Raw genomic sequence first — 101,423 nt, forward strand, 5'->3', positions numbered from 1 at the left:
CTTCTCCATCGACGACGTGGCCGGCGGCATCGTCGCCAAGCTGATCCACCGCCACCCGCATGTCTTCGGCGACGCGACGGCCACCACCCCCGAGGAGGTCAAGGAGCACTGGCTGCGCACCAAGGCGGTCGAGAAACAGCGCACCTCGATCACCGAGGGCATCCCCCTCGGCCAGCCCGGCCTGGCCCTCGCCGCCAAGCTGGCCTCCCGTGTCCGCACAGCAGACCTGGAGATACCGCTCCCGCCCGTCGAGGGCATCGGCTACGAGCTGCTGGCCCTGGCCGTCCGAGCCGAGTCGGAGGGTGTCGACCCGGAGGCGGCGCTCAGAGCAGCGGCCCGCGCGTACCGTGACGCGATCCGGCAGGCCGAGGGCTGAGCGGCGCGTCCCGCGACGGGATCCGGCAGGCCGAGGGGTGAGCGGCCGGGGGCGGCTGTACCTCTTCGCCTTCGGTCTGGTGCTGCTGGGCCGGATACGGTCGGAGGCGTGACCGACCAGCCCCAGCCCAGCACACCCGCGCCCGCTCCCGACCTCTTCACCTGGGAGTTCGCGAGCGACCCCTACCCCGCCTACGCCTGGCTCCGCGAGCACAGCCCCGTCCACAGGACGCGGCTCCCCAGCGGCGTGGAGGCCTGGCTGGTCACGCGGTACGCCGACGCCAAGCAGACGCTCGCCGACCACCGGCTCTCCAAGAACCCGGCGCACCACGACGAACCGGCGCACGCCAAGGGCAAGACGGGGATCCCCGGCGAGCGCAAGGCCGAGTTGATGACGCATCTGCTGAACATCGACCCGCCGGACCACACCCGGCTGCGGCGGCTGGTGTCCAAGGCGTTCACACCCCGCCGGGTCGCCGAGTTCGCGCCGCGGGTGCAGGAGCTCACCGACTCTCTGATCGACGGCTTCGCGGCGAAGGGATCCGCCGACCTGATCCACGAGTTCGCCTTCCCGCTGCCCATCTACGCCATCTGCGACCTCCTCGGCGTCCCGCGCGAGGACCAGGACGACTTCCGTGACTGGGCGGGCATGATGATCCGTCACCAGGGCGGCCCCCGGGGCGGCGTGGCGCGATCGGTGAAGAAGATGCGCGGCTACCTCGCCGAGCTCATCCACCGCAAGCGTGAGGCGCTGCCCGCCGAACCCGCCCCCGGCGAGGACCTCATCTCCGGTCTGATCCGCGCCTCCGACCACGGCGAGCACCTCACCGAGAACGAGGCGGCGGCCATGGCCTTCATCCTGCTGTTCGCCGGTTTCGAGACAACCGTCAACCTCATCGGGAACGGCACCTACGCACTGCTCACCCACCCCGGGCAGCGCGCCCGGCTCCAGGCGTCCCTCGCCGCAGGGGAGAGCGGCCTCCTGGAGACCGGCGTCGAGGAACTCCTCCGTTACGACGGTCCCGTCGAACTCGCCACCTGGCGTTTCGCCACGCAGTCACTCACCCTCGGCGGACAGCACATCGAGGCGGGCGACCCCGTCCTCGTCGTGCTGGCCGCCGCGGACCGGGACCCGGAGCGGTTCGCCGATCCGGACGTACTGGACCTCTCCCGCCGCGACAACCAGCACCTCGGATACGGCCACGGCATCCACTACTGCCTCGGCGCCCCGCTCGCCCGCCTGGAGGGCCAGACCGCCCTGGCCACCCTGCTCACCCGCCTCCCGGACCTCAGGCTCGCCGCGGATCCGGCCGAGCTGCGATGGCGCGGCGGCCTCATCATGCGCGGGCTGCGCACGCTGCCGGTGGAGTTCGCACCGGTGGCCCAAGCCGAACGTGACGAAACATCAGACCTGTGATCTTCACGTGATCTACGCGGCATGAACTTGTGACAAGTGATCGTCTGCCGATACGTTCACCCATCAACGCGGAGGGATCCACGCCGCGTCGGTCACTGCTGTCGCGTGAAAGGTCTCCGTATGCTCTCCGGGAACGGTCGGCACCGTCGCCCCCGCCAGGCTCCGGCTCTCCTCGTCGCGGCCGGAGTGACCGGCTCCGCCATCGCGATCCCGCTCCTCGGGGCCTCCGGTGCCAGTGCGGCCGACGGCACGACCTGGGACCGGGTCGCTGACTGCGAGACCGGTGGCGCCTGGAGCGAGAACAGTGGCAACGGCTACTACGGCGGCCTGCAGTTGTCCCAGGAGGACTGGGAGAGCCACGGTGGCCTCGACTACGCCGAGAGTGCCGACCTGGCCAGCCGCTCCCAGCAGATAGCCGTGGCCGAGAGAATCCTCGCCGACCAGGGCGTGGGCGCGTGGCGTACCTGTGGGCTGCTCTCCGGCCTCGAACAGGGCAAGGGGTCGGATTCGTCCGGGTCATCCGATTCATCCGACTCGTCCGGCGAGGTCGACTCGCCCGGCCTGCTCGATTCGCTCGGCTCGTCTCCCTCGGACAGCCCTTCCTCCTCCCCTTCGTCATCGCCTGACGCGTCGTCGGCCCCGAAGGACGAAACCGCCAAGACGGACAAGTCGACTGAATCCACCGGCTCGTCGCAGAAGCGGCAGTCCGACAGCTCCTCGCCCGACGCCTCCAAGAGCGACAAGGGCGACAGCGCCCGGCAGGGCGACGACGACTCCTCGCTCTCCGGCACCGGTTCCGGTCGTCATCGCGGACCCAGCGCCGACGAGAGCGGCGCGCCCGACCGTGACCGTGCGGAGAAGTCCACGGGGCGTCACTCCGCGCGCACTGACGAGCTGTCCGGCGACGAGTCCGAAGGCGCCTACATCGTGGGCATCGGCGACAGTCTCTGGTCCATCGCCGACGCCCTTCGGGTCAGCGGCGGATGGCACGAGCTCTACGAGACCAACGAGAAGGAGGTCGGCACCGACCCGAACCTCATCCTCCCCGGTCAGACGCTCACGGTCGAGGGCGAAGCGGACGAGAAGTAGCTGTTCGGGCAGTGCGGAAACGGCGGTCGAAGTCGCCCCGAAAGCGGGTGAGTTCGCGCCCCGTTTCGCGACTGATGTCCCGTTTGGGGCCCGTGAGAGATAGATCTCAGAAGCCCTGATCGTCTTTGAAATTCTCCGGATCACGTGTCTACGGTCGTGACCGCTCGCCACCGCGAGCCCCGGCTGCCGCAACGCCGAATCCTGCCAGCGGCCGTACGGGAACAGTCGTCGCGTCAAGCGCCGTAGGCAGGAGCGGGGGACCCAAGGTAGGTGCCCGACCGGCCGGTTGTGCCGGAAGGGCTTGGGGTGAAGCCGTGTCCCGTCAGGGACGCGGCCGGGCAACTCAACCGGCCCGAACCCGACAGCTCACCTCGCAGGCGTCGGTGAGGGGATCCATCCATGCTGTTTTCCGGCAAGGGCAAGCACCGTCGTCCGTCCAAGGCCACCCGTGCCGCCGCGCTCGCCGGCGTCGCCGGTGTCGCCGTCGCCGCCCCGCTGATGGCCGCCGGCAACGCCTCCGCCGCCACCACCTCCGAGTGGGACACCGTCGCCCAGTGCGAGTCCGGCGGCAACTGGTCCATCAACACCGGCAACGGCTACTACGGCGGTCTGCAGTTCTCCGCCTCCACCTGGGCCGCGTACGGCGGCACCCAGTACGCCTCCACCGCCGACAAGGCCAGCAAGGACCAGCAGATCCAGGTCGCCGAGAAGGTTTTGGCGAGCCAGGGCAAGGGTGCCTGGCCGGTCTGCGGCAAGGGCCTGTCGGGTGCGTCCACCGGCGGTGGCTCCTCGAGCGACTCCGGCAGCTCCTCGCAGAGCCAGCAGAGCACCGAGACCCGTCAGACCGAGCAGCAGCCGGCCTCCCGCTCCGACGAGCGCCCGGCGGCCAAGAAGACCGTCACCACCCCGACCGGCAAGAAGGTCAAGAAGGGCGACGGCGAGTACAAGGTCGTCGAGGGTGACACCCTCAGCTCGATCGCCGCGGACAAGAAGGTCAAGGGCGGCTGGGAGAAGCTCTTCGAGCTGAACAAGGACATCGTCGACGACGCCAACCTCATCTACCCGGGCCAGCAGCTGCACCTGAAGTAAGCAGCGGCCCACCGGGACCCGCCAGGGTCCCGGCCCGCGGACCCGCCCAGGGTCCACAGGCTCCCCGCCCCGGTGCGTCATCCCCCGTACGCGCCGGGGCGGGGTTTTTCGGCAACCGGCTTTGTTCCGTTCGGAAACAATTTACGCTCGGTTCTGTCCATGGGGTGGGCGACCCGGTGGCCGATCGCCCGGAGCCGGTTAGGCTCATGTCGCGAGCCACCGGGCCCGCACCCCGCCGGGTCCCCGCGACCCGCGTCACCGCGTCACATCAAGAAGGAGATGCTCGTGCCGTCCATCGACGTCGTCGTAGCCCGGGAAATCCTGGACTCCCGAGGCAACCCCACGGTCGAGGTCGAGGTCGGCCTCGACGACGGCAGCACCGGTCGTGCCGCCGTCCCGTCCGGCGCCTCCACGGGCGCCTTCGAGGCCATCGAGCTCCGCGACGGCGACTCGAACCGCTACCTCGGCAAGGGTGTGGAGAAGGCCGTGCTCGCGGTCATCGAGCAGATCGGCCCGGAGCTGGTCGGCTACGACGCCACCGAGCAGCGCCTGATCGACCAGGCCATGTTCGACCTGGACGCCACCGACAACAAGGGCTCGCTCGGCGCCAACGCCATCCTCGGCGTCTCCCTCGCCGTCGCCCACGCCGCCTCCGAGGCCAGCGACCTCCCCCTCTTCCGCTACCTGGGCGGCCCCAACGCGCACCTGCTGCCGGTGCCGATGATGAACATCCTGAACGGCGGCTCGCACGCCGACTCCAACGTGGACATCCAGGAGTTCATGATCGCCCCGATCGGGGCGGAGTCCTTCTCCGAGGCCCTGCGCTGGGGCGCCGAGGTCTACCACACCCTCAAGAAGGTCCTGAAGAGCAAGGGCCTGGCCACCGGCCTCGGCGACGAGGGCGGCTTCGCCCCGAACCTCGGCTCCAACCGCGAGGCCCTCGACCTCATCCTCGAGGCGATCAAGGAGGCCGGCTACACCCCCGGCGAGCAGATCGCCCTGGCGCTCGACGTCGCCGCCTCCGAGTTCTACAAGGACGGCGTCTACACCTTCGAGGGCAAGGACCGCTCGGCCGCCGAGATGACCGAGTACTACGCGGAGCTCGTCGACGCGTACCCGCTCGTCTCCATCGAGGACCCGCTGTTCGAGGACGACTGGGAGGGCTGGAAGACCATCACCGACAAGCTCGGTGACAAGGTCCAGCTCGTCGGCGACGACCTGTTCGTCACCAACCCCGAGCGCCTCGCCCGCGGCATCGAGGAGGGCGCGGCCAACGCGCTCCTGGTCAAGGTCAACCAGATCGGTTCGCTCACCGAGACCCTGGACGCCGTCGAGCTGGCCCAGCGCAACGGCTTCAAGTGCATGATGTCCCACCGCTCCGGCGAGACCGAGGACGTCACCATCGCCGACCTGGCCGTCGCCACCAACTGCGGCCAGATCAAGACCGGCGCCCCGGCCCGCTCCGAGCGCGTCGCCAAGTACAACCAGCTGCTGCGCATCGAGGAGATCCTCGACGACGCCGCGGTGTACGCCGGCCGCTCGGCGTTCCCCCGCTTCAAGGGCTGACCGCGAAAGGCCAGGCCCGTAAGTAGCAGCGTCGTACGTACGTCCCCGTACCCGGTCCCGTACCGTGTCCGGGGACGTACGCGCGTATGACGGTGGAGCGGGAGGCGGACAGATGGCCGTGAAGGACCGGGACCGGTTCTCCACCGCGACCAGGATCCGGTTGCTCGGCGAGCAGACCGCGGCCCGGGTCTACCGTTCCCAGACCAGGCGCCAGGCCCGCCGCTCGCGGCTGACCGGCCGGGCCGCCCTGCTCGCCCTGGTGATGTGCTCGCTGATCGTGGTCCTGGCCTACCCGATGCGGGAGTACGTCTCGCAGCGCGCCGAGATCGACGACCTGCGGCGCGAACAGCAGCAGGCCCGCGAGCGCGTCGAACGGCTGCGCGACCTGAAGGCGCGCTGGCAGGACGACGCGTACGCCGAGCAGCAGATCCGGCAGCGGTTGCACTACGTGATGCCGGGGGAGACGGGTTTCATCGTCGTCGACCCGCACGCGGCGAAGCAGTCGCGCACCGACCTGGGGGCGGCCGACCGCCCCTGGTACTCGAACGTCTGGGACGGGGTCGACAAGGCCGACGCCGCCGACCGGTGACCCAGCCCCAGCCAGTGACCTGAACCCAGAGAAAGACAGCCTGAAGACAGTCATGGAAACGCCCCCGCCGACCACCCCGCGCACCGAGCCCACCGACGCCGACGTCGAGGCCTTCAAGCAGCAGCTCGGTCGGCCCCCGCGCGGCCTGCGCGCCATCGCGCACCGCTGCCCCTGCGGTCAGCCAGACGTCGTCGAGACGGCCCCCCGGCTGCCGGACGGGACGCCGTTCCCCACGCTGTACTACCTGACGTGCCCGAAGGCGAACTCGGCCATCGGCACGCTGGAGGCCAACGGCGTGATGAAGGAGATGACCGAGCGGCTGGCCTCGGACCCGGAGCTGGCGGCGGCGTACCGGGCCGCGCACGAGGACTACGTCCGGCGCCGTGACGAGATCGAGGAGCTGAAGAACTTCCCGAGCGCGGGCGGCATGCCGGACCGGGTGAAGTGCCTGCACGTCCTGGTGGCCCACTCGCTGGCCGCGGGCCCGGGCGTGAACCCGCTGGGCGACGAGGCGCTGGCGATGCTGCCTCAGTGGTGGAGCAAGGGCGCCTGTGTGACGACCGCCGGGCCGCCGAGCGGTGAGGGATGGCAGGTGGAGGGCACGGACTCGGGCCACTTCGCCTTCAAGCCGGTGGAGGAGGATCGGAAATGACCCGTGTCGCCGCCGTGGACTGCGGTACGAACTCCATCCGGCTCCTGGTCGCCGACGCCGACCCGGGCACCGGTGAGCTGGTCGACCTGGACCGCCGGATGACGATCGTGCGACTCGGACAGGGCGTCGACCGCACCGGCCGGCTCGCCCCCGAGGCGCTGCAGCGGACCTTCGCGGCGTGCCGTGAGTACGCCGCGATCATCAAGGAGCACGGGGCGGAGCGGCTGCGGTTCGTGGCGACGTCCGCCTCCCGGGACGCCGAGAACCGGGACGAGTTCGTGCGCGGTGTGCTGGACATCCTGGGCGTCGAGCCCGAGGTGATCACCGGCGACCAGGAGGCCGAGTTCTCCTTCACCGGCGCCACCAAGGAGCTCGCCGGGAGCGACCACCTGCCCAAGCCCTACCTGGTCGTGGACATCGGCGGCGGCTCGACCGAGTTCGTCGTGGGCGACGACCACGTCCGGGCGGCCCGCTCGGTGGACATCGGCTGTGTCCGCATGACCGAGCGGCACCTGGTCCGCGACGGGGTGGTGAGCGATCCGCCGTCCGAGGAGCGGATCGCGGCGATGCGGGCCGACATCGAGGCCGCGCTCGACCTCGCCGAGCAGAGCGTTCCGCTGCGCGAGGCGCGCACCCTGGTGGGCCTCGCCGGCTCCGTGACGACCGTGTCGGCGATCGCGCAGGAGCTGCCCGCGTACGACTCGCAGGCCATCCACCACTCCCGCGTCTCCTACGACCGGGTCCGTGAGATCACCGAGTGGCTGCTGCGCTCCACCCACGCCGAGCGCGCGGCCGTGCCCTCCATGCATCCGGGCCGGGTCGACGTGATCGGCGCGGGCGCCCTCGTGCTCTTGTCGATCATGGAGCGGATCGGCGCGCGGGAGGTCGTGGTGAGCGAGCACGACATCCTCGACGGCATCGCGTGGTCGGTTGCCTAGCCCGCTTCTGAGCAGGCACGGATCACGAATGAGCGTCTCCGGAGGGCTCGGACGAACCCTCCGGAGACCGCCCGCCGGGAAAGTTCGTGAAGTTCTTCACAAGGAATTCGGCCCTCCCGGGCGAAGAGAAGGGTCCCGTTGACCCGTCCGGGGGCTGAACAGGCCTTTGAACATGTTCAGAAGCATGGTATGGAGGGGTCCGGGAAGGTGTCCGGAGCGGCACCGGGGGCGACCCTCACGGGGCGCTCTCGGGCACAGAGAGGCAGCTCACGCGGCATTGACAACGCTCCGGGGTGCATAAAGGAGCCCGGTTGTCACCATGACGTGGATCACGCGGGCCGCGGAGGATAACACACACCCTGCAAGAGCTTGTGAAGGGGCGCACGAGCCACCCCCCTGAGACGGGTGGATACTCGATGGCATGAGCACCACGGAGCGTCCCAGGATCCTCGTAGTAGGCGGTGGGTACGTAGGCCTGTACGCAGCTCGGCGCATCCAGAAGAAGATGCGCTACGGCGAGGCGACCGTCACGGTCGTCGACCCCCGGTCGTACATGACCTACCAGCCCTTCCTCCCCGAAGCCGCCGCCGGCAACATCTCCCCGCGCCACGTCGTCGTCCCGCTGCGACGCGTGCTGCCCAAGGCGGAGGTTCTCACCGGCCGGGTCACCACCATCGACCAGGACCGCAAGGTCGCCACGGTCTCCCCGCTGGTCGGCGAGGCCTACGAGCTGCCCTTCGACTACCTGGTGATCGCGCTCGGCGCGGTCTCCCGCACCTTCCCGATCCCCGGCCTCGCGGAGCAGGGCATCGGCATGAAGGGCGTCGAGGAGGCCATCGGCCTGCGCAACCACGTCCTCGAGCAGCTCGACAAGGCCGACTCCACCACCGACGAGGAGATCCGCCGCAAGGCGCTCACCTTCGTCTTCGTGGGCGGCGGATTCGCCGGCGCGGAGACCATCGGCGAGGTCGAGGACATGGCCCGCGACGCTTCGAAGTACTACAAGAACGTGTCCCGCGAGGACATGCGCTTCATCCTGGTCGACGCCGCAGACAAGATCCTCCCCGAGGTCGGCCCCAAGCTCGGCAAGTACGGCAAGGAGCACCTCGAGGGCCGCGGTGTCGAGGTCTACCTGTCCACCTCCATGGACTCCTGCGTCGACGGCCACGTGGTGCTGAAGAACGGCCTCGAGGTCGACTCCAACACCATCGTCTGGACCGCCGGCGTCAAGCCCAACCCGGCCCTGTCCCGCTACGGCCTGCCGCTGGGCCCCCGCGGTCACGTCGACTGCGAGCCGACCCTCCAGGTCAAGGGCACCGACTACATCTGGGCCGCCGGCGACAACGCCCAGGTCCCGGACCTGGTCGGCCGCAAGGCGGGCAACGAGAACGCCTGGTGCCCGCCGAACGCCCAGCACGCGCTGCGCCAGGCCCGGGTCCTCGGCGACAACGTGGTGTCCGGCATGCGGGGCTTCCCGCAGAAGGACTACAGCCACGCCAACAAGGGCGCGGTGGCCGGTCTCGGCCTCCACAAGGGCGTCGCGATGATCGTCATGGGCAAGATGAAGATCAAGCTCAAGGGCCGTCTCGCCTGGTACATGCACCGTGGCTACCACGGTCTGGCCATGCCGACCTGGAACCGCAAGATCCGCGTCTTCGCCGACTGGACCCTCGGCATGTTCCTCAAGCGCGAGGTCGTCTCGCTCGGCGCCATCGAGACGCCGCGCGAGGAGTTCTACGAGGCCGCCAAGCCGGCCCCGGTCGCCGCCGCGCCGAAGGAGAAGACCGAGGAGAAGGCCAAGGCCTCCTGACCTCCGGTCGCACGTCCGTCTGACGAAGGGCCTCCCGCCATCCGTGGTGCGGGAGGCCCTTCGGCGTGCCCGGGCCTTGCGGCGGGTTCTTCGGCGTGCCCGGACCCTTCGGCGTGCCCGGGCCTTGCGGCGGACCCTTCGGCGTGCCCGGGTCATGCGGCGCGCGCAGACCCGCCGGCGCTTCCGCGTCCGCCGGCCCGTCAGGGAGCCGCGTCCGGGCGGGCGAAGCGGCGGTTTTGCCCAGACATGACGCGTGCCGGGGACTGCGTCGAAGCCCCGCAGGTGTTTACGTGGTGTCCGACATTCCGGGATTCCTCGTCACGGAGGTGTACACCATGGCAGACGCCGCGCCGCGGCTGCAGGGCCTCTTCACACAGTTGCTGGGAGCACCGCTCCCGGTGCGCATCCGCGCATGGGACGGTTCACAGGCCGGCCCGCCGGGCGCGCCGACCCTGGTCGTACGCAACCGCCGCGCCCTGCGCCGCCTGCTGTGGAAGCCGGGCGAACTGGGCCTGGCCCGCGCCTGGGTGGCGGGGGACCTCGACATCGAGGGCGACCTCTACGCGACCCTCGATCTGCTGGCCGGTCTCATCTGGGAGCGCGGCGACGACGCCCGCACCCTCGCTCAGGCCCTGCGCGACCCCGAGGTCCGCGCCGCCGTCCGCGGACTGGTCAAGCTCGGCGGACTCCCGTTGCCGCCCGCCCCGCCCCGCGAGGAGGTCCGCAGCCCCCGCCGCCACCTGCACACCAAGCACACCGACCGACGCGCCATCAGCCACCACTACGACGTCGGCAACGACTTCTACGAGATCGTCCTCGGCCCGTCCATGGTGTACTCCTGCGCCTACTGGCCCAGCCCGGACAGCACCCTCGAACAGGCCCAGTACGACAAGCTCGAACTGGTCTCCCGCAAACTCGGCCTCAGACCCGGACTGCGACTGCTCGACGTCGGCTGCGGCTGGGGTTCGATGGCCATCCACGCCGCCCGCGAGCACGGCGTCCGCGTCGTCGGCGTCACGCTCTCCCAGGAGCAGGCCGCCTACGCCCGCAAGCGCGTCGCCGACGAGGGCCTCACCGACATGGTGGAGATCCGCGTCCAGGACTACCGCGACGTCCGCGACGGTCCCTACGACGCCATCTCCTCCATCGGCATGGCCGAACACGTCGGCGCCGAGCGGTACCTGGAGTACGCCGCCGACCTGTACGACCTGCTCAAGCCCGGCGGGCGGCTGCTGAACCACCAGATCGCCCGCCGCCCGCAGCGGGACGAGACGACGTACAGCATCGACTCCTTCATCGACTCCTACGTCTTCCCCGACGGTGAACTCCAGCCGATCGGGGCCACCGTGACCCAGCTGGAGCGGGCCGGGTTCGAGGTGCGCGACGTGGAGGCGCTCCGCGAGCACTACGCCCTGACCCTGCGCCAGTGGGTGTCGCGCCTGGAGGCCGACTGGCAGCGGTCCGTCCAGCTGGCCGGCGCCGGCCGGGCCCGCGTCTGGCGTCTGTACATGGCCGCCTCCGCCCTGGCCTTCGAACGCAACCGCATCGGGGTCAACCAGGTCCTGGCCGTCCGCGCCCCCGAGTCGGGGGCGTCGGGCCTGCCGCTGCGCGCCCGCACCTGGAACTGACAACGGCGAAGGGCCCCTCTCCCACCCGGGGGAAAGGGGCCCTTCGCGCGTGCCGCTACTCCGCCTTGATGGCCTCCAGCATGTTCAACCGGGCCGCACGCCGGGCCGGCCACAGTGCCGCGAGGACACCCACTGTCGCGGCCAGCAGCAGGAACAGGCCCATCCGCGCCCACGGCAGGACCAGCGCGTACGTCGCCATCTTCGAGGCGAGCAGCTCACCGGCCGCCCAGCCGAAGAACACGCCCAGCCCGATGCCCAGCACCGCGCCGAACAGGGAGATCACCAGGGACTCGATGCGGACCATCCGCTTGATGCCCTTGCGGTCCAGGCCGATCGCGCGGAGCATGCCGATCTCCTGCGAGCGCTCGAACACCGACATGGCCAGGGTGTTGATGACGCCGAGGACCGCCACGATCACCGCCATCGCGAGCAGGCCGTAGACCATGTTCAGCATCAGCGTGAACATCTGCGCGATCTCGTTCGAGATGTCGTCCTTGGACTGGACTTTGATCGCCGGGTTGGTGCCGAGGACCTTCTCCAGCCTGTCCTGCACCGCGCCGGACGTGCCGTCGGAGGTCTTCACCATGACCTTCATGTTGTACGGGTCCGGCTCGTGCGGGGCGAGGGTCTTCTCGTCGAGCAGGACGCCGCGCAGGAAGTCGTTGCTCTCGTAGGTCCCGGCGACCGTGAGCTTCTGCTTCTTGCCGTCGCCGTAGGAGACGGTGAAGGCGGAACCGGCCTTCCAGCCGTAGGACTTGGCGGTCTCGCTGTCCACGACGACGTCGCTGCCGCCGACCTTGAAGGTGCCCTCCTCGACCTCCGGTCCGACCAGGTCGCGGATCGCGGCGCCGTTGACGCCGGTCAGGTACTCGCTCTGACCGTCGATCCGCGTCTCGGCGTTGAGCATCGGGCTGGTGGCGGTGACGTCACCGGCCTGCTTCAGATTCTTCTCCACGTCCGGCGACAGCGGGTTGCCGTTCGCCATGGACACCACGTAGTCGGCCTTGATCGACGCGGACGCCATCTTCTCGATGGCCTGCTGGAGGCTGCCCGCCATCACCGTCATGCCGGTGATCAGGGTCAGGCCGATCATCAGCGCGGAGGCGGTGGCGGCCGTGCGGCGCGGGTTGCGCACCGCGTTCTGCCGGGCCAGCTTGCCGGAGATGCCGAAGGCGCGCAGCAGCGGCGCGGCGGCGGCGATCAGCGGGCGGGACAGCAGCGGGGTCAGGATGAACACGCCGATGATCAGCAGCACCGCGCCGAGGCCCATCGGCATCTGGCCGTCCGAGCCGTCCATGGTCGTGGCCACCAGGACCACCGCGATGCCCGCGGCCGAGACCAGGGCGCCCAGTGTGTTGCGCAGCACCAGCGACTTGGTCGTCGCCTTGGCGTGCACGCTGCTCATGGCCGCGACCGGCGGGATCTTCGCGGCCCGGCGGCCGGGCAGCCACGCCGCCAGCATGGTCACCAGGATGCCGACGGCGAGCGCGGCGAGGACGGTGCCGGGCGTGATGACCAGCGGGCCGTCGGGCACGGTCGCGTCGAACGTGCCCATCAAGGAGCGCAGTCCGGCTCCGATGCCGATGCCGGCGAGCAGTCCGGTCACGGCGGCGATCGCGCCGACCACGAACGCCTCGATGAGCACCGAGCGCGTCACCTGCCGGCGGGAGGCGCCGACCGCCCGCATCAGCGCCAGTTCCTTGGTGCGCTGGGCGACCAGCATGGTGAAGGTGTTGGCGATGATGAACGTGCCGACGAACAGGGCGATGCCGGCGAAGACCAGCAGGGCCGTCTGCATGCCGCTCATCGACCGGGAGATCATCTCCGCCTGGTCGTCGGCGAGCTCCTTGCCGGTGGTGGTCGAGACGGTGCCCTCGGGCAGTGCCTTGTCGAGCTGCGCCTTCAGTGCGGCCTGCGTGACGCCCGGCTTGGCCTTGACGTCGATCTCGTCGTACACGCCCGGCTTGCCCAGCAGCTGCTGGGCGGTCGCCGTGTCGAACAGGGTGAGGCTGCCGCCGGCTGCGACATTGCCGTCGTCGGTGGTGAAGATGCCGGTGATCTTCGGCGTCAGGACCGGGCCGTCGACGGACATCCGCACCGTGTCGCCGACCTTGTAACCCGCGCGCTTCGCGGTCTCGGAATCGATGAGGATCTCGCCCCGGCCCTTGGGGGCGTGCCCGCTGACGAGCGGGTAACGCGGGTCCTCGGCACCCCAGTAGTTGCCGCCCTGAGACTGGAAGCCCTGGCCGATGAGCTTGCCGTCCTTGTCGGCGATGGCGGTGAAGTTCTGCACGACCCCGATGGCGGACGCGGCCCCGGGCACCCGCTCGCTCTTGTCGAGGGTGGCCCGGGTCAGCTCGTGGAGCTTTCCGACCTTGTCGCCCTCGGCCTCCTGGTAGTCCGCGGTCATGGAGACGTCGACCTGGTCGAAGCCCTTGGCGGAGCTCTTCTGGTAGGCGTCGGAGATGGTGTTGGTGAAGACCAGGGTCCCCGACACGAAGGCCACGCCGAGCATCACGGCGAGCACGGTCATCAGGAGCCGGGCCTTGTGCGCGAGCACATTGCGCAAGGCGGTACGGAACATGGGTTCTTCTTCTCAGTCCTGTCGGTCCTGACGGGGGATCAGCTGGTGCGGCCCTTGGCGTCGAACGCCTTCATGCGGTCGAGCACGGAGTCGGCCGTCGGCCCGTGCATCTCGTCGACAATCCGGCCGTCCGCGAGGAAGACCACCCGGTCCGCGTAGGCGGCGGCCACCGGGTCGTGCGTCACCATCACCACCGTCTGGCCCAGCTCGCGCACGGAGTTGCGCAGGAAGCCCAGCACCTCGGCGCCCGAGCGCGAGTCGAGGTTGCCGGTGGGCTCGTCACCGAAGATGATCTCGGGCTTGGAAGCCAGCGCCCGGGCCACCGCGACGCGCTGCTGCTGACCGCCGGACAGCTGGGACGGCCGATGGCCGAGCCGGTCCGCCAGGCCGACCATGCGGATCACGGAGTCCAGCCACTCCTTGTCCGGCTTGCGCCCCGCGATGTCCATCGGAAGGGTGATGTTCTCCAGGGCCGTGAGGGTCGGCAGCAGGTTGAACGCCTGGAAGATGAAGCCGATCTTGTCCCGGCGCAGCTTGGTCAGCTGCTTGTCCTTCAGCGAGCCGAGCTCGGTGTCGCCGATGCGCACCGACCCGGAGGAGAAGGAGTCGAGGCCGGCCACGCAGTGCATCAGGGTGGACTTGCCGGAGCCGGACGGGCCCATGATCGCGGTGAACTCCGCCTGCCGGAAGTCGACGGAGACACGGTCCAGGGCGACCACCTGGGTCTCACCCTGCCCGTAGACCTTCGACAGATCCGTGGCGCGCGCGGCCGCTGCGGTGGCCCGGTCGGTGAGGGGGGCGGTGGTCACGGGATGGCACTCCTGTCGGACGGCTGTGCATGGGGAAGGACGTGTTCCATCGTCCGGGTCCCACGCCGCCGTGTAGTCCCCCGTTGTTCCGGTTCCGGAGACCGACTGCGGTCTTACCGCGCGGGGCAGTGTCATACCTGGGGATGACGAACACCCCTGAGGGCCCCGGTGTCGGGAACACATGCATCCGGGTGTCGAGAACAGGTGGAGTGCCCTCGTTCAGGCGGTGAAATTCCGTCATTCCGCATACGCGGCGGACCGCCGCACGCAAGGCTGTTGGCAAGTGCGGATGGCGCGTTCCGTGGGCTGATGCACCCTCAGACGTCAATAAAATAAGACAACATCGGTCCACGCTTCCGCTGTTCGGGGGACCCGTCCGGATAGTCTCGGAACCTCGATGCGGAGCCCACGGCCTGCCCGGATGGTGGAATGCAGACACGGCGAGCTTAAACCTCGCTGCCCCTTCGCGGGCGTGCCGGTTCGAGTCCGGCTCCGGGCACCATCCGATCCCTGTGTGGTCCATTGAGGAGTTCACGGCGTGCCCGTTGACAGCGGCCCTGTGCCGTCGGAGACTCAGACCCACATGGTGAAAGAAATTTCACCTGACGAACCTGGATGGGAAGAGGTCGTCCGATGCGCACCACCGTCGGCATCATCGGAGCGGGCCCCGCCGGCCTCCTCCTCGCCCGGCTGCTCCACAACGCCGGCATCGAGTCGGTCGTCCTGGAGAGCCGCGACCGTTCCTACGTCGAACGGCGGCAGCGCGCCGGGATCCTGGAGCAGGGCACGGCGGACGTGCTGCGGGCGGCCGGTGCCGGGGAGCGCATGGACCGCGAGGGACTGCGCCACGACGGCATCGAGCTCCGCTTCGACCGCAGGCGCCACCGCGTCGACTTCCCCGCCCTCACCGGCGGCCGGTCGGTGATGGTCTACGCCCAGACCGAGGTCTGCAAGGACCTCATCGCCCTGCAGCTCCGGGAAGGCGGCCCCCTGCTCTTCGAGGCGGAGGCGCTGGCCGTGGAGGACGCCGGCACCGACGCCCCGCGGATCCGCTTCCGGCACGAGGGCCGCGAGGACGTCCTGGAGTGCGCCTACGTCGTCGGCTGCGACGGCTTCTGGGGTGTGGCCCGCAAGGCGATCCCCGCCGCACTGACCCAGGTCTTCGAGCGGACGTACCCCTTCGGGTGGCTCGGCATCCTCGCCGACGTGCCGCCCTCCCACGACGAGCTCGTCTACGCCCGCCACGACCGCGGCTTCGCCCTGCTCTCCATGCGGTCGCCGGCCGTCTCGCGCCTCTACCTCCAGGTGCCCGACGGCACCGACGCCGGGACGTGGAGCGACGAGGAGATCTGGGACGAGCTGGAGCGCCGGTTCGAGACCGCCGACGACTGGCACCTGGAACGCGGCCCGATCACCCAGAAGTCGGTCACGCCCATGCGCTCCTACGTCCACGAGCCCATGCGCCACGGCCGCCTCTTCCTCGCCGGTGACGCGGCGCACATCGTCCCGCCGACCGGGGCCAAGGGCCTGAACCTCGCCGTCGGCGACGTCGTGACCTTCGCCCGGGCCCTGATCCACCGGCAGGAGACCGGATCGGCGGAGCTGCTCGACGCCTACTCCGCCACCTGCCTGCGCCGCGTCTGGCAGGCGGAGCGGTTCTCCTACGACATGACGACCCTGCTGCACCGCGCGCCCGGCGCGACGCCCTTCGAGGACCGGCTCCAGCTCGCCCGGCTGGAGCGGATCACCTCCTCCCGCGCCGCCGAGACGGACCTGGCGGAGGCGTACACGGGCTTCCCCCTCGGGTGAGTCCGCCGATGACCCCCTCCGGTGAGGGGAATCACCACGCCACGTAGCGTGTTGCGCAGCACGACGAGGGAAAGATCCTCCCCAAGCAGTAGGGTCATTCCTTTGCCTACCTATTACTCTTGAGCCAAGGCCACGCCTGGTGGCCATGGAGGAGTGAAATGAGGAGCAGAAACCCGGTCTTCTCGCGACGGGGGTTCAGCCGCGACAACGGCTACGCGGGCTTCAACACCGCGCCGCAGGCCGGGGGTCCCGCTGTCGCCACCCAGGGCAACCCGTACGCCCAGCCGACGGGCAACCCGTACGCCCAGAACCCGTACGCGCAGAACCCATACGCCCAGCAGCAGGACCTGCAGTACGGCGCGCCGCCGCAGGCCCCGGCCACCACCGGCCGGATGACCATCGACGACGTCGTCCTGCGCACGGCGAGCACGCTCGGCGTGCTCGTCATCACCGCCGCGCTCTCCTGGGCGCTGCTGCCGATCGACGACGCCAACATCGGCCGTAGCTACGGCATCGGTATCGGCGCCGCGCTGATCGGCATGGTCCTGGCGTTCGTGCAGTCCTTCAAGCGCAAGGCCTCGCCCGCGCTCATCCTGACGTACGCCGCGTTCGAGGGTGTCTTCCTCGGCGTCGTGTCCAACATCGTCGACAACCGCATCGCCGACGGTGCGGCCATGCAGGCCGTGATCGGCACCATGGCGGTCTTCGCCGGTGTGCTGATCGCGTACAAGGCCGGCTGGATCCGCGTCAACCGCCGTTTCTACGGCTTCGTGATGGCGGCCGCGCTCGGCTTCATCCTGCTGATGACCGTGAACCTGCTGTTCGCGGTGTTCGGCGGCGGTGACGGCCTCGGCTTCCGCAGCGGTGCCCTCGGCGTCGTCTTCGGCGTCATCGGCATCATCCTCGGTGCCTGCTTCCTCGCCCTGGACTTCAAGCAGGTCGAGGACGGCATCGCCTACGGCGCCCCGCGCGAGGAGGCCTGGCTCGCGGCCTTCGGCCTCACGCTGACGCTGGTGTGGATCTACATGGAGTTCCTGAGGCTCCTGTCGATCCTCAACAGCAGCGACTAGTCCTCGACGGTCGTAGCGCGAAGGGCCCCGGCTTCGGTCGGGGCCCTTCGTCGTCGGGGGGAGGGTGCGCGCCTCAGAGCAGTTTGCGCGCGGCCCTCCTCAGGTCGTACTCGTGGACGATCGCCTTGGCGTGGCCGTACGCGAGGTTGTGTTCGTGCCGGAGCCAGCTGACCTTTTCCTCGAAGCGGAAGAGCGCCGGGCCTTCGTCGACGGTGCGCAACCAGTCGGAGATCTGACGACCGGTGCAGTGGGGGATGCGGGCGAGCATGTTGCGATGGGTCTCTTCGGAGAAGACTTGGGACATCGGCGCCTCCGGACGCTGGGATGTAAGCCGGTCCTTCAGGTCACGGTGCCTGAGTGTTCGCCCGTTGGCAACAGTCCCGGTGCGACGCGTACGCTCGCGGCGTGGTTGATACGACGCCTCTGAGCCGTGCGGTGGAGCACTTCGCCGATCGATTGAGGGCTGCGCCCCAGAGCAGGTTGCAGCGGGGCGCTGCAGCCGAGGCTCTTGAGCTGGCCCGGGAGTTGGCCCGCAGGGCGCAGGTCCTCGAGGGCGTGGAGCCTCGGGAGATGCCTGATGCGGGGATGTTTGCTGCCGCAGATCAGATCACCGTGGCCGGGCATGATCTGGCCGTTGTGATTCCCGGTGAGGCCGACGTCGATGAGGCGGTGCGGTTGGTGGAGGAAGCGCAGAAGCGGGCGGGTGTCTGAGCTTCGTCCGCGGGTGCGGGCCGTCATCGGTTGCTCGCGCAGTTCCCCACGCCCCTGACGGGGCGCTCCCCTAAAGGGACGCGATGACCCGGTCCGCCAGGATGTAGACGTTTTCCTCGCCGCACTCGAACGTCAGGGTGTACGCGCCCGAGATGCCGGAGCCGCCCAGGAGGACCGGGGTGGCGCCCGCGCGGAGGGCTGCGGCGAGGTGCTCCGCCGTCTCCCGGTGGCCCGGGGTCATGCACAGGGTCGTGCCGTCGGCGAAGACGTAGACGTCCAGCGTGCCCAGCGGGCCGGGGCGCACATCCGTCAGCTCCACGCGCGAGGAGGCCAGCTCCTCCAGGGTGGCGACGGTGCGCTCGTGGTCGTTCACGACCGGCGACTGGGCCGGCACGAAGTCCGGGTGGGACGGGTGGCGACGGCGGGCCGCGGCCAGCTCCGGGGACTCGCCGACCGGCTCCTCGGTGTCCGCGCCGGGCTCGGACACCGGCTCCAGACCCGCGAAATCGGCCTGGCGGGGCAGAAAGAGATCGTGCTCGGACAGGCCCAGCAGCGGGGGTGCGTCGGAGGCGTCGCGAGCCTCCTGAGCGGCCCAGAACGCCCGCGCCTCGGCGAGCTCCCGCTCCCGCTCCTCGGCGAGTGCCGCCGCCACGGCGGCGCGTATCTCATCGGTGTCGGCGGTGGTACGAGCGGCGGGCAGCAGCGCGCGGGTGGTGGCGGCGCGGCTCTCGGCCAGCGCCGTGTGCAGGGCCGCGACCTGTCGGCGCAGCTGCAGGACGGTGCGCAGGACGGCGACGCCCACGGCGCCCGTGGCGGCCGTGGTGACCAGCAACGCGATCGGCATGGCGCTCACTGACGTACTCCCGGTTCAAAGTCGACCCCCGACTTCCTACATCAGCTTGAAGGGCGGACTAACCAGCTGTCAGTGCGTAACGTCACGAAACGGACAGGGCTTCGGTGTCGGGGGAGGGGGTGGGGCTGCTGTGACCTGCGCTTCTCTCCTCGCGGAGGGAGATAGGTCACATCCTGGGGGAGATTGGATCACAAAACAGCCCAGAACCCTGGTGTTTTCAGGGTTCTGGGCCGGGAGCTCACAGCGGGTGCTATGGCGGCTACGGCGCGCCGCTCAGCTGAGGCGCTCGATGACCATGGCCATGCCCTGGCCGCCGCCGACGCACATCGTCTCCAGACCGAACTGCTTGTCGTGGAACTGGAGGGAGTTGATCAGCGTGGTCGTGATGCGGGCACCAGTCATGCCGAAGGGGTGGCCGACGGCGATCGCGCCGCCGTTGACGTTCAGCTTCTCCAGCGGGATGCCCAGGTCGCGGTAGGAGGGGATCACCTGCGCGGCGAACGCCTCGTTGATCTCGACCAGGTCGATGTCGTCGATGGTCAGGCCGGCGCGCTGCAGCGCCTGGTTGCTCGCCTCGACCGGGCCGAGGCCCATGATCTCGGGGGAGAGGCCGGAGACGCCGGTGGAGACGATGCGGGCGAGCGGGGTGAGGCCCAGCTCGCGGGCCTTGGTGTCGGACATGATCACGAGGGCCGCGGCGCCGTCGTTCAGTGGACAGCAGTTGGCGGCCGTGACCATGCCGTCGGGGCGGAAGACCGGCTTGAGGCCCTGCACGCCTTCCAGGGTGACGCCGGCGCGGGGGCCGTCGTCCTTGGAGACGACCGTGCCGTCGGGGAGGGTGACCGGGGTGATCTCGCGCTCCCAGAAGCCGTTCTTGATGGCTTCCTCGGCGAGGTTCTGCGAGCGGACGCCGAACTCGTCCATGTCCTGGCGGGTGACGCCCTTGGCGCGGGCGAGGTTCTCGGCGGTCTGGCCCATCGCGATGTACGGGTCGGGGAGCAGGCCGTCCTCGCGCGGGTCGTGCCAGGTCGAGCCCTCGGACTCGGCGACCGCCGCGGTGCGGGCCTCGGCGTCGGCGAAGAGGGGGTTGTGCGTGTCGGGGAGGCTGTCGGAGTTGCCCTTGGTGTAACGGGAGACCGTCTCGACGCCGGCCGAGATGAAGACGTCGCCCTCACCGGCCTTGATGGCGTGCAGGGCCATCCGGGAGGTCTGCAGGGAGGAGGAGCAGTACCGGGTGACGGTGCAGCCCGGCAGGTGGTCCATGCCCATCTGTACGGCGACGACGCGGCCGAGGTTGTGGCCCTGCTCGCCGCCGGGCAGGCCGCAGCCGAGCATCAGGTCGTCGATGTCCCTCGGGTCCAGCTCGGGGACCTTGGCCAGTGCGGCCTGGATGATCGTGGCGGTCAGGTCGTCCGGTCGCACGTCCTTCAGGGAGCCCTTGAAGGCGCGGCCGATGGGGGAGCGGGCGGCTGAGACGATCACGGCTTCGGGCATCAAACGGCTCCATTGACGTACCGGGTGGTCTGGCAGGGCTGACTGGGAAGTTACCCGTACGTATGGCCTGGGTCACGGGTGTCGCGGTGTGACCCTGACCGCAGTTTCCAAGCGCTTGCTTTTCTGGCGCCCCGGCTCGGAGGGGTCTTTCTCGGTTCGAAAGTACTCCTCAGCTCGAAGGGGTCGCCGGGGTCGGTTCCTGCTCGGGTACCCGCCGGCGCCGCCGGCGTTTCAGCAGGGCCCACGGGCCGCGTGGCCCGCTCGGCATCGCCGCCGCGACCTCCGTGCCCGCCTCCGAAGCGGCCTCCGCCGCCGCCCGTGCCACCGGCAGGAAGCCCTCGCGGCGGGAGGCGTCCGGGCGCTCCTCGTCGGCGGGCCACAGGCCCAGGGACGCGCAGACGGTCGGCAGCACCGCCATCGCCGCCGTCGCGTAGCCCTCGGCCGAGGGGTGGTAGCTGTCCGGGCCGAACAGTTCGCGCGGGTTCTCGGCGAACTCCGGGCCCAGCAGGTCGCCCAGCGACACGGTGCGGCCGCCCTGTTCGACGACCCCGATCGTCTGGGCCGCCGCCAACTGGCGTGAGGCCCGCCGGGCCAGCCAGCGCAGGGGCTGCCGGACCGGCTCGATCGTGCCGAGGTCCGGGCAGGTGCCGACCACCACCTCCGCACCGGCCGTGCGCAGCCGCCGCACCGCGGACGCCAGACAGCGCACCGAACGGGTCGCCGGCATGCGGTGGGTGACGTCGTTCGCCCCGACCATGATCACGCAGATGTCGGGCACCGGAGCGGGATCGGCCAGCACCAGGGACACCTGGCGGTCCAGGTCGTCCGAACAGGCCCCCGGGGTCGCCACCGTGCGCAGCTCCACCGGCCGCTCCGCCAGCGCGGCCAGCCCCGACGCCAGCAGCGCCCCCGGTGTCTGCCCGCCCCGGTGCACGCCCTGGCCCGCGGCCGTGGAGTCACCCAGCATCGTCAGCCTCAGCGGCGCCCCGGTTGGACCGGCGTACGTACGGCCGTACAGCCCGTCCGCGTGCGGCACATGAGGGGACGTGCCGTTGCCCACCCGGCGCCGCGCCAGCTGCACCTCGGCCAGCACCAGCCCCAGTGCGGCCGCCCCGGCCAGACCGACCCCGCCGCCGCCATAAGCCGCGCCGGCCGCGATCCGCCGGGCCACCCTCGCCCTCGACATGCTCGTCATGCGTCGCCGCCACCTCCTCGAACCCGTACACCCAGTGCTTGCCCCGTACAGGCCGTCGCCCAATCGCAACCAGGAGTGAACGACCGTCACGGACCACGGCGAGGTCATAGGCTGGCGGCACCATCAGGACCATTTCTTTGCGGCATCCGGAGACAACGGTGCGATTCCACGACTCGATGATCAGCCTCGTCGGCAACACCCCGCTGGTGAAGCTCAACAGCGTGACCAAGGGCATCAGGGCGACCGTCCTGGCCAAGGTGGAGTACTTCAACCCCGGCGGTTCGGTGAAGGACCGCATCGCCCTGCGCATGATCGAGGCGGCGGAGGAGAGCGGCGCGCTCAAGCCCGGCGGCACGATCGTCGAGCCGACCAGCGGCAACACGGGCGTCGGGCTCGCCATCGTGGCGCAGCAGAAGGGGTACAAGTGCATCTTCGTGTGCCCCGACAAGGTGAGCACCGACAAGATCAACGTGCTGCGCGCCTACGGTGCCGAGGTCGTCGTCTGCCCGACGGCCGTCGACCCCGAGCACCCGGACTCCTACTACAACGTCTCCGACCGGCTGGTCCGTGAGACGCCCGGGGCCTGGAAGCCGGACCAGTACTCCAACCCCAACAACCCGCTCTCCCACTACCACTCGACCGGCCCCGAGCTGTGGGAGCAGACCGAGGGGAAGATCACCCACTTCGTGGCGGGCGTGGGCACCGGCGGCACCATCTCCGGGACCGGCCGCTACCTCAAGGAGATCAGCGACGGCTCCGTGAAGGTCGTCGGCGCGGACCCCGAGGGCTCCGTCTACTCCGGCGGCTCCGGCCGGCCCTACCTCGTCGAGGGCGTCGGTGAGGACTTCTGGCCGACCGCCTACGACCGGACCGTCGCGGACGAGATCGTCGCCGTCTCCGACAAGGACTCCTTCCAGATGACCCGCCGCCTGGCCAAGGAGGAGGGCCTGCTGGTGGGCGGCTCCTGCGGCATGGCGGTCGTCGCCGCGCTGGAGGTCGCCGAGCGGCTCGGCCCGGACGACGTCGTGGTGGTGCTGCTCCCGGACAGCGGCCGCGGTTACCTCAGCAAGATCTTCAACGACGAGTGGATGGCCGACTACGGCTTCCTGGAGGACACCGGCCCGAGCGCCCGCGTCGGCGACGTCCTGAACGACAAGGAGGGCGACCGCATGCCCTCCCTCGTCCACATGCACCCGGAGGAGACGGTCGGTCAGGCCATCGAGGTGCTGCGTGAGTACGGCGTCTCGCAGATGCCGGTCGTCAAGCCGGGCGCCGGCCACCCCGACGTGATGGCGGCCGAGGTCGTCGGCTCGGTCGTGGAACGCGAGCTGCTGGACGCGCTGTTCAGCAAGAGCGCCTCGCTGGAGGACCCGCTGGAGAAGCACATGTCCGGCCCGCTGCCCCAGGTCGGCTCCGGCGAGCCGGTCGCGGACCTGATGGCCGTGCTGGGCAAGGCGGACGCGGCGATCGTGCTCGTCGAGGGCAAGCCGACCGGTGTGGTCAGCCGGCAGGACCTGCTGTCCTTCCTCGCCCGCACGGGGAAGTGACGGCCAACCCCCGGTGAACTGCCCGTGAACCGGGTGAACTTGCGGCGTCCGTGATCTTCGCCGACTTCGTGGAACCGGTACGCGGGTGTCACGTTCGCGCAGCACTCGCTTAACACGGGTCCTGCACATTGGTGGGTGTCGGCAAGGGCGGGAGCGGCTCCCCGCCCGGGCCGGCGCCGAACGGCGTCAACGGACCTCCGGAGCGGCTCCCGGACCTCCACGGACGCCACGGACGCGCAAGCCCGGCCCTGACCGGGCCCGCGTCCCTCGCGGGGACCGCCGTCGTCCCGCCCCCCGTTCACGGGGGTGCGGCGGTCCCCGCGCACATTCCCCCACGCGTCATGCGCGCACACTCCCCCCCCCAGGCGTCTTGCGCGCACCTTCCCACGCGCCTCCTGCGCGTGTCTCACCCCGCGGTGCCGGCCCGTCGCGCTGCCGACGCGGCAGGTCCGAGGCGGGCCGGGCCGGGCGCTCAGTCCTCCCAGTCGCTGCCCCGGGAGGACTTGGGGCGGCGGCCGAAGAGGTTCGGGTTGGTACGGGCCGCCTGGGCGACGTTGACGCCGACGATGCCCGCCCAGGCGACGAGCAGGCCGGGCAGCTGGGCCAGGCCCCCGCCGATCGCGGACAACGGCATCGCGAGGACCAGGGAGACGATCCCGAAGCCGAACCGCTCACCCCAGGAGTCCGTGGCCCGCGGCGACCGCGAGTCCCGGGCCGTCTGCATCTGCTGCTCGGCGAGCTGCCGGCGCACCCGGCGCTCCACCGCGCCGTCGATCCGCTGGTCGACCTTCTCCAGGAAGGAGTCGACCAGCACCGACTCGTAGTCCTCACCCAGCTCCCTGCGGGCGTGCAGGGTGGCGTCGAGTTCCTTCTTCAGGTCGGTGTCCCACGCGTCCATTCCCGTCATGCGGTCCACCGTAGAAAGCGCCGCCGTCGGCCGCACTGGGGTTAGCCCCCCTGTTCTCCCAGGGGGATGCCGGTCGTCGTGCCGTCGCCGTCCTCCGGCCCGGCTTGCCGCTCTGCATATGCTCATGCAGAATCCTCAGCTACTGAATAGGCGAGGGGGAGCACGTCATGAGCGTGAGCGACAGCCCTGCCGCGCGGCTGCAGGCACTCTTCGAGGGCCACCGGCTGACGCCGACCCAGCGGCGCATCGCGCACAGCATGGTGCGGCGCGCTGCCGACGTGCCGTTCCTGTCGAGCGTGGAGCTCGCCGAGCTGGCCGGGGTCAGCCAGCCGTCCGTGACCCGCTTCGCCGTCGCCCTGGGCTTCGACGGCTATCCCGCCCTGCGCCGCCATCTGCGCGAGGTCGCCCCCGCGGAACCCGCCGAGGAGGCCGCGGCCCACAACGAGTACCAGCAGGCCGTCGAGGCCGAGATCGAGAACCTGCGGCACCTGGCGGAGGTGCTCGCCGACCCCGGGCCCGTGCAGCGCGCGGGGCGTCTCCTCGCGGCCTCCCGCCCCCTCCTCGTCCTTGGTCTGCGGGCGGCCGCCGCCCAGGCACACGGCTTCGCCTACTTCGCCGCCAAGGTCCACCCCGACGTACGGCTGCTCGGTGAGGGCGGCACGATGCTCCAGGACCGCATCGACGCCGCCGTCCGGGCCGGCGCGAGCGCACTGCTCTGTTTCGCGCTGCCCCGGCACCCCCGCGAGGTCGTCGACACCCTCGCCTACGCCAAGGGGGCCGGGCTGACCGTCGTCACGGTCGCCGACTCCGCCTTCGCACCCGTCGACAAAGTGTCCGACCTGCTGCTCCCGGCCGCCGTCGGCACCGGCCTCGCCTTCGACACGGCCTGTGCGCCCATGCTGCTCGGCCGGGTCCTGCTGGAGGCCATGTGCGACGACCTGCCCCAGGCCCAGGCCCGCCTGGAGGAGTTCGACACGAAGGCGGCGGCGCGGGGTCTGTTCGTCGACTGACGCGCGCCCGGCGTCTTCTCATACTCGTCTCACGTTGCGGCGCTACCGTACGTCCCCCCAAGGCTTCGGAGACCGGACGGAGGCTGGACGTGACACGCGGAGGACAGGGACTGGCCCGGGTGGCCGTCGTCGTACGGGCGGGGGCGGCCCCGCTGTGGTGGCTGGGTGTTCTCGCGGCAGGCATCGGCCTGCTCACACCGGGCCTGACCGGACGTCGCATCGGCGTCCTGGCCGGAGCGGCCCTCTTCGTCCTGGCGACGGCCGCCGTGGCCTACGGCCGCCGCAGGCGCTACGCGACCCTGGCAGCCTCGGCGTCCCGGGCCAAAAAGCACGACGTGCTCCAGGATCGCGCGGTCACGGTACGCAACTGGCGCCGGGGACACCGCTGGTGGCTCCTCCTCGCCTTCCTCGCCGCCCTGGGCAGCGCCTTCGCGGCCCCGGCGGCCGGAGGCATGCTCCTCGCCGGCTGCGGCGCGGGCCTGTGGCTGAAGTCGGCCTGGCTGGGCCGCCGGGAGCGGGCCGGCGAAGCACTGCTGTGGGTCCGCGTGGACTGGCTGCGCGGGGGATCGGCCCACCCGGCCGGCAAGCGGGTGAAGGCCTACCGCAGCACGGGCATCGCGGCAGGCGATGCCGCACCGGGAGGCGCACGAAGGAAATCGCCGGCGCTGGTGTGACCGGGCGGTGCTCGACCCACCTCAGGGGCGCGGGGAACCGCGCGACGAACCACGACGCACCCGCGGCCGCAGCACTACGGAACCCCCCACCCCGCTCGCGTCAGCGCCTCCACCTGCGCCCCACCCGACTCGGCGACGACCTCCTCCACACTCTGCGGCCGCCGCACCACCGCGAACCGCCCGCCCGGCCCGAACCCGTACACCCCTGGCCGCACCAGCGAGTTGTAGCCGTAGTGCTGCGCGAAGTAGTACGCCCCGGTGTCCAGCGCCGCCGCGTAGTCCCCCTGCTCCAGCAACGGCATGGACCGCCCCTCGGCCAGCAGGTCCCCCGCGAAACAGGCCGGCCCCGCGATGTCCTGCACCACCACGGGCCCCTCCTTCGGCCGCCCCTTCGCGTCGTACGCGGAGATCCGCAACGGCCAGCTCCCCGGCGCGTACACGGTCCGCGTGGCCACCTGCACCCCGGCATGGGTCACCGCCACCGCCCGGCCGCCGGAGGTCTTCGCGTACTCGACCCGTGCCACCACCGTCCCGTGCTTGGCCAGCAGTGACCGCCCGAACTCGGTGACCAGCCCGTACCGTCCGTCGAACAGCCCCGGTACCTCTTCGCCCAGCAGTCGCGCGTACTGCGTGTACGTCGGAGTCGTCTCCTCCGACGCGAAGTTCACCGGCAGGCCGCCACCGATGTCGAGCGTGTCGACCTGCGGCCGCCCGGCCCGCCGGTTGATCTCCTCCGCCAGCTCGTACGTCTCCGCCACGCCCCGTGCCATCAGGGCCAGGGGGACGCCCTGGGACCCGGTGTGCGCGTGCAGCCGGGTCAGCCACGGCCGGTCCAGATACGCCCGGACGACCCACTGCCGGGCGCCTTCGTCGCGCAGCGCCACCCCGAATTTCGAGGTGGCCGTCGCCGTGGACAACGCCTCGATGGAACCACCCCCGACCTGCGGGTTCACCCGGATTCCGAGAGGGGAGCGGCTGGCGCCCGACCGCATCAGGGAGTCGATGCGGTCCAGTTCCTGCGGGTTGTCCGCGTTGACGGCGACACCGAGGTCCAGCGCCTCGCGCAGCTCGGCCGGCGTCTTCGCGGGCGAGTCGAGCACCGTCATCTCCGACGGCATTCCCGCGGCCCGCGCCAGGGCCAGCTCACCCGGGCTCGCGACCTCCGCCCCGAGGCCCTCCTCGCGCAGCAGCCGCAGCACCGGAACCAGCGGGGTCGCCTTCACCGCGAAGGCGTGCAGCACGGGTGTGCCCGGCGCCATCACCGCCTCGAACGCCGACCGCAGCTCCGCCACCGACTCCCGGATGCCGACGACGTCCAGCAGCCCGACGATGGGGCTGTCGGGCCCGAGCAGCCCCTGTTCCACGGCGGCCCGCACCGCCTCGTTCCGCCGGGCCGCCCGCCCGGCCCCGGTGCCGTCCCGCTCTTCCGCCTCGCTGTGTGCGCCCATGCATCCAGCCAAACATCCACGGCACCGCCGCGCCGACGCCCCCACGTATTGACTAGCCCTATTCATGGAGTCAGGATGTGAATAGAAGCGGCAACATTCCGCCGGGAGCACCCACCAGGAGGCAGACCATGTCAGGACCCCGCCCTGTCCGAGCGCCGCGCGGCACGGAACCGAGCGCCCTGGGATGGCAGCAGGAAGCCGCCCTGCGGATGCTGCAGAACAACCTCGACCCCGAGGTCGCCGAGCACCCCGACAAGCTCGTCGTCTACGGCGGCACCGGCAAGGCCGCGCGCGACTGGCGCTCCTTCGACGCCATGGTGCGCACCCTGAAGGGCCTGAAGCAGGACGAGACCATGCTGGTCCAGTCCGGCCGCCCCGTCGGCGTCATGCAGACCCACGAGTGGGCCCCGCGCGTCCTCATCGCCAACTCCAACCTCGTCGGCGACTGGGCCAACTGGGAGGAGTTCCGCCGCCTCGAACAGCTCGGCCTGACCATGTACGGCCAGATGACCGCCGGCTCCTGGATCTACATCGGCACCCAGGGCATCCTCCAGGGCACCTACGAGACCTTCGCCGCCGTCGCCGCCAAGAAGTTCGGCGGGACGCTGGCCGGCACCATCACCCTCACCGCCGGTCTCGGCGGCATGGGCGGCGCCCAGCCGCTCGCCGTGACGATGAACGACGGTGTGGCGATCTGCATCGACTGCGACCCGCGCGCCATCGACCGGCGCATCGAGCACCGGTACCTCGACGTCAAGGCCGACAGCCTGGACCACGCGCTGACGCTGGCGACGGAGGCGCGCGACGCCCGCCGCCCCCTGTCCATCGGCGTCCTCGGCAACGCCGCCGAACTGGTCCCGCAGCTCCTCGCCATGGGCGCCCCCATCGACATCGTCACCGACCAGACCTCGGCCCACGACCCGCTGGCCTACCTGCCGCTGGGCACCGCCTTCGAGGACATGGCCGACGCCGCCGCCAAGGACCCGGCCGGCTTCACCACCCGGGCCCGCGAGTCCATGGCCCGGCACGTCGAGGCCATGGTCGGCTTCATGGACGCCGGCGCCGAGGTCTTCGACTACGGCAACTCCATCCGCGGCGAGGCCCAGCTCGCCGGATACGACCGGGCCTTCGCCTTCCCCGGCTTCGTCCCCGCCTACATCCGCCCCCTGTTCTGCGAGGGCAAGGGCCCCTTCCGCTGGGCCGCACTGTCCGGCGAGGCGTCCGACATCGCCAAGACCGACAAGGCGATCCTGGACCTCTTCCCGGAGAACGAGTCCCTCGCCCGCTGGATCAAGATGGCCGGCGAACGCGTCCACTTCCAGGGCCTGCCCGCCCGGATCTGCTGGCTCGGCTACGGCGAGCGGGACAAGGCCGGTGAGCGGTTCAACGACATGGTCGCGAGCGGGGAGCTCGCCGCGCCGGTCGTCATCGGCCGCGACCACCTCGACTGCGGGTCCGTCGCCTCCCCCTACCGCGAGACCGAGGCCATGCTCGACGGATCCGACGCGATCGCCGACTGGCCGCTGCTGAACGCCATGGTCAACGTCGCCTCCGGCGCGTCCTGGGTGTCGATCCACCACGGCGGCGGCGTCGGGATGGGCCGGTCGATCCACGCCGGGCAGGTCACGGTGGCCGACGGCACGGCGCTCGCGGGCGAGAAGATCCGCCGGGTGCTCACCAACGACCCCGGCATGGGCGTCATCCGGCACGTCGACGCCGGGTACGACATCGCGGAGTCGGTGGCGGGGGAGCGGGGCGTCCGCGTCCCCATGCGCGAAGGTGACCAGGCGTGACCCGGAACAGCGGCAGCTCCTTCCACCACATGTGGCGCGAGCTGCTCCCCCTCGGGCGGCACCCCGACTCCGGCGGCTACCGACGGTTCGCCTGGACCGCGGTGGACGGTGAATGCCGGGCCTGGTTCGAGGACCAGGCCACGGCCCGCGGGCTGCGCTACGAGGTCGACCGGAACGGCAACCAGTGGGCCTGGCTCGGCGACCCCGCCGAGTCGGACGCGGTCGTCACGGGGTCGCACCTGGATTCCGTGCCGGACGGCGGCGCCTTCGACGGCCCGCTCGGTGTCGTGTCCGCCTTCGCCGCCCTGGACGAGCTGCGCCGCAGGGACGCCCGCTTCGACCGGCCCCTCGCCATCGTGAACTTCGGTGACGAGGAGGGCGCCCGGTTCGGACTCGCCTGCGTCGGGTCCCGGCTCACCGCCGGGCAGCTCACCCGCGAACAGGCGCACCGCCTCACCGACGGCGACGGCGTGACGCTGCCCCGGGCCATGGAGGCGGCCGGATACGACCCGGACACCATCGGGCCGGACCCCGAACGGCTCGCCCGCATCGGCGCTTTCGTGGAACTGCACGTCGAGCAGGGCCGGGCCCTGGACCTGTCCGGCGACCGGGTCGGCCTCGCCAGCGCGATCTGGCCGCACGGCCGGTGGCGGTTCGACTTCCGCGGCGAGGCCAACCACGCCGGCACCACCCGGCTCGCCGACCGCCGCGACCCCATGCTGTCCTACGCCGAGACCGTCCTCGCCGCCCGGCGCGAGGCCGAACTCGCCGGGGCCGTCGCCACCTTCGGCAAGATCGCCGTGGAACCGAACGGCGTCAACGCCATCCCCTCCGTGGTGCGCGGCTGGCTCGACTCCCGCGCCGAGGACCAGGTGAGCCTCGACACCGTGGTCGGCGGCATCGAGAAAGCGGCCCGGAGTTACGCGGACGCCCACGGCATCGACCTCGACATCGTCCGCGAGTCCTTCACCCCCGTCGTCGAGTTCGACCACGCCCTGCGCGACGAACTCGCCCGCATCCTCGGCACGGACACCGACCTCACGGTCCCCGTCCTCGGTACCGGCGCGGGACACGACGCCGGGATCCTGTCCGGGAGCATCCCGACCGCCATGCTGTTCGTGCGCAACCCCACCGGCGTCTCCCACTCCCCGGCCGAGTCCGCGAGCGAGGACGACTGCGTGGCCGGGGTCCTCGCACTCGCCGACGTACTGGAAGGACTGGCGTGCAGGTGACGACAGCAGCCCCGCGGACGTACTGGCTGGAGCACGCCTGGCTCGGCACACACGTCGAGCCGGGCGTCGCCCTCGACGTCAGGGACGGCCGCATCACCGCCGTCCGCAGCGGCACCCCCGCCCCGCCCCCCGGCGCCGAGGTCCTGCGCGGGCTCACCCTGCCCGGCCTGGCCAACGCCCACAGCCACGCCTTCCACCGTGCCCTGCGCGGCACCGTCCAGGTCGGCTCCGGCACCTTCTGGACCTGGCGCGAGGTCATGTACGCCACGGCCGACCGCCTCACCCCGGACAGCTACCACGCCCTCGCCCGCGCGGTGTACGCCGAGATGGCCCTGGCCGGCATCACGGCCGTCGGCGAGTTCCACTACGTCCACCACGCCCCCGGCGGCACCCCCTACGCCGACCCCAACGCCATGGGCGAGGCCCTCATCGCGGCCGCCGCCGAAGCCGGGATCCGCATCACCCTCCTCGACACCGCCTACCTCTCCTCCGGCTTCGGGCAGCCCCCCACCACCCACCAGCTCCGCTTCTCCGACGGGGACGCCGAGGCCTGGGCCGCACGCTGTTCACTTCTCAAGGAACGGGATCACGCACGGATCGGCGCGGCGATCCACTCCGTACGGGCCGTGCCGGCCGAGCAGTTGGAGACCGTCGCGCGGTGGGCCGGGGAGCGGCGGGCCCCGCTCCATGTGCACCTGTCCGAGCAGACCGCCGAGAACGAGGCGTGCCGGGAGATCCACGGCTGCACCCCGACCCAGCTCCTCGCCCTGCACGGCGTCCTCGGGCCGCGCACCACCGGCGTCCACAACACCCACCTCACCGCCGAGGACATCTCGCTCATCGGCGGCAGCGGCACCGGAACCTGCATGTGCCCGACCACCGAACGGGACCTCGCGGACGGCATCGGGCCGGCCGTAGCCCTGCAGAACGAGGGCTCACCGCTCTGTCTCGGCTCCGACAGCCACGCCGTCATCGACCTTCTCGAAGAGGCGCGGGCACTGGAGCTGAACGAGCGGCTGCGCTCCCGCACCCGGGGTCACTGGACGGCGGCGGCCCTGCTGCGGGCGGCCTCGCCCGACGGCCACGCGGCCCTCGGCTGGGACGAGGCGGGGGCACTGGAGACCGGCGCGCTCGCCGACTTCACCACCGTCGCGCTCGACTCGGTCAGGACGGCAGGGCCGCTTCCGCGGCTCGGGGCCGAGACGGCCGTATTCGCTGCGTCGGCAGCAGACGTGTCGCATACGGTCGTGGCAGGGCGGCACGTCGTACGGGACGGGGTCCACTGCCTCGTACCGGATGTGCCGCGGGCCCTCGCGGACGCCGTCGAAGCCCTGCGCGGATGACCTCGGGCCGCACACCCGCGCGGCCCGCCTCCGCCCCCGAACCCCACCCCACCGCCGAGCAGGCCACCAAGGACGCCATGAGCAACGCGACGACCGTCAGCCCCGCCCAGTCCGCGAGCACCGCAAGCACGCTCATCACCAACATCGCCAGCCTGGTCACCAACGACCCCTCCTCCGGTGACGGTTCCCCCCTGGGACTGGTCCAGGACGCGGCCGTCGTCATCGAGGGCGACCGCGTCGTGTGGACCGGTGATCAAAGCAAAGCACCCGCCACTGACAATCGGGTCGACGCCGAAGGCCGGGCGGTCGTCCCCGGCTTCGTGGACTCCCACTCCCACCTCGTCTTCGCGGGCGACCGGACACAGGAGTTCAACGCCCGCATGTCCGGGCGGCCCTACAGCGCGGGCGGTATCCGCACCACCGTCGCCGCCACCCGGGCGGCCGGCGACGCGGAACTCGAGGCCAACGTCACCCGTTACCTCGCCGAGGCCCTCCGCCAGGGCACCACCACGTTCGAGACCAAGTCCGGCTACGGCCTGACCGTCGAGGACGAGGCCCGCGCCCTGCGCGTCGCCGCCGCCCACACCGACGAGGTCACCTACCTCGGCGCCCACATCGTCGCCCCCGAGTTCGCGGAGGACCCGGCCGGCTATGTCGCCCTGGTCACCGGCGACATGCTGGACGCCTGCGCCCCGCACGCCCGCTGGATCGACGTCTTCTGCGAGAAGGGCGCCTTCGACGGCGACCAGGCCCGCGCGATCCTCACCGCGGGCAAGGCGAAGGGCCTGCACCCCCGCATCCACGCCAACCAGCTCTCCTACGGCCCCGGTGTGCAGCTCGCGGTCGAGCTCGACGCGGCCAGCGCCGACCACTGCACCCACCTCACCGACGCTGATGTGGACGCCCTGGCGGCCGGCCGTACGGTCGCCACCCTGCTGCCCGGCGCCGAGTTCTCCACGCGGGCCGAGTGGCCCGACGCGCGGCGGCTGCTGGACGCGGGTGTCACGGTCGCGCTGTCCACGGACTGCAACCCCGGCTCGTCCTTCACCTCGTCCGTCCCGTTCTGTATCGCGCTGGCCGTACGGGACATGGGGATGACCCCCGACGAGGCCGTGTGGTCCGCCACGGCGGGCGGGGCGGCGGCCCTCCGGCGTGACGACGTGGGCCGCCTCACGCCGGGCGCGTACGCGGACCTGACGCTCCTCGACGCCCCGAGCCACGTCCACCTCGCCTACCGCCCCGGCGTTCCGCTGGTCAGCGGGGTGTGGCGGCGCGGAGAGCGCGTGGTGTGATCACCGGCCCGCGGTGATCCGGCGTACCGCCGATCAGCAGGCTGCGGCGGCGCCGAGAGTGAGGTGTGATCACGGGACCCGCGATAATGCGATGCCGCGTCGGAGGACGACCGGCATCGGCGGAGGGCGGGGACCCGTGGGGTGGGAACGGTTGGCGAAGCACTGGTCGGTGCCAGTCGTGGTGAACGTGCTGCTCGGGATCCCGGGCGTGGTGCCGTTCTGGCTGCTCTGGTACCTCGCGGCGAACTGGCCGCTCGCCGACGCCGGCTGGACCGTGCGGGAACCCACCGAGAACGACGGCATGGCCCCCGCGCTCGTGATCGTCGTCCCCGTCGTCACGCTCTACGGCCTGATCTGGTGGCTCACGAACCGGCCGCTCCGGCGCCGGACGGCACTCGCTCCGCACACCTACTGGCTGCTGAGCCTGACGGCCCCGCTGCTGCCGACGGCCGCGCTGTTCCTCAACTCCTGAAGGGCAGCGCCGACCACGGACGGCACGCGCCCGGGGGCGGGCCGTGCGGCCCGCCCCCGAGGGACACGTACACCAGGCTCACCAGGGTCGAGGGTCACTCCTCGACGGTCAGCGCCTTGCGCAGCCGTACCAGCGTCCGCGACAGCAGACGCGAGACGTGCATCTGCGAGATGCCGAGCTCTTCGCCGATCTCCGACTGGGTCATGCCCGCGACGAACCGCAGGGACAGGATCTTCCGGTCGCGCGGCGGCAGTTCGGCTATCAGCGGCTTCAACGACTCGACGTACTCGATGCCTTCGAGTCCGTGGTCCTCGTAGCCGATGCGGTCCGCGAGCGCACCCTCGGAGTCGTCCTCCTCCGGCTGGGCGTCCAGCGAGGAGGCGGTGTAGGCGTTCGACGCGGCCATGCCCTCGACGACCTCGTCGTTGGAGAGGCCGAGACGCTCGGCGAGCTCGGTCACCGTCGGGGCGCGGTCCAGCTTCTGGGCCAGCTCGTCACCGGCCTTGGCCAGGTCGAGCCGCAGCTCCTGCAGCCGCCGCGGAACGCGCACGGACCACGAGGTGTCGCGGAAGAAGCGCTTGATCTCACCGACGATGGTCGGCATCGCGAAGGTGGGGAACTCCACACCGCGGGACAGCTCGAAGCGGTCGATCGCCTTGATCAGGCCGATGGTGCCGACCTGGATGATGTCCTCCATCGGCTCGCTGCGGGAGCGGAACCGGGAGGCGGCGAACTTCACCAGCGCGAGGTTCAGTTCGACGAGCGTGTTGCGGACGTACGAGTACTCGTGGGTCCCTTCCTCCAGCGTCTCGAGACGCTCGAAGAGGGTCTTGGACAGCGCCCGGGCGTCGACCGCGTCGACTTCCTCGTACCGGGGGATGTCCGGAAGTCCGGCGAGGAGGCCGTCCTGTGTGACGAGCGTCTCGGCCCGCTCGATGGGATCCAGATGGTCCGGAGGGGGTGTCGACGTCGCTTTGTGGGTACGCGATCCGTCGAGCCGGGGTGACATGATGTCCTCCATCGTTCTCGGCATATGGCTGCCGGAGCCGTTAGGTGCACTGCGGTGTGCGGCGCCTCCAAAGCCGGCCGTGTCGGGTACGTGTCCTTACTAGGCCTACCCGCTTTCGTGAGCCCACCGCAAGTGCGTTCTGTGGACATATGTCCGTTTGTGTGTAGTTGTTCGGGTGTCGGACCGTGCTGGGAAGGCGTAGTGTTCGAGGGCGTCAGCAACCAGCCTCGACGTCAGGAGAGAGAGACGGCATGGACCGCGGGACGGTCGGCAGCGCACAGTCTGGCCGGCTTCTGGTGGAGGTGCGGGAAGAGGGCTCTAGTGCCGTCGTGACCCCGGCGGGTGAGTTGGATCACCACACCGCCGATTTGTTGCGCGAGCCACTCGAGGACTGCCTCGCCAAGGGATTCAAGCGCCTGGTCATCGATTGCGCGCGCCTGGAGTTCTGCGACTCCACGGGGCTCAACGTGCTCCTCGGGGCGCGGCTGAAGGCGGAGGCCGCCGGTGGCGGCGTCTCGCTCGCCGGCATGCAGCCGGTGGTGGCGCGCGTGTTCGAGATCACGGGTGCGGACGCGGTCTTCAGTGTCCATGACTCGCTCGAGGCGGCCCTCGCCGACGAGTCGGGCTGACCGGCGGTGCGTCGGCGCGCGGTGCCTCGGCGATCCGTCTGTGACCGGTATCCCAGCCCTGTCACGTCTTTCGTGCGGAATACATGGGTGTTCAGCCGGTCCCCCAGGGCAGGAGACATCCTGAACCTGTCGGGCACCCGGGTGTCGGGGGCGCCGCGAATCCGACGTGCCGCGCACCGCGTGACCGGCCGGATCGTGACTGGCTGTGCAGTGAATTTTCTGAATCGTGAACTGGTGAATCGGTGAGGTGAAGCGCTGATGAGCACCACCCGGCCCTACCCGCCGGGCGACCGCGGGCCGGAGCCCGGCGGCGCTTCCGGGGCGTCCGAGGGTGGCGTGGCGGCGACCGGTGCGTCCGGTGAGGGCGCGGGAGCGCCGTCCGGGGCCGCGGCGCCGCCGGGGGGTCCGCAGGTGCGTCGGCTGAGCTTCGACGACGAGAGCGGCGTCGTTCCGCTGGCCCGCGACTTCACCCGCCAGGCGCTGTACGCGTGGGGCTGGCTGCCCGCCGCCTCCGCCGACCAGCGGGCCGCCGCCGAGGATGTGCTGCTGGTCGTCTCCGAGCTGGTGACCAACGCCTGCCTGCACGCCGAGGGGCCGGACCAGTTGCAGATCTCCTGCGACAACAAGGTGATCCGCGTCGAGGTCGCCGACCGGGGCACCGGCCAGCCCGCACCCCGCACCCCGCACCGCGCGGGTCGCCCGGGGGGCCACGGCATGTTCATCGTCCAGCGCCTGTGCCTCGACTGGGGTGTGGTGCGCAAGCCGGGGGTCTCCGGCAAGACGGTGTGGGCGGAACTGGGCGCACCTGCCTGATCCTGGGGATCTCTGTTCGGTTCGGGTGCACCGGCGTGATCACGGCCGGCCTGTTCGATCCTGGGGGTCTCTGCGCCTGGACAGGTGACCGCCCTCGGTGCGGGGCGCCGCCGAACCCCTCAGGCGTCGCTCAGCGCACGCCGGATCCCTGGCAGATCCGGCGTGCGCCGTGTCTTCCTTCCTCAAGGCCCCGGGCGTACCTTGACGGCCCTATCTGATACGCCGTCAGGAACAGGAAGGGGAGCGGCACCGTGTCGTACCGGAAACGAACCGCCGCGCTCGCGTCCGTCGCGGCCCTGGCCGGCTCGGCGGTGTGGATGGCCGCCCCCGTCGCCCGGGCCGAGGTCGTCGACGTGAACTACCAGTGCAAGACGCCGATCGGCGACAAGAGTGCCGTCTCTCCCATCGACATCAAGGGCGTCAAGAGCGGCAACGGCTACCGGATCACCATGTCCTGGCAGAAGGGCGTCTCCTCCAGCCCGGTCGAACTGGGCAAGGGCGCGATGACGCCGAGCGCCACCATCGCCCTGGGCGGTGCGGACAGCGGCACCCTCTCGGTGACCGGCCCCGCCAACGACGCCGCGATCCCGGCCAACACACCCATCAAGATCAGCGACCTGAGCGGCACGTACACGCCGAAGAAGAGCGGTGAGGTCACCTTCACGGCTGCTGTGCTCACCATCAAGGCGCTCGGTACGACGACCACGTGCACCCCGACGAACGATCCGGGCCCGTCCCTCACCCTCGACGTCGAGGCCGCGGGGGGTGGGGGCACCACCGGCTCCGCCCAGGGAGGCGGCGGTTCCGGCCCGGACACCGGCGCCGGGCTGCCGCAGACCGGGCCCGAGGACTCGGCGCTCGCCCTCGGCACCCTCGGCGGCACGGTCCTGCTCACCGGGGCGGCAGGTGCCCTGTGGCTGACCCGACGCCACCAGGGGGCACGGGCGGGCCGTTGACGGGAGGCCCCGGGCCGGAGCACCGCTCCGCATGCGCGCGGACCGCCACCGTGCGCCCCCTCCGGGCGGGCGCCCCGCCGAGCACAGGACCACACGCCGCCCGGTCCGGCTCCGTGCCGGGACCGTACGACCGCTGGAGCCGCCGATGCCGTCCGTCGTCCGTCTTCCGTATGTGTCAGTGCCGGTGCTGCTGGGGCTGCTGCTGGTCCTGGCGGGGGCCGGGTCCGTCGGGGCGGTGGACCGGCCCGTCGTCGAGCTGTCCAAGTCCCAGGCGGGTACGGGCGGTACGGTCACGGTCAGCGGCAGCGGCTGGCGGCCGCGTGCCCTGCTGACGTTGCTCGTGTGCGGGCAGGCCGAGCCGCGGCGGGGCGTGACCGGCGGCACCAACTCGTGCGCCAACGCCGACGGCCGGGCCGTCACCACCGGCGCCGACGGGCGCTTCCGCCGCGAACTGCCCGTCGTGGAGCCGCCCGTGCCTTGCCCCTGCGTGGTGCACGTGGCGACCGTGACGGGAGCCACGGCCGGCCCACCACGCGAGGCCGACGCGGCCCTCCGGGTCGCCGGGCACACGGTCGAGCCGCTGCCCGCGGAGGCAGCCGGCGGACGGCTGTCGCTGCTCGCGGACACCCGGCTGCACGGCTCCGGCGGCCTGCTCACCTGGTTCGGCTCCCCGCCCGCCCGGACCCTCGTGGTCACCGTCGGCAACGTCGGCACGTCCCCCGTGCAGAACCCGGTCTTCCAGGTCGGCACCGCGCACGGCGTGTACGCCCCCGAGTGGCAGGACCAGCGCTGGCGCGGCACGATCCGGCCCGGCGGCAAGGCCCGCATCGAGCTGCCCGTGGAACTCGGCGCCGGGGCGCACGGCGACTACACCGTGTCGCTGAAGTACGGGGGCAAGGTGCTCGCCGAACACCCCTGGGGCGTGGACCGCCCCTGGGGCGTGACCCTGTTCTGGGCCCTCGTCCTCCTGGTCGTACCGGCGGCGCTGGTGCGCGGCGTCCTGGCCGTGATCGACCACGCACGGCCCCGCCGCCCCGGCCACGCGGCCCGCCCGGCCCGCCGCCTGCCGCTGCCGGCCCCCCGCCGGCCCTCCGCAACGCCCTGGTTCGCCCCGGACGGCGACCCAGGGGGAGAGACGGGGACATGAGGAAGGGCCGTCACACCCCGGGTGTGACGGCCCTTCGCCCCGAGTCGGGCGGCGTGATCAGTGGACGTCGCCCATCAGGGACTTGACCTTCCTGCGGTACATGTAGACCGCAAGACCGGCGAGCACGGCGAGCACCGCCTCCACGGCGACCGCACCGGTGCCGCTCAGGTCCACGCCGCCGACAGCCGAGTTGGAGAGCAGACCCGTCACCGAGTCGCCCGCCGTGACCGCGAGGAACCAGACGCCCATCATCTGGCTGGCGTACTTCGCCGGGGCCATCTTCGTCGTCACGGACAGGCCGACCGGCGAGAGGCACAGCTCACCGACGGTCTGGATCAGGTAGATGCCCACCAGCCACATCGGGCTGACCGGCGTGTCACCGCCCGCCATGCCCAGCGGCAGCAGGAAGAAGAAGAACGAGACACCGATGAAGAACAGCGCCGCGGCGAACTTGCCGACGGTGCTCGGCTCCTTGCCCTTGCGGTTCAGCCACAGCCAGAACCAGGCGAAGACCGGGGCCAGCGCCATGATGAACACCGGGTTCAGCGACTGGTACCAGGAGGACGGGAAGCCGAAGCCGAGCAGCGAGCCGGACGTGTGCTTCTCACCGAACGCCTGGACCGTGGATCCGCCCTGGTCGTAGATCATCCAGAACGCGGCGGCCGCGATGAAGAACCAGATGTAGCCGGTCATCTTCGACTGCTCGACCGTGCTGAGCTCCTTGTCCCGCTTGATCCGGATCAGCACGCCGGCCGGGATGACCAGGCCGATGACCGTCAGCGGGATCATCGCCCAGTTCAGGGTGAAGTGCCCGGTGAAGGCCACGACGCCGTAGAAGACGGTCGCGACGATCAGCCACAGCAGACCCTTGCGCAGCCAGGACGCGCGCTCCTCGGCCGCCAGCGGCTTGGGCACGACGTTGCTCTGCGGGCTGAGGTTGCGGGTGCCGAGGAGGAAGGCGACGAGGCCGATGCCCATGCCGACCGCGGCCAGGCCGAAGCCGAGGTGCCAGCTGACCTGCTGGCCGACGGTGCCGATGATCAGCGGCGCGAAGAAGGCACCCATGTTGATGCCCATGTAGAAGATCGTGAAGCCGCCGTCACGGCGCGGGTCGTCCGGGCCGTCGTAGAGGTGGCCGACCATCGTGGAGATGTTGGCCTTCAGCAGGCCGGAGCCCAGGGCCACGAGTGCCAGACCGGCGAAGAAGGGCGCCTGACCGCCGGGCAGGGCCAGCACCAGGTGGCCGGCCATGATCGTGACGGCCGCGATCGCCACCGTCTTGCGCGGTCCCCAGACGCGGTCGCCGAGCCAGCCGCCGGGCATCGCGAGCAGGTACACCATCGACAGGTAGACCGAGTAGATCGCCGTCGTCGTGGCGAGGTCCATGCCCAGACCGCCGCCCATGCTGCCCTTCTTGGCGTCCGGACCGCCGGAGAGCAGGTAGACGACGAGCAGGGCCCGCATGCCGTAGAAGCTGAACCGCTCCCACATCTCGGTCATGAACAAAGTGGCCAGGCCGCGGGGGTGGCCGAAGAAGGTCTTCTCGGCACCGGGTGTGCCCGGTCGGGCCGAGTCCTTCGTCAGGCTGGACGCCATGGTCGTTCCTTGCTGCTCGGGACGCGCCCCGCAACAGCGGTGGTGCGCCCGGTGGGGATGTGCCGGCACCGGTGGGTACGGCCGTCCACCCGACGCCTTCGGGGGTCCGCTCCGGGTCACGGAACGGGGGCGGTCGCCACCGGGATCCACGCCTCTACGCGCGTCGCCGCGCCACGAGGCCCGGCCACAGGTCGTTTCATGTCGGGGGCCGGCGGGAACCGGCCCGCACACAAAAGAGACCCTCAGGGCAAAAGGCCTCTGAAGGTCGCCGTGGTGCTACAGGCGTTGAATCACCATACGGCAGGACACCACCCCATATGGAAGGACTTGAGACACGGATCACAGGTGTCGGGGGAACCGCACACCCGTTTCCAAGGTCTTAACCCTGATCTCACCTTATGGGCGGAGGTTCCTACCCGTACCTCAGGCACGTAAGAAGCGCGCATGCCGACGGTAAGAATCAAGCGTTCCGGTCACACCCCAGCTCAGGGCGGTGCAGGTCTACCATCACCTCATGACCCGTGTACTGCTCGCCGAGGACGATGCGTCCATCTCGGAGCCGCTGGCCCGTGCTCTGCGCCGGGAGGGCTACGAGGTCGAGGTCCGTGAGGACGGACCCACCGCTCTCGACGCCGGACTGCAGGGTGGCGTCGACCTGGTCGTGCTCGACCTCGGTCTGCCCGGCATGGACGGCCTGGAGGTGGCCCGTCGCCTGCGGGGCGAAGGCCACGCCATCCCGATCCTCATCCTGACCGCGCGCGCCGACGAGGTGGACACCGTCGTCGGGCTCGACGCGGGCGCCGACGACTACGTCACCAAGCCGTTCCGGCTCGCCGAGCTGCTCGCCCGGGTGCGGGCCCTGCTCCGGCGCGGCGTCTCCGAGCCGCAACAGCCGCCCGCGACGCACGGCGTGCGCATCGACGTCGAGTCGCACCGCGCCTGGATGGGCGAGGAGGAGCTCCAGCTCACGGCCAAGGAGTTCGACCTGCTGCGGGTGCTGGTGCGCGACGCGGGCCGGGTCGTCACCCGCGACCAGCTGATGCGGGAGGTCTGGGACACCACCTGGTGGTCGTCGACCAAGACCCTCGACATGCACATCTCCTGGCTGCGCAAGAAGCTCGGCGACGACGCGGCCAACCCCCGCTACATCGCCACCGTGCGCGGTGTGGGTTTCCGTTTCGAGAAGAGCTGAGCCGCGAGGCGGGCTCGGGTAACAGGACATGCGTCGCCGACTGATCCAGTCCACGCTCGCCGTGGTGCTCGTCGTGATCGCCGTCTTCGGCGTCTCCCTCGTCATCGTCGAGACCCGGACGATCAGCAACAGCGCCCAGGAGCGGGTGGACTCCGAGGCCGTCCGGCTGGCCAGCATCGTCGACAGCCGGCTCTTCGGGGCGCAGCAGGTCGACGCGGAGGTGCTGCGCCAGCAGGTCACGCAGGACCGCTACTACGCGGTGATCCGCATCCCCGGCGAGTCGCCCATCGAGGTCGGCGACAGGCCGGACGGTGACGTCATCACGGCGACCGCGCCCGGCGAGGAGGGCGAGACGGTCACCGTCCAGGAGCCGCGCTCCTCGGTGACCCGGGAGGTCGGCCGGACGCTGCTGATCATCGCGCTGGTCGCGTTGCTGGCGGTGGTGGCCGCGGTGCTGCTGGCCGTCCGCCAGGCGAACCGGCTGGCCTCCCCGCTGACCGACCTCGCGGAGACGGCCGAGCGGCTCGGCTCGGGCGATCCGCGGCCCCGGCACAAGCGCTACGGGGTGCCCGAGCTGGACCGGGTGGCGGACGTGCTGGACGGCTCCGCCGAGCGCATCGCCCGCATGCTGACCGCCGAACGCCGGCTGGCCGCGGACGCCTCCCACCAGCTGCGCACGCCGCTCACGGCGCTGTCGATGCGGCTGGAGGAGATCACCCTCACCGACGACCCGGACACGGTGAAGGAGGAGGCGACGATCGCGCTGACGCAGGTCGAGCGGCTCACGGACGTCGTGGAGCGGCTGCTGACGAACTCCCGCGATCCGCGCACCGGCTCCGCCGTCTCCTTCGACCTCGACGAGGTCATCCAGCAGCAGCTCGCGGAGTGGCGGCCGGCGTACCGCAGCGCGGGCCGGGCGATCGTCAGCTCCGGCAAACGGCACCTGCGCGCGGTGGGCACGCCCGGCGCGGTCGCGCAGGTCCTGGCCGCGCTGATCGAGAACTCCCTGATGCACGGCGGCGGCACGGTGGCCCTGCGCACCCGCGTCACCGGCAACCAGGCGGTCATCGAGGTCACCGACGAGGGCCCCGGCATCCCCGCCGACCTCGGCGCCCGCATCTTCGAACGGGCGATCAGCGGCCGCAACTCCACCGGCATCGGCCTGGCCGTCGCCCGCGACCTCGCGGAGGCCGACGGCGGCCGCCTGGAGATGCTCCAGACCAAACCCCCGGTCTTCGGCCTGTTCCTGTCCCGCACACCCCTGCCCAAGCCCGCGGACGACGACGAGGAGCCGATGGTCCGCTAGGTCGTGCCCGCACCGTCCCGTCGCCCGCCCGGAGGCGGGCGAAGCTCTCCGGACAGCACACAACCGATGGCCGCGCCGCCGGGCTCAGGGAGACGCTAGAGCACCTGCTGCTTGGTCTTCGGGTGGTCGGTGGGCTCGGTCCGCGAGGCCGGGGACGGCTCCCGGGCGGGCAGCGCGCGGAAGACCCAGGAACGGTAGGACCAGAAGCGGAACAGGGTCGCGATGCCGATGCCCAGGAACTTGAAGACGTTGTTCTGCAGCGGAGTGTTCCAGCCGAACCCGTACGTGGCCGCGTACAGGACGCCGTTCTCGATGACCAGGCCGATCGCGCTGAACAGCAGGAACAGGGTCATCTCACGCGTGCGGCGGCTCTTGTCGCGGTCGCGGTACGTGAAGTAGCGGAAGCCGACGTAGTTGAAGACGATCGCCACGACGGTCGCGATCACGCTCGCGCGGACCACCTGGAGGTCGGTGGTGTGCCGCACCAGGTTGAAGACGAGGAGGTTGACCAGCACCCCTGCGCCGCCCACCGCGCCGAACTTGGCGACTTCGCGGACGACCCGTCGGAGCCGGGAGGCACCGTGTCCCATGGTCGTACAGGCCCCCGTCCGTCGTCGGCATCAACCCAGCCATGCTAACCACCCTCCCGCGCGATCTTCCTGCGGATGCCGGTGGGCGGCCGGAGATGGTCCGGGCGGGGGCGGGGAGGGGCAGGAAACCGGCCACCCTGGCGCGGCCGATACCCTGGGGGCGTGACGTTCCCGGTAGTCGGCATGGTCGGCGGTGGCCAGCTCGCTCGTATGACACACGAGGCGGGCATCCCGCTGGGCATCAGGTTCAAGCTTCTCAGTGACACCCCGCAGGACTCCGCTGCGCAGGTCGTGAGCGATGTCGTCATCGGCGACTATCGCGACCTCGACACGCTGCGCGAGTTCGCCCGGGGATGCGATGTGATCACCTTCGATCACGAACACGTACCCACGGAGCACCTCAGGGCCCTGGAGGCGGACGGCATCCCCGTCCGGCCCGGCCCGGACGCGCTCGTGCACGCCCAGGACAAGGGGGTGATGCGCGCGAAGCTCGACGCGATCGGCGTTCCCTGCCCCCGGCACCGGATCGTGAGCGACCCGCAGGACGTGGCCGCCTTCGCAGCCGAGGGCGAGGGGTTCCCCGTCGTCCTCAAGACCGTCCGCGGTGGCTACGACGGCAAGGGCGTGTGGGTCGTCGACTCCGTCGAGGAGGCCGCCGACCCGTTCAGGGCCGGTGTCCCCGTGCTCGCCGAGGAGAAGGTCGACTTCCTGCGCGAGCTCGCCGCCAACGTGGTCCGCTCCCCGCACGGTCAGGCCGTCGCCTACCCGGTCGTCGAGTCCCGCCAGGTGGGCGGGGTCTGCGACACGGTCATCGCCCCGGCGCCCGGCCTCGACGATGCCCTCGCCCTGGAGGCCTCCGAGATGGCGCTGAACATCGCCAAGGAGCTCGGCGTCGTCGGGCACCTCGCGGTCGAGCTGTTCCAGACCCGCGACGGGCGGATCCTCGTCAACGAGCTCGCGATGCGCCCGCACAACTCCGGCCACTGGTCGATGGACGGCGCCGTCACCAGCCAGTTCGCCAACCACGTACGGGCCGTGCTGGACCTCCCGCTCGGCGACCCGCGCCCGCGCGCCCCCTGGACGGTCATGGTCAACGTCCTCGGCGGGGACTTCCCGGACATGTACTCCGCGTACCTGCACTGCATGGCCCGCGACCCCCAGCTCAAGATCCACATGTACGGCAAGGACGTGAAGCCCGGCCGCAAGGTCGGCCACGTCAACACCTACGGCGACGACCTGGACGACGTGCTGGAGCGCGCCCGTCACGCAGCCGGCTACCTGAGAGGCACCATCACCGAATGAGCCCTGTTGTTGGCATCGTCATGGGGTCGGACTCCGACTGGCCCGTCATGGAGGCCGCCGCCAAGGCCCTCGACGAGTTCGAGATCGCCTACGAGGTCGACGTCGTCTCCGCGCACCGCATGCCGCGCGAGATGGTCGCCTACGGCGAGCAGGCCGACGCCCGCGGGCTCAAGGTGATCATCGCCGGGGCGGGCGGCGCCGCCCACCTGCCCGGCATGCTCGCCTCCGTGACCCCGCTGCCGGTCATCGGCGTGCCCGTGCCGCTGAAGTACCTCGACGGCATGGACAGCCTCCTGTCCATCGTGCAGATGCCGGCCGGCGTCCCCGTCGCCACGGTCTCCGTCGCCGGTGCCCGCAACGCCGGTCTGCTGGCGGCCCGCATCCTCGCCGCGCACGACGAGGAACTGCGCGGCCGGATGCGCGACTTCCAGCAGGAGCTGAACGACCAGGCCACCGAGAAGGGCAAGCGCCTGCGCTCCAAGGTCGAGGGCTCGGGCGGATTCGGCTTCGGCACGGGGAAGTGACGGCGGTGACGTCCCAGGAGGCGGCCCGGGAACTCCTGCGCGAGTTCCCGGTCGTCGACGGCCACAACGACCTGCCCTGGGCACTGCGCGCACAGGTCCGCTACGACCTCGACGCCCGCGACATCGCCGCCGACCAGAGCGCCCACCTGCACACCGACATCCCCCGGCTGCGCGCGGGCGGGGTCGGCGCGCAGTACTGGTCGGTGTACGTCCGCACGGACTCGCCCGACCCGGTCGCGGCCACCCTCGAGCAGATCGACTGCGTACGGCAGCTGCTGACCCGCCACCCCGGGGACCTGCGCCCCGCGCTCACCGCCGCCGACATGGAGGCCGCGCGCGGGGAGGGCCGCATCGCCTCCCTCATGGGTGCGGAGGGCGGGCACTCCATCGCCAACTCCCTGGGCACCCTGCGCGGTCTGTACGGCCTCGGCGTGCGGTACATGACCCTCACCCACAACGACAACGTCGACTGGGCGGACTCCGCGACCGACGAGCCGAGGGCCGGTGGCCTGACCGCGTTCGGCCGCGAGGTCGTCCGGGAGATGAACCGGCTCGGCATGCTCGTCGACCTGTCCCACGTGGCGGCGACGACCATGCGGGACGCGCTCGACGCGAGCTCCGCCCCGGTGATCTTCTCCCACTCCTCCGCCCGGGCCGTGTGCGACCACCCGCGCAACATCCCCGACGACGTCCTGGAGCGGCTGCCCGCCAACGGCGGCATGGCGATGGTGACGTTCGTGCCGAAGTTCGTGCTCCAGGCGGCCGTGGACTGGACGGCCGCGGCCGACGAGAACATGCGCGCCCACGGCTTCCACCACCTCGACACCACCGCGGAGGCCATGAAGGTCCACCGCGCCTTCGAGGAGCGGCACCCGCGCCCGGTCGCGACGGTGTCGACGGTCGCCGACCACCTGGACCACATGCGCGAGGCGGCCGGCATCGACCATCTCGGCATCGGCGGCGACTACGACGGCACGGCCTTCACCCCCGACGGCCTCGCCGACGTCTCCGGCTACCCGAACCTCCTCGCGGAACTGCTCGACCGCGGCTGGTCCAAGGCCGATCTGGCCAAGCTGACCTGGAAGAACGCGGTCCGGGTGCTGGACGCGGCGGAGAACGTGGCCCGGGGTCTTCAGACCACCCGGCCGCCGTCCAACGCCACGATCGAGTCGCTGGACGAACCCGCCGGCTGAGCGTCGAGGGCGGGGTAGTCGGTATAGCCGGTCGCCCCGCCCACGTACATGAAGGAGCCCTCGCGCATCGCGTTCAGCGGTGCCCCGGTCCGCAGCCGCGTCACCAGGTCGGGGTTGGCGAGGAAGGGCCGGCCCAGCGCGATCAGGTCGGCCCCGGCTGCCAGCAGCGCCCCGGAGGCCCGGTGCACCTCCTGCGTGGAGACCTCCCTCAACACCGGATTGCCGATGAGCACACCCGGCCAGGCGGCGCGTACGTTCCGGAACACCGATGTGTCCGGGTCGGCGTGCACCAGGTGCAGATAGGCCAGGCCCAGACCGGCGAGCCGCTCGGCGAGCGCCGGGTAGAGCTCCTCCGTCTCGCCCTCCGCGATGCCGTTGACGGTGTTGCCGGGGGAGACCCGCAGCCCCGTCCGCTCCGCACCGATCTCGGCGGCCACGGCCTCGGTCACCTCGGCGGTGAACCGGATCCGGGCGGTGACCGGGCCACCGTAGCCGTCGGTGCGGAGGTTGGTGTTGCGGGCCAGGAACTGGTGCAGCAGATGGCCGTTGGCCGAGTGCACCTCCACCCCCTCGAATCCGGCGTCGATCGCGTTGCGGGCGGCCTTCGCGAAGTCGGCGACCGTGGTGCGGATGTCCTCGTCGGTCATCTCCCGGGGGACGACGGACGCCACGCGCCCCTGGGGCGTGTGGATCGTCTCGGGCAGCGGGACGGGTGAGGGCGCCAGCGGCGTGAGTCCGCTGGTCGCGGGGTGGCCGACCCGGCCGCCGTGCTGGAGCTGCAGGAACATCCGCCCGCCCGCCTCCCGCACGGCGTCCGTGACCCGCCGCCAGCCGGCCACGTGCGCCGGACTGTGGACGGCGGTGATGTTCGGGTACGTCTGCCCGGCCGCGTTCGGCGTCGAGGCCTCGGCGATGATCAGCCCGGCCGAGGCCCGCTGGGCGTAGTACGTGGCCATGAGCGCGGTCGGGGTGCCGTCGGCCTCGGCCCGGTTCCTGGTCAGCGGAGCCATCACCAGACGGCTGGGCAGGTCCAGCGCGGGCAGACGGGCCGGTTCGAAAAGTGCTGTCGAATACGTCATGCCGGTACGCTAGAACCTGACACTGATGTCAGATTCAAGCCCGGGAGCGGCACATGCGGATCGGTGAACTGGCCCGGCGCACCGGCGTGAGCGAGCGGTCGCTGCGCTACTACGAGAAGCAGGGCATGCTGTTCGCCGAGCGCACCCCCGGCGGGCACCGGGAGTACCCGGAGGCGGCCGTGGACCGGGTGATCCGGATCCAGGAGCTGTTCGCGGCGGGGCTGGGCAGCGAGAAGATCGTTCAACTGCTGCCCTGCATGCGGGACACCGACGGCGGCCCCTCCGCCGTCGCCACCCCGAAGCTCGTGGGCGACCTCACCGCCGAGCGGGCCCGCATCGACCGGATGATCGCCGACCTCGTGCGCTCGCGGGACACCCTGGACGAGGTGATCGAGGCCGCCCGGCTGTCCTGAGGGCACCCGCGCGCGAAGCCGGCGCCGTACTCCGAACGCCCCGCCCACCAGGAACCACGTCCCGCTCCGTGCGACGGTGACCGTACCTCACGAACGACCGTACGGAGCCGCCATGGCAGACCTCCAGGACGACCTGCGCACCGGCACCGCGGCCACCGGCGAGTCCGACGAGCTGGCCGAGCCGTACCCCGACGGGGGCCTCGTCACGTCGGAGCCCTACGAGCCCGTCTCCGACCCGGACGACGCGCCCATGACCCGGGCCCGCGCCATCCTCGCCGCCCACCCCGTGGCCGACGGCTACAACGGACTGCCCTGGGCGCTCAAGCGCCTGTCCTGGTACGACCTCCAGGACGGCGAGAGCACCGTCGACACGGACGTGCCCCGGCTGCGCAGCGGCCATGTGGGCGCCCTGTTCTGGTCGTTGCACCTGCCCGAGGGCCTCGACGGCGACCGGGCCGTCGGCGCCACCCTGGAGCAACTGGACCTGGCCAAGACCGTCGTGCGGACCTGCGAGGAGGGCCTGCGGCCGGCCTGCACGGCCGGGCAGGTCGCGGACGCCCGCAACTGCGGCCGCGTCGCCGTGCTGCTCGGCCCCGCCGGTGCCGCTGCCCTGGGCGACTCGCTCGGCATCCTGCGCCAGTTGCACCTGCTCGGCCTGCGCGTCCTCACCCTGACCGGGGTGTCCTGGGCGAGTGAAGCGGGGCTGACCAGGTTCGGTGAGGAGGTCGTGCGCGAGATGAACCGCCTCGGCGTGATCGCGGACCTCTCGGGCGCCTCCGCGCAGACCCTGCGCCGGGCCCTGAGCCTGTCCCGGGCCCCCGTGCTGTGCAGCCGCTCGGCGGCCCGGAGCCTGCGCCCCCACCCCGCCAACCTCCCCGACGACCTGCTGGCGGAGCTGGGCGCGGCCAAGGGGTTGTGCCTGGTGCCGCTGACCGCCGAGCAGGCGGGCCCCACCGTCCGCGACGTCGCCGACCACCTCGATCACATCCGGGACGTGGCCGGAGCACACTGCGTCGGCCTGTCCGGCACCTACGACTCGGGGGCGGCCCACCCGCAGGAGCTCGCCGACACCTCCTGCTATCCGCGGCTGGTCGCCGAGCTGCTGCGACGCGGCTGGGAGGAGGCCGATGTGGCCCAGCTGACCTGGGGCAACGTCCAGCGCGTCCTGCGCGGCGCGGATTTCACGGCCCGCGCCGCCCAGCAACGCCGGGAGCCGTCGACGGCGACGATCTCGGAGCTGGACGGGTGACCGTCCCGCCCGCACGGCCGGATCAGCCGTGCTCGATCCGGCACAGGCAGAACGGGTGTCCCACCGGGTCGGCGTAGACGCGGAAGTCCTTCTTCTCGTAGTCCTCCTTGTCCAGCACCCGCGCGCCCAGTTCCAGCACCCGCTCCTCGGCCGCGTCGATCTCGTCCCAGGTCGACCCGCCGTCGAAGTCCAGGTGGAACTGCTGGGCGTTGCGGTCGGCCCGTGGCCACTCCGGCGCGGTGTAGTCGGGGGAGCGCTGGAAGGCGAGCCGGGGTCCGCCGGGGACACGCAGCACCACCCAGTCGGGGTCGTCGTTCTCCCGCTCCGGCGTACCGCCGACGACCTGAGCGTAGAAAAGGGCCAGCGCGTGGGGGTCGGGGCAGTCGACGACCACGGAACGGAAACGGGCCACGGCGGACATGGAACCTCCAGGGGTCAGCAGGCGCAGAGGCAGAACGGGTGCCCGGCCGGATCGGCGTAAACGCGGAAGGACCGCTTCCGGTCCTCGGCGTCCAGCGCCTTCGCGCCGAGGGCCAGCACGCCCTTCTCGGCCTCGTCCAGGTCGTCCACCACCAGATCGAGGTGGAACTGCTGCGAGCCGTCGGGCGACGGCCACGGCGGCGGTACGTGTCCGGGAGCGGCCTGGAAGGCCAGAGGGGTGCCGCCCGGCACCTTCAGGTCGACCCACACGTCGTCCCCGTCGGTCTCCACCGTCGGCGTGCCCCCGAGCACCTCGGCGTAGAAACCGGCCAGTGCCTGCGGGTCGGGACAGTCCAGGACCACGACACCCAGCTTGGCGAGAGCCATGACTTCCTCCTCGGAGTCGACGTTACCCACAGAGGCGGGTAACCAGTAACCGTTACTGCATGCTCCCCCATGGGCGGTAACCTCGCAAGGGAATGGCCGAGAGGTACGGTCCAGCCATGACGGAGAGATCGCCCGCGCCCGGGGGCCTGACCCTGGTCGAGGCCCTGGTGAACACGCTGGACATCGAGTCCGGCGCCGACGCGCTGGACACGCCCGAGGGCCGGGAGCGCCTCGGCATCACCGCGGAAGAGACCGACCGGGCGCGCACCCTGCGCGAGTCCCTGCGCGCGACCCTGCTCGCCCACGCCGGCCACCCGCCGCACCGCGAGGTCACCCCGCTCGGCGCGCTCCTGGCCGAAGCGCCGCTCCTCGTCACCGTCGACGCCGCGGACGGCTCGGCCGCCCTGGCCCCCGCCGACGGCCGCTCCCTGTACGCACGCGTGGCCGCCGCCGTCGCCGAGGCCCTGGTCGCCGGCACCTGGACCCGTCTCAAGGCCTGCGAGGCCGCCGACTGCCACTGGGCCTACTACGACCGCAGCCCGGCCGGACGCGGCCGCTGGTGCTCCATGCAGGTCTGCGGGGCCCGCGCGAAGATGCGCCGCTACCGGGCCAAGGGGGCGTAGAGCGCCTCCGGCGGATCCCCGCGGCGTCACCACACGCCCGGCACACTCCGCCCAGAAGCCCGACGGCCGCCCCGCCGCCCGTCCGGGTGGGGCAGAATGCACGAAGACGCCGGTTCGGCCGACTGAGCCTCGGCCGAACCGGCGTCGCCTGTGTCACGCCTGGCGCGCTCAGGCCCTGGGACGCCCCATCGCCCGGTACGTCCAGCCGGCCTTGCGCCACAGCTCCGGGTCCAGGGCGTTGCGCCCGTCCAGGATGACCCGCGCAGCCGCGACCTCACCGAGAGCCTCGGCGTCCAGCTCCCGGAACTCCCGCCACTCCGTCAGATGCAGCACGATGTCGGCGCCGCGCACCGCGTCCAGCGCCGAGTCGGCGTAGCCGAGGGTCGGGAACACACTGCGGGCGTTGTCCATGCCCTTCGGGTCGTAGACCGTGACCTGGCCGCCCTGCAGATGGATCTGCCCGGCCACGTTGAGCGCGGGGGAGTCCCGGACGTCGTCCGAGTCGGGCTTGAACGTCGCGCCCAGCACCGCCACCCGCTTGCCCAGGAACGGCCCGCCGCCCAGCGCCTGCCGCGCCAGCTCCACCATCTGCCCGCGCTGGCGCATGTTGATCGAGTCGATCTCCCGCAGGAACGTCAGCGCCTGGTCCGCGCCCAGCTCACCGGCGCGCGCCATGAACGCCCGGATGTCCTTCGGCAGACACCCGCCGCCGAATCCGATCCCGGCCCGCAGGAACTTCCTGCCGATCCGGTCGTCGTACCCGATGGCCTCCGCCAGTTTGGCGACGTCACCGCCCGCGGCCTCGCACACCTCCGCCATCGCGTTGATGAACGAGATCTTCGTGGCGAGGAAGGAGTTCGCCGAGGTCTTCACCAGTTCCGAGGTCGGGAAGTCCGTCACCACGAAAGGCGAGCCCTCGGCGATCGGCGTCGCGTACACCTCCCGCAGCAGCTTCTCCGCCCGCTCGCTGCGCACACCCACCACGAGGCGGTCGGGGTGCAGCGTGTCGTCGACGGCGAAACCCTCGCGCAGGAACTCCGGGTTCCACGCCAGCTCGGCGTCCTGCCCGGCGGGCGCGTGCGCGGACAGGTAGGCCGCGAGACGGTCCGCGGAGCCGACCGGCACCGTCGACTTGCCGACGACCAGCGCCGGACGGTGCAGATGCGGGGCGAGCGAGGCGATCGCGGAGTCGACGTAGCTCATGTCGCAGGCGTACTCGCCGTGCCGCTGCGGGGTGTTCACACAGACGAAGTGCACATCGCCGAACGCGCCCAGCTCGGCCCAGTCCTGGGTGAAGCGCAGCCGTCCGCTGGAGCCCTCGATGCCGGCCACGTGCCTGCGCAGCAGATCCTCGAGGCCCGGCTCGTACATCGGGGCCTCGGCGCGCTCCAGCTTCTCGATCTTCTCGCGCACGACGTCGAGGGCGAGCACCTCGAAGCCCAGTTCGGCCATGGCCGCCGCGTGTGTCGCGCCGAGATAACCGGTGCCGATCACGGTGATCTTCAGGGCCATGGGTGCTCCAGGGGTCTACGGCATGCGGTGCGCGCCCGAGCATAGCCGGGGCTTGGCGGCGCGCCTCAACGGGCAACTTCTGAGCTGTCGCCTAGCTCACGTATCACTCGGGTGGGCGACCCCATAAACTTTTGATTACTTAACGGTAGTTAGCGTCACCATCGCAGCGTTTTGGAGCGTGAGAGACCTTGGCCGGATCGGCTGACTTCGACCTGTACCGCCCGTCCGAGGAGCACGACATGCTCCGTGACGCCGTCCGCTCGCTGGCCGAGGCGAAGATCGCGCCGCACGCCGCCGCGGTGGACGAGGAGGCCCGCTTCCCCCGCGAGGCCCTCCAGGCCCTGGTCGCGAACGACCTGCACGCCGTGCACGTACCCGAGGAGTACGGCGGCTCCGGCGCGGACGCGCTCGCCACCGTCATAGTGATCGAGGAGGTCGCCCGCGTGTGCGCCTCCTCCTCCCTGATCCCCGCGGTGAACAAGCTGGGCTCGCTCCCCGTGATCCTCTCCGGCTCCGAGGACCTGAAGAAGAAGTACATGACCCCGCTCGCCAAGGGCGAAGGCATGTTCTCCTACTGCCTGTCCGAGCCGGACGCCGGCTCCGACGCCGCCGGCATGAAGACCAAGGCCGTCCGCGACGGCGACCACTGGATCCTCAACGGCGTGAAGCGCTGGATCACCAACGCCGGCGAGTCCGAGTACTACACGGTGATGGCCGTCACCGACCCCGCCAAGCGCTCGAAGGGCATCTCGGCCTTCGTCGTGGAGAAGTCCGACGAGGGCGTCTCCTTCGGCGCCCCCGAGAAGAAGCTCGGCATCAAGGGCTCCCCGACCCGCGAGGTCTACCTCGACAACGTCCGTATCCCCGCGGACCGCATGATCGGCGACGAGGGCACCGGCTTCGCCACGGCGATGAAGACCCTCGACCACACCCGCATCACCATCGCCGCCCAGGCCCTCGGCATCGCCCAGGGCGCCCTCGACTACGCCAAGGGCTACGTCCAGGAGCGCAAGCAGTTCGGCAAGCCCATCGCCGACTTCCAGGGCATCCAGTTCATGCTCGCCGACATGGCCATGAAGATCTCGGCCGCCCGCGCCCTGACCTACCAGGCCGCCGCCGCCTCCCAGCGCGTCGACGCCGACCTCACCTACCTGGGCGCCGCCGCCAAGTGCTTCGCCTCGGACGTGGCGATGGAGGTCACGACGGACGCCGTCCAGCTGCTCGGCGGCTACGGCTACACGCGCGACTACCCGGTGGAGCGCATGATGCGCGACGCCAAGATCACGCAGATATATGAGGGCACGAACCAAGTTCAGCGGATCGTGATGGCAAGGAACCTTCCTTAGCAGGGTTTTTGCAGCTCAGGAGCTTTTTCGAAGGTCCGGAGGGGCGCCCTTGGCTTTCTGTCCGTTGCGGCCTGATCAGGGCCGTTCCTGGGCGTCGTGCTGGGGGCATCCTGGGCAGATGCCGGGCTGAGAACGGCCACTGACCTGCACAAACAACACAGCCCCCGGCGCGACACCGGGGGCTGTTGTCGTATGCGGATCAGGCGACCTCTACTGCCTCTGTCGGGTCGTCGGCGCCGGGCGTCAACATCCGCACCCTGCTTTAGGAAACTTAAAGCAGCCCTCGCACTCCCGGGGGGACGGTCCGCGCTTCTGGGGAGGCGCGGACCGCGACGGGTGGTCATGCCGGATGCAGAAGCATCAAGCCGCAGCGCTTGGACCTACTTACCTCTCTCGATCAACGCCCAGAGGTCATCGTCCACAATTCACGGTCGAACACTCATGCCCTCTCAAACGGCCGAATCGTCACAGCGGTCACGCCCGTCCCGTTGCGGCAGCGGCAGCGGCAGCGGCAGCGGCAGCGGCAGCGGCAGCGGCACGCGCATCTACGACGTCCAGGGCGATTCGTCGGTGGCCGGGACGCCTTCCAAGGGAAGGCGATCGCGGTAGTACTCCGACTCCAACCAGTCCTCCTTCACGAAGACCGGCCCCGACTTCCGTACGCCGCCGACCTCCTGTGAGCGCAGCAGAACCCCCAGATCGGTCAGGGCGAGGGAGTGATCGAGGGTGTACAACAGACAACTCCCGTGCTCGGCGGCGTAGTCAAGGAGGAACTGGTGCGCCTGCTCGGGATCGCGGCCGGCCAGTGCAAAGTCCGCCAGCAGAACCTGCGGACCCGTGACCGCGTCCAGAGCAACGCACGCCAACTTGCCTGCGTCGTAGAACATCTTCACCCCATCGGCGCCATCTTCCTGCCCGTAGAGACCGCCCATCAGTTTCTGCGGCTCAGAGACTCGAAGCGCGTGGGCAACCTCGGCCGGGCTCATCCCGAACCGCAGCGGCCCCACCCCGGCTCCGGGCAACAACTCCCAGTGCTCCCGTCCCTCGCTCGCACTCACGTGATCCGCCCCTTAAAGAGACCGTCCCCTGTGCCCGTCACCCCGTGCGAGACCTGCGCCCAAAGTGCCACTTGAACTGACCGAGTGGCAACTGAAGTGCTCAGTCACACCGCGGACCTCGACAAGATCGTGTTACGAGCTAGTACTCCAGCCGTAGATCGTGATCTTCACGCTTGTGTGGCTTGCCGCCGGTAGTGGCTGGCCCGTGATCGAGATTGGTGGCGGCGTCGCCAGCCTGGCCAGCCGAGCCGGTGGGCGGCGTCAAGGGCAGGGTGGACGACGAGGGTGATGAACAGGCGCTGCACCCAGCGGGACCAGGACAGGTAGCGGCGGACCTGGTGCTCGTCCAGGCCGGCCAGGCCCTTCCCGGACTGGAAGAACTCCTCCACCCGCCACCTTGATCCAGCAACGCGCACCAGCTCGGCCAGCGGCACCGGGCAGGGCGAGTAGCAGCGGTAGAAGGCGAGTTCGCCGATGTTGCGGTTGCGGCGGATCAGCAACTGGCGGCTTCCGGGGGCGCAGTCAGCGAGATCGATGACGGCCCAGTCGTAGAAGCGGTCGCCCTTCGCCCCGGCCCCTGAGGAGAGCTTCTGCTGCCAGGCCCGCTTGGGCACCTTCGTGGCCAGAGCGTCGGCGCGGTACTGCCCTGCGCCGGTAGTGACTTCGTGCGCGCAGGCCACCGCGAGGACGTAGCCGGTGCCGTGTTCCTCCAGCACGGCTCTCAACGTGGGGTTGGCGCCGTAGACCTCGTCGCCCGCGACCCAGGCGGCCTGGTGGCCCGGCGTCCAAGAACTGGGCGACCATGCGGGCGGCCAGCTCCGGCTTGGTGGCGAATGACGTCTCCTTGCCGAGTCCGGCAGCAAGACAGCGGTCGGGATCGGAGGTCCAGGAGCGCGGAACGTACAGTTCCCGGTCCACTGCGGCGTGCCCCCGCTTTCCCGCATAGACCAGTTAGACGGGACCTGCGCGTTTTCGATCCCGGCGGTGCCGGTGTACTGGCGCTGGACGCCGACCGTGCAGATGCTCTTCTTCACGTCCCCGGTCTCGCCGACGACCAGCACCGCCTGGTCGTCGTGCAAGTGGCCCACCACGTAACCGCGCACGTCGTCACGTACCTGGTCGGCGTCCCATTTGGCCCGCCCCAGCAGGTGCTGGATGCCGTCCGGAGTCGCCTCCCCGGCCCACTCGGCGATGCTCCAGCAGTTCTTGCGCGGCAGGTCCGACAGAAGCCCGAGCACCAATTTCCGTACCCGCCGCCGGGGTTCGACCCGCGCGAACCGGCCCGCGATCCGGCCCATCAGGCCGTCGAACGCCTCCTGCCAGCGGTCAGGGTCTACGCTGTGACCTGCGGCCACCACATGATCTTCTGTCTTCACACACCGATGATCAACGGTGGCCGCACCCATGTCGCCCCAGACACCATCGGCCCCGCGAGCAAGGAGACCACCTGTGCCGGCCGCCGCATACGAAGCACTGCTCATCGGGGGCCGCGCCGGGGTCGGCAAGACCACGGTCGGCTGGGAGATCTCCGCGCAATTGCAAGCCCTGCGCATCGCCCACTGCCTGATCGAGGGCGACAACCTGGACCAGGCATTCCCGGCCCCGGCCGACGACCCCGCGCGCACGAAGATGACCGAGGCGAACCTCGCCGCGCTCTGGCGCAACTACGCCGCTCTGGGATACCGCAGGCTGATCTACACCAACACCGTCTCCGTTCTGGAGTCCGACCTGATCGCCCGTGCCATGGGCGGCACACCCCGCATCACTGCGGTACTCCTGACCGCCGACGACGCAACCGCCCGGCAACGCCTCGGCACCCGAGAGATCGGCAGCCAACTCGACGCCCACGTCACCCGAAGCACTGCCATGGCCCAACACCTGGAAGCCACCGCGCCCCCATGGGTCACACGGATATCCACCGACGGCCGCTCCGTCACCGACATCGCACGCGATGCCATCGCGGCAACCAACTGGCCAACCCAGTCGGCACAGACCGCGGATCACGATCTACGGCTGGAGTACTAGGGCCGCAGGTTCGTTTTATGAGGCGCAACGCAGTGCTGAATAACGGCGCACGCCGGTTCTCCTTCGTACTGGAGGAGTCGGTTTTGCGGTGCAGGCTGGGCACTGCGGAGATCATGGCTGCACAGCTTGGCCACCTGCTCGGGGTTATGGATCTCCAGAACGTTGCCGTAGGGCTCATCCCGTTCCCCGTGCAACGGACCGTGTGACCCATGCCAACGTTCACGATCTTCGACGACAGCAGGGTGCACGCGGACACCCTGGACGCTGCTGCCACCCTTACGCAGCCCAGCCAGGTCGAGTTGTACGCCCGAGCCTTTGACCGGCTCTCGCAGGTAGCCGCAGCGGGTGCAGCGGCACGTTCTTTGATAGCGGATGCGGTGGCCTCCGTCGCCTGACGAGCGAAGTCGGCGCACCCCTCGGGAGTGATCATGGGAAAATGCTGGGGGAGGACCCCCTGAAGGGTGTGTTCGTGCAGGTCAACGCCGTATCACCTGTGAAGCACCAGATCTACGAGGACACGAACCAGGTCCAGCGCATCGTCATGGCCCGCAACCTGCCGTAGCCCGGCTCCGGGGGGCCGGAGATTCCGGCCCCCCGGTGTTCTGCCCCCGGCGTTCTCACAGGAACCGCCGGATCGGGTTCACCGCGGCCTCGGACAGGCGCTCGGTGAAGGGCCGCCGCTTCCAGCGGGCCGGGTCGACCGGCTCGCTGCGCTTCCTGTCCGCCTCGAAGTCGGCGTCGAGCCGCGCGGTGAAGTCCTCGTCGAGGACGGCCAGCACGACCTCCTCGTCGTGCTCCATGGACCGGCGGTTGAAGTTCGTGGAGCCGATGAGGGAGCAGACCCCGTCCACCGTCATGATCTTCGTGTGCAGCATCGTCGGCTGGTACTCCCGCACGTCCACGCCGGCGTCGACGAGTGTCTGGTAGTGCTGCCGCCCGGCCAGCAGGCACGCCCGCTGGTCGGTGTGCGGCCCGGGGAGCAGGATCTCGACCTCGACCCCACGACGGGCCGCCGCGGCCAGGAGTTCGACGAAGTAGGCGTCGGGGGCGAAGTAGGCCGTGGCCAGCCGCAGACGCTCCTGCGCCGAGGTGATCAGGACGCGCAGGACCGTCTGCATGTCCTGCCAGCCGAAGGAGGCCGAGCCGCGCACGACCTGGACCGTGGCCTGTCCCGGCTGCTCCTGGGCGGTGAAGCGGTCGTGCTCGTCGTAGAGGTCGTCATGGCATTCGGCCCAGTTCTGGGCGAAGGCCGCCGCGATGCCGTCCACGGCGGGTCCGCGGACCCGGACGTGGGTGTCCCGCCACTCGTCGGGGTTGCGTGCGTCGCCGCACCACTCCTCCGCGATCCCCACGCCACCGGTGAAGGCCGTGTGCTCGTCGGTGACCAGCACCTTGCGGTGGCAGCGGTGGTTCTGCCGCATCGGTGACAGACGCGTCGGTCTGCGGAACCAGGCCACCTCGACGCCGGCCTCGTCCATGGCGTCCAGCAGGTCCCGCTCTATCTCCTTCGCCCCGAAGCCGTCCAGCAGCAGCCGCACCCGGACACCCGCGCGGGCCCGCTCGGCCAGGGCGTCGGCGAACTCGTGGGCGACCTCGCCGCGCCAGTACACGAACGTCATCATGTCGACGGTGTGCTCGGCGGCCCGGATGGCGGCCAGCATCGCCGGGAAGATCTCGTCGCCGTTGCGCAGCGGCACCAGCTCGTTGCCCTCGGTCGCGGCGATGCCGATCAGCCGCTCCAGCCGTCTGCGCAGCCGCAGTTTCTGTTCCTGCGGGCCTCTCGCCTCCGGCTCGCCCTCCGGCTCCGGCGCCCGCCGTTCGTCGTACGTCTGCTGTGTCATGTGTGGGTCTCCCCCCTGCACGGTTGTCCCGCTCCAGCCCCGCCCCGCCCTGCCGGACCCCCGGCGCGCCTGCAACCCCTTTTTGCCGCTGTCGGCGCTTTCACGCAGAGTCCGCTGAGTCGTGCCTCACACACGTGGGAGGGTCCGTCCTGTGGTGCTCATGGGGCCGGAGGCGTAGGACGAGAGGAGCGGGCGTCGATCCGCGGCTCCCGCCATCCCCTGGGAGGACGTCATGACCCAGCAGCCCGCCACCACCACCCCGCTCAGCAAGGAGATGCAGGACTGCGTCCAGACCTGCATGACGTGCCACAGCGTGTGCGAGGAGACCATGAGCTCCTGCCTGCAGATGGGCGGCCCGGCCCAGATGCAGATCATGCGCGCGGTCATGGACTGTGCCGAGATGACGCGCATGTGCGCCGACATGATGATGCGCCGCTCGCCGCTCATGGCCGAGATGTGCGCGATGTGCGCCCGGGCCTGTGACATGTGCGCCGAGGCGTGTATGTCCATGCCGGAGGACGCGCAGATGATGCGCTGCGCGGAGGCCTGTCGCCGCTGCGCCGAGTCGTGCCGCTCGATGTCGGGCGCCTCGATGTGAGCACAAGCACCCCCTCATGGCGAAGGGGGCACCCGCCCGGGTGCCCCCTTCGCCTCGTTCGGCCCGCTCAGTTGCCGGAGACGGTGACCTTCTCGTCGTTCTTGAGCTCGTTCACCAGCGTCTTCACCTTCGCGGTGTTCCACTGGAGGTTGCCGTTGGGGGTGTTGCCCGCGATCGGCATGTTCATCGACTTGCCTTCACCGCCGCTGACGCCCTTCATCGCCCAGAACATGGACGCCAGGTCGAACAGGCTCATGTCCTTGTCGACCACGAGGGTGTCCAGGCCGGCGCTCATGGTCGGGTACAGCTTGAAGGGGTTCAGGACCGTGCTCGGGGTGGCGACCTGGTTGGCCAGGGCCGAGAGGAACTTCTGCTGGTTCTTCGTGCGGTCCAGGTCGGAGCCGGCGAGCGCGTAGCGGGTGCGGACGAAGGCGAGGGCCTGCTCGCCGTTGAGCGTCTGCGTGCCCTTCTTGAAGTTCGCGCCGGACTTGGTGTCCTTGATGTCCTGCGGGATGTCCATCTCGACGCCGCCGACCGCGTCCACGATGTTCGCGAAGCCGGCGAAGCCGATCTCCACGTAGTGGTCGATGTGCAGGCCGGTGTTGGCCTCCACCGTGCGGACCAGCAGCTCCGGGCCGTCCTCGGCGTAGGCCGCGTTCAGCTTGGTCTGGCGGCCCGTGGCCGGGTAGAGCTTGCCGGAGTCGGAGCCCTTGAACGACGGGATCGTGACGTTCGAGTCGCGCGGCAGCGAGACCAGCGTCGGGGCGCCGTCCCCGGTGTGCAGGATCATCATCGAGTCCGTGCGCTTGCCCTCGGCGGAGCCGGTGTGCAGCTTCTTCTTCTCCTCGGCCGACATGCCCTTGCGGCTGTCGGAGCCGACGATCAGGTAGTTCGTGCCCTCGCCCGCCTCCGGCCGGTCGATGACCTTGGACAGGTCGACCTCGCGGTTGAGCTTGGAGTCGGCCCAGAAGTACGTGCCGACGCTCGTCACGACCAGCAGCGTCACCAGCGTGATGGCCGTCACCTTGATACGGCGGCGCCAGTCCGGCGCGGGACGCGGCTCGTACCTGCCGTCGCCCGGGCCGCCGGGGCCTCTGCCGCCGGGGGAGCCGTAGACCTGTCCGGTGTTGTAGCCGCTGTCGTAGCCGTCACCGGGGCCGTAGCCGCCGCCGTCCACGTAGGACGGCTGCTGCGGTACGCCGCCGCCGTACGGCGGGGCGCCGCCGTATCCCGCCTGCCCGGGCGATGCCGCCGGGCCGCGGCGGACCTGCCGCATGACGCGGGCGCTCTCGGGCCGTGCGCTCGAGCTGCCGCGTCCGAAGCGGTTGCCGCGGTTGTCACCGGAGAATCCCTCGGGCCAGTCATTCATGCGCCCCAGTGTGCAGGTCCCCGTAGTGCGCCATACAAGAGTCGTCGGAAAATCAGAGCACGGCTGTGGCGAAGCTGACACAAAACCCCCACGCGCAGCCTCGCCTTAAGGTAGAGGCCATGACAGACCTGGCCCCAGCTGCGGATTCCGGCAGTCCGGATATCCCGGGCAAGCCGACTTCGGCGTCCCGCACCACCCTCAGCCACATCATGACCCACAACGACACGAACCTTCTGGGGACCGTGCACGGCGGGGTGATCATGAAGCTGGTGGACGACGCGGCGGGGGCCGTGGCCGGACGGCACTCCGGTGGGCCGGCGGTCACCGCGTCGATGGACGAGATGGCGTTCCTGGAGCCGGTCCGCGTCGGTGACCTGGTGCACGTCAAGGCGCAGGTCAACTGGACCGGCCGGACGTCCATGGAGGTCGGGGTCCGGGTCCTGGCCGAACGCTGGAACGAGTCGGCCCCGGCCACGCAGGTCGGCTCCGCCTACCTCGTCTTCGCCGCGGTCGACGCCGACGGCAAGCCCCGCCGGGTCCCGCCGGTCCTCCCGGAGACGGAGCGCGACAAGCGCCGCTACCAGGAGGCCCAGATCCGCCGCACCCACCGCCTGGCCCGCCGCCGCGCGATCATGGACCTGCGCGAGAGGCGCGCGGCGGAGGGCTTCGAGGACTGACCCGGCTCGCCCGAGCTCCTGAAGGCCAGGGCCGACGCCAGGCCCCAGGGCAGGACGGCCGGACCTAACCGCACGCCACCTCGTCCCCCCGCACCACCCCGGCCTCGCCCTGTCCCGGATCCTCGGCCCGCACCTTGCGGACGCGTTGGAAGTCCTGGCCCGCGATCACCTTCAGGGTCGCGCCCAGGCCCGGGACCACGCGCAGCTCGCTGCCCGGCAGGGCGGCCGCGAGGGACTTGGCCGAGCGGTCCCAGCCGGGGTCGTAGGCGACCACCGTGCGCTTCACGTCGAGGGTGGCGGCGGTCACGGGTGCGCGGGTCGTGCGGAAGCCCGTCGCCGCCAGGGCCGCGTCCACCCTGCGGCCGAGGCCCGGCGTGCGGGTGCCGTTCTCCACCTGGACGCGGATCTGCTGCGGGGCGACCGGGACGACCCGGGTGGCGCCGCGCGGCCGGTGCACCGACAGCGGCTCGTCCTTGCGCAGGGCTTGGAAGAGCCGCTCCGCCTTCACGGCGTCCCACTTCAGCGTGGAGCCGACGCCCTCCACGAAGAACCCCATCTGCCCGACCGGGACGGTGGTGAACTCGGAGGAGGAGGGGGAGAAGTTCCGCATGGCCCGGCCCAGGTCCAGCATCTCGTCCGTGCCGAAGCCCTTGTCGGCCCGTACCGAGCCCAGCACCGCCCGCGTCACGTCCCGGAACTTCATCGGGTTGAGGAGGATCCCGGACGAGGTGAGCCGCTCCACGAGCGCCGCCATGAAGCGCTGCTGCCGCTTCATCCGGCCCAGGTCGGAGGCCCCGTCGACATGGCGGGCGCGCACGAACTGGAGCGCCTGCCCGCCCCGGAGCGTGTGCCGGCCGGCGGGGAGGTTCAGCCCGGTGTAGCTGTCCTGCAGGGGGTCGGTCGTGCAGATCTGCACGCCCCCGACCACGTCCACCGTCTTCATGAAGCTGGTGAAGTCGACCTCCAGGTAGTGGTCGATCTTCACCTTGGTCATGTCCTCGACCGTGCGCACGGTCAGCTGCGGCCCGCCCTCGGCGTACGCGGCGTTCAGCTTGAGGGGATGTCCCTCGTGCCGCTTGCCGGACGTACGGTCGACATGCGCCGGCGTCACCGCGTACGAGTCGCGCGGCAGGCTCACCACGCTGGCCCGGTCCCGGTTCTCCGAGATGTGCACGATCATGATCGTGTCGGTGCAGTGGCAGGGCGCGCCGCCCAGCCGGTACGTGCGGCGCTCCTCCTGGCCGATCTTCTCCCGGCCGTCGGTGCCGACGAGCAGCAGGTTCATGCCGTGGCCCGCCTGCGGGCGGTTCTTCATGTCCTTGAAGGGGTCGACCCGGGCGATGTCCGCATCCAGGCTGGTCATCACCGCGTGCCCGATGCCGGCGGAGGCGAGGACGACCACGGACAGCGTGGTGGCCGCCCGCAGGGCCCAGCGCGGTTTGCGTGCGGGCGGCGCGGGCCTGCGCGGAGCGCGGCGGGGGGCGGGGGGCTGCGAGCGGCGCTGAGGGCCGGCGGTGGACCGGGAGGACCGCGGCGGCGTGGGCATGGGAACACCTCCGGACGACGGCCGTACGTGGGATCTGTGAAACCGTAGGCCGATACGATCTGCGGCCTGCGGTACCGCCCCGGCGGCGCGCACCGGTGTCCCCCGTTCGCGGTAACGTGACCCCCCTATGAACGCCAATCCCGACGTGCGCCACCCCGCCGTTTCCGTGATCATGCCCGTCCTCAACGAGGAGCGGCATCTGCGGGGAGCAGTCCAAGCGATCCTCGCGCAGGAGTACGCCGGCGAGATGGAGGTCGTGATCGCCCTCGGTCCGTCCACGGACCGCACGGACGAGATCGCCGCCGAGCTCGTGGCAGAAGACGCGCGTGTCCACACCGTCCCCAACCCCACCGGCCGTACGCCCGCGGCGCTGAACGCGGCGATCAGCGCCTCCCGGCATCCGATCGTCGTCCGCGTCGACGGGCACGGCATGCTCTCGCCGAACTACATCGCGACCGCGGTACGGCTCCTGGAGGAGACCGGCGCGCAGAACGTCGGCGGCATCATGCACGCCGAGGGCGAGAACGACTGGGAGCACGCGGTCGCAGCCGCGATGACCTCGAAGATAGGGGTCGGCAACGCCGCCTTCCACACCGGTGGCCAGGCGGGTCCGGCCGAGACGGTCTACCTGGGGGTGTTCCGGCGCGAGGCGCTGGAACAGCAGGGCGGCTACAACGTGGAGTTCATCCGCGCCCAGGACTGGGAGCTGAACTTCCGTATCCGTGAGGCGGGCGGCCTCATCTGGTTCTCGCCCGAGCTGAAGGTGTCGTACCGGCCGCGGCCGAGCGTGAAGGCGCTCGCCAAGCAGTACAAGGACTACGGCCGCTGGCGGCACGTGGTGGCCCGCTTCCACGAGGGTTCGATCAACCTGCGCTACCTCGCCCCGCCGGCCGCCGTGTGCGCGATCGGGGCCGGGATCCTGGTGGGCGCGCTGCTGACCCCGTGGGGCTTCGTGGTGCCCGGCGGTTACCTGGCGGCGATCCTGCTCGGCTCGGTCCCGGCGGGCAAGGGCCTGCCGCTGAAGGCGCGGCTGCAGATCCCCGTGGCGCTGGCCACCATGCACATGTCGTGGGGCTGGGGCTTCCTGACCAGCCCGCGGGCGCTGGCGAGGAAGGTCATCGCCTCCCGGCGCCCCGCGGTGCGCGCCGACGCCGCCGCGAGCTGACCCGCCCGGGCTGACCCGAGTGGGCCAGGGCCCCTTCCCGGACGGGGAGGGGCCCTGCTGTGTGTGCACGCCGGAGCGTGGTCCCGCTCTCTCAGGCCGCGCGGACGGTCACCACTGGTAGGGCTTGTACACGTCCATGCACTCCGTCTTGTCCGCGGTCAGCGCGTCCGCGGAGTCGGGCAGGTCGCCGGCCTCGGGCGCCTTCTGCTTCGGGTAGGTCGTGCCCTCCCGCCAGTCGCTGCCGATGGTCAGCGTCGTGGTCACGTCGTCCGTGGCCCGCACCTGGCTGCTCGGGACGCCGACCGCCTTCGCCACCGACAGCGCGTTGGCCCGGCCCTGCTCGCCCGTGCTCTTCGGGTACGTCACCTGGGTCCGCGCCTGCGGGTCCTGCCCGCTCGCGGCGACGGCCCGGGTGAAGCCCTCCCGTTGCAGCGCCGCCACGATCGCGGCGGCCCGCTGGGGAACGGCCGCCTGCTGATCACTGGCCGTGCCGTTGACGACGGCGACCGACAGCCCCGCGGCCGGCGCGGCGGCGGGCCCGGTGGCCTTCACCGAAGCCGGGGACGGGCCCGCGTCCGCGGCCACGCGCGCCTTGCCGCTCTTGTCGAACGAGACGTCGTCGCGGAGCATCGCCCACAGTTTGTCGGCGTCCTGCGCCTTGGGCACCAGGTGGTTGCGGTTCAGGGGGTCCTCGACCCACGGCATCGTCGTCATCGTGATGCGGTTGGTCGGAACCGACTTCAGCTGCATGCCGACGTCGTACAGCTCCTTGACCGTGCCGATCTCCTCGGACACCGTCAGCGCCTTCGTGCCCGCCTCGGCCAGACCCATCAGGCGGCCGGTGTCGGTGAAGACGTTCTGGTCCTTCAGCGTCCGGATCATCGCGTTCATGTACATGTGCTGTGCCTTGGCGCGCAGCGGGTCACTGCCCCAGGCGTGGCGGGTGCGCAGCCACTGCAGCGCCTCCTTGCCCTGCACCTTGTGCGTGCCGGCCTTCAGCTTCAGTCCGGAGCCGCCGCGCTGGCCGGGCAGCGGCCGGTCCCACACGTTCTGGTTGACGCAGACCGGGACACCGCCGATGGCGTCCGCCATGTCCACCACTCCGGCGAAGTCGACCATCATCCAGTGGTCGATGTACACACCGGTCAGGTTCTGCCAGGTGGCGAGCGTGCAGCCCGGGCCGCCGCGCTGGAGCGTCTCGTTGATGATCGTGTTCTTCGCCGGGTACTTCTCCCCGGTGTCGGGGTCGACGCACTTGGGGATGTCCACCCGCGTGTCCCGCGGGATGCTCACCACGGACGCGCTCTCGCGGTCCGCCGAGACGTGCAGGAGCATCTGCACGTCCGCGAGGGGCTTGCTGCCGACGTTGTCCCTGCCGCCGCCGAGCTTGACGTTCTCCGCGGAGTTCCGGCTGTCGGAGCCGATGAGCAGGATGTTGAGCGGTGTCTGGCCCGCCGCGTTGGGGCCGCTCTTCGCGACGTCGGACTCGCCGCTGTTGCGTTTGCCCTTGTCGATGTTGCCGTTGAGATGGCGGTAGTAGAGGTATCCGGCGCCGGCCGTCCCGAGTATCAGGAGCGACAGCACGATCGCGGACCAGCGCAATATCCGGCGTCCGCCGCCGCGCCGCCGGCCGCGCCGACGGCTGCGGCCGCCTCTGCCCCCCTCGCCCCCGTCCGCGGCGGGCGCCGCCGTCCCCGGACGCCCGTCCTGGGCCAGGCCGCCCGAATCGTGCCGTGTGCCGCCTGCACGCACGTCACTCTGCGCCATACCCCTGCCTCCCCACCCCTGCAGCCGACCCACGGGTCCGCCCCGCGTCGTGTTCGGATCACGGGCGACCCGTGTCCGTCCGGACCACGGGTTCCCCCGTCGCTCCGCCGGAGCACGGTCGTCCCCGCTTCTGGTTGGACCTCTGACATGCCCGGTCGGATGTACACCCGGCCGATTCGTCCGGGCTTGCTCCGTCCACCTGTGAGACGCAGGAAAGGACGGTCAGGTCACTTCGCGCACTCGACCTTGTCGGCCGTGGCCTTCTGGACCTCGTCCGGCACCTTCGCCGGAGTGGTGAGGGGAACGCCCGCGCCCTTGAAGTCCTTGCCCAGGGTCAGCGTCATCGCCGGCAGCCCCTGGGAGTTGGTCACGCTCTTGCCCGGCTTGAGCGCGGCCCCGGACAGGCCCATGATCTCGGCGAGCCGGCGCGCCTGGTCCGCCTCGTCGGGCCCGTACTCCAGTGTCGTCCTGGCCAGCGGCTGTTCGGCGTTGCCCGCGTTCTCGGACTTGGTCACGCCCTCCTGGACCTGCAGCCAGCTGAGGGTCTCCTGGGCGCTGCCTGCGACGGCACCGCCGTTGAGGATCCGCACCCGCACCTCGGAGGCCGGGGCCTTGGTGCCCTTCAGCCGGGCGGCCTCGGCGGCCTTCTCCTTCTTCTTCTCCTGCTTCACCGCGCTCAGCGACACGTCGTCACGGATCATCGCGAACAGCTGCTGGGCCTGAGGCTCCTTCAGGACCACCGTGGATTTGACCTTCTCCGCGGGGTTGTCGTCGACGGGCACGGTCGCGAAGGTGAGGTTCTTGGTGTCGAACTTGCCCAACTCCGCACCGAGATCGGCCAGTTTCTTGATCGTGCTGATCTGCGAGTCGACGGTCAGGGCCTTGGTGCCCGCCTCGGCCAGCTTGATCATCTTTTGCGGGCTGGTCAGGGTGTCGTTGGACTTCAGGCTGCGCATCATCGAGCCCAGGAACTGCTGTTGCAGTTCGATCCGGCTCAAGTCACCGCCGAAGCCCACGGAGTGCCGGGTCCGCACGAAGGCCAGCGCCTCCTCACCCTCGATCAGATGCTCTCCCTTGGGCAGGTCGAGCTTGGAGTCGGGGTCCTTGATGTCCTTGGCCAGACAGACCTTGACCCCGCCCACCGCGCTGGACAGCGTCTTGACCGCGTTGAAGTCGGCCACCATGAAGTGGTCCATCTTCAGCCCGGTGAGCTCGGTGATCGTGCGCATGGTGCAGCTCGGCGTCCGCTCCTCCTGCCCCAGGCTGTTGTTGAAGCGGGTGCGCTGCTTGCCCGGGATGACCTTCTCCGAGCCGTCCTCCTGCGTCGTCGGGCAGTCCGGGATGTCGGTGATCAGGTCACGGGGGATGCTCAGCACCGTCGCGTTCGTACGGTCCTTGGAGACGTGCAGGACGAGCGTGGTGTCCGCGTGCCCGGCGCTGTCCTTGTCGCCGTAGCCCGCGTTGCCCTTGCCGGTGCGCTTGTCGGTGCCGACCAGCAGGATGTTGATCGCGCGGTCCTTGCTGAACCCGCCGGTGCCGGCGCCGTCGTCGGAGACGGACGTGATGTTGTCGTTGAGGTGCTCGTAGTAGAGGTACGCGGCCGCGCTCGTCCCGACGAGCACGAAGGCCAGGGAGCCGCCGGCCCACATCAGGACCTTCTTGCCCTTGCCCTTCTTCTGCGCCGGACGGCGCCCGCGCCGCCCCGCGGCCGCGTCGGCCGGGGGGTTGGTGCGTCTGCGCGGGGAGGGAGCCTCACCGCCGGATGCCGCCGCCCCGGGACGCCGGGCGGGTTCGGTCCGGCGGGCACGTGCCGCACCACCCGGACCGGCCGGCCCACGGCCACCGGAACCACGGGGCCCGGGAACGGACGACTGCGCTGGGGAAGGGGCCAGTCGCAGTTCGTATTCGCCGGTGTTCGGGTTGAGTACCCACTGGTCTGCGGGATCGACGTCGTCCGCCCGCCCACGGCCTTGCGCGTCCACGGTTGCCTGATTCCTCCGTCGGGCCACGCGGCGCCCTCCCCCGGAAGGCGCACGGTGCTGGTCAAGCAGTGCACTCCCCCAGGACGGAGCTCATGAGTGAGAGCACTGGATCGCACACACTATCCGCACACTTCGGCGCCGAGCGACGTGGGTGAGAAATTGCACGTTCCTACAACTGGGCAATCCCGCCCATTTGTTTGAAGGAACTTTGGCGAACGCGAAGGAAATTCACCTCACTTGGCGCACTCCACCTTGTCGGCGGTGGACTTCTGCACCCCCTCCGGTGCCTTTGCGGGGGCGGTGAGGGAGACCCCCGCCCCTTCGAAGTCCTTGCCGAGGGTCAGCGTCATCGCGGGCAGCCCCTGGTCGTTGGTCACGCTCTTGCCCGGCTTCATGGCGGACCCGGACAGGCCCATGAGGTCGGCGAGGCGACGGGCCTGGTCGGCCTGGTCGGGCGCGTACTCGAGAGTCGTCTTCGCCAGGGGGGCGGGCGCGTTGCCGGCGTTCTCGGACTTGGTCACACCCTCCTCGTTCTGCAGCCAGCTCAGGGTCTCCTGGGCGCTGCCGGCGACGGCACCGCCGTTGAGGATCCGCACCCGGACGTCGGAGGCCGGGGCCTTGGTGCCCTTCAGGCGGGCGGCGACCGCGGCGGCCTCCTTCTTCTTCTGCTCCTTGACGGCGGTGAAGGAGACGTCGTTCTTGATCATTTCGAAGACCTGCGGGGCCGTCGACTCGTTCAGGACGACGGTGGCCTTGACCTTCTCCGCCGGGTTGTCGATCACCGGGACGGTGGTGAACGTCAGGTTCTTGGTGTTGAGCTTGCCCAACTCCAGGCCGAGGTCCTTCAGCTTGCCGATGCTGTCCAGCTGCGAGTCGACGGTCAGCGCCTTGGTGCCGGCCTCGGCCAGGTCGAGCATCTTCGACGGGCTGGTGAGGGTGTCGTTGGACTTCAGCTTGCGCATCAGCGCGCTCAGGAACTGCTGCTGCAGCCCGATCCGGCTCAGGTCCCCGCCGAACCCGACGGCGTGCCGGGTGCGCACGAAGGCCAGCGCCTGCTCGCCCTCGATGGTGTGCATGCCCTTGGACAGCTTCAGGTGCGAGTCCGGGTCGTCGAGGTCCTTGCCCACACAGACCTCGACCCCGCCCACCGCGCTGGTCAGCGTCTTGACCGCGTTGAAGTCCGCGACCATGAAGTTGTCCGGCTTCACCCCGGTCAGCTCGGTCACGGTCCGCATCGTGCAGCTGGGCGTACGGCCGTCCTGACCGAGGCTGGTGTTGAAACGGACCTGCCGTGTGCCGGGGATGATCTTCTGCGTCCCGTCCGCCTGCGTCGTCGGGCAGTCCGGGATGTCTGTGATCAGGTCACGCGGGATGCTCAACGCGGTCGCGTTCGACCGGTCCTTGGAGACGTGCAGCAGGATCGTGGTGTCGGCGTGTCCGACACTGCCCGCGTCGCCGTAGCTGGAGTTGCCCTTGCCGGTGCGCTTGTCGGTGCCGATCAGCAGGATGTTGATCGCCTTGTCCTTGCTGAAGCCACCGGTGCTCGCGCCGTCGTCGGAGACGGACGCGATGTTGTCGTTCAGGTGCTCGATGTAGAGGTACGCGGCACCCGCGCCGGCGACCAGCACGAACGCCATCGTGCCGCCGGTCCACAGCAGGACCTTCCTGCTCTTCGAGGCCTTCTTCGCCGGGCGTCGTCCGCGCCGCCCCGGCAGTGGTTCCTCCGGCGCCCCGCGGCGCCGGCGCGGCGGCGGCACCGCGCGGCCGGGCGTCTCGGGCCGTGACCGCCCGGGGGCCTCCGTACGGCCGCGTGTCTCCGTACCGCCCCGTGTCTCCGTGCGGCCGCGCGCCGGCGGGGCCGCCTCGGAGGGCCGGGGCCTGCGGGGTGCGGGGACGCCCGACTGCGGCGCCGAAGGCCCCAGGCGCAGTTCGTACTCGCCGGTGTTCGGGTTGAGCACCCACTGATCTGCGGGGTCGACGTCGTCCGCCCGCCCACGGCCTTGCGCGTCCACGGTTGCCTGATTCCTCCGTCGGGGGACGCGGCGCCTTCCCCCTCCAAGGCGCCCGGGTCTCGTTCACACAGTGCGCGACCTCGGGACCGTCCCCCGGGGCCGGGCGCACCGGATCGCTCACACTAACCGGCCCTTTCGGCGCCCGGCGACGACGGTGACCCACGCCACGTCCCCACACTCGGGCAATTCGCCTATTCCCGGGTGGAGAGTTCCGCGCCTTGGAGCGGCCTTGGTGCCCGCTTTACCCGCAGGTGTCCTCGGCTGCCGTGTTCCCCCGATACGTCGGTGGAGGAGAAACGGTGACGGCGGGCCCGAGGCGAGAGCCCCGATGTGCGTCCCCGTGCGACCCTCCGGGCGCGCCGGCGAGGATCGGCGGGGCGAGGCCCGGCGGGCCGTTCCCCGCCACGACCAGGGGTGCGTCCGTACGCAGCCGCTCGAAGAGCCGGTCCGCCGCGGGCTCCACGAGTTGGTCGCGATTGGCGTCGTACGCATACGACTCCCGGGGGACGGTCAGGAATTGCACTTGTTCCATGGGGATGTCGCGCAGGCCGCGGACAAGATCGTACAAACCGCGCAAGCTGGCCAGGCCCGGGTCGGTGGTGAGGGACGACGTGGCGGCGTCCAGGACGGGGTACAGCTTGACCGGGTTCAGCAGGACGTCGTTGCTGCGCACCTTGTTGACGAGGGCTCCGAGGAATCGCTGCTGCCGCTCCATCCGCTCGGTGTCGCTGCCGTCGCCGAGGGTCTTGCGGGCGCGGACGTAGCCGAGGGCCTGCTCGCCGTTCAGTGTCACGTGCCCGGCGGGCAACCGCAGCTTGGCGGCCCGGTCGTCGATCGGCTCCCGCAGGCACACCTCGACTCCGTCGACCGCGTCGACCATCTCCTTGAAGCCGTGGAAGTCGACGACGACGTGGTGGTCGATGCGGATGTCGGTCAGCTTCTCCACGGTCCGGATGGTGCAGGCCGAACCACCCAGCTGGAAGGCCTGGTTGAACATGGCGAAACGGGGCGCGCTGCGGGACCCGTCCGGGCGCCGGCAGCCCGGCAGGTCCACCATCAGGTCCCGGGGGAGGGAGACGGCGGTGGCGCTGCCCCGGCCCGCGGACAGGTGCAGCAGGATCGTGGTGTCGGACCGCTCGGTGCCGGAGTCCCGCCCGTAGCGGGCGTTGTCGGTCCCCTCGCGCGAGTCCGACCCGATCAGCAGGATGTTCCGGGCGTCCTTGACCAGGGAGGTGGGCCGCTCCTTGTCGTAGCGCGCGAGTTCGGCGGCGGCCGCCTCGTCGGGCGTGATGTTCCCGCTGAGTTTCGCGTACACGGCCCAGCCGGCCCCGCCGGCCGCCACGAGGAGGGCCGTGACCCCGAACGCCGCGATGCGGACCCACCGCCGTCGGCGCCGCCGCACCAGCCCCCGCCCGCTGGCGGACGCCCCCGCGCCCGGACCGACCCTGTAGCCCACGGCAGCAACCACCCCTCCTGAACCGGGAACGCCCCGCGCGCACTGCTCCTACGACCATGGCGCGGATAACGTCCGGGGGGCGGATGGTGATGGTCCGAACGGGGGAACAGCAGGGCTACCGGCCTGCCGTGCCGCGGGCGGGGTGGCGGTGTCGGTCGTTGCGACGCGCGGTGTCAGCGGCCCGCCGTGCCGTGGGCGATCACCGTGACCCGTTCGCTGTCCACCCGCTTGTCCAGCACCCCGTCCCCGGCCTGGTCCAGATGCCGGCACAGCACCACGGAACCCCCGGTGGCCAGGGGCCCGAACAGCCCGGCGTTCAAGCCGTCCCACGTGTCGTACGGCAGTCCGGACAGGATTCGCGACCCGGGCCCGGTCAGTCCCAGCGCCGTCGCCTCGGCCCGGGCCCGCTCGACGACCTCGGCCCCGCTGAACTCCCGCCCGGCCACGATCAGCGCTGGCCCCTCCGGATCCACGGGCGCGTACGGAACGAACCGGTCACCCTGCCCCGGCACCTCCACGGCGTAGTCGGTGAAGCCCTCGGGTACCTGAGGGAACCGCCCCCCGAGGGGCCGCAGCGCCATCGCGATCCGCGAACCGGAGCACGCCCGGGCCTCCTCCAGCCGGTCCGGCCCGCTCACCACGACGTCGGCCGCCCGGACCTCCCCGGAGACGTCCGCGACGACGCCCACCGACGCGCACGCCAGCAGCCACACCGCCGTCTGCCAGTGCGCGGGCAGCAGCAGCGCCACCCGGTCCCCGGGCTCGACGGACAGCTCGTCCTGGAGGAGGTTCGCGGTCTTGGCCACCCAATTGGCGAAGGTGGCCACGGACAGTTCGACCCGTTCGCCCGTGGCGTCGTCGTAGAAGGTCACCAGGGGGCGTCCCGGATCCGCGGCGAGCGCGGAACCCAGCAGGTCGGCAGGGGTGCGATCGGTGGCGTTCACCCGCGCAAGCGTACGCAACGCACCGGCCCCCGCCCAACGGCCCGCCCGGCGCCGCGCCCCGGATCCGCCACCGGTTCGGCCGAACCCCGGCCGATGACCCGTCAACTCCCAAATGGACAGACTTATACGACTATGTCCAAGATCAGGGGCATGCGTGGATTCCTTGCTTCCTCGATCGGTGTCACCTGCGCGGCCGCTCTGGCCCTCCCCCTCACCCCACCCGCCCTCGCGGCTTCGGCGAGACCGGCGCCGGCCGCGGAAGCCGCGAGACCCGCGCTCCCCGCGGGTTCCCCGGCCATGAACCCGGCCGACCGGCGCACGGCCGAACCGTACGCCGCCGGCAGCACCCAGTCCCTCCCCCTCGAACCCCTCACCCGCACCCGCGCCACCCCCTCCGCCTCCTCCACCGAGCAGGGCCTGTCCCGTCGCGCCGTACGTCACTTCTCCCTCGTCGGCGTCATCTGGGACGACCCCGACGTCGAACTGCACGGCCGTGTCCGGGTCCGCACCCGTGCCGCCGGTACCGGCACCTGGTCGGGCTGGCAGGACCTGGAGACCCACAACGCCGACCACTCCGCCGACCCGGGCACCCCCGAGAGGGCCTCGGGCCGCGTCCGCGGCGCCACCGCACCGCTGTGGGTGGGCGACTCCAACGGCGTGGAACTGCGGGTCAGCTCCGAGTCCGGCGGCGGAGCGGCCGGCTCCCGCGCTCGCGCCTCGGACACCCGCACCCAGCGCGCCGCGCTCCCGCTGCCCTCGGGCCTGCGCCTCGAACTCGTCGACCCGGGCAAGGCCGACACCACATCCCTCGGCGTCGGGGGCTCCCGCGCCGCCGACGCCCGGAACGCCGAGTCTTCCGCCCTCGCCGAGGCCTCCGCCGCCAACTCCGAACTCGCCCCCCTCGGCGCCACCGAGATCGCGGCACTGAGCCGCGCCGGGACCGAGCAGGAATACCGCGCCATCAACGCCGCACAGCTGACGGAGCAGCAGCGGCAGGCGAAGCCGTACATCGGCCCGCGCCCGGGGATCGTCACGCGGCGCGGCTGGGGTGCGAACGAGGGCTTGCGGGAGAGCGGCCTCCGGTACACCAAGAAGGTCAAGGCGGCCTTCGTGCACCACACGGCCAGCGGCAACAACTACCGCTGTTCGCAGGTCCCGTCACTCATCCGCGGTATCTACCGCTACCACGTCAAGAGCATGGGATGGCGGGACATCGGCTACAACTTCCTCATCGACAAGTGCGGAAAGATCTACGAGGGCCGCGCGGGGGGCGTGGCCAAACCCGTCCTCGGCGCGCACACGCTGGGTTTCAACAGCAACAGCATGGGGATCGCCGTCCTCGGGTCCTACGGCACCAAGAAGCCGTCGAAATCCGCGGTCAAGGCCATCGCCCGGCTGAGCGCGTGGAAGCTGGGGCTGTACCGGGTGAACCCGAAGGGAAAGACCTACCTGAAGTCGGCCGGGAGCAATCTCTACCGAAAAGGCAAGAAGGTACGACTGAATGTGATCTCGGGGCACCGGGACGGCTTCAAGACCGAGTGCCCGGGACGCAAGCTCTACGGAAAGCTCGGCTCGGCCCGCTCCAAGGCGGCCCGCTACCAGGGCCGCTGAGCACACGTTCACCGCCGTCGGGGGGCAGCGGGCGGCACGCCGCACGGCCAACGAAGGCGCCACGGAACGATCTGCATACACTGACCGGCCGAAAGACAGTTCGGCCGGTCCCGGCAGGAAGCAGAGACGACACGTGACTGAAGCGATCCTCCTGGTCGGCGGCAAGGGCACCCGGCTGCGCCCGCTCACGGTGCACACGCCCAAGCCCATGGTCCCGGCGGCCGGGGTGCCCTTCCTCACGCACCAGCTGGCGAGAGCGAGAGCGGCCGGTGTCGAGCACATCGTCCTGGCCACCTCCTATCTGGCCGAGGTCTTCGAGCCGTACTTCGGTGACGGCTCCGCGCTGGGACTCCACCTCGAGTACGTCACCGAGGAGGAGCCGCTCGGCACGGGCGGCGCCATCCGCAACGTGGCCTCCCGGCTGCACTCCGGCCCCGACGACCCGGTCCTGATCTTCAACGGCGACATCCTGACGGGCCTGGACATCCGGGCCCTGGTCGACACCCACGAGACGTCGGGCGCGGACGTCTCCCTGCACCTCACCAAGGTCACCGACCCGCGCGCCTACGGTCTCGTTCCCACCGACGACACGGGCAGGGTCCTGGCGTTCCTGGAGAAGCCGCAGACCCCCGAGGAGATCGTCACCGACCAGATCAACGCGGGGGCGTACGTCTTCCGCCGCTCGGTCATCGACTCGATCCCGCTGGGCAGGCCGGTGTCGGTGGAACGGGAGACCTTCCCCGGCCTCCTCTCGGCCGGCGCGCACCTCCAGGGCATGGTCGACTCGACGTACTGGCTGGACCTGGGCACCCCGGCGGCCTTCGTCCGGGGCTCGGCTGACCTGGTCCTCGGCCGGGCGCCCTCGCCCGCCGTTCCCGGCCGCTGCGGCGACCGCCTGGTCCTGCCCACGGCCCAGGTCGCGTCCGACGCGAAGCTGGCGGGCGGCACGGTGGTGGGCGAGGGCGCTTTCATCGCCGAGGGCGCGCGGATCTTCGGCAGCACGATCCTGCCGGGCGCGGTCATCGAGCCGGGCGCGGTCATCACCGACTCCCTGATCGGCACCCGAGCCCGCGTGGGCCGACGCTCGGTCCTCACCGGCACGGTCATAGGAGACGGCGCGGTGATAGGCCCCGACAACGAACTCCTGGAGGGCGCCCGCATATGGTGCGACGCCCGCATCCCAGCAGGAGCAGTCCGCTTCTCATCGGACCAGTAGAACGAGACGGCCGGCCCCCCCGCCACGGGAATGCGCGCCACAGCCCCCACGGCGCGCATCCATGCCGCCGCCCGCCCCCGGCAGCGGGCATGCGTGCCGCCACCCGCCCGCGCTGCGGGCATGCGTGCCGCCGCCCCCCGCTGCGGGAATGCGTGCCGTCGCCCCCCGCTGCGGGCATGCGTGCCGCCGCCCACCCCGCTGCGGGCAATCGTGCCGCTAAGGGCGGCACGGGTGGGCGCAGCGGCACCCCGCCACGCCGGGCTGCGAACCCCCCCGCCCCCAGCACAAGCGCCGAGCACCTGAAGCCCACAGCTCACCACTGCCGGCTACAACCGCCCGCTCACAACTGCCCGATATCCCACCGAGGCATCTTCGGTGCCCGCCGCGCCGGCACCCTCCCGCTCAGCAGAATCAACCGAGCCGCCCGATGCCGCTGCCCCGCATACGGCTCCAGCAGCTCCAGCATCGCCGCATCATCCGCATCCCGGTCCCCGGCCAGCGCCCACCCCACGATCCCGGGCAGATGCAGATCCCCCACCGTCACCTCGTCCGCCGCCCCATGACTGCGCTGCACCGTCTCCGCGGAGGTCCACGGCCCGACCCCCGGCACCAGCTCCAGCCGCGCCCGAGCCGCCCCGGGCTCCATCCCCACGGCCTGCTCCAGCCGCGCAGCGACCCGCACCGCACGCAGGATCGTCGACGCCCGCTTGTTGTCGACCCCGGCCCGGTGCCACTCCCACGACGGGATCAACGCCCACGTCCGCGGCTCCGGCATGACGTACATCCGCGCGGGCGCGGGCCCCGGCGCCGGCTCCCCGAACTTCCGCACCAGCAGCCGCCACGCCCGGTACGCCTCATCGGTCGTGACCTTCTGCTCCAGGATCGACGGGATCAGCGACTCCAGCACGAGCCCGCTCCGCGTCAGCCGCAACCCCGGCCGCCGGTGCCGGGCCGACGCCAGCAGCCGGTGCCGCGGCACGAACGCCGACGGATCGTCCGCCGCCCCGAGCAACTCCGGCAACCCCTCCAACAGCCACTGGGCTCCGGGCCCCCAGGCCTCCCCGCGCACCCCACCGCCGTACGCGCACACCCTCAGCGTCCCGGGGCCGGCCGGCGTGAGACTGGTGCGCCACACCGACCCGTCCGGTGTCGCCCGGAACGTCGGATCGCCGGGCCCGCGCCGCAACGGCCCGAGCACCAGGCCGAGATCCAGCGGCCCGTCCGGCACCCACTCCCGTACCCGCCCCGGCCCCGTCGCCTGCCGCGGCACACCCGGGGGCACGGCGACGTGCCCGCCGCGCACCGTCGTACGGGTGGGCCGCTGAGCGAACCGTCCTGCCATGAATGACGTCCCTGGGATCCGTGAGGAGTGGCCCCTACGAGCGTAGGCGCCGCCCGGCACCTGTCACCGCACCTCGATGAACGCGCCCGCGTCCCGCTCGGGCCGCGGCCGCGGTTCCCCGGCCGGATGCCCGACCGCCACCGCTCCCATCGGGTCCCAGTCCGCCGGCAGGTCCAGCACCTCGCGCACCACGTCCCGGCAGAACATCGTCGACGACACCCAGGCCGAACCCAGCCGCTCCCCGGCCAGCGCGACCAGGAAGTTCTGCACGCCGGCGCCGGTGGCGACCACGAACATCTCCCGCTCGGCGGCGTCCCTGCGCGGGTCGCCGTACGTGTGCGAGCCGTCCATGACCAGGCAGGGGACGACGAGGCAGGGCGCGTTGCGCAGCACGTCCCCGCGCCGCACCCGCTTGGCGACGGACTCCTCGCTCTTGCCGTCCCGCCGCAGGTCGGCGATCCACGCGTCCCGCATGGCGTCGAGCAGCCGCGTCCGCGACTCCTGCGACTCCAGCAGCACGAACCGCCACGGCGTCGTGTGGTGCGGGGCCGGAGCCGTCACGGCAGCGGCCACGGCCCGCCGTACGGCACCCGAGTCGACGGGCTCGTCCGTGAAGGACCGGACCGTGCGCCGCTGGGTCACGGCCTGCCGGACCGCCTCGGAGGTGCCGAGGCGGAACATGTCGTCCCGGGCGCCGCGGACCATGGCCCGCGCTCCCTCGCCGTCGCCGCCCTGCGCGACCAGGTGTCCGAGCCCGCGCACCACCGCGACGGGCCGCCCCGCGGCCTTGCCCTTGACGAGGTCGCCGGCCGCGGCGAGTTCGTCGGCGGTGGCGACGACGGTGGCGCTGAGCGGGTTGCCGTACGCGTCCGTGCCGCCGCGCAGATCGTCGAGCACCCGCACTCCGGCGGCGCCGATCGCGACGTCCGTCAGCCCGGCGCGCCAGGGCCGGCCGAACGTGTCGGTGACGACGACCCCGACGTCGACGCCGAGGGCGTCGCGCAGCCCGTCCCGGACGGCGCGGGCGGAGGCGTCCGGGTCCTCGGGCAGCAACAGCACCGTCCCGGAGGGGGTGTTGGACGCGTCGACCCCGGCCGCGGCCATGACCAGGCCCTGCCGGTTCTCCACGATCCGCAAGGCGCCGCGCCGGGCGACCACCCGGACCGTCTCCGCGTCGATCGCCGCCTCCCGGTCGGCGGCCCGGACGATCCGGCCCTCCGCCTTGGACACGATCTTCGAGGTGACGAGCAGGACGTCCCCGTCGGCCAGGCCGGGCTCGGCGGCCGCGATCAGCTTCGCCAGATCGTCCCCGGCCGCGATCTCGGGCAGCCCGTCCACGGCCCAGACCCGGTACCCGGCACCCGGCTCCGTGCCGGTGACCTCGCCGCTCACGCTCCCCGCACCTCCTCGGCCAGCGCCAGGGCCTCCTGGGCCATCCGCGCGGTCGCGTCGGCGTCGCTCATCATCAGCGGCACGGCCCGGCAGCGGATCCCGGCCGCCTCGACCTGTTCCACCGCGCCCGCGTCGACCGTGTCGACGAGCCAGCCGTCCAGCAGGCCCGAGCCGTAGTGCTCGGCCACCGCCGTGGCGGTCGACTCCACCCCCACGGCGGCGAGCACCTTGTCGGCCATGCCCCGCACGGGCGCGTCACCGACGATGGGGGAGAGGCCGACGACCGGCACCCCGGCGTCGGCGATCGCCTCCCGGATGCCGGGCACGGCGAGGATCGTGCCGATCGACACGACCGGGTTGGACGGCGGGAAGAGGATCACGTCCGCCTCGCCGATGGCCTCCAGGACGCCCGGGGCGGGCTTCGCCTGGTCGGCGCCCACCGGCACGACGGCCCGGGCGGGCAGCGAGGCGCGCAGCCGCACCCAGTACTCCTGGAAGTGGATCGCCTTGGTCTCGCCGTCCATCTCGACGGCCACATGGGTCTCGACACGGTCGTCGGACATGGGGATCAGCCGCACGCCCGGCTTCCAGCGGTCGCACAGCGCCTCGGTCACCGCGCTCAGCGGGTATCCGGCGGCGATCATCTGCGTGCGCACGATGTGCGTGGCGAAGTCCCGGTCGCCCAGGCCGAACCACTCGGGCCCGACGCCGTAGGCCGCGAGCTCCTCCTTGAGGTGGAAGGTCTCGTCGGTACGCCCCCAGCCCTGCTCCTCGTTGATGCCGCCGCCGAGCGTGTACATCACCGTGTCGAGGTCCGGGCAGACCTTCAGCCCGAAGAGGTGGATGTCGTCCCCGGTGTTGCCGATGACCGTGATGTCCGCGTCCGGGACGGCCCGCTTCAGACCACGCAGGAACCGGGCACCGCCGATGCCGCCTGCCAGAACCACAATGCGCATTGGAACAGTGTGTCAGCCGTCAGGCCGACTCGTTGAGGGGTGGCGGTCGGTCGACGGGTGGGACAGTCCTGCAGGCCCTGCGACATCCGGTCAGGCAGTCACCGCGCCCGGTACGTCCCGGGCCTCGCAGTGCTGCGCGGTGTGCATCGGCATCTCCGTCAGGCCCGGGTAGTAGACGTGCAGGCTCACCGCCGGCTCCAGCGCGTCGTTGACGACCTCGTGTACGTACCCCGGCGCGAACACGCGCTGCGCGCCCGCCCGCAAGGCGCGTGTGCCCCGCTCCGTGCGCTCGGTCAGCGTGCCGTCCAGGACGGTGAGCACCCCCGAGGAGCGGCCGTGGTCGTGCAGTCCGCTGCCCTGTCCCGGAACCCAGGACAGCAGCCACACCTCGTAGCCCGGGCCGGTGCGCAGCCGGTGGTACCAGCGGCTGGCGGCGTCGTAGCGGACGAGGTGCTCCCACTGGGAGCGGTCCTCGGCGAGGGAGCGGGCCAGTCCGACGAACTCGGCGACGGTGGCCGGGTGCTCGCGCGGGGTCTGGAGGAGGTGGGTGACTTCGAGGATGTCGCCGGCGATCTGGAGGTCGCTGTCGCTGTTCATGGGTGCGTGGTTCCTCAGTGAAAGAAGGTCAGAGGGAACGGGAGCCGAGCGACGGGTGACTCGGCCTTCAGCTGGAGCAGGTGTGGCTCAACAGCTGGAACAGCGACAGCTACAGCGAGCGCGGGCAGCACCGTGGGACCCGGCGGTGCGGGTCGAGGTGAGCGCCAAGTTCGCGAGCATGCCCACAAGGACACCGGTTCACACCTTCACTGTCAACTCGACACCCGGTATGTGGGACGTGGTTCACCTCATCCGGTCGATCGCTCAGATGAAAGGTTTGTTCATGGCCTGCTCGGGACACATGGCGTCCATCCGGGCGCACAAACCCCGTTGCGTACTCGTGATCCGACTGTGATCCGTTTCGCTTCGACGTGCGTGTCGGAACGAGATCGAACTCCTGGGCGTCCTTGTTCGTACAGGGCTGCGTGGGGTCCGGCGGAAGATGTGAGCCCTCGCGGGCTCTATCGGTGTGTCAGGTTTTATGGTGATTTGAACACTTTCCGCATGGGCTTGGTTCCGCAGAGTGAATAAGGGGCTCAATAGCAGATCTCGGCTTGACTCGCCCGGAGCAGCACACTTGTAATTTCACTCGTGTCGTTCAGCCGGAATCGGTAACGGCTAGATCACGGGGACGCGAAGACAGACGAGGGGCGCACATGACCGAGACGGTGCAGCAACTGCTGGTCGACGACGCGGACGAGGAACTCGGCTGGCAGGAGCGCGCGCTGTGCGCCCAGACCGACCCCGAGTCCTTCTTCCCCGAGAAGGGCGGCTCCACCAGGGAGGCCAAGAAGGTCTGCCTCGCCTGTGAGGTCCGCTCCGAGTGCCTCGAGTACGCCCTCGCCAACGACGAGAGATTCGGCATCTGGGGCGGCCTGTCCGAGCGGGAGCGCCGCCGGCTGAAGAAGGCGGCCGTCTGACCCCTCGGCCCTTGCGTGAACGGCCCGTCGCCCGTGGGTCATCCACAGGCGGCGGGCCGTTCGCCCGCCCGTCTCCCGACCACCACCCCTCAACGAGGCGCTGCGCGCCGCCCCTGGTGGACTGCCGATAGTGTGGTCGCTCGTCCGAGACGCCCCGCCGCCCCCACCGGGCGCAGGCGTCCACCGCAGTCCACCGAACCGGGGCCCGTACCTCGATGTCCGTGCACAGCCACCCGGCAGCTCCTCACGACGCCGCTGCCGCACCTGAGTTCCCGCGCCATGTGGTGACCGCGGTCCTCGTCTCCCACGACGGCGCCCGCTGGCTGCCCGACGCGCTCGCCGGGCTCCTCGGCCAGGAGCGCCCCGTCCAGTACGCGACGGGGGCCGACACCGGCAGCTCGGACGCCTCCGCGCAACTGGTCACCGACGCGCTCGGCGCCGACCGGGTGCTGCACCTCGCCCGCCGCACCGGCTTCGGCCAGGCCGTCGAGGAGTGCGGCCGCACCGCCCCGGTCCTCACCCCGGACGAGCTGCCGTACCTGAAGCGCCCCAGCGGCTGGGACCCGGTCACGCGCTCGTGGCGCGACGACGCCTACGACCTGCCCGAGCTCCCGCACGGCGAGCCGGTGCAGTGGCTGTGGCTGCTGCACGACGACTGCGCCCCCGCCCCGGACGCCCTGGCCCAGCTGCTGCGGGTCGTGGACAACGAATACGAACTGGGCCGCGAGGACGTGGCCGTCGTGGGCCCCAAGCTCCGCGGCTGGTACGACCGGCGGCAGCTGCTCGAGGTCGGCGTCTCCATTGCCAACTCCGGCCGCCGCTGGACCGGCCTGGACCGCCGCGAACAGGACCAGGGCCAGCACGACCACGTCCGGCCTGTGCTGTCGGTGTCCACCGCCGGCATGCTCGTACGCCGCGACGTCTTCGAGCAGCTCGGCGGATTCGACCGCCACCTGCCCCTCATGCGCGACGACGTCGACCTGTGCTGGCGCGCGCACGCGGCGGGCTACCGCGTCCTGGTCGCCCCCGAGGCGGTCGTCCGGCACGCCGAGGCGTCCAGCCGCGAGCGCCGCACGGTCGACTGCGTGGGCCGCACCGCGGCCTCCCCGCACAAGGTCGACAAGGCCGGCGCCGTCTACACCCTGCTCGTCAACTCGCGTACGGCCGTGCTCCCCTGGGTGCTACTGCGGATCGTGCTCGGCACCCTGCTGCGCACCGTGGCCTACCTCGTCGGCAAGGTCCCCGGACAGGCCGTCGACGAGATCCGCGGCCTGATGGGCACGCTGCTCCGGCCCGAGCGGATCCTCGCCGGACGGCGCGGCAGAGGCGCACCCCAGATCGACAAGGGCGAGCTGCGGGCGCTGTTCCCGCCGCCCGGCGCGACCGTCCGCGTCACCGTCGAGCAGGTCGCGGGCAGCCTCGCCGGTCGCTCCGACCCGGAGGCCACGACCGGTGCCGGACGGCACGGCAGCGCCGTCGAGTCGGGCCCCGGCGGCGACGACGCCGACTTCCTGGAGATCGAGCAGTTCGCCCGGCTCAAGCGCATCGCCCGCAAGCCCGGCCCGGTGCTCTTCCTCGTCCTGCTGCTCGTCTCCCTGGTCGCCTGCCGCCAGCTCCTCGGCGGCGGCGCGCTCGCGGGCGGCGCCCTGCTGCCCGCCCCGGCCGACTCCGCCGAGCTGTGGTCGCGCTACCTGGACGCCTGGCACCCGGTCGGCGCCGGCGGCACCTCGTCCGCACCTCCGTACATCGCGCTCGTGGCGATGCTGGCGTCCCTGCTGTTCGGCTCGACCGGCCTCGCCGTCACCGTCCTGCTCGTCTGCTCGGTGCCGCTGGCCGGTGTCACCGCCTACTTCGCCTCCCGCCCACTCGTCGAGTCCCGGCTGCTGCGCGCCTGGGCGGCCGTCGTCTACGCCTTCCTGCCCGCCGCCACCGGCGCCCTCGCCGGCGGCCGCATCGGCACCGCCGTCCTGGCCGCGCTGCTGCCGCTCATCGCCCGCGCGGGCATCGCGGCAGGCGGACTGGCGAACTCCGCCGGAGCGCGCGGCAGCTGGCGCGCCACCTGGGCGTACGCACTGCTGCTGACCATCACCACCGCCTTCACGCCGATCGTGTGGCCCATCGCGCTGCTCCTCGGCATCGGGCTGCTGGTGCTGCGCCGGAGCGACATCACGGCCTACGGGCTGCGCTTCCTCGCCCAGCTCGGCACCCCCCTGCTGCTCCTCGCCCCCTGGTCGCTGACGCTGCTCCCGTTCGGCTTCCTCAAGGAAGCGGGCCTCGCATACGGCCCCTCGGCCGCGTCCGCCCTCGACCTGCTGGGCGCCAGCCCGGGCGGCCCGGGCACCGTCAGCGGTCTCATGCTCATCGGCATCGTGCTGGCCGCCCTCGCCGCCCTGCTGCGCTCGGAACGCCAGGCGGGCATCTGGACCGCCTGGGCGGTCGCCCTGACCGGCTTCGTCTTCGCGGTCCTGTCCAACAGCTCCACCTGGGCCGGACCGGCGACCCTCGTCTACGGCATCGCCCTCCTGGCGGCCGCAGCGCTGGGCGCCGACGGGGCCCGCGCGCGGGTCGCCGAGCAGAGCTTCGGCTGGCGCCAGCCCGTCGCCGTACTGATCGCCTTCGCCTCGGCAGCGGGCCCCCTGCTCATCGCCGCCGGCTGGATGATCCGCGGCGCCGACAACCCCCTGGAGCGACGTGACCCCACCCAGGTCCCCGCGTTCGTCGCGGAGGAGAGCAACACCCGCGACCAGGCCCGCACCCTCGTCCTCGACAGCGACTCCGGCGCCCACGTCGGCTACATGCTGGTCCGCGGCTCCGGTGCCCGCCTCGGCGACGGCGAGATCGCCGCGGCCGACGGCGAGAACAGCGGGCTCGACAAGGTCGTCGCCAACCTGGTCGCGGGCTCCGGCGCCGACCAGGCCGACCAGCTCGGCGGCTTCGCCGTGCGCTACATCCTGGTCCACCAGGGCGCGCCCCGCGAGGTCACCCGCGTCCTGGACGCCACGCCCGGCCTGACCCGGCTCAGCCAGCAGGACGGCGGCGCGCTGTGGCGCGTCAACCGGGAGGTCGCGCGCGCCACCATCGACCCCGCCTCCGGCGCCGGGACCCCGCAGCCCGTCGCCGCCGGGCCCGTCGACATCCACACCACGATCCCGGCCGGCGCCGACGGACGCGTGCTGCGCCTCGCCGACTCCGCCTCCGACGGCTGGACCGCCACGCTCGACGGCAAGCCGCTGACCCCCACCACGGTCGACGGCTGGGCCCAGGGCTTCCGGCTCCCCGCCACCGGCGGCACGCTGGACGTCACCTACGACGACCCGATCGGCCACACGGCCTGGCTGTGGGCCCAGGGCCTCCTCGCGGTCGTCCTCGTGGTGCTCGCCCTGCCCGGCCGCCGCCGCGACATCGACGACGACCTCCCCGACGAGCCGGCCGCCCCGGCCGAGGCCGTCGCCGGTGAGGGCCGCCGGGCCCGCCGCCTGCGTGCCCAGGCGGAGGCCGAGTCCGAAGAGGCCGCCGTCCCCGGGGAGTTCGAGCCCCCGCAGCCCCAACAGCCCCCGGCGGCGGTGCCCCAGCAGCAGAACTACGGCCAGTGGGACAACGCCGGCTACCAGGACGGTGCGTACGCGGGCTACGGCGACCAGTACCAGAACGCCCCGTACCCGGCGGACCCCTACGGGCAGCAGTACCCGGCGGACGCGTACCAGGGCGGCCAGTACGACCCGTACGCCTACGGAGGCCAGGGGCAGACCCCGTCCTACGACCAGCAGGGCTACGACCAGGCCTACGACCAGGGCCAGGGCTACGGCACGCCGTACGACCCGGCGCAGCAGCACCACCCCCACGGCACGGGCAGCGAGCGTCCCGACGGGAGCCAGCAGTGAACCGCACCACCCTGTCCCTGATCGCCGGCACGACCGCGCTCGCCGCCGTCACCGGCTTCGCCGCGCTGTCCGCCCCGGACGACGCCCCGGCCGCCGACACCGCCAAGGCGGCCGCACAACTCCCCGTGGAGCGCACGAGCCTGCTGTGCCCGGCGCCCAGCACGTCCGACCTCGCCGAGACGTCCTACACCTCCTTCACGCCCGTCACGAAGGGCACCGGGAGCGGCGGCAAGGCCGGACTCAGCGCGGCCACCCAGGAGTCCGCGGTCACCGCGCCCGGTGACAAGGGCACGGGCGACGGCAAGTCCGGCAAGTCCGGCGGCAAGTCCGGCAAGGACGGCGGGAAGTCCGGCAAGGACCAGCCCGCGGAGCCCGTGCTGACGCCCAAGGAGCCCGGGAAGCCGGTCACCGGTGACAGCTCCGGCGGCGATGCCCCCGCGCTCGTCGGAACCGCGGACGGCAGGTTCGCGCCCGGCTGGACCGTCCAGGAGACCACCGAGGTCGCCGCGGGCACCGGGCGCGGCCTGCAGGGCGTCAACTGCACGGCCCCGGACACCGACTTCTGGTTCCCCGGCGCCGGCACGCAAGCCGACCGCACAGACTACGTCCACCTGACGAACCCGGATGACTCGGCCGCCGTGGTCGACATCGAGCTCTACGGCAAGGACGGCGCCCTGAAGTCCACGGTGGGGGAGGGCATCACGGTCCCGCCGCACGCCTCCGAGCCGGTCCTGCTGTCCACCCTCACCGACGAGCGGCAGACCGACCTCACCGTGCACGTCAACGTCCGCAGCGGACGGGTCGGCGCCGCCGTGCAGGCCCTGGACGACAAGCTCGGCGGCGACTGGCTGCCGGCGTCCACGGACCCGTCGGGCAGCCTGGTCCTGCCCGGCATCCCCAAGGACGCCACCTCCGTGCGCCTGGTCGCCTTCACCCCAGGCGACGCCGACGCGGACCTCAAGGTGCGCCTCGCCTCCCCCTCCGGGCTGATCACCCCGGCCGGACACGAGACCGTGCACGTCAAGGGCGGCATGACGACCGCCGTCGACCTGGGCGACGTCACGCGCGGCGAGGCGGGCTCCCTGGTGCTGACCCCGACGGACCGGTCCGTGCCGGTCGTGGCGGCCCTGCGGGTCCTGCGTGGCAAGGGCGACAAGCAGGAGACGGCGTTCATCCCCGCCACCCGTCCCGTCGGCACACGCGCGACGTCCGCCGACAACAGCGGCAAGGGCAGCACCCTGTCCCTGACGGCCCCCGGCGCCGCCGCCACGGTCAAGGTCACCGCCTCGGCCGGCAGCGAGGGCGGCACACCGGTGTCGAAGACGTACACCATCAAGGCCGGCACGACCCAGGACATCGAGCCCCCGGCCCCCGCCGGCCTGAAGGGCACCTACGCGCTCACGGTCGAGCCGGTCTCCGGCGGCCCGGTCTACGGGGCCCGCACCCTGGCGGCGAACGAGGACGGCGTCCCCGCCTTCACCGTGCAGACCCTGCCGGACGACCGCGGGACGGTGGCGGTGCCGGAGGCGGACGAGGACCTGTCCATTGTCAACTGAGGCTCCCGGGCGAGATCACATCAGGGACTCGGCCACTTCGGCCACCTCTTCGGGCATCATGTGCGCCCAGGTGGGCAGCCACATCGCCGTCCGGGAAACTTCCGAGGCGTGGACACAAGGCCGGGGTGCATAGCGGTGATACAGGGGTAGATCGCTCAGGGCCGGCCACACGGCGCGGACGTCCACTCCGCCGAGACGCGCGCGCTCCACAACGGCATCCCGCTCGGCTGTAGTGACGCAGTGAAGCCAGCAGGACGGAGAGGCCCATAGTTCTGCCGGGCGAGGAGAGAAGCCCTGTCCAGCAAGACGGGCCCCGTACAGGCGGGCTACCTCCGAGCGGCCGGCCACCAGTTCGTCCCAGCGCTCGGCTTGGGCGGCACCGACGGCGGCAGTCAGGTTGGTCATCCTGCCGTTACGCCCGGCAACGCTGTGGTGATAGGGCCGGCTCGGAGTCATGCCGTGATGCGTGAGGAGACGGATTCGGTCAGCCAGTTCCGGGTCATCGGTGAGCACGGCCCCGCCCTCGCCGGAGGTGATCGCCTTGTTCACGTGGAAGCTGAAGACCGACACGACGCCGAAGCTGCCCGCCGGGCCCTTCAGGGTCCGCGCTCCATGGGCCTGGGCGGCGTCCTCGATGATCGGCACCTCCAGTTCGAAGAGGCGCTCGTATTCACAGGGATGACCCATGAGGTCGACAGCGATGACGGCTCTGGTGCGTGGCGTCAGCAGGGCGCGAGCCGCATCAGGGTCGATGGTCCAGTTTGACGGTGTGACGTCACACAGGACAGGAGTGGCCCCCACGGTGAGTACGGCGGCGGCGGGCGCGGCGAAGGTCAGCGCGGGCACGAGGACCTCATCGCCCGGGCCGATTCCCAGCGCCGACAGCGCGATCTCCAGAGCCGTGGTGCCACTGGACACGGCTGTCGCGGATGCTCTGCCGGTCCGCTGCTCCAGCGACCGTTCGAAGGCACTGACGTAAGCGCCGGTTCCTGAGATCCAGCCCGATGACATCGCGTCCCGGACATTGTCGGACTCACTCTCACCCAAGGATGGCTGGGACAGCGGGATCCTCATCCTCACCTCATGGCTGGTCGTCGGTGGTCAGGCATGTGACCTGTCAACCGAGGTGGAATACCTCAGCCCCCGTCTGTCCCGTGCAGCCGGCCGTCGCCGCTTCGGTCAGGACGTCGGTCAGGCTGGTGGCGAGCGGGATCGTCGCCTGCCACCCCGTCAGCCCCCGAGTCTTCCCGGGGTCCCCGACCAGGCTTGGCGCGTCGGCTCCGCGCACCAGGTCGGGGTCCTGGCGGTACCGCAGTGGGCGCCCAGTAAGGAGGATCATCGTCTCGACCAGCGCGCGGATCGGGACACCGACACCGGTGCACAAGTTGTAGACCTCGCCGGGCCGCCCGTTCCGCATCAACAGCCGCAGGCCGCGTACAGCGTCTCGCACGTCGAGGAAGTCCCTCCGGGCGTCCAGATTGCCGACCGTGATGTGGCTGCGGCCGGACCGTGCAACGGAGACTAGGCGGTGCGCAAGGGACGGAACCAGGTAATCCGGTCCTTGTCTCCGCCCGATGACGTTGAAGGGTCGGATGATGATCACTCGCAGTCCGTGTGCGGCGAGGTAGTGCCGGGCCACCGACTCGACTGCCAGCTTGCTCGCCGCGTACGGCGAAAGCGGGGCGGGCGTGCGGCTTTCGTCGATGGGTGAGTCGATGCCAGTTCCGTCGAACACTCCGGCACTGCTCATGACGATGACCCTCGCCTGGGGGGAGGCGGAGCGGGCGGCTTCGAGGAGCGAGATGGTGCCCCCCGCGTTCGAGCGCCACGTGTGGGCGGGATCCTCCCACGACCGCCTGACACTGGCCTGGGCGGCCAGGTGGTAGATGTGATCGGGCTCAGCCTGCTCCAACACCCGTGTCAGACGGGCCGTGTCACCGATGTCGCAGTGCGGGAGGTCCACCTCCGTCACGCGCTCCCCTTGGGCGCGGAGGAATTCGCAGAGCTGGGATCCGATGAAGCCCGCCCCCCCGGTGACGACGGCTCTCACCGTGAACTACCCGGAAAGATCATGGCCCTCCAGCCCCTGCTGCCGAGTGGGCTGGAATGATATGTCCCTGACACTGGCTACGGTCAACAGGGCAGCACTGCAACCCGGTTGACCGGGTGACAAGAGCGAGCGCGGTCGAGGGCATGAGCCATCAGTACCGGGAAAACGCGCCTCTCCCGAGCGGAATGTCGATATCTTCAGCGGGGCCGCTACTCGCCCGCAGCAGTCGCTGAAGGAGTTTCTGTGGACCACCAGTTCGCCGTGCTCTCAGACCCTGCTGACGTCCCCGCGCCACCAGACCCCGACCGGTTGCGCATCAGCGGCTGCTCCGTCGTCATGCATTTCGCACATCGGCTGACCGAGGGCCTCGACTTTTCGCAGATTTTCGAAGCCGGCGGCTTGACGGAGGTCGACGACGACCGTTCGTACAGCACGAAAGTGCGGGTCGGTTCCGGGCTCGTGTACTCCTCCCTGTTCGATTGCGGGCCTCTGCCGGCGGCGCTCGCCCGCGTGGTGGGCAGCAGCCACGCCGACGTGCTCCGGCAGGCGGTGGTCTCGCTCGGCGGGGAGTACGCAGTGACGGCCCTGCCCATCATCTTGTCCGTGCCCGGACCGATCACCCAGGAGACCTCGGCCGTCGAACTCACCACCCCGCTGACAACTGACACGCTGCTGCGTTTCATCTCGCTGCTCGGCGCCCCGGACACCTCGCGCATCCTCGCTGAGCAGTCCTCCGAGGCCTTAGCTCGGGCCGTCGGCATCGAGCCGAGCGACATCGAGAAGACCTGGGCCGTGGAGGGGTCTGTCGCGATTCAAGTGTGGAATCTCGACGGCACGCGCGACCGCGTCAGTACGAGCATGTACGCGGGCATGGACGAGTCCGCGCTGTACGCCTGGGAGATCTCCGCGCTGCTCTCCTACGCGACGGATCATCTCTTGGAGCACGGACTGTGGCTGCGGCGCAGTCCGCAAAGTGTCTTCAGCCACGTGCGGACGGGTATGGCGTTCTTCGACGACCACATGGTGTTCGTCAACTCGGACTGCTGTCTGGAGATGGCGCACCTGCCGGCGTGGCTGCGGGGAAGGTCACAGTTCCGTCTCTCGGCATATGGATACGACTCCTCGTCCATCTACGTGTGGACGTTGGGCATCCTGCGCAGGATCGTCTGCTACGACCTGAGTACCCGCTATCGGTCGGTGCTCGCGGACCTGGCGATACGCGACGACATATCCCCGACGGAACAATCCCTGCTGACCCGCCGGAGGATCCAGCGCGCTGCACTCCTCGACCGGTGCGTCGGCTTCCGGGAGAAGCTGATCGAGAGCAGGAACCGGCGCCTGGACGAGTGGGCGGAACGGGAGCGGCCGACCGAACAGGTAGTCGCCACCCTCGACAGGGACATGGAGAAATGCGAGACAGTCTCACTGAGTCTTCTGAGGGTCCGTGAGGACCGGGAGAAGAACCGGCGGGACTCCTTGATCGCCGTGATGGGAATCGTCCTTGCCGTCGTGCAAATCCCCGATTTCGTGGATCAGGTGGCGGGCTGGCTGGACAGTCGCCGATGGGGTCTGCTGGGCGTGTCGGCATCACTGATTCTCGTGCCGCTCGCGGTGCTGCTGCGAGTACGGCGACGCAGGGTCGAGTGAGACTGGCCCGCGGCGGGCATCGCCAGGGCGGCCGGTCGAATGCGCCCCGAGGGGCAACGGAAGAGGGACAATGGACGACAGTCTGAGCAGCATGATCCTTGCCGTCGATGAGCGGTTGACCCATGCCGCTATCACGTGGTTGGACCAGCCGGCGGCACATGGTGGCGGGTACGGCCCCGCGGCCGACGGCGGGAACGATCGTGCGCCGCGGGACGGGACTGCGGACGAGGAGGACGCTTACCTCGTAGCCGCCCTGGCCTCCGCGGCCCTCGCAGCGGCCGAGGCCCGGGCGAGTTTCGGCGAGGACATGTCCTTGAACGACCGCAAGGTGGCAGTGGACGGCGCGGCCACCGAGGCAGCGGAGAAGATCCTGGGCCGCGCCCCCTTCAGGATCCGCGTCGCCGCGGGCGAGGGGGAGCGTGACGACAGCCCGGGCGCCCACACCGGCCAGTGGCTTGGCCTGCCGGGCGACGTCTCTCCCGTGATTGATGGAGTGTTCGACTATGTGGACGGTACCGAACTCGTCGCGACGGACCAGCCGGGTGCGCTGGCCCTGGGCGGCTTCGGTAGCGGCGTCCGGCCGGTTCCCGACCTGCAAGCGTATGCCGCGCTGGCACCCACAGGCGCACTGCGCGACCTCGACATCATGTCCAGGCCGGAGGACGACGTCGTCCCTCTGCTGGAGGGCATCGCCGCAGCCGCGGGGAAGCGCCCTGACGAGCTGACCATCTCCACCCACTCGCTTGCGTCGAAGCCGATGCACCGCACTCTCGTCGACCTCATGAGGGGGCGGGTGCGTGAGGTCCTCGTACCCGAGCGGGTCACCGTGGAGCCGCCCTATCTGTTGTCACTCGCCGGCCTGAGCGAGCCGAGGATCGACAGCATGATCGGCGCCATCGGTCTGTCGGAGCTCGCTTTCGCCGCCGGTTTGGTGGACCTCGTGGCACCGGAACTCGGCTTCGTGTTCCGGCTGGCTTCGGTGACGGGTCCACGCGCGGAGCCGCGCCTGACCAGCCTTGACGCTCTGTTCAAGTTCTCCGAGGATGAGGAGGCTGCGCTCAGGTCCGGGGGCTGGTGCAAGGATCGCCAGTACACGAGCGCGGACCTGGTCCAGCCGGGTTCCAGCCGGGCTGCGACCCTGTTCGCTGTCACGGACAACCCGACCCTCGGTCTTCGCGGACCGGAACCGCGCGGGGGCGGCGTTGCTCACGTGGAAGGGTTTCTGGTCAAGCCTGCGGCGAGGATCGGCAGTATCAGGCTCAGCTACCGTAGGTGAGCTCGCCGGGCCGACGAGCATGAAGAGAAGGATGGCGCATTGGTACTGTCGACTCGCATCGTGATGTTCGACTTGGACGACACTCTGGCCCTGTCCAAGGCGAAGATCACTCCTCGGATGGCCCAGTGCCTGACGCGCCTCCTGGCCCACAAGCACGTGTGCATCATCTCCGGCGGCCGCTACGAGCAGTTCCAGACGCAGGTTCTGGAGGAGTTGTCGCTCACTCCCCAACTCGCCGAGCGCCTTCACCTGATGCCGACCTGCGGCACGCGCTACCTGAGATGGGACGTGGACGGCTGGCGGGACGTCTACTGCGAAAACCTCTCGGACGAAGAGAAGTCACTCATCGTGAGCGCTCTGACCGACGGAGCGAAGTTTCTGGGGCTGTGGGCAGAGGAGACCTGGGGAGAGGTGATCGAGGATCGTGGCAGCCAGGTCACCTTCTCCGCCCTCGGCCAACAGGCTCCGCATGCGGCGAAGGCGGCTTGGGACCCGGACGGATCCCGCCGTCGGGCTCTGCGGGAGTACGTGGCGGCGCGACTGCCCGATCTAGAGGTCCGAAGTGGTGGCTCCACGTCCATCGATGTCACGAAGAAGGGCATCGACAAGGCATACGGCGTGCTGCGGCTTCTGGAGTTCCTCGATCTTCGCGTCGAGGACGTTCTCTTCATCGGTGACCGGCTCGACGAGGGCGGCAACGACTACCCCGTGCGGGAGCTGGGCGTGCCGTGCGTGGCCGTCGCCGGGTGGGAGCAGACCGCCGAGTACATCGAGGCCATACTCGCCTCAGACTCCGAGCATCCGCTCCTCCCGGTGCTGGCTCCGTTGGACCCCACGTGACCGAAGCCGGAGCGTCCGGGGGAGCGCCGGGCTGTGATGGACACTGGCAGGAGCTGTCCCGGACAACGGTGTACGAGAAGTACGGCCGCTCCGTGGTCGAGGTGAGGTACCGCCTCCCCTCGGGCTCGGTGGACACCTTCAGCGTCCGCGAGGACCGGCCGAGCGTTGGGGTCCTGGCCCTGACTCATGACGACCAGATCCTCCTCACCAGGCAGTTCCGGCCCGGTCCCCGCCAGTTCGTGTATGAGCTGCCAGGCGGCTACGTCGACGACGAGGAGACGCCCCTGGACGCAGCGCAGCGCGAGTTGCTGGAGGAGACGGGGTACCAGGGAGACACGGAGGTGGTCGGGAGGTGTTTCGGCGACTCGTACAGTTCGGCGGTGAAATTCTGCGCAATCGCCCGCAACTGCACCCTCCGACAGCCGCCGCAGCCGGAAGACACAGAATTCATCGAGGTGCTAAGCGTCCGGCCACAGCAACTGCGGGGACTACTCAGGGTGGGTGATGTCACCGATGTCGACCTCGCCTACCTAGGTCTGGACTTCCTCGGCATGCTCTGATGCGGGCTCCCCGCCGCCCCCCGTCGGTCTCAGCCGTCCTCGCCGTACCGGGGATCCACCGTCTCCGGCGTCAGCCCGAGGAGCTCGGCGACCTGCTCGACGACGACCTCGTGCACCAGCGCCGCCCGCTCGTCGCGCCCCTTGGTGCGGATCTCGACCGGCCGCCGGTAGACGACCACGCGCGCGGGGCGTCCTTCGCGCGCGCTGATCGTGCCGCCGAGCGGTACGGCCTCGTCGTTCCACGCCTGGCCGGGCCCGTCGAGCCGCGGCACCTCCAGGACCAGGAAGTCGATGTCGGCGAGTTGCGGCCACCGCCGCTCCAGGCGCTCCACGGAGTCCTGCACCAGATCCGCGAACGCCTCCGCGCGGCTCGCGGCGAGCGGCACCTGCGGAGGTGCGATCGGGCCGCGCATGCCTCGTCCGTGGCGATCACGACGGCGGGGCCCGGGGGCGGCGGCACGGGGCGATACGGGCTTGTCCATCACTGGTGAAGGGTAGTCCCCGCCGCGCCCCCGCGTCCGGCACCGCACGACGGCACGGGCGGCTTCCGGCCGCCACCGCGCGTCATGTCGTTACATGACGATTCAAGCCAAGGTTGGGCTCAAATCCGTATCCCGTCGAGAGCGGAGACCTCACGGTATTTGATGGTTTTGTGATGACTCTTGATCGCTTGCGGGGTCGATCTCCACCTCGGGCGCCGATGTCCCGGCAGGTCAGGAAGGTGCGCCCGATGGGGTGTATGCGGTGTTTCACAGCACGACACGGGGGAGTGACCTGGTGGAGAGTCGTCGCGGCCCGCTCAAGAGTGCGGTACCGTCCAACATCGTGAGCCCTGTACGTCGCTGTTCGCGCACCGCCTGCGGCCGTCCCGCCGTCGCGACGCTGACGTACGTCTACGCCGACTCGACCGCGGTCCTCGGCCCGCTCGCCACCTACGCCGAACCCCACTGCTACGACCTGTGCGCCGAGCACTCCGAGCGCCTCACCGCCCCGCGCGGCTGGGAGGTCGTCCGGCTCCTCGACGGTTCGGCCCCGGCCCGCCCCAGCGGTGACGACCTGGAAGCGCTCGCCAACGCCGTGCGCGAGGCGGCCCGTCCGCAGGAGCGGGCGGCCGAGGCCGGCGGCGCGGGCCGCGGGGCCGACCCGAGGGAGGTCGCGCGGCGCGGGCACCTCCGCGTGCTGCGTTCACCCGAGTCCTGAGCCCCCGGGATCCTGATGCCCATCCCGGGTACTGCTCTGTCTCTGTGCATGCAGGCCCGGCGATAGGCTGATCGAAGCCGCCGATTACCTGCGTTTGACCGTGAAGGACACCACACGATGCCGCTCGAACTCAGCCTCCTCGAGATCCTCGCCTGCCCGGCCTGCCACTCCTCCCTCACGGAGCAGGAGGCCGAGCTGATCTGCACCGGCGCCGACTGCGGCCTGGCCTACCCCGTCCGCGACGGCATCCCCGTCCTGCTCGTCGACGAGGCCCGCCGCCCCGCGTGACCGCCGGAGTGCGCCCAAATCCATGATCCGGCACCGCGCACAGCGGCTGCCGGCCGGGCAACCGCCTTCACCCGCACCCGAGCGACACCCGGTGCACAGGAACCCCGCCGGCCGGGCAACCGCCGTCTCCCGCACTCGAGCGACACCCGGTGCACATGACCCCCGGCCCAGCGGGCACGATCCAGGACACCCCACAACGGACCCCGGCGATGGGAAGCTGCCGCCCATGCTCGACGAATCGCTGCTCGACTCTCCGGAGGGCCTCGCCGAGGCCGACCACCGCGGGCTGCTCCGCGGCGCCGCGGAAGCCGGCGCCCGCGTGCGCACAGCCGCCCGCCATGCCGCAGAGGCCGGCGTCAACGACCTCAAGCCGGACGGCCGCCCCCGCGCGGTCCTCATCGCCGGCCCGGGTGCCGCCGCCACCCACGCCGCCGACCTCATCGGCACCCTCGCCGGCGCCGGCAGCCCCGTCACCCGCCTCGCCCCCACCGGCGTCGCCCCCGCCGCGGGAGCCCTGCGGTGGGAACTGCCAGGCTGGGTCGGCTCCGTGGACCTCCTGCTGATCACCACTCCCGACGGCACCGAACCCGGACTGTCGCTGCTCGCCGAGCAGGCGTACCGCCGCGGCTGCACCGTCGTCGCCGTGGCCCCCGCCCCCACCCCGCTCGCCGAAGCCGTCGCCGGCGCGCACGGCATGTTCGTCCCCATGGCGACCGCCCCCTACGACCAGGACGAGCCGCTCGCCGCGTCCGCCCCCGGCGTCCTGTGGGCCCTGCTCACCCCGCTGCTGGCACTCCTCGACCGCACGGGCGTGCTCGCCGCCCCGCCGGACGCCCTCGGCAAGGTCGCCGACCGGCTCGACCGCGTCGCCGAACGCTGCGGCCCGGCCATCGCCACGTACAGCAACGCCGCCAAGACCCTGGCCGCCGAACTGGCCGACGCGCTCCCCATCGTCTGGACCGAGGGCACCTCGGCCGGGCCCGCGGGCCGCCGCTTCGCCGCAGCCCTCGCCGAGCTGTCCGGCACCCCCGCCGTCGTCGCCGAACTGCCCGAGGCGCTCGCCGCCCACGGCGCCCTGCTCGCCGGCCCCCTGGCCGCCAGCGCCGACCCCGACGACTTCTTCCGCGACCGCGTCGAGGAACCACCCGCCCTGCACGCGCGTGTGGTGCTGCTGCGCGACCGCCCCATCGGCGGCCTCACCGCCGCACCCGGCGCCCGCGACCTCGCCCTCAGCCACGACACACCGATCAGCGAGCTCGAGCCGGAGGCCGGCGGCGAACTGGAGACCCTCGCCGAACTGATCGCCATCACGGATTTCGCCGCGGTTTACCTGGCGCTCGCCTCGAGGGCCTGATCTTGCCCGGGACACCCTGACGCGCCCGCACCCCCGCACAGCAGAGAGAACTCCATGGACCGCCTCGACAACACCGTCCGCCCCTACGCCTGGGGCTCCCCGACCGCCATCCCGCAGCTGCTCGGCGTCGAACCGACCGGCGAACCGCAGGCGGAGATGTGGATGGGCGCCCACCCGGGCGCACCCTCGCGCACCGGCCGGGGCACGCTCGTCGAGGTCGTCGACGCCGACCCCGAGAAGGAACTCGGCCAGGCCGCCGTCGCCAGGTTCGGCCCCCGGCTGCCCTTCCTCCTCAAGATCCTCGCCGCGGGCGCCCCGCTCTCCCTCCAGGTCCACCCCGACCTCGCCCAGGCGCAGGAGGGCTACGCCGACGAGGAGCGGCGCGGCATCCCCGCGGACGCCCCGCACCGCAACTACAAGGACGCCAACCACAAGCCCGAACTGATCTGCGCCCTCACCGAGTTCGACGGCCTGTGCGGCTTCCGCGCCCCCCTGGCGGCAGCGGCTCTCCTCGACGACCTCGGGGTCGACTCCCTCAAGCCCTACGTCGACCTGCTCCACGCCCACCCCGAGGACGCCGCCCTGCGCGAGGTCCTCACGGCGATCCTCACCGCCGACCCCGACGAGATGTCCCGCACGGTGGCGGAGGCCGCGACCGCCTGCACCCGCCTCGGCGGCGCCTACGCCCCCTACGCCGACATCGCCCACCACTACCCGGGCGACCCCGGCGTCCTCGCCGCGATGCTGCTCAACCACGTCCGGCTCCAGCCGGGTGAGGCCCTCTACCTCGGCGCCGGCGTCCCGCACGCCTACCTGAACGGCCTCGGCGTGGAGATCATGGCCAACTCCGACAACGTCCTGCGCTGCGGTCTCACCCCCAAGCACGTCGACGTCCCCGAACTCCTGCGCGTCGTCCGCTTCCTCCCCAGCGACCCCGGCGTCCTGCGCCCCGAGGCCTCTCCGGACGGCGAGGAGGTCTACGAGACCCCCATCGACGAGTTCCGCCTCTCCCGCTACGTCCTTCCCGAGGCGGGCGCCGCCCACGACCTCACCCGCCCGACCCCGCAGATCCTGCTCTGCACGGCCGGCACCGTCCGGGCCGGCGAGCACGACCTCACCCCCGGCGCTTCGGTCTTCGTCCCCGCCGGCGAAAAGGCCGAAGTGTCCGGAACGGGAACGCTTTTCCGGGCCACCGTCGTCGTCTGACCGTTTCGATAACCCCGTGCTGGTGACCTGACTCACCGCTGTCACGACGGGCTGCAACAATGGCCCACCGTCAAGCACGGGCAAAGCCACGGGCGCGCACCATGGCGGTCGCCCGGGCCCTGGAACGGCGTACGAAGGGACAACGCGGACATATGAGCGCGTCAGGCGGTACCAAGGCGATCGTGGCGGCATTGGGCGCCAACCTCGCGATCGCGGTGGCGAAGTTCGTGGCGTTCCTCTTCAGCGGCTCGTCGTCGATGCTCGCCGAGTCCGTGCACTCCGTCGCCGACTCCGGCAACCAGGCGCTGCTCCTGGTCGGCGGCAAGAAGGCCAAGCGCGAGGCCACCCCCGAACACCCCTTCGGCTACGGCCGCGAGCGCTACATCTACGCCTTCCTCGTCTCCATCGTGCTCTTCTCGCTCGGCGGCATGTTCGCCCTCTACGAGGGCTACGAGAAGATCAAGCACCCGCACGAGCTGACGCACTGGTACTGGCCCGTCGGCGTCCTGGTCTTCGCGATCATCGCCGAGGGCTTCTCCTTCCGCACGGCCATCAAGGAGTCCAACACCCTCCGCGGCGGGCGCTCGTGGAAGGACTTCATCCGCCGCGCGAAGGCCCCGGAGCTCCCGGTCGTCCTCCTGGAGGACTTCGGAGCCCTCGTCGGCCTGGTCCTCGCCCTCGGCGGCGTCGGCCTCGCCCTCCTGACCGGCGAGAGCGTCTGGGACGGCATCGGCACCCTCTGCATCGGCGTCCTGCTCATCCTCATCGCCCTGGTCCTCGCCGCCGAGACCAAGTCCCTGCTGCTCGGCGAGTCCGCCGGCATCGAGGAGACCCGGAAGATCGAGGCCGCGATCGTGGACGGCGACACGGTCACCCGCATCATCCACATGCGCACGCTCCACCTCGGCCCCGAGGAACTCCTCGTCGCCGCCAAGATCGCCGTCCAGCACGACGACACGGCCACCGAGATCGCCACCGCCATCGACGCCGCCGAGGCCCGTATCCGCGACGCCGTCCCGATCGCCCGCGTGATCTACCTGGAGCCGGACATCTACAGCGAGAAGGAAGCGGCCAAGGGCCCCGACCCGGAGGCCGCCCCGGGCGGCCCCGCCCCCCACCCCGCCGAACACTGACCCTCCCTCTCCGGCCCACGGGGCCCGCCGCACCACTCGGCGGGCCCCGTCCGGCTTCCCGGTCCGACCACGCCGCCCGCCATCGGGTCCCCGACCCCGCCCGTCGCCCCGTCCGTCCTCCGGTCCGTCACATGATCGGCTCGATGTGTTCGCGCACGGACTGGGGATCGCACCCGCCCCCGGTGTAGCTTGGGACGGAGCCAGACGTCGCTGCTGATGGCGGTCGGGCGGTCCCGAAGCGGACCGGCCGAGGGAGAGAGGGCCTCCGACGGACTGCGCTGCGCGTACGCGGGCATGCCTGTGTCCTCTTTCGGGCACCCCTGTGTCCGCCGCCGCGCAGACCAGCCGTACCCACCCTCGACCCACACCCCGAGGAGCAGCTCGCAATGACGACTGTCGAGAACCGACAGGACTTCAAGGTCGCCGACCTCTCCCTGGCCGAGTTCGGCCGCAAGGAGATCACCCTCGCCGAGCACGAGATGCCGGGCCTGATGGCGATCCGCAAGGAGTACGCCGACGCGCAGCCCCTGGCCGGCGCCCGTGTCACCGGCTCCCTGCACATGACGGTGCAGACCGCCGTACTCATCGAGACGCTGGTCGCCCTGGGCGCGCAGGTCCGCTGGGCCTCCTGCAACATCTTCTCCACCCAGGACCACGCGGCCGCCGCCATCGCCGTCGGCCCGAACGGCACGCCCGACAACCCGCAGGGTGTGCCGGTCTTCGCCTGGAAGGGCGAGACCCTCCAGGAGTACTGGTGGTGCACGGAGCAGGCGCTGACCTGGCCGGACAGCCCCACCGGCGGCCCCAACATGATCCTGGACGACGGCGGTGACGCCACCCTCCTCGTCCACAAGGGCGTGGAGTACGAGAAGGACGGCAAGGTCCCCTCGCCCGACACGGCCGAGTCCGACGAGCACCGCGTCATCCTGGAGCTGCTGACCCGCACCCTGGGCGAGAACCCCCAGAAGTGGACCCAGCTGTCCTCGGAGATCCGCGGCGTCACCGAGGAGACCACCACCGGTGTCCACCGCCTGTACGAGATGCAGCGCGACGGCGTCCTGCTGTTCCCGGCGATCAACGTCAACGACGCCGTCACCAAGTCGAAGTTCGACAACAAGTACGGCTGCCGCCACTCCCTGATCGACGGCATCAACCGCGCCACCGACGTCCTCATCGGCGGCAAGACCGCGGTCGTCTTCGGCTACGGCGACGTGGGCAAGGGCTGCGCGGAGTCCCTGCGCGGCCAGGGCGCCCGGGTGATCGTCACCGAGATCGACCCGATCTGCGCCCTGCAGGCCGCGATGGACGGCTACCAGGTCGCCACCCTCGACGACGTCGTGGACAAGGCAGACATCTTCATCACCACGACCGGCAACAAGGACATCATCATGGCCGCGGACATGGCCAAGATGAAGCACCAGGCCATCGTCGGCAACATCGGCCACTTCGACAACGAGATCGACATGGCCGGCCTCGCCAAGATCCCCGGCATCGTCAAGGACGAGGTCAAGCCGCAGGTCCACACCTGGACGTTCCCCGACGGCAAGGTGATCATCGTCCTGTCCGAGGGCCGCCTGCTGAACCTGGGCAACGCCACCGGCCACCCCTCGTTCGTGATGTCCAACTCCTTCGCGGACCAGACCCTGGCCCAGATCGAGCTGTTCACCAAGCCCGACGAGTACCCGACCGGCGTCTACGTGCTGCCCAAGCACCTCGACGAGAAGGTCGCCCGCCTCCACCTCGACGCGCTCGGCGTGAAGCTGACGACGCTCCGCCCCGAGCAGGCCGAGTACATCGGCGTGAAGGTCGAGGGCCCGTTCAAGCCGGACCACTACCGCTACTGAGCCGCTACCGCCACTGAGCCAGCAGCACCGCTGCCGGCCGGCCGGTGACCGGTCAGATCCCCGAGGCAGGCCCCCGCACCCCCGTGCCGGGGGCCTGCCCCGTTCGCCCGGCCGGCGACCGGCCCAGCCCGTCAGGACCCAGGACCCCCATGCCCCGCGGCCGCTATTCGCTCCACGATCCGCACGATCACACCCCCCTCGCGGACGAACACTTCCAATGCGCCCCCGGCCCCTCCGGATGGCGCTACGTCTCCCAGCTGACCACCCCCGCAGGCGATCACCACGGCTCCGTCGACCTCACCCTCGACGAACTGGGCCGACCCATCCGCCTGGAACTCCACGCCGCCGCCTGGCAGGTCCGCGGCGCAGCCCTCGACGGCGTCACCTGGGTCCGCACCGACCCCACCGGGACCGAGGCCACCGAAGGCAATGTGCGCGCCCACGCCTTCACCGGCACCTCCCCGGCATTCCTCGTCGCCACCGCCCGTCTCCTGCGCCTCACCCCCTCCACAGCGGCCACCCGCGTACGCCTCGTCGCCTTCACGGACCCGGTCCTCGCCCCCCGCACCGTGGATCAGTCCTGGACCTTGCTGAAAAGCGAAGCACACGCCACTGACAACGGCCCCCTGACCGTGGACGAATACCAGGTCACAGCTCTGGACACAGGCGAGCAGCACACCGTGCACATCGCCGGGGACGTGGTGCTCGCGGCCCCCGGCATCGAGCTCGAAGACCTGGAATCACCGCCGTCGGTGTTCACCTGAGCAGGCAGCCGCGTTCCGCCGGCGCCCGCTGCCCCGCCCTGCCCTACGCCGGGGGCACGAACCCGGTGCGGGGTCGCTCGCCGGCCGAAACCCCCGGTGGCACCGCCGGCTCTGCGTTCCCCTGCGCGTCGGACGGCCGGGACACCACCTCGGGCACCGCCCCAGCCGGCGGTCGGAAGCCGGCCGAGGCGCCGTCCACGGCAGGAGCATCGGCCGCCGCGCCCGAATCGGCGGGCACCTGATCGGTGGGCACGGCGACGCCGGGCACGGGAACGGCGGGCACCTGATCGGCGGGCACGGGGACACCGGGCAAGGGAACAGGGGCGAACGTCGCCGCCGGGGCCGCCTCGTTCCCGAAAGCCCGCCGGGCCTCCCGCGCCTGCCGTTCCTGCACGACCGCCGCCAGATACGCCGCCGGCGGCACACCGTGGGGCACCGGAGCCCCCGTACGCTCCGCCAGATCCGCCGCCAACCGCTCCGCCATCGACCAGCCCACCTGCGGATCCAGCTGCTGCATGCGCGTCAGGTACTGCCGGACGGCGAGCCACAACCCGTCGGGCACCGCCGACAGGTCGAGCCCCGCGAACCGCCCGGACAGCCAGGGCGGAGGAGGCGGCACGAAACCGGTCCGCGCGACCGGAATCCGCTCCCGCACGACGAGCGTCCCCGCGAACACGTCTCCCAGCCGCCGCCCACGCGCCGACACGAACGAGGCGATGCAGGCGACGATCCCGAAGGTCATGAGGATCTCGATCACCCCGATCAAGCCCCTCACCAGCGCATGCCGGAACCGAATGGGGCCGCCGTCGTCGCGCACCACCCGCAGTCCGCACGCCATCTTCCCGAGCGAGCGCCCGTGACTGAGCGTCTCGACCGCGATCGGCCCACCCACCAGCACGAGAACGAACGACGCGATGGACAGCGCCGTCTGCGCGGCCTCGTCGAGGGAGGCCGTGGAGGTGACCAGCACGATGGTCACCGCGACGTAGACCGCCATGGCCGCCACCAGATCGAGCAGCAAGGCCAGCGCCCTGCTGGGCAGCCTCGCGGGGCGCAGCTCCAACGCCACAGCCTCGCCCGTCACCAGCTCACTCACGCCGCCGTCCTTCCCCTGCCCTGCCCCCGACAGGGCCAGTCTGCCAAGCTGAGGGCGCATCGCACCGTAGTACGACAAGCTGATCCACGACGAGCCTCCGACGACCAGCCGAGGAGCAGGCACACCGATGGACCTCGACGTCTTCGTCTCCGCCCACCGAGCGGAGTGGGACCGCCTCGAAGCCCTCCTCCGCCGCCAGCGCCGCCTCGACGGCGCGGAGGCCGACGAACTCGTCACCCTCTACCAGCGCACCGCGACGCATCTCTCCCTCATCCAGTCCAGCGCCCCCGACCCGCAACTGACCGGTCGGCTCAGCCAACTCGTGGCACGCGCGCGTAGTGCCGTGACAGGCACCCGTCGCGCCTCCTGGCGTGACGTCACCCGCTTCCTCGCCCACGGTTTCCCCGCCGCCGTCTACAGGTCACGGCACTGGTGGGTGCCCACCGCCCTCCTGTCCACGGCCGTCGCCGCCCTCCTGGGCTGGTGGATCGGCAGCCACCCCGAGGTACAGGCCGCGATCGCGGCTCCCAGCGAGCTGAGGGAGCTCACCCGCCCCGGTGGCCAGTACGAGACGTACTACTCCAGCCATCCGGCTGCCAGCTTCGCCGCCCAGGTCTGGACGAACAACGCCTGGGCCGCCGCCCTGTGTCTCATCCTCGGGGTCTTCCTCGGGCTCCCGGTCCTCTGGATCCTCTTCCAGAACATGCTCAATCTCGGTGTCGGCGTCGGCCTGATGTCCTCGGCCGGCCGCCTCGACACGTTCCTCGGCCTGGTCCTCCCACACGGCCTCCTGGAGCTGACCGCCGTCTTCGTCGCAGCCGGCACGGGCCTGCGCCTCGGCTGGACACTCATCGACCCCGGCCCGCGGACACGGCGCACGGCGCTCGCGGAGGAAGGCCGCGCAGCCATAGGCATGGCCATAGGCCTCGCCCTCGTCCTCTTCGTCTCGGGCGCCATCGAAGGCTTCGTCACCCCGTCGGGCCTCCCCACCTGGGCCCGCATCACCATCGGCGTCGCCGCAGAAGTGGCCTTCCTGGCCTACGTCTACGTCCTGGGCGGCCGGGCCGCCCGCGCGGGAGAGAGCGGAGACGTCGAGGCGACGGAACGCAGCGCGACCGTCCCGACAGCCGCCTGATCGTCCCGCCGACCGGCGGATGTGCGACCACGTCCGTTCAACTGCTAGTCTCCTCTTCGCCCCACAGGAGCCGTTGACACGGCGAGTGCGGGGAGGTAGATTAGAACAGTTGCCTGGAAATGGGGCTCCAGTCCCAGACCGGCGACAGTGAACATCTATCTGCTTCATGAAGCGTTGCTTTCATTGAAGCCCCTCCCGATGAATCGGAAATGAGCAGCCGGTCAGACCGGCCAAAAACTTCTGATAAAGTCGGAACCGCCGGAAAGGGAAACGCGGAAGCGGGAACCTGGAAAGCACCGAGGAAATCGGATCGGAAAGATCTGATAGAGTCGGAAACGCAAGACCGAAGGGAAGCGCCCGGAGGAAAGCCCGAGAGGGTGAGTACAAAGGAAGCGACCGTTCCTTGAGAACTCAACAGCGTGCCAAAAGTCAACGCC

Annotated in this window: 88 protein-coding genes, 1 tRNA gene, 2 pseudogenes and 1 riboswitch (1 of these 92 running past the window's edge); of the genes and pseudogenes, 58 read left to right on the forward strand and 33 right to left on the reverse strand. The window is 71.0% G+C overall.

Annotated features, from left to right (window positions below; genetic code table 11):
- The 10 genes from AB0B29_RS11240 to AB0B29_RS11285 form a co-directional block, all read left to right on the forward strand.
- Positions 1-376, forward strand: partial view of a nucleoside triphosphate pyrophosphohydrolase gene (locus AB0B29_RS11240; protein WP_362237007.1) — the 3' end only. Its footprint begins 644 nt before the window's first position; 376 of the gene's 1,020 nt are visible here — the last part of the coding sequence; its start codon lies beyond the left edge, outside the window; it ends in the stop codon at positions 374-376.
- A gap of 108 nt (positions 377-484) precedes the next feature.
- Positions 485-1,792, forward strand: coding sequence for a cytochrome P450 family protein (locus AB0B29_RS11245; RefSeq protein WP_362237008.1), 1,308 nt, complete (start codon positions 485-487; stop codon positions 1,790-1,792).
- A gap of 120 nt (positions 1,793-1,912) precedes the next feature.
- Complete coding sequence (locus tag AB0B29_RS11250) at positions 1,913-2,881, forward strand: transglycosylase family protein (RefSeq protein ID WP_362237010.1); 969 nt, start codon at positions 1,913-1,915, stop codon at positions 2,879-2,881.
- Between the two features lie 228 nt (positions 2,882-3,109).
- A riboswitch (cyclic di-AMP (ydaO/yuaA leader) is annotated at positions 3,110-3,276 on the forward strand.
- 4 nt (positions 3,277-3,280) lie between these two features.
- Entirely contained in the window at positions 3,281-3,970 is a 690-nt protein-coding gene (locus AB0B29_RS11255; RefSeq protein WP_362237012.1) for a transglycosylase family protein, read from the forward strand.
- 285 nt (positions 3,971-4,255) lie between these two features.
- Positions 4,256-5,536 (forward strand): phosphopyruvate hydratase, encoded by a 1,281-nt coding sequence (gene eno, locus AB0B29_RS11260; protein WP_030242663.1) that lies wholly within the window; start codon positions 4,256-4,258, stop codon positions 5,534-5,536.
- 112 nt (positions 5,537-5,648) lie between these two features.
- On the forward strand, positions 5,649-6,125 hold the full coding sequence (locus AB0B29_RS11265) for an FtsB family cell division protein (RefSeq protein ID WP_362237015.1): 477 nt from the start codon (positions 5,649-5,651) through the stop codon (positions 6,123-6,125).
- Positions 6,126-6,177: 52 nt separating this feature from the next.
- Positions 6,178-6,777, forward strand: coding sequence for a DUF501 domain-containing protein (locus tag AB0B29_RS11270; RefSeq protein WP_362237017.1), 600 nt, complete (start codon positions 6,178-6,180; stop codon positions 6,775-6,777).
- Complete coding sequence (locus tag AB0B29_RS11275) at positions 6,774-7,715, forward strand: Ppx/GppA phosphatase family protein (protein ID WP_362237019.1); 942 nt, start codon at positions 6,774-6,776, stop codon at positions 7,713-7,715. The genes AB0B29_RS11270 and AB0B29_RS11275 overlap by 4 nt, the downstream gene beginning before the upstream one ends.
- A 421-nt stretch (positions 7,716-8,136) precedes the next feature.
- Complete coding sequence (locus AB0B29_RS11280; protein WP_362237021.1) at positions 8,137-9,525, forward strand: NAD(P)/FAD-dependent oxidoreductase; 1,389 nt, start codon at positions 8,137-8,139, stop codon at positions 9,523-9,525.
- 335 nt (positions 9,526-9,860) lie between these two features.
- On the forward strand, positions 9,861-11,153 hold the full coding sequence (locus tag AB0B29_RS11285; protein WP_362237024.1) for a class I SAM-dependent methyltransferase: 1,293 nt from the start codon (positions 9,861-9,863) through the stop codon (positions 11,151-11,153).
- A 55-nt stretch (positions 11,154-11,208) separates the two neighbouring features.
- Here AB0B29_RS11285 and AB0B29_RS11290 read toward each other — a convergent pair whose 3' ends face one another.
- Both AB0B29_RS11290 and AB0B29_RS11295 read right to left on the reverse strand, forming a co-directional pair.
- Complete coding sequence (locus tag AB0B29_RS11290; RefSeq protein ID WP_362237026.1) at positions 11,209-13,737, reverse strand: ABC transporter permease; 2,529 nt, start codon at positions 13,735-13,737, stop codon at positions 11,209-11,211.
- Positions 13,738-13,775: 38 nt separating this feature from the next.
- Positions 13,776-14,546, reverse strand: a complete 771-nt coding sequence (locus AB0B29_RS11295) for an ABC transporter ATP-binding protein (RefSeq protein ID WP_362237028.1) — start codon at positions 14,544-14,546, stop codon at positions 13,776-13,778.
- A 415-nt stretch (positions 14,547-14,961) separates the two neighbouring features.
- Between AB0B29_RS11295 and AB0B29_RS11300 the strand changes: the two genes are divergently transcribed.
- From AB0B29_RS11300 to AB0B29_RS11310, 3 genes are all read left to right on the forward strand, one after another.
- A tRNA-Leu gene (locus tag AB0B29_RS11300) sits at positions 14,962-15,048 on the forward strand.
- Positions 15,049-15,179: 131 nt separating this feature from the next.
- Entirely contained in the window at positions 15,180-16,355 is a 1,176-nt protein-coding gene (locus AB0B29_RS11305; protein ID WP_362237030.1) for a 4-hydroxybenzoate 3-monooxygenase, read from the forward strand.
- 158 nt (positions 16,356-16,513) lie between these two features.
- Positions 16,514-17,425 (forward strand): Bax inhibitor-1/YccA family protein, encoded by a 912-nt coding sequence (locus tag AB0B29_RS11310; protein ID WP_362237032.1) that lies wholly within the window; start codon positions 16,514-16,516, stop codon positions 17,423-17,425.
- Positions 17,426-17,498: 73 nt separating this feature from the next.
- Here AB0B29_RS11310 and AB0B29_RS11315 read toward each other — a convergent pair whose 3' ends face one another.
- Positions 17,499-17,729 carry a DUF4287 domain-containing protein gene (locus AB0B29_RS11315; protein ID WP_003990751.1) on the reverse strand — a complete coding sequence of 77 codons (231 nt, stop codon included), beginning with the start codon at positions 17,727-17,729 and terminating at the stop codon, positions 17,499-17,501.
- Positions 17,730-17,830: 101 nt separating this feature from the next.
- On the opposite strand from AB0B29_RS11315, the gene AB0B29_RS11320 reads away from it, so the two are divergent.
- Positions 17,831-18,136, forward strand: coding sequence for a hypothetical protein (locus tag AB0B29_RS11320; protein ID WP_362237035.1), 306 nt, complete (start codon positions 17,831-17,833; stop codon positions 18,134-18,136).
- 70 nt (positions 18,137-18,206) lie between these two features.
- Here AB0B29_RS11320 and AB0B29_RS11325 read toward each other — a convergent pair whose 3' ends face one another.
- The 3 genes from AB0B29_RS11325 to AB0B29_RS11335 all read right to left on the reverse strand — a co-directional run bounded on the left by AB0B29_RS11325 (position 18,207) and on the right by AB0B29_RS11335 (position 21,678).
- Positions 18,207-18,989, reverse strand: a complete 783-nt coding sequence (locus AB0B29_RS11325) for a hypothetical protein (protein WP_362237037.1) — start codon at positions 18,987-18,989, stop codon at positions 18,207-18,209.
- Between the two features lie 273 nt (positions 18,990-19,262).
- Entirely contained in the window at positions 19,263-20,483 is a 1,221-nt protein-coding gene (locus tag AB0B29_RS11330) for an acetyl-CoA C-acetyltransferase (RefSeq protein WP_362237040.1), read from the reverse strand.
- 169 nt (positions 20,484-20,652) lie between these two features.
- A complete protein-coding gene (locus tag AB0B29_RS11335; protein ID WP_362237043.1) occupies positions 20,653-21,678 on the reverse strand; it encodes an SGNH/GDSL hydrolase family protein in 1,026 nt (341 codons plus the stop codon).
- A 158-nt stretch (positions 21,679-21,836) separates the two neighbouring features.
- On the opposite strand from AB0B29_RS11335, the gene AB0B29_RS11340 reads away from it, so the two are divergent.
- Positions 21,837-23,225, forward strand: a complete 1,389-nt coding sequence (locus tag AB0B29_RS11340; RefSeq protein ID WP_362237045.1) for a cystathionine beta-synthase — start codon at positions 21,837-21,839, stop codon at positions 23,223-23,225.
- A 472-nt stretch (positions 23,226-23,697) separates the two neighbouring features.
- Here the strand turns inward: AB0B29_RS11340 and AB0B29_RS11345 are convergent, their stop codons facing one another.
- Positions 23,698-24,123 carry a hypothetical protein gene (locus tag AB0B29_RS11345; protein WP_362237272.1) on the reverse strand — a complete coding sequence of 142 codons (426 nt, stop codon included), beginning with the start codon at positions 24,121-24,123 and terminating at the stop codon, positions 23,698-23,700.
- 176 nt (positions 24,124-24,299) lie between these two features.
- Between AB0B29_RS11345 and AB0B29_RS11350 the strand changes: the two genes are divergently transcribed.
- Entirely contained in the window at positions 24,300-25,142 is an 843-nt protein-coding gene (locus AB0B29_RS11350; protein WP_362237047.1) for a MurR/RpiR family transcriptional regulator, read from the forward strand.
- An 89-nt stretch (positions 25,143-25,231) separates the two neighbouring features.
- The gene (locus AB0B29_RS11355; protein ID WP_362237050.1) at positions 25,232-25,816 is read left to right on the forward strand and encodes a hypothetical protein; all 585 of its coding nucleotides are present in this window, start codon (positions 25,232-25,234) and stop codon (positions 25,814-25,816) included.
- A gap of 74 nt (positions 25,817-25,890) precedes the next feature.
- Here AB0B29_RS11355 and AB0B29_RS11360 read toward each other — a convergent pair whose 3' ends face one another.
- Positions 25,891-27,264, reverse strand: coding sequence for a diaminopimelate decarboxylase (locus AB0B29_RS11360; protein ID WP_362237053.1), 1,374 nt, complete (start codon positions 27,262-27,264; stop codon positions 25,891-25,893).
- A gap of 128 nt (positions 27,265-27,392) precedes the next feature.
- On the opposite strand from AB0B29_RS11360, the gene hutU reads away from it, so the two are divergent.
- The 5 genes from hutU to AB0B29_RS11385 all read left to right on the forward strand — a co-directional run bounded on the left by hutU (position 27,393) and on the right by AB0B29_RS11385 (position 33,396).
- A complete protein-coding gene (gene hutU / locus AB0B29_RS11365; RefSeq protein WP_362237055.1) occupies positions 27,393-29,057 on the forward strand; it encodes a urocanate hydratase in 1,665 nt (554 codons plus the stop codon).
- A gap of 29 nt (positions 29,058-29,086) precedes the next feature.
- A complete protein-coding gene (locus tag AB0B29_RS11370; protein ID WP_362237274.1) occupies positions 29,087-30,289 on the forward strand; it encodes an allantoate amidohydrolase in 1,203 nt (400 codons plus the stop codon).
- The gene (locus AB0B29_RS11375) at positions 30,280-31,632 is read left to right on the forward strand and encodes a formimidoylglutamate deiminase (protein WP_362237058.1); all 1,353 of its coding nucleotides are present in this window, start codon (positions 30,280-30,282) and stop codon (positions 31,630-31,632) included. The genes AB0B29_RS11370 and AB0B29_RS11375 overlap by 10 nt, the downstream gene beginning before the upstream one ends.
- Entirely contained in the window at positions 31,629-32,924 is a 1,296-nt protein-coding gene (gene hutI, locus AB0B29_RS11380; protein ID WP_362237060.1) for an imidazolonepropionase, read from the forward strand. Before AB0B29_RS11375 ends, hutI begins: the two co-directional genes overlap by 4 nt.
- Positions 32,925-33,075: 151 nt before the next feature.
- Entirely contained in the window at positions 33,076-33,396 is a 321-nt protein-coding gene (locus AB0B29_RS11385) for a hypothetical protein (protein WP_362237063.1), read from the forward strand.
- Positions 33,397-33,490: 94 nt separating this feature from the next.
- On the opposite strand, the gene AB0B29_RS11390 is transcribed toward AB0B29_RS11385, so the two are convergent.
- Positions 33,491-34,405 carry an RNA polymerase sigma factor SigF gene (locus AB0B29_RS11390; RefSeq protein WP_436845827.1) on the reverse strand — a complete coding sequence of 305 codons (915 nt, stop codon included), beginning with the start codon at positions 34,403-34,405 and terminating at the stop codon, positions 33,491-33,493.
- Between the two features lie 251 nt (positions 34,406-34,656).
- On the opposite strand from AB0B29_RS11390, the gene AB0B29_RS11395 reads away from it, so the two are divergent.
- From AB0B29_RS11395 to AB0B29_RS11410, 4 genes are all read left to right on the forward strand, one after another.
- Entirely contained in the window at positions 34,657-35,034 is a 378-nt protein-coding gene (locus AB0B29_RS11395) for an STAS domain-containing protein (protein ID WP_031102780.1), read from the forward strand.
- Between the two features lie 258 nt (positions 35,035-35,292).
- Positions 35,293-35,847, forward strand: coding sequence for an ATP-binding protein (locus AB0B29_RS11400; protein ID WP_362237068.1), 555 nt, complete (start codon positions 35,293-35,295; stop codon positions 35,845-35,847).
- Between the two features lie 251 nt (positions 35,848-36,098).
- The gene (locus AB0B29_RS11405) at positions 36,099-36,803 is read left to right on the forward strand and encodes an LPXTG cell wall anchor domain-containing protein (protein ID WP_362237070.1); all 705 of its coding nucleotides are present in this window, start codon (positions 36,099-36,101) and stop codon (positions 36,801-36,803) included.
- Positions 36,804-36,948: 145 nt separating this feature from the next.
- The gene (locus AB0B29_RS11410) at positions 36,949-37,950 is read left to right on the forward strand and encodes a hypothetical protein (RefSeq protein ID WP_362237073.1); all 1,002 of its coding nucleotides are present in this window, start codon (positions 36,949-36,951) and stop codon (positions 37,948-37,950) included.
- A gap of 57 nt (positions 37,951-38,007) precedes the next feature.
- On the opposite strand, the gene AB0B29_RS11415 is transcribed toward AB0B29_RS11410, so the two are convergent.
- Positions 38,008-39,546 (reverse strand): peptide MFS transporter, encoded by a 1,539-nt coding sequence (locus tag AB0B29_RS11415; protein WP_362237076.1) that lies wholly within the window; start codon positions 39,544-39,546, stop codon positions 38,008-38,010.
- 514 nt (positions 39,547-40,060) lie between these two features.
- Here AB0B29_RS11415 and AB0B29_RS11420 point away from each other — a divergent pair.
- Positions 40,061-40,738, forward strand: coding sequence for a response regulator transcription factor (locus AB0B29_RS11420; RefSeq protein WP_053675697.1), 678 nt, complete (start codon positions 40,061-40,063; stop codon positions 40,736-40,738).
- Positions 40,739-40,766: 28 nt separating this feature from the next.
- Positions 40,767-42,044 (forward strand): ATP-binding protein, encoded by a 1,278-nt coding sequence (locus tag AB0B29_RS11425; RefSeq protein WP_362237079.1) that lies wholly within the window; start codon positions 40,767-40,769, stop codon positions 42,042-42,044.
- Between the two features lie 95 nt (positions 42,045-42,139).
- Here AB0B29_RS11425 and AB0B29_RS11430 read toward each other — a convergent pair whose 3' ends face one another.
- Positions 42,140-42,634: a GtrA family protein gene (locus AB0B29_RS11430; protein WP_362237081.1), complete on the reverse strand. Its 495-nt coding sequence runs from the start codon at positions 42,632-42,634 to the stop codon at positions 42,140-42,142.
- 162 nt (positions 42,635-42,796) lie between these two features.
- On the opposite strand from AB0B29_RS11430, the gene AB0B29_RS11435 reads away from it, so the two are divergent.
- From AB0B29_RS11435 to AB0B29_RS11445, 3 genes are read left to right on the forward strand one after another with little or no spacing between them, the layout of a single operon-like run.
- Positions 42,797-43,936: a 5-(carboxyamino)imidazole ribonucleotide synthase gene (locus tag AB0B29_RS11435; protein WP_362237084.1), complete on the forward strand. Its 1,140-nt coding sequence runs from the start codon at positions 42,797-42,799 to the stop codon at positions 43,934-43,936.
- Positions 43,933-44,460 carry a 5-(carboxyamino)imidazole ribonucleotide mutase gene (gene purE, locus AB0B29_RS11440; protein WP_362237087.1) on the forward strand — a complete coding sequence of 176 codons (528 nt, stop codon included), beginning with the start codon at positions 43,933-43,935 and terminating at the stop codon, positions 44,458-44,460. The genes AB0B29_RS11435 and purE overlap by 4 nt, the downstream gene beginning before the upstream one ends.
- Before the next feature lie 5 nt (positions 44,461-44,465).
- Positions 44,466-45,653: a dipeptidase gene (locus tag AB0B29_RS11445; RefSeq protein ID WP_362237090.1), complete on the forward strand. Its 1,188-nt coding sequence runs from the start codon at positions 44,466-44,468 to the stop codon at positions 45,651-45,653.
- On the opposite strand, the gene AB0B29_RS11450 is transcribed toward AB0B29_RS11445, so the two are convergent.
- Entirely contained in the window at positions 45,593-46,732 is a 1,140-nt protein-coding gene (locus AB0B29_RS11450; protein ID WP_362237093.1) for an alkene reductase, read from the reverse strand. The two genes, AB0B29_RS11445 and AB0B29_RS11450, sit on opposite strands and share 61 nt — an antisense overlap.
- Before the next feature lie 53 nt (positions 46,733-46,785).
- Here AB0B29_RS11450 and AB0B29_RS11455 point away from each other — a divergent pair, with 53 nt between their 5' ends.
- Positions 46,786-47,145 carry a MerR family transcriptional regulator gene (locus tag AB0B29_RS11455; RefSeq protein WP_361874733.1) on the forward strand — a complete coding sequence of 120 codons (360 nt, stop codon included), beginning with the start codon at positions 46,786-46,788 and terminating at the stop codon, positions 47,143-47,145.
- Between the two features lie 112 nt (positions 47,146-47,257).
- Positions 47,258-48,394 (forward strand): dipeptidase, encoded by a 1,137-nt coding sequence (locus AB0B29_RS11460; protein WP_362237095.1) that lies wholly within the window; start codon positions 47,258-47,260, stop codon positions 48,392-48,394.
- A 22-nt stretch (positions 48,395-48,416) separates the two neighbouring features.
- Here the strand turns inward: AB0B29_RS11460 and AB0B29_RS11465 are convergent, their stop codons facing one another.
- Together AB0B29_RS11465 and AB0B29_RS11470 are read right to left on the reverse strand one after the other, a co-directional pair.
- Positions 48,417-48,815 (reverse strand): VOC family protein, encoded by a 399-nt coding sequence (locus AB0B29_RS11465; protein WP_362237098.1) that lies wholly within the window; start codon positions 48,813-48,815, stop codon positions 48,417-48,419.
- Positions 48,816-48,829: 14 nt separating this feature from the next.
- Entirely contained in the window at positions 48,830-49,201 is a 372-nt protein-coding gene (locus AB0B29_RS11470; protein WP_362237101.1) for a VOC family protein, read from the reverse strand.
- Between the two features lie 116 nt (positions 49,202-49,317).
- Here AB0B29_RS11470 and AB0B29_RS11475 point away from each other — a divergent pair, with 116 nt between their 5' ends.
- Positions 49,318-49,824, forward strand: a complete 507-nt coding sequence (locus tag AB0B29_RS11475; protein WP_362237103.1) for a CGNR zinc finger domain-containing protein — start codon at positions 49,318-49,320, stop codon at positions 49,822-49,824.
- Between the two features lie 168 nt (positions 49,825-49,992).
- Here the strand turns inward: AB0B29_RS11475 and AB0B29_RS11480 are convergent, their stop codons facing one another.
- Complete coding sequence (locus tag AB0B29_RS11480) at positions 49,993-51,336, reverse strand: UDP-glucose dehydrogenase family protein (RefSeq protein ID WP_362237106.1); 1,344 nt, start codon at positions 51,334-51,336, stop codon at positions 49,993-49,995.
- 188 nt (positions 51,337-51,524) lie between these two features.
- Between AB0B29_RS11480 and AB0B29_RS11485 the strand changes: the two genes are divergently transcribed.
- Positions 51,525-52,682: an acyl-CoA dehydrogenase gene (locus AB0B29_RS11485; protein WP_362237109.1), complete on the forward strand. Its 1,158-nt coding sequence runs from the start codon at positions 51,525-51,527 to the stop codon at positions 52,680-52,682.
- A 545-nt stretch (positions 52,683-53,227) separates the two neighbouring features.
- On the opposite strand, the gene AB0B29_RS11490 is transcribed toward AB0B29_RS11485, so the two are convergent.
- A complete protein-coding gene (locus AB0B29_RS11490) occupies positions 53,228-53,740 on the reverse strand; it encodes a hypothetical protein (protein ID WP_362237112.1) in 513 nt (170 codons plus the stop codon).
- 167 nt (positions 53,741-53,907) lie between these two features.
- A pseudogene (locus AB0B29_RS37745) lies at positions 53,908-55,038 on the reverse strand (IS701 family transposase).
- A 151-nt stretch (positions 55,039-55,189) separates the two neighbouring features.
- On the opposite strand from AB0B29_RS37745, the gene AB0B29_RS11505 reads away from it, so the two are divergent.
- From AB0B29_RS11505 to AB0B29_RS11515, 3 genes and pseudogenes are all read left to right on the forward strand, one after another.
- Positions 55,190-55,765, forward strand: coding sequence for an AAA family ATPase (locus AB0B29_RS11505; RefSeq protein ID WP_362237114.1), 576 nt, complete (start codon positions 55,190-55,192; stop codon positions 55,763-55,765).
- A gap of 17 nt (positions 55,766-55,782) precedes the next feature.
- Positions 55,783-56,160 (forward strand): annotated as a pseudogene (locus AB0B29_RS11510) (Scr1 family TA system antitoxin-like transcriptional regulator); the annotation flags it as partial.
- A gap of 41 nt (positions 56,161-56,201) precedes the next feature.
- Complete coding sequence (locus tag AB0B29_RS11515; RefSeq protein ID WP_362237116.1) at positions 56,202-56,327, forward strand: hypothetical protein; 126 nt, start codon at positions 56,202-56,204, stop codon at positions 56,325-56,327.
- Positions 56,328-56,382: 55 nt separating this feature from the next.
- Here AB0B29_RS11515 and AB0B29_RS11520 read toward each other — a convergent pair whose 3' ends face one another.
- On the reverse strand, positions 56,383-57,606 hold the full coding sequence (locus AB0B29_RS11520) for a phospholipase D-like domain-containing protein (RefSeq protein WP_362237118.1): 1,224 nt from the start codon (positions 57,604-57,606) through the stop codon (positions 56,383-56,385).
- Between the two features lie 232 nt (positions 57,607-57,838).
- Here AB0B29_RS11520 and AB0B29_RS11525 point away from each other — a divergent pair, with 232 nt between their 5' ends.
- The gene (locus tag AB0B29_RS11525; protein WP_104780261.1) at positions 57,839-58,204 is read left to right on the forward strand and encodes a four-helix bundle copper-binding protein; all 366 of its coding nucleotides are present in this window, start codon (positions 57,839-57,841) and stop codon (positions 58,202-58,204) included.
- A 67-nt stretch (positions 58,205-58,271) separates the two neighbouring features.
- Here the strand turns inward: AB0B29_RS11525 and AB0B29_RS11530 are convergent, their stop codons facing one another.
- Positions 58,272-59,573 carry an LCP family protein gene (locus AB0B29_RS11530; protein ID WP_362237121.1) on the reverse strand — a complete coding sequence of 434 codons (1,302 nt, stop codon included), beginning with the start codon at positions 59,571-59,573 and terminating at the stop codon, positions 58,272-58,274.
- 119 nt (positions 59,574-59,692) lie between these two features.
- Here AB0B29_RS11530 and AB0B29_RS11535 point away from each other — a divergent pair, with 119 nt between their 5' ends.
- On the forward strand, positions 59,693-60,250 hold the full coding sequence (locus tag AB0B29_RS11535; RefSeq protein WP_362237123.1) for an acyl-CoA thioesterase: 558 nt from the start codon (positions 59,693-59,695) through the stop codon (positions 60,248-60,250).
- A gap of 64 nt (positions 60,251-60,314) precedes the next feature.
- Here AB0B29_RS11535 and AB0B29_RS11540 read toward each other — a convergent pair whose 3' ends face one another.
- A complete protein-coding gene (locus AB0B29_RS11540; protein ID WP_362237126.1) occupies positions 60,315-61,796 on the reverse strand; it encodes an LCP family protein in 1,482 nt (493 codons plus the stop codon).
- A gap of 127 nt (positions 61,797-61,923) precedes the next feature.
- On the opposite strand from AB0B29_RS11540, the gene AB0B29_RS11545 reads away from it, so the two are divergent.
- Entirely contained in the window at positions 61,924-62,961 is a 1,038-nt protein-coding gene (locus tag AB0B29_RS11545; protein ID WP_362237129.1) for a glycosyltransferase family 2 protein, read from the forward strand.
- A 108-nt stretch (positions 62,962-63,069) separates the two neighbouring features.
- Here AB0B29_RS11545 and AB0B29_RS11550 read toward each other — a convergent pair whose 3' ends face one another.
- The 5 genes from AB0B29_RS11550 to AB0B29_RS11570 all read right to left on the reverse strand — a co-directional run bounded on the left by AB0B29_RS11550 (position 63,070) and on the right by AB0B29_RS11570 (position 71,122).
- Positions 63,070-64,728, reverse strand: coding sequence for an LCP family protein (locus AB0B29_RS11550; protein WP_362237132.1), 1,659 nt, complete (start codon positions 64,726-64,728; stop codon positions 63,070-63,072).
- Positions 64,729-64,955: 227 nt separating this feature from the next.
- Positions 64,956-66,710, reverse strand: a complete 1,755-nt coding sequence (locus AB0B29_RS11555) for an LCP family protein (protein WP_362237135.1) — start codon at positions 66,708-66,710, stop codon at positions 64,956-64,958.
- Positions 66,711-66,943: 233 nt separating this feature from the next.
- A complete protein-coding gene (locus AB0B29_RS11560) occupies positions 66,944-68,722 on the reverse strand; it encodes an LCP family protein (protein ID WP_362237138.1) in 1,779 nt (592 codons plus the stop codon).
- Positions 68,723-68,963: 241 nt separating this feature from the next.
- Entirely contained in the window at positions 68,964-70,178 is a 1,215-nt protein-coding gene (locus tag AB0B29_RS11565) for an LCP family protein (RefSeq protein ID WP_362237140.1), read from the reverse strand.
- A gap of 173 nt (positions 70,179-70,351) precedes the next feature.
- The gene (locus tag AB0B29_RS11570; protein ID WP_362237143.1) at positions 70,352-71,122 is read right to left on the reverse strand and encodes a TIGR03089 family protein; all 771 of its coding nucleotides are present in this window, start codon (positions 71,120-71,122) and stop codon (positions 70,352-70,354) included.
- A 150-nt stretch (positions 71,123-71,272) separates the two neighbouring features.
- On the opposite strand from AB0B29_RS11570, the gene AB0B29_RS11575 reads away from it, so the two are divergent.
- Together AB0B29_RS11575 and AB0B29_RS11580 are read left to right on the forward strand one after the other, a co-directional pair.
- Complete coding sequence (locus AB0B29_RS11575; RefSeq protein ID WP_362237145.1) at positions 71,273-72,733, forward strand: peptidoglycan recognition protein family protein; 1,461 nt, start codon at positions 71,273-71,275, stop codon at positions 72,731-72,733.
- A gap of 133 nt (positions 72,734-72,866) precedes the next feature.
- Positions 72,867-73,949 carry an NDP-sugar synthase gene (locus AB0B29_RS11580; RefSeq protein ID WP_362237148.1) on the forward strand — a complete coding sequence of 361 codons (1,083 nt, stop codon included), beginning with the start codon at positions 72,867-72,869 and terminating at the stop codon, positions 73,947-73,949.
- A 340-nt stretch (positions 73,950-74,289) separates the two neighbouring features.
- Here the strand turns inward: AB0B29_RS11580 and AB0B29_RS11585 are convergent, their stop codons facing one another.
- From AB0B29_RS11585 to AB0B29_RS11600, 4 genes are all read right to left on the reverse strand, one after another.
- Positions 74,290-75,291, reverse strand: a complete 1,002-nt coding sequence (locus AB0B29_RS11585; RefSeq protein WP_362237150.1) for a DNA-3-methyladenine glycosylase family protein — start codon at positions 75,289-75,291, stop codon at positions 74,290-74,292.
- Positions 75,292-75,354: 63 nt separating this feature from the next.
- The gene (locus tag AB0B29_RS11590; RefSeq protein ID WP_362237153.1) at positions 75,355-76,683 is read right to left on the reverse strand and encodes a coenzyme F420-0:L-glutamate ligase; all 1,329 of its coding nucleotides are present in this window, start codon (positions 76,681-76,683) and stop codon (positions 75,355-75,357) included.
- The gene (gene cofD, locus AB0B29_RS11595; RefSeq protein ID WP_362237156.1) at positions 76,680-77,639 is read right to left on the reverse strand and encodes a 2-phospho-L-lactate transferase; all 960 of its coding nucleotides are present in this window, start codon (positions 77,637-77,639) and stop codon (positions 76,680-76,682) included. The genes AB0B29_RS11590 and cofD overlap by 4 nt, the downstream gene beginning before the upstream one ends.
- 90 nt (positions 77,640-77,729) lie before the next feature.
- Complete coding sequence (locus tag AB0B29_RS11600; protein WP_362237159.1) at positions 77,730-78,236, reverse strand: cysteine dioxygenase; 507 nt, start codon at positions 78,234-78,236, stop codon at positions 77,730-77,732.
- Positions 78,237-78,892: 656 nt separating this feature from the next.
- Between AB0B29_RS11600 and AB0B29_RS11605 the strand changes: the two genes are divergently transcribed.
- From AB0B29_RS11605 to AB0B29_RS11615, 3 genes are all read left to right on the forward strand, one after another.
- Positions 78,893-79,156 (forward strand): WhiB family transcriptional regulator, encoded by a 264-nt coding sequence (locus AB0B29_RS11605; RefSeq protein WP_010034659.1) that lies wholly within the window; start codon positions 78,893-78,895, stop codon positions 79,154-79,156.
- 215 nt (positions 79,157-79,371) lie between these two features.
- Entirely contained in the window at positions 79,372-83,037 is a 3,666-nt protein-coding gene (locus tag AB0B29_RS11610) for a glycosyltransferase (protein ID WP_362237162.1), read from the forward strand.
- Positions 83,034-84,593: a DUF5719 family protein gene (locus AB0B29_RS11615; RefSeq protein ID WP_362237165.1), complete on the forward strand. Its 1,560-nt coding sequence runs from the start codon at positions 83,034-83,036 to the stop codon at positions 84,591-84,593. Before AB0B29_RS11610 ends, AB0B29_RS11615 begins: the two co-directional genes overlap by 4 nt.
- Before the next feature lie 15 nt (positions 84,594-84,608).
- Here AB0B29_RS11615 and AB0B29_RS11620 read toward each other — a convergent pair whose 3' ends face one another.
- Both AB0B29_RS11620 and AB0B29_RS11625 read right to left on the reverse strand, forming a co-directional pair.
- Positions 84,609-85,667: a DegT/DnrJ/EryC1/StrS family aminotransferase gene (locus tag AB0B29_RS11620; RefSeq protein ID WP_362237168.1), complete on the reverse strand. Its 1,059-nt coding sequence runs from the start codon at positions 85,665-85,667 to the stop codon at positions 84,609-84,611.
- Between the two features lie 43 nt (positions 85,668-85,710).
- Positions 85,711-86,643, reverse strand: a complete 933-nt coding sequence (locus tag AB0B29_RS11625; RefSeq protein ID WP_362237171.1) for a GDP-mannose 4,6-dehydratase — start codon at positions 86,641-86,643, stop codon at positions 85,711-85,713.
- A gap of 243 nt (positions 86,644-86,886) precedes the next feature.
- Between AB0B29_RS11625 and AB0B29_RS11630 the strand changes: the two genes are divergently transcribed.
- From AB0B29_RS11630 to AB0B29_RS11645, 4 genes are all read left to right on the forward strand, one after another.
- Positions 86,887-88,290, forward strand: coding sequence for a hypothetical protein (locus tag AB0B29_RS11630; RefSeq protein WP_362237173.1), 1,404 nt, complete (start codon positions 86,887-86,889; stop codon positions 88,288-88,290).
- 70 nt (positions 88,291-88,360) lie between these two features.
- Positions 88,361-89,566 carry a fructose-bisphosphatase class II gene (locus AB0B29_RS11635; RefSeq protein WP_362237176.1) on the forward strand — a complete coding sequence of 402 codons (1,206 nt, stop codon included), beginning with the start codon at positions 88,361-88,363 and terminating at the stop codon, positions 89,564-89,566.
- A gap of 63 nt (positions 89,567-89,629) precedes the next feature.
- Positions 89,630-90,406 (forward strand): HAD-IIB family hydrolase, encoded by a 777-nt coding sequence (locus tag AB0B29_RS11640; protein ID WP_362237279.1) that lies wholly within the window; start codon positions 89,630-89,632, stop codon positions 90,404-90,406.
- A complete protein-coding gene (locus AB0B29_RS11645) occupies positions 90,403-90,966 on the forward strand; it encodes an NUDIX hydrolase (protein ID WP_362237179.1) in 564 nt (187 codons plus the stop codon). Before AB0B29_RS11640 ends, AB0B29_RS11645 begins: the two co-directional genes overlap by 4 nt.
- Before the next feature lie 29 nt (positions 90,967-90,995).
- On the opposite strand, the gene AB0B29_RS11650 is transcribed toward AB0B29_RS11645, so the two are convergent.
- Entirely contained in the window at positions 90,996-91,448 is a 453-nt protein-coding gene (locus AB0B29_RS11650; RefSeq protein WP_362237182.1) for a metallopeptidase family protein, read from the reverse strand.
- A gap of 295 nt (positions 91,449-91,743) precedes the next feature.
- Between AB0B29_RS11650 and AB0B29_RS11655 the strand changes: the two genes are divergently transcribed.
- The 7 genes from AB0B29_RS11655 (at position 91,744) to AB0B29_RS11685 (ending at position 98,755) form a co-directional block, all read left to right on the forward strand.
- A complete protein-coding gene (locus AB0B29_RS11655) occupies positions 91,744-92,166 on the forward strand; it encodes a DUF3499 domain-containing protein (protein WP_362237185.1) in 423 nt (140 codons plus the stop codon).
- 117 nt (positions 92,167-92,283) lie between these two features.
- Positions 92,284-92,454, forward strand: coding sequence for a Trm112 family protein (locus AB0B29_RS11660; protein ID WP_362237188.1), 171 nt, complete (start codon positions 92,284-92,286; stop codon positions 92,452-92,454).
- 226 nt (positions 92,455-92,680) lie between these two features.
- Entirely contained in the window at positions 92,681-93,808 is a 1,128-nt protein-coding gene (locus AB0B29_RS11665) for an SIS domain-containing protein (RefSeq protein WP_362237191.1), read from the forward strand.
- Between the two features lie 54 nt (positions 93,809-93,862).
- Positions 93,863-95,014 (forward strand): mannose-6-phosphate isomerase, class I, encoded by a 1,152-nt coding sequence (manA, locus tag AB0B29_RS11670; protein ID WP_362237194.1) that lies wholly within the window; start codon positions 93,863-93,865, stop codon positions 95,012-95,014.
- A 152-nt stretch (positions 95,015-95,166) separates the two neighbouring features.
- Entirely contained in the window at positions 95,167-96,147 is a 981-nt protein-coding gene (locus tag AB0B29_RS11675; RefSeq protein ID WP_362237197.1) for a cation diffusion facilitator family transporter, read from the forward strand.
- A 386-nt stretch (positions 96,148-96,533) separates the two neighbouring features.
- On the forward strand, positions 96,534-97,991 hold the full coding sequence (gene ahcY, locus AB0B29_RS11680) for an adenosylhomocysteinase (protein ID WP_362237200.1): 1,458 nt from the start codon (positions 96,534-96,536) through the stop codon (positions 97,989-97,991).
- A 149-nt stretch (positions 97,992-98,140) separates the two neighbouring features.
- Positions 98,141-98,755 carry a hypothetical protein gene (locus AB0B29_RS11685; protein WP_362237202.1) on the forward strand — a complete coding sequence of 205 codons (615 nt, stop codon included), beginning with the start codon at positions 98,141-98,143 and terminating at the stop codon, positions 98,753-98,755.
- A gap of 43 nt (positions 98,756-98,798) precedes the next feature.
- On the opposite strand, the gene AB0B29_RS11690 is transcribed toward AB0B29_RS11685, so the two are convergent.
- The gene (locus AB0B29_RS11690; RefSeq protein WP_362237205.1) at positions 98,799-99,851 is read right to left on the reverse strand and encodes an RDD family protein; all 1,053 of its coding nucleotides are present in this window, start codon (positions 99,849-99,851) and stop codon (positions 98,799-98,801) included.
- Between the two features lie 127 nt (positions 99,852-99,978).
- Here AB0B29_RS11690 and AB0B29_RS11695 point away from each other — a divergent pair, with 127 nt between their 5' ends.
- Entirely contained in the window at positions 99,979-100,986 is a 1,008-nt protein-coding gene (locus AB0B29_RS11695; protein ID WP_362237207.1) for a stage II sporulation protein M, read from the forward strand.
- The last annotated feature ends 437 nt before the right edge of the window (positions 100,987-101,423 follow it).

This window comes from Streptomyces tibetensis, assembly GCF_040647715.1.
Lineage (GTDB): Bacteria > Actinomycetota > Actinomycetes > Streptomycetales > Streptomycetaceae > Streptomyces > Streptomyces tibetensis_A.

Excerpts from the sequence above, each read along its gene's own strand:
- AB0B29_RS11250 (WP_362237010.1), top strand. The coding sequence starts at position 1,913 with ATGCTCTCCGGGAACGGTCGGCACCGTCGCCCCCGCCAGGCTCCGGCT.
- AB0B29_RS11255 (WP_362237012.1), top strand. The coding sequence starts at position 3,281 with ATGCTGTTTTCCGGCAAGGGCAAGCACCGTCGTCCGTCCAAGGCCACC.
- AB0B29_RS11265 (WP_362237015.1), top strand. The coding sequence starts at position 5,649 with ATGGCCGTGAAGGACCGGGACCGGTTCTCCACCGCGACCAGGATCCGG.
- AB0B29_RS11270 (WP_362237017.1), top strand. The coding sequence starts at position 6,178 with ATGGAAACGCCCCCGCCGACCACCCCGCGCACCGAGCCCACCGACGCC.
- AB0B29_RS11275 (WP_362237019.1), top strand. The coding sequence starts at position 6,774 with ATGACCCGTGTCGCCGCCGTGGACTGCGGTACGAACTCCATCCGGCTC.
- AB0B29_RS11280 (WP_362237021.1), top strand. The coding sequence starts at position 8,137 with ATGAGCACCACGGAGCGTCCCAGGATCCTCGTAGTAGGCGGTGGGTAC.
- AB0B29_RS11285 (WP_362237024.1), top strand. The coding sequence starts at position 9,861 with ATGGCAGACGCCGCGCCGCGGCTGCAGGGCCTCTTCACACAGTTGCTG.
- AB0B29_RS11290 (WP_362237026.1), bottom strand. The coding sequence starts at position 13,737 with ATGTTCCGTACCGCCTTGCGCAATGTGCTCGCGCACAAGGCCCGGCTC.
- AB0B29_RS11305 (WP_362237030.1), top strand. The coding sequence starts at position 15,180 with ATGCGCACCACCGTCGGCATCATCGGAGCGGGCCCCGCCGGCCTCCTC.
- AB0B29_RS11310 (WP_362237032.1), top strand. The coding sequence starts at position 16,514 with ATGAGGAGCAGAAACCCGGTCTTCTCGCGACGGGGGTTCAGCCGCGAC.
- AB0B29_RS11315 (WP_003990751.1), bottom strand. The coding sequence starts at position 17,729 with ATGTCCCAAGTCTTCTCCGAAGAGACCCATCGCAACATGCTCGCCCGC.
- AB0B29_RS11330 (WP_362237040.1), bottom strand. The coding sequence starts at position 20,483 with ATGCCCGAAGCCGTGATCGTCTCAGCCGCCCGCTCCCCCATCGGCCGC.
- AB0B29_RS11335 (WP_362237043.1), bottom strand. The coding sequence starts at position 21,678 with ATGACGAGCATGTCGAGGGCGAGGGTGGCCCGGCGGATCGCGGCCGGC.
- AB0B29_RS11345 (WP_362237272.1), bottom strand. The coding sequence starts at position 24,123 with ATGGACGCGTGGGACACCGACCTGAAGAAGGAACTCGACGCCACCCTG.
- AB0B29_RS11350 (WP_362237047.1), top strand. The coding sequence starts at position 24,300 with ATGAGCGTGAGCGACAGCCCTGCCGCGCGGCTGCAGGCACTCTTCGAG.
- AB0B29_RS11360 (WP_362237053.1), bottom strand. The coding sequence starts at position 27,264 with ATGGGCGCACACAGCGAGGCGGAAGAGCGGGACGGCACCGGGGCCGGG.
- hutU (WP_362237055.1), top strand. The coding sequence starts at position 27,393 with ATGTCAGGACCCCGCCCTGTCCGAGCGCCGCGCGGCACGGAACCGAGC.
- AB0B29_RS11370 (WP_362237274.1), top strand. The coding sequence starts at position 29,087 with ATGTGGCGCGAGCTGCTCCCCCTCGGGCGGCACCCCGACTCCGGCGGC.
- hutI (WP_362237060.1), top strand. The coding sequence starts at position 31,629 with ATGACCTCGGGCCGCACACCCGCGCGGCCCGCCTCCGCCCCCGAACCC.
- AB0B29_RS11390 (WP_436845827.1), bottom strand. The coding sequence starts at position 34,405 with ATGTCACCCCGGCTCGACGGATCGCGTACCCACAAAGCGACGTCGACA.
- AB0B29_RS11395 (WP_031102780.1), top strand. The coding sequence starts at position 34,657 with ATGGACCGCGGGACGGTCGGCAGCGCACAGTCTGGCCGGCTTCTGGTG.
- AB0B29_RS11400 (WP_362237068.1), top strand. The coding sequence starts at position 35,293 with ATGAGCACCACCCGGCCCTACCCGCCGGGCGACCGCGGGCCGGAGCCC.
- AB0B29_RS11410 (WP_362237073.1), top strand. The coding sequence starts at position 36,949 with ATGCCGTCCGTCGTCCGTCTTCCGTATGTGTCAGTGCCGGTGCTGCTG.
- AB0B29_RS11415 (WP_362237076.1), bottom strand. The coding sequence starts at position 39,546 with ATGGCGTCCAGCCTGACGAAGGACTCGGCCCGACCGGGCACACCCGGT.
- AB0B29_RS11420 (WP_053675697.1), top strand. The coding sequence starts at position 40,061 with ATGACCCGTGTACTGCTCGCCGAGGACGATGCGTCCATCTCGGAGCCG.
- AB0B29_RS11425 (WP_362237079.1), top strand. The coding sequence starts at position 40,767 with ATGCGTCGCCGACTGATCCAGTCCACGCTCGCCGTGGTGCTCGTCGTG.
- AB0B29_RS11430 (WP_362237081.1), bottom strand. The coding sequence starts at position 42,634 with ATGGGACACGGTGCCTCCCGGCTCCGACGGGTCGTCCGCGAAGTCGCC.
- purE (WP_362237087.1), top strand. The coding sequence starts at position 43,933 with ATGAGCCCTGTTGTTGGCATCGTCATGGGGTCGGACTCCGACTGGCCC.
- AB0B29_RS11450 (WP_362237093.1), bottom strand. The coding sequence starts at position 46,732 with ATGACGTATTCGACAGCACTTTTCGAACCGGCCCGTCTGCCCGCGCTG.
- AB0B29_RS11455 (WP_361874733.1), top strand. The coding sequence starts at position 46,786 with ATGCGGATCGGTGAACTGGCCCGGCGCACCGGCGTGAGCGAGCGGTCG.
- AB0B29_RS11460 (WP_362237095.1), top strand. The coding sequence starts at position 47,258 with ATGGCAGACCTCCAGGACGACCTGCGCACCGGCACCGCGGCCACCGGC.
- AB0B29_RS11465 (WP_362237098.1), bottom strand. The coding sequence starts at position 48,815 with ATGTCCGCCGTGGCCCGTTTCCGTTCCGTGGTCGTCGACTGCCCCGAC.
- AB0B29_RS11470 (WP_362237101.1), bottom strand. The coding sequence starts at position 49,201 with ATGGCTCTCGCCAAGCTGGGTGTCGTGGTCCTGGACTGTCCCGACCCG.
- AB0B29_RS11475 (WP_362237103.1), top strand. The coding sequence starts at position 49,318 with ATGACGGAGAGATCGCCCGCGCCCGGGGGCCTGACCCTGGTCGAGGCC.
- AB0B29_RS11480 (WP_362237106.1), bottom strand. The coding sequence starts at position 51,336 with ATGGCCCTGAAGATCACCGTGATCGGCACCGGTTATCTCGGCGCGACA.
- AB0B29_RS11515 (WP_362237116.1), top strand. The coding sequence starts at position 56,202 with ATGCTGGGGGAGGACCCCCTGAAGGGTGTGTTCGTGCAGGTCAACGCC.
- AB0B29_RS11520 (WP_362237118.1), bottom strand. The coding sequence starts at position 57,606 with ATGACACAGCAGACGTACGACGAACGGCGGGCGCCGGAGCCGGAGGGC.
- AB0B29_RS11525 (WP_104780261.1), top strand. The coding sequence starts at position 57,839 with ATGACCCAGCAGCCCGCCACCACCACCCCGCTCAGCAAGGAGATGCAG.
- AB0B29_RS11530 (WP_362237121.1), bottom strand. The coding sequence starts at position 59,573 with ATGAATGACTGGCCCGAGGGATTCTCCGGTGACAACCGCGGCAACCGC.
- AB0B29_RS11535 (WP_362237123.1), top strand. The coding sequence starts at position 59,693 with ATGACAGACCTGGCCCCAGCTGCGGATTCCGGCAGTCCGGATATCCCG.
- AB0B29_RS11540 (WP_362237126.1), bottom strand. The coding sequence starts at position 61,796 with ATGCCCACGCCGCCGCGGTCCTCCCGGTCCACCGCCGGCCCTCAGCGC.
- AB0B29_RS11545 (WP_362237129.1), top strand. The coding sequence starts at position 61,924 with ATGAACGCCAATCCCGACGTGCGCCACCCCGCCGTTTCCGTGATCATG.
- AB0B29_RS11550 (WP_362237132.1), bottom strand. The coding sequence starts at position 64,728 with ATGGCGCAGAGTGACGTGCGTGCAGGCGGCACACGGCACGATTCGGGC.
- AB0B29_RS11575 (WP_362237145.1), top strand. The coding sequence starts at position 71,273 with ATGCGTGGATTCCTTGCTTCCTCGATCGGTGTCACCTGCGCGGCCGCT.
- AB0B29_RS11585 (WP_362237150.1), bottom strand. The coding sequence starts at position 75,291 with ATGGCAGGACGGTTCGCTCAGCGGCCCACCCGTACGACGGTGCGCGGC.
- cofD (WP_362237156.1), bottom strand. The coding sequence starts at position 77,639 with ATGCGCATTGTGGTTCTGGCAGGCGGCATCGGCGGTGCCCGGTTCCTG.
- AB0B29_RS11600 (WP_362237159.1), bottom strand. The coding sequence starts at position 78,236 with ATGAACAGCGACAGCGACCTCCAGATCGCCGGCGACATCCTCGAAGTC.
- AB0B29_RS11605 (WP_010034659.1), top strand. The coding sequence starts at position 78,893 with ATGACCGAGACGGTGCAGCAACTGCTGGTCGACGACGCGGACGAGGAA.
- AB0B29_RS11610 (WP_362237162.1), top strand. The coding sequence starts at position 79,372 with ATGTCCGTGCACAGCCACCCGGCAGCTCCTCACGACGCCGCTGCCGCA.
- AB0B29_RS11620 (WP_362237168.1), bottom strand. The coding sequence starts at position 85,667 with ATGAGGATCCCGCTGTCCCAGCCATCCTTGGGTGAGAGTGAGTCCGAC.
- AB0B29_RS11635 (WP_362237176.1), top strand. The coding sequence starts at position 88,361 with ATGGACGACAGTCTGAGCAGCATGATCCTTGCCGTCGATGAGCGGTTG.
- AB0B29_RS11640 (WP_362237279.1), top strand. The coding sequence starts at position 89,630 with ATGTTCGACTTGGACGACACTCTGGCCCTGTCCAAGGCGAAGATCACT.
- AB0B29_RS11650 (WP_362237182.1), bottom strand. The coding sequence starts at position 91,448 with ATGGACAAGCCCGTATCGCCCCGTGCCGCCGCCCCCGGGCCCCGCCGT.
- AB0B29_RS11660 (WP_362237188.1), top strand. The coding sequence starts at position 92,284 with ATGCCGCTCGAACTCAGCCTCCTCGAGATCCTCGCCTGCCCGGCCTGC.
- AB0B29_RS11665 (WP_362237191.1), top strand. The coding sequence starts at position 92,681 with ATGCTCGACGAATCGCTGCTCGACTCTCCGGAGGGCCTCGCCGAGGCC.
- manA (WP_362237194.1), top strand. The coding sequence starts at position 93,863 with ATGGACCGCCTCGACAACACCGTCCGCCCCTACGCCTGGGGCTCCCCG.
- AB0B29_RS11675 (WP_362237197.1), top strand. The coding sequence starts at position 95,167 with ATGAGCGCGTCAGGCGGTACCAAGGCGATCGTGGCGGCATTGGGCGCC.
- ahcY (WP_362237200.1), top strand. The coding sequence starts at position 96,534 with ATGACGACTGTCGAGAACCGACAGGACTTCAAGGTCGCCGACCTCTCC.
- AB0B29_RS11685 (WP_362237202.1), top strand. The coding sequence starts at position 98,141 with ATGCCCCGCGGCCGCTATTCGCTCCACGATCCGCACGATCACACCCCC.
- AB0B29_RS11695 (WP_362237207.1), top strand. The coding sequence starts at position 99,979 with ATGGACCTCGACGTCTTCGTCTCCGCCCACCGAGCGGAGTGGGACCGC.